Here is a 115343-nt window from a genome sequence, read left to right as displayed (position 1 = left end):
TTCGATTTCCTTTAAAATCTGATTAACCGCTTCGATATGGTCTTCAAAATCCGGGTGAGAAATATCAACCACATGTAACAGCAAATCGGCTTCGCGAACCTCGTCCAGAGTACTTTTGAATGATTCGACCAACTGAGTAGGTAACTTGCGGATAAACCCAACCGTGTCGGCAAGCAAAAAGGGTAAATTTTTTATAACTACCTTACGCACAGTGGTATCGAGTGTTGCAAAAAGTTTGTTTTCCACAAAAACCTCGCTCTTGCCCATCATGTTCATCAAGGTAGATTTGCCTACATTGGTATATCCGACCAAAGCCGCACGAACCATTGCACCTCTGTTGCTGCGTTGAACGGCCATTTGCCGGTCAATTTTTTTGAGTTTATCTTTCAGTAAGGCAATTCGGTCACGGACAATTCGTCTATCGGTTTCGATTTCTGTTTCTCCGGGACCTCTCATTCCGATACCTCCACGTTGACGTTCCAAATGCGTCCACATTCCGGTCAGTCTGGGTAAAAGATATTCAAACTGAGCCAGTTCTACCTGCGTACGGGCATAAGAAGTTTGTGCCCGCTGGGCAAAAATATCCAAAATCAGGTTGGTTCTATCCAGCACTTTGCAATCCAGCATTTTGGACAGATTGTTTTGCTGAGCCGGAGATAGTTCATCATCAAAAATAACGGTGCTAACATCATTCTCTTTAATAAACAATTCAATTTGTTCCAATTTTCCTGTTCCAACAAAAGTTTTCGGGTTTGGTTTTTCCAATTTTTGGGTAAATCTCTTAACGACTTCGCCACCTGCGGTATAGGTCAGGAATTCCAATTCGTCGAGATATTCTTGTAGCTTATCTTCGGATTGCTGCTGTGTAATCAGCCCGACGATAACTGTTTTTTCGTATATAATTTCTTCTTGTTCTAACATGAAAAGCTATGGTTTTGGGTTCAAAAAACAGATTATTTTTTGATAGAATCGTGTGAATGTGCCGGTAATCCGTTGTTCCATTGGGTTAATATTTCTGTGGCGACAAATGCTCCGCTGCCGGCAGCAATGCTTACCTGACTTGGCAATCCTGCCAAAGTTCCTGCCACAAAAAGGTTGTCATCGACCAAATGGTTGTCATTTTTTAATTGAACGCGATTTTTTGACGGAATAGATTTTTCGTGTGGAATAATATATTTGGTCAGCCCTTCGATGTTAAAAGCAGAAGTCGAATTCGTAGCGACAACTACCGTTTTTGCCAGATAAATATTTTCGTTTGTTTTGATTTGGAACCCAGCGTTTAGACGGATAACTTCAGTTACTTTTTCGTTATGGATAATTTCAACATGAGGATAGGTTTGCTGTAAATGACTGAGTGACTCATGGAGCAAATCTTTGCCTGAAGTTCCGGGCAGAATACCATAAACATTGTTCAGCAAAGCATCTTGCAGGTAAGAGGCTTTTTGATGAGCAAGCAAAGTTATTTTCCTGGCAGAGGCAAATTCTTTCCGGTAAGCCGACCCAAGCACCAAAGCACAGGAAACTGCTGCCGGACCTCCGCCAATGATGAAAACATCAGTCATACATTACTTCGTTTTTTCGTCTATGGATTTTGACATTCTGAAGATAGCGAAAAGGCACAATCCACAAAGCACGGCCACAATACTGATTAATGCGACTAAACTGTCTCCGTGAAAAATATCAGAAAAATCCAACTTCATGGTATTAACAACAATCAATACTATTCCCACAATAAATATGAGATACGTCACATACTTCATTCTACATAATATTTGTTACGAAAGTAATAATCATCTTTTAAACGAACAAGTCTTTAACATTGGACGCAAATAATTTAACAGCTATTGCCAGCAACACCACGCCAAAAACCTTACGGATAACACTCAACCCGGATTTTCCGAGTCGTTTTTCTATCCTGCTGGACATAATCAGCACAAAAAAGACCACAGTCACGTTGATAATAATTGCAAAAACAAGGTTAATCACCTCATATTCAGCCCGAAGTGCCAAGATGGTTGTCATCACACCGGGACCGGCAATCAGCGGAAATGCCAACGGCACGATTGAGGCTGTTTCAGGAGCTTCGTCTTTATAAATCGAAACGCCCAGAATCATCTCTAATGCCAGGAAAAACAACACAAACGCTCCGGCAACAGCAAATGAATTTACGTCAATTCCTATCAGATTCAAAATCCTTTCTCCGATAAACAAAAAAGCAATCATAATCACTGCCGAAACTATCGATGCTTTTCGGGATTGAATTTCGCCGACACGGTTTCTCAAATCTATAATAATCGGGATAGAACCCAAAATATCAATTACCGCAAAGATAATCATGCTTGCCGTAAATATTTCTTTTACATTTATGTTTACGTCCATTTTTTCAAAATTTTGGCAAAGGTATTAATGTATTTAGAACCGGCAAATAATGAAAAGATTATTTGTTGCGTTCAGTACTGAAAGGACAATTATGGATTATATTATAAACCCGTAGTTCATGATGAACTACGGGTTTAGCAAATTTATTTAGTACCCAAATAATTCTTCTAAGTTTACTTCCTGGACTTTACCCATCTTTTCGATAGCTTCCCAATCCAAGTTCTCTTTGTCTCCAATCAAACCAACATTGAATTTTTTTCCTTTGATTCGGCTGTTAAAAAAGCTTTCAAGGTCGTTTAAACTGATGTTTTGCGTTTGCGTGTAAATATCTTTATTGATGTCATAATCGATACCGCGGTCTTGCAAACTCAACCAATAAAAGAAAATGCTCGACTTGGTGTATCGGCTTGTTGCCATTTGTTTTAAAGCCGCATTTCTTGAATTTAAAAACTGATTTTCAGCTTTTGGCATTTCGGTCAATAAGTCCATCACAGCATCAACCGCTTCTGGCAATTTGTTTGCTTGCGTACCGATGTAGGCATAAATATAGTTGTACTCATCGGCTCTGCTTGCATTGGCATAAAATGTATAAGCAGAATACGCCAAAGATTTCGATTCGCGGATTTCCTGGAAGATAATCGAGGATAATCCTGAGCCAAAATACTGATTGAAAACTCCCGAAACTGTCAATAAATCTTTGTCAAACTTTTGTTCGCGAGCACGGAAAGAAATTTCAGCCTGAACCATGTCGTAAGGCGTAAAGTAAATTTTTCCGTCTGTTGCCGGTTGAGGATAAACTTTCGCTGCCGGAATTGCTTTTTGCTTGCCAAAATCATGGTAATTACTTAAAGCTGTTTTCGTAGTTTGCACATCATTTCCGTAATAGAAAATTTGATGCTTGTAAGCCAAAAAGTTTTTAATCAAATCTACCAGTTCTTGCGGGTTAATCGCTTTTAATTCCGCTTCGGTCAAAATATCTCTGAAACGGCTGTTTTCACCATAAGTAACATATTGATTTAAAGCAGATTGTATGCTATTTTTATTTACTTTAGCATCCGAACGACTTTTCAGAATTCTCTCGATATATCGTGCATAAGCGTCTTCATCTGCCTGGGCATCAGCCAATAAATGCTCCAACAACTGGACTCCCTCTTCTATGTTTTCTTGCAGCCCGTTCAGGTAAATAAACGAACGTTGCGTACCTGCACCCACGCCGTAATCAATCCCGATTTTGTAAAACTCCTTTTTCAATTCTTCTGGGGAATATTTTGAAGTTCCCAAATAATCTAAATAATTAATCGCCAAAGAAAGCTTTTTGTCATGATCTGAGCCCATTTCTGTAATGTAATACAAGCCCGAAATATCGTTGGTGTTATTTTCAATCCAAGAAAAATCAGTGTTTCTCAATTTTTCTCTGTGGATAGATTCGTCAAAATCAACAAAAACAGGCTGAATTTCGTCCACGGTCAGTTTCATGAAATCTTTATAGAAATCTGATTCATTTTCGCGGTTCAGGCTAATAGGCGTGATGCCTGGGTTTTCCACTCTTACCAAGTCTTTGTTTTCGCCTTGGCGTTTGTACACCACCACGTAGTTGTCTTTGTAATTTTCGTTGGCAAATTTCACAATATCAGCCTTAGTGATTTGCGAAAGTTTATCCAATTCGTTGATGTAATCCGCCCAACTTCTTTCTTTAATAAAATTTTGATACATATTGGTTGCCAATCCGTTGGTACTTTCGTACACACGTTGTTCTTGCTTTTTGAAGTCGTTGATAACAGCCTCAATCATCCAATCTTCAAAATCACCTTTTTTGATTTTATCGATTTCACCCAAAATCAAAGCTTTTACTTCCTCCAAGGTTTGTCCTTGCTTAGGCATTCCGGTAAAAACATGCGAAGAATAATCCTTCATAATTTGCGGACTAGCACCTACATATTGTGCCAATTGCTTTTGGTTGATGTTCAAATCGATTAAACCTGCCGTGCTATTTGACAACAGCATATCCATGATTTTCAGCAGCTGTGCATCTTTTGTGTGCACGCCACCAAGGCGGAAAGCCATTTGCATTCTTTCAGCAGACGGGCTAAAAACTTCGACTTCTTTAATCTTTGTCAATGGTTTTTCTTTGGCAACGTATCTTTCAGGTGTTTCCCCTTTTTTTAGTTTACCAAAATACTTGTCCACCAATTGAATCGTCGGTTCAAACTCCAAATCACCCACCAAAATCACTGCCATATTTGACGGCACATAATATTTATGAAAATAATTTTCGATAGCTACCAACGACGGATTTTTCAAATGCTCCGACTTTCCGATAGTGGTTTGCTGACCGTAATTACTTTCCGGAAAAAGATTTTCCAACATGGCATAATGCATCAAACGAAAATCGTTGTCTTGCGAACGGTTAAATTCCTCGTAAACCGCTTCTAACTCTGTATGAAACAACCTTAAAACCAGTTCAGAAAATCTTTCGGATTCGATAATCATCCATTTTTCCAGTTCATTCGACGGAATGTTGTTTTTATAAACCGTTTCTTCAAACCAAGTATGGGCATTGGTTCCTGAAGCACCGAGCGAAGAAATCATTTTATCGTATTCATTCGCAATCGCGTACTGAGAAGCGATGTTGGAAACAGAGTCAATTTCGCGGTAAATCGCTAATTTTTTGTCAGGATTCGTTTCGTTTTTGTGCTTTTCGTACAAATCTGAAATTTGTTTCAGATACATTTTTTCGGTTTCCCAATCGTGCGACCCGATTTTGGACGTTCCTTTAAAAAGCATGTGCTCTAAATAATGTGCCAAACCGGTGTATTCTGCTGGATCGTCATTAGAACCGGCTCGTACAGGAATATAAGTTTGGATACGTGGCTCGTCTTTATTTTGAGCCAGATACACTTTCATTCCGTTAGACAAAGTGTAAATCCGGGTGTTAGTCGGATCGTTTTCAACTATTTCATAAGCGTAGTTGTTGCGGTCTGTTTTTTGAATCGTTTCTTGTCCCCAAAAGGTGGTGGACAAAAGCATACAACCCAAAAAGGTCAACTTTTTTATCATCTGTTGTTAAATTAAATTTTATGTCAAATATAATAGAATGAATTGAGACTTGTACTACCCAAACGATAATATTTTTTGCTAAACGAATGAATCTAAAGTGGTTTTTTACAGATTAATAAGTGACTTTTCTGGTTTTTGTTGTCTAATAGGGTAAGCTCTCAAATTAGCACACATAGGCAATTGGTTAACGACGCAATGTATGATTTACATAATTTTAAATAAGTATAGTATAGGTTAAGCTATATTTTAGTTTATTAAACTCGTCAATTGTTTTGTAATTCAGCTTATGATGTCTTCTGCAAATAAGTTGTATTTTTGCAAAAAATATTTTGTATGTTCCAAATAGGAAACACGATTGTTTCAGATGAAGTTCTTGAGAAAGAATTTGTGTGCAACCTCTCGGCATGCCATGGTCAATGCTGTATTGACGGTGATGCCGGTGCCCCGATCGACAAGGAAGAAACCCAAATTCTGGACGATATTTACGACAAAGTAAAACCCTATCTGCGACCCGAAGGCATTGAAAGCATTGAGCAACAAGGCAAATGGGTTACCGGCGAAGATCAAGGCTATGAAACGCCATTGATTGACGGGAAGGAATGTGCCTATGTAATTTTCGACGGGAAAACAGCTCTCTGTGCCATTGAACAGGCATACAACAACAAGGAAATCGACTGGAAAAAACCGATTTCGTGTCATTTATATCCGATACGAATTAAGGAATATGCTCAATTTTCAGCAATAAACTACCACAAATGGTATATCTGTGATGATGCCTGCTCCTTAGGCAAAGAGCTTGGAGTTACTGTATATCAATTCCTTAAAGAACCTTTAATCAGAAAATTTGGAGAAGAATGGTATCAGGAGTTAGACAAAGTAGCTGAGGAATGGAAAAAACAATCATCGTAAATACAGTTTTTTCTGACCATAATCAATAACAGCCTGTCCTTCCAGGAGTACATCGGCACCAATAATACCATGAACAGGTTTGACATTTTGCATCGTCAGTGCCTGATTTACATGTGATAAATCCAAAATAATGAGTGAAAGTGATTTTATTTTCCAATGCCCCAATTTGAGTTCGTTGTTTTCGGACAAAGCCGTTTCCATATCGACTGCTCCGGCACCGGAAGCCTTGGTTTCAGACAGCTCGGAATGCAGGTTGAAATGTTCCACCTCATCTTTGCTCACACAAGTTGCCGAAGCTCCGGTATCAAGAATAAAATCTCCGGAAATTCCGTTAATACGTGCTTTTACTAATAAATGGTTGGTTTTGGAATATTTGAATCCGACCTTTTTATATCCGGCATTTTTAAATGCCTCACTCCAATCTTTCATGAATACCAATTTTAGCCGGTAAATTTAATCATTTTATGACACTGACAGACACCCACACCCATTTATACAGCAAAGAATTTCATCACGACCTTGATGATGTGATGTCCAAGGCCATTGAAGCCGGAGTGACAAATTTGTTTTTACCAGCCATCGACAGCGAAACTACCGAAGATATGTATGCTTTGGAAAAAAGGTTTCCGGAGAATGTCCGGTTGATGATGGGATTACACCCGTGTTCCGTAAAACCGGAAAATTATAAACATGAATTAGACTGGGTCAGGAAACAATTAGACGAAAGACCTTTTTGTGCCGTGGGTGAAATCGGCATTGATTTATATTGGGACAAAACCACTCTAGGGATTCAGCAAGAGGCTTTTCAAACGCAAATTCAATGGGCAAAATCAATGAATCTGCCGATTAACATTCACTGTCGTGATGCTTTTGACGAAATTTTTGAGGTGTTAGACAAGGAAAACGACGGTAATCTGTCCGGAATTTTTCATTGCTTTACCGGCGATTTGAATCAGGCTCATCAGGCAATTTCGTATGGGTTAAAACTCGGTATCGGCGGAGTAGTTACTTTCAAAAACGGTAAAATAGACCACTTTTTGTCTCAAATACCCATAGAAAACATTGTGTTGGAAACCGACGCACCATATCTGGCTCCCACGCCATACAGAGGCAAGAGAAACGAACCTGCTTATGTGGCTTTGGTTGCCGGAAAAATTGCAGAATTGTATCAATTAACTATTGAAGAAGTCGCAAAAATCACGACAAAAAATGCACAAAATGTGTATAAATTCTAAAACGATTGCGTGATTAAAAAAGTATTCGTTCATTTGTATTATAAATAGAAAAATAATGTCTTCTTACGACAACATAAAATATTATCCCGATTCGGAAGTGAACCAAGTGCTGATGTCACTGGCTTCACACCCGATGCTCAAAGCGTTGATGAGCTTTACTTATCCGGACAAAGACGAAAGTTATTTCTACGAATTGTTTCAGAATATCCACTCGATATATGATTTTCAAACGCAAATCATCTATTACACCATGCAACGGATTCTGGAAAAAACATCGGAAAATCTGACTGTGAATGGTTTTGAACAATTAGATGATAATCTGTCTTATTTTTTCATATCCAACCACCGGGATATTTTACTGGATACCAGCCTGCTGAATGTTAAACTACATGAATACAACAAAATCATGACTGCTTCTGCCGTTGGTGATAATCTAGTACAGAAATCTTTTCTTATGGTATTGGCAAAACTAAACAGGAATTTTATTGTACGTCGCGGACTTTCACCACGTGAATTATTACAAAGCTCCAAAGAAATTTCTGCCTATATCTATCATCTGCTGAAAGAAGAAAACCGCTCGGTTTGGATTGCCCAGCGCGAAGGACGGACCAAAGACGGCTGGGACGAAACCCATACCGGGGTACTCAAAATGATTAGCATGAACTCCGACGAGGACAACCTGATGGATTATTTCAAAAAATTACGGATTGTACCGGTTTCTATTTCCTACGAATATGACCCCACCGACAAGCTGAAAATGCCCCGATTGATGGCAGAACTCAGTGATGAAATTTATATCAAAGAAAAAAACGAAGATTTTATCAATCTGATGAGCGGTGTTTTGGGACAGAAAAAACGTATCCATATCGAAATGGGAAAACCATTGTGTGAGGAAATTGACGCTATAAAAAACGAACACCAAAATCCTGCCCGTCAAATTCAGGAACTGGCTAAAACACTCGATAAATTTATCGTCGGCAATTACAAATTGTGGCCAACGAATTATATTGCCCATGATTTGCTTAACCAAACCGATACTTTTAAAAACGAATACACCGAAGAAGAAAAACAACTGTTTTTAAGACGATTAGAGTTGCGTGTGGACAAAAACAACAAGGATATGGTCAACGGATTTTTGTCTATGTATGCCAATCCGGTCAGACATAAAATTCAGATAGAAAATGAGCAACAAGCCTGAAATATTATTGATTTACACCGGCGGAACTATCGGTATGGTTAAAGACTTCGAAACCGGAGCATTGAAAGCCTTTGATTTTGATCAACTGCTGGATAAAATCCCTGAGTTATATTTACTGGATTGCGGGATTTCAACATTTTCATTTGAGCAACCTATTGATTCTTCCGATATGAATCCCGAATACTGGGTGTATATCGCCGAAATTATCGAAAAAAACTACCATAACTACGATGGTTTTGTCATTCTGCATGGTTCAGACACGATGTCTTATACTGCTTCGGCTCTGAGCTTTATGCTCAGAAACCTCAGCAAACCGGTAATTTTGACCGGCTCTCAACTGCCTATCGGCGATTTAAGGACAGATGCTAAAGAAAACCTGATTACCGCCATACAAATTGCGTCGATCAGAAAAGATAACCAACCGGCTATCAACGAAGTATGTTTATATTTTGAATACAAACTTTATCGCGGAAACAGAACAACAAAAATCAGTGCCGAGCATTTTAACGCGTTTATTTCGCCAAATATCCGGCATCTGGCAGAGTCGGGCGTGCATCTTAAAATAAACAAAACCATGTTGTTGAAAAACAACCAAGATGCTTTTTACGTGCATAAAAAATTGAATCCGAATGTTTGCGTGCTAAAAATATTTCCGGGAATCAGTCGGCTGGTTCTGGAAAGCATTCTACGCATTCCCGGCTTGGGAGGAATCGTTTTGGAAACTTACGGTGCCGGAAACGCTCCAACCGAAAACTGGTTTATTCAATCTTTAGAAAACGCTATTGAACGTGGGGTAAAAATCGTCAATGTTACCCAATGTTGGGGAGGAAGTGTTGATATGAATAAATATGAAAACGGCATAGCTCTGAGAAAAATTGGTGTGGTTTCTGGTCACGACATCACTACCGAATCAGCCATTACGAAAATGATGGTTTTGCTTTCAGAGAATATATCCAAGGAAGAATTTTCACAGCAGTTTCAACAACCACATTGTGGCGAACTGACCGTATAATAATTAAATTTTATTTCCTAATTTTATTAATCATTTCATTTTTTTTGTATTTTTGATAATAAATTTTATTATAATTTATCCTTAAATACATCAGTACTATGAAAAAAATAATTTTCTTTTCACTAAGCATTTTGTTGTCAGGATTAGCACAGGCACAAGAAGAAGCCTCTGATTTGGAAAGGAAAAGCATGGTTAAGCTCAATGTTATTCCACTCACAATTGGCTCTTTTTCTGCAGATTATGAATATTTGATTTCCGCCAGAACAACTATCGGTGCCAATTTGACTTTTATGCCCAAAAGAAGCATTCCCATGCTTGGGTCTTTTGAAAGCACCATCGACGACGAAGCGGTCAGCAATCAGTTAGAAAATGCCAAAATAGGCACGTTTTCTATTAGTCCCCAGGCGAAATTTTATCTGGGAAAAGATACCTACCACGGGTTTTATATCGCTGCGTTTTTCCGGTACGCCTCTCACTCTATTCAACTTCCTGTAAATTATTATTATAATGGACAGGACGAAACCGTTGTAATTGATGGGAAAATCAACACTTTTTCGGGCGGAATCGCTTTCGGAGCACAATGGAAACTGTCTGAAAACTTTTATCTGGACTGGACAATTATCGGTCCGCTGTATGGAAGCCATAACGGGACTTTAAGCGGAAACAAAAATCTCAACCAGGAAGAAATTACCGAAATCGAAAATGCTTTGAATGATTTTGATGAAATTCCGTTTATCAAGCACAGCCACGAAGTAAACAGCCAAGGCGTAAAGGTAAAAACCAAAGGACCGTGGGCAGGATTAAGAATAGGCATTTCTGTTGGATACAGATTTTAAGATATGTTAAAAATAACTAAAATTATTGACTGATGGCTTAATTTTTGCTATCTTACCAATATACTAACACTAAAAAAAATTATTTTATGAAAAAAATGTTTATAATGGCAGGGTTGTTACTTGCCGGATTCAGTACAGTAAATGCACAGGACATAACAACTCCTAAACATTCAGAAAACGTTGGTAGTCAACCAATTCAAAAAGGAAATTGGATAGTCGGAGGTTCTATCGGTGCATTGGGTTACTCTTTTGAGAGCGAAAACTTTAATATCAACTTCATGCCGAGAGCCGGTTATTTTATCTCTGACGGAATCGCAATTGGTTTGGGAATTGATTTAGGATTCTCGACCGTGCAGAACGGCGACAACATTTGGGGATATGGCATCAAACCTTTCGCCAGATATTACTTTCCGGAAGGAGCCAGTGCCACCGGTCGCTTTTTCGGGCAGGTGGATTTAGGCGTTACCGGAGGTAGTGAAGGAACAGCAGACACTTCTTTTGCTTTTGGTATCAACGGTGGTTATGCTCACTTCATTTCAAGAAATGTGGCGTTGGAAGTAACCGCAGGGTACAACTATTCCAAGTCGCAGTCGGCTAATGCTACGGCACAAAACGGTTTAGGTGCCGCTTTAGGTTTCCAGATTTATCTGGAAGGAAATAAGTAAAATAATTTTAGAGCCTGTTTAAATTTGTATTGTAAAAATGTTTATAGGTTGTTTTTGAGGCAGAACAAGGCAAATTTTCAAAGGATAGCAGAGCTATCGTTTTAAAATTTAACGCAGTTATGACCAAAAAGAAACATAAACAAATTATTAGATAAATTTTAAACAGGCTCTTAATACAACAAAACAGCCAAACGATGTGTTTGGCTGTTTTTGTTTTTGTGGTCTCCAACAAATTAAAAATCAAACTTAATCCCTTGTGCCAACGGCAATTCTTTACCGTAGTTGATGGTGTTTGTTTGTCTTCTCATATACGCTTTCCAAGCGTCTGAGCCGGATTCACGTCCACCGCCGGTTTCTTTCTCTCCACCAAACGCCCCACCGATTTCCGCTCCAGACGTTCCGATATTCACATTGGCAATACCACAATCAGAACCAGCGTGAGATAAGAACAGTTCAGCTTCGCGCATATTTGTAGTAAACACAGAGGAAGACAAGCCTTGCGGAACATTGTTTTGCATATCAATAGCTTCTTCAATAGTGCTGTATTTCATTACGTATAAAACTGGTGCAAACGTTTCTGCCTGTACGATTTCATAACTGTTTTCAGCTTCGATAACGCAAGGTTTTACATAGCACCCGCTTTCATAACCTTCGCCTTCGAGTACACCGCCTTCAACGATTACTTTTCCGCCTTCTGATTTGGCTTTTTCAATCGCATTCAAATAATCCTGAACGGCTCCTTTGTCGATAAGCGGCCCGACGTGGTTAGACGCATCAAGTGGATTACCAATACTCAGCTGTGTATAAGCATTTTGCAATGCCTGAATGGTTTTATCGTAAATACTTTCGTGGATTATCAAGCGACGCGTCGAAGTACATCTTTGCCCGGCTGTACCCACTGCTCCAAAAACCGCTCCGACCAACACCATGTTGATATCAGCATGCTCTGAAACGATAATTGCATTGTTTCCGCCTAATTCCAAAATTGTTTTACCGAAACGTTCTGCTACGGTTTTAGACACGTGACGTCCGATGCGGGTAGAGCCTGTGAAAGATACTAACGGAATACGGTGGTCGTTGTTGATTAAATCTCCACAAGCATTTCCGGTTACGATACAGCTCACGCCTTCGTCAATATTATTTTTTCTAAAAACTTCTGTGATGATATTTTGACAAGCTACGGCACACAACGGTGTTTTTGAGCTCGGTTTCCATACGCAAACATCACCACAAACCCAAGCAATCGCAGCATTCCAAGACCATACGGCTACCGGAAAGTTAAAGGCAGAAATCGTCCCTACGACTCCTAACGGGTGGTATTGGTCATACATTCTGTGCATTGGTCTTTCGGAATGCATCGTGAATCCGTACAGCTGACGAGAAAGTCCGACAGCATAGTCACAAATGTCAATCATTTCCTGTACTTCTCCCAAGCCTTCCTGAAAGCTTTTTCCCATTTCGTAAGAAACTAATTTACCCAGAGCATCTTTTTTCTCTCTCAGAGCCTCTCCTACCTGACGAACGATTTCGCCTCTTTTCGGTGCAGGAACCAATCTCCATGATTTGAAAGCTTCTGTGGCTTTTTGCATTACTTTTTCATAATCATCTTTGGTGGAAGTTTTTACTTTACCAATCAATTCCCCGTTTACCGGCGAATAAGATTCGATGATGTCGCCATTAGCGAACCATTGACTTCCTGTTGATGTTCCTTCGTTGAGTTCTTTAATGCCCAGCTGATTCAAGGCATCTTTTATTCCAAAGTTGTCCATTAATTTATTGTTTAGTGTGTTTAATTTCTACAAATATAGCCTTTTCTATCCGAAGATTATTTTACAAATCGTTCGTCTGTTGGCATGATTGTCCCACATGAGGAACAAGTTCTTAATTCTTCCGAATGATAAAAATCTCTAAAATGGTTCAGGAAATCTTTTTCAATATCATGCAAAGTAAAATAAACCTCATGCAGTTTATGGTTACACTGGTCACAAAACCACAATAATCCGTCTTTTTTGCCTGGCTTGTTTTTGATTTCCACCACCAGTCCTACCGAACCGGCAGACCTCATCGGTGAATGTGGCGTGCCTGCGGGGACTAAGAAAACATCTCCTTCATGGAGTTCTACTATACGTTTTTTCCCATCTACCTGCAACGCGATTTGTATGTCGCCTTCCAACTGGTAGAAAAACTCGTCGGTTTCGTTATAGTGATAGTCCTTTCTGGCATTAGGTCCGCCGACAACCATCACGATGAAATCGTCAGATTCGTGTTTGTAAATGTTCTTGTTTCCGACAGGCGGTTTCAGTAAATCTCTGTTTTCGTCAATCCATTGCCGGAGATTAAAAGGGGCTTTTAATGTTTCCATAATTCATTTTATTTTCCGCTCAGCCAAGACTGCGGGTTTTGAAATTGATTATTTTGCGTCAGGTAAAATTTAAGTACAGACTGCCCCTCCCTGTTTTGGGCAACTGTACCAATGGTTTGTTTGGTGGACACCTTTTGCCCTTGTTTCACAGACACGCTGCTTAGGTTTTGATACACAGAAATATAATCTCCGTGACGAACGAAAACGACTCTCGTTCCTGCTAAAACCTGAATTTCGGTTACTTCGCCTTCAAATACTGCCCGAACAGTCGCCTGATTTTCGGTAGTGATGTCCACTCCATGATTTTCAATGGTAATATTTGGCACAGACGGGTGCGGCTGGCTTCCATAACGTCCGGAAATATACCCTCGTTCTACCGGCCACGGCAGTCGTCCGCGGTTATTGCTAAAACTTGCCGCCAAGGCTTTTTCTGCCGGTGTCATCGCAAATTTTCCTGAACTGACTTTTTCGGTCGAACTTCCGCCTTCTTTCTCGCGAGCTTTGCGGTTGGCTTCTTCGATTGCTTTTTGTATCAGCACCTTAATCTGCTGGTCGATTTTTCTGCTTTCTTGTTGTTTTTTATTGATTTGCGAGGTATATTTTTTCTGGTCTTTTCGCACCAGACTCATCAGTTCGTTTTGTTTGTTTTTTTCTTGTTGAAGAGCGGTAATTTCCTTTTGTTGCTCTGCCAGAGCGGCTTGTTGCTTTTGTTTCTGTACTTCGAGCTTTTGCATGATTTTCTCTAAATCTTCCGATTTCTTTCGGATTTCCTCGCCTTGCGATTTTCTGTATTTCGCATATTGTTTGATATACTGCATACGTTTATATGCCTGCAAAAAACTGTCTGAAGAAAGTACAAATAATATTTTGCTTTGCTCGGAACGGGTTTTGTATGAGGTGCGTATGGTTTTAGCGTAATCCTCTTTGAGTACAGCAAGTTCTCTTTTGAGTTTGTTGGATTCAAGTGTTTTGGTGTAAATATCATCAGCCAACACACGCAATTCTTTTTTATAGGTACTAATCAGCTGATTGGTCAGGCTGATTTTGCGGTTACTTTCGGTTATTTCGCTCAGAATATCACGTTCTTTCCTCTTTTCGGAGGAAAGCATTGATTGAAATTGTTTAATTTCTTTGAGTATCGATGCTTTCTGACTTTCTAATTTTTTCTGTTGAGCCTCATAATCTTGTTGGGCATACAGAGAAACCGAAAGCAGTAAGGTGATGAATAATATAATTCGTTGCATCAGAATGAATTTTGTTCAAAATTAATTAATTTTTACCAAATGGCTATTGACATATCATAAACTTTTTAATCGAAAAGGATTTATCCAAACGGGAATAATTTTAATTTAATATAAAATATTTCATACCTTTGAATGCCTGTTGGTAAGGCACAGAAAAACAAGCTTCAATGAAAAAAATAATTGGATTATTCGTTGTGATATTGCTGGCATCTTGCGGAGCAAGTCGTGATGCCAAAACCAAGCAAAAAATAGCAGAACATTACCCGAAAACCGTTCAGCAAACGGAACACGAATATCCCAGAGAAGAACTGAAAATCGTCGCCAAGGAAGAAACAGAAACGCTGGAGGCAACCTCCAAAGTAAATGTTTCCCGAAACTCAGTAGAAGAATATATCGACATGTACAAGGATTTGGCTATTGATAATATGCGAGAATACAAAATTCCGGCAAGTATCAAAATGGCTCAGGCAATTCTGGAGTCCGGTTCCGGAAACGGCAGGCTCGCACGCGAGGCACACAACCATTTTGGCATCAAATGTAAAAATACGTGGACAGGAAAATCGGTTCGCCACACCGACGACGCTCCTGATGAGTGCTTTAGAATGTACGATTCAACCGAAGATTCTTTCAAAGACCATTCTGAGTTTCTTGCCTACAGACCTTATTATAAAAAACTGTTCACATTAGATCCGTCAGATTATGTAGGTTGGGCAAAAGGACTGAAACAGGCTGGATATGCCACCGACCCGAAATATGCCGAAAAATTGATTTCGATTATTGAACGGTATGAATTATATGAGTTAGACAAAGAGGCTTTGGGCAGCGACTATAAAAAAATTCAACCCACAACAACAACGAAATTAATTACAGATTATTACACCGTCCAAAGAGGTGACACGCTGTATGGAATTTCACAAAAATATAATTCTACGGTTAATGAACTCAAAAGATTGAATAATTTGTCGGACAATACGATTTCGATTGGACAGAATTTGAGAGTGAAGTGATTTGAATTTGTCTTATGAAAAAATTATTTACAATAATTATGACTGTTTTTTCTGTAATGATTTATGGACAGACTAACAATATTCATCAAATTGATAAAGAGTTACAAGACTGCCTTAGTTTAAAAGAAAATTACACAACTAAAGGAATGGTAGATTGTGTAAATACTGCAACAACAAAGTGGGATATTGAATTAAACAAGACTTATAAAAAATTATTAAGCCTTTTGACAGTTGAGCAAAAAGAAAAATTGAAAATCGCTCAAAGAAAGTGGATTGAATACAGAGATAAGGAAATTGAATTTTCAATCCAGATTTATTCTGATATGCAAGGAACAATGTGGATTCCTGTTTTAGCCCAAACAAAGCTTGATTTAACAAGACAAAGAACTATTGATCTTGAAAGCTATATAGCTAATTTGACTATTGACAACTAAAAAAACAACGATTTACCAAAGAAGCAGCGAACTATTCGTTGAAGCACAAAATTATATACCGAGCTAATCCTCGGTTTTTCTTTTCTAAAAAATCATTAACTTTGTATAAAACACTTTAGCCGAAAAAAAACAAGCTATGGATACAACAGCCGACATAAAAAAAGATTTGATTAGCCGAATTGCAAAAATAACAGATGAATTCAGACTAAAAGAAATGTTGAGGTTTCTTGAATTTCAGTCTGACATTTCCGTATTTGAAACTTCAAATGAAGAAAAAGATGCGATTGCAGATGCTCAAAGTCAAATAGAAAAAGGAGCTTTTTTAACCCACGATGAAGCTGAAAATCAAATTGAGAAATGGTTAAAAAAATAATTTGGTCAGAACAAGCAATTAATGAACGTACAGAAATTTTACAATATTGGATTAATCGAAATAAATCAAAAATTTATAGCTTAAAACTGAACGCCTTGATAAAAGAAGAGGTAACTGTTTTGGGTAAATTTCCAATGATTGGTAAAGACACAGATGTAATCAATGTAAAAGTAAAAATCATAAAGGATTATCTGTTGTATTACGAAATAAAAAATAACGAACTACATATTTTAACCATTCGAGACGGAAGACAAAACCCTAAGTTACTTAAAATCAAATAAAATTCTTAAAACACCATATACAAACAATGATTTACCAAAGAAGCAGCGAACTGTTCGTTGAAACACAAAATTACATACCGGGCGGGGTTAATTCACCCGTTCGTGCATTTAAATCGGTGGGCGGAACGCCTATTTTCGTTAAAGAAGCCAAAGGAGCTTATTTGTATGACGAAGACGGAAGAAAATATATCGACTACATCAACTCGTGGGGACCGATGCTTTTAGGTCATGCTTTTCAACCAGTTGTTGATGCCGTTATCGAAAAAACCAAGAAGGGAACATCGTTTGGAACACCAACTGAAATTGAAACTGAAATTGCAAAATTAGCCGTTTCTATGGTGCCCAATATTGATAAAATCCGTTTTGTAAATTCAGGAACAGAGGCTTGTATGAGTGCCGTTCGTTTGGCAAGAGGGTTTACCGGTCGGGAGAAAATCATCAAATTCCGTGGTTGTTATCACGGACATTCCGATTCGTTTTTGATTGCTGCAGGTAGTGGATTATCTACTTTTGGCGTGCCTTCAAGTCCGGGTGTGACCAAAGGAACAGCTCAAGACACTTTGTTGGCAGATTTCAATAATATTGATTCGGTAAAAGCATTATTCGAAGCGAATAAAAATGAAATTGCCTGTATCATTATTGAGCCCGTTGCCGGAAATATGGGGTGTGTGCCTCCGGTAAATAATTTCTTACAAGAACTACGTGAATTGTGTGATGCGAATGGTGCTTTATTAATTTTTGATGAAGTAATGACTGGTTTCCGTTTGGCAAAAGGCGGTGCACAAGAACTGTTCGGAATAAAAGCCGATATCGTTTGTTTTGGGAAAGTAATTGGCGGCGGATTGCCGGTTGGTGCTTTTGCCGCACGCAACGAAATTATGGATTATTTAGCTCCGGTTGGTCCTGTTTACCAAGCTGGTACTTTGTCTGGAAATCCGTTGGCAATGGCAGCTGGTTTAGCAATGTTACAAGCAATCAACAACGATGTAGAACTATTTAATCGTTTAGAAGAAAAAACTGCCTATCTCGAAAAGGGAATGAGAGACGTTTTGACCAAAAATAATATTGATTTTACGATAAATCGAGTAGGATCGATGATTTCGGTTTTCTTTGACAATCGTGAGATTTACGATTTCAAAACTGCCGGTTACGGAGATACACAAAGATTCAAGGATTTCTTTCACGGATTACTGAAAGAAGGAATTTATATCGCTCCGTCTTCGTATGAAACGTGGTTTATAACCGATGCTCTTTCGTATGAAGATTTGGATTTTACGATTGCGAAAGTGGATAAGATAACTTCGGAATTTTAGATAATAGAAATGAAAAAACACACCCAATTTTGTGCTTTTTTGCGTGGTGTAAACGTAAAAGGAACAACAATGAAAATGGCAGAAGTTTGTGTCGTGTTTGAAAAAGCAGGAATGAAAGATGTATCGTTCGTTTTGGCATCGGGAAACATTCTTTTTTTGTCTGATAAAAATAAAGATGAATTAAAAACAGTGCTGGAAAAAGCCATGTCAGAACATTTTAATTATGAAGCTTTTCTTTTTCTGAAAGATAAAAATGAAATAGAGATAATCTGCAAAAACAATCCTTTTGAAGCACATTCCGAATTTCACATTTACGGCTTCGTTGGAATTTCCGGCATTGAAAAAACACTAATGACCGAGTTTGAAAAGGGGAAGAAAGCAAAAGATGAAGAAGCCAAAATAGTAGAAAATAATTTTTATTGGAAAGTTGCAAAAGGAAATACACTCGATTCCGAATTCGGAAAAATACTCAGTCGAAAAGCTCTGAAAGACACCTTTACTTCCCGCAACATGAATACCTTCGAAAAGGTTATGAAAAAACAATAATTACAAAAGAGAAAAAATCATTCGCCAGCAATCCCCGACTTCAAACCTTGTAAACCTCCGGTGTGAATGACCAGAATCTTGCTTTTTTCCGGAAAAAAACCGTTGTTTATTAAATCCATTATGCCGAAAAGCATTTTCCCGGTATAAATCGGTTCTAACGGTATGGAATATTTTTGTTCAAACAAATGCATAAACCGCTTCAACTCCTCATTTATTTTTGCATAACCTCCAAAATGATAATCAGTTATCAAATCCCAATGGTCGTTTTTTGTATATTTTTTAATGTCTTCCTTTAAAAAATCGCCTTTCAATGCAGGAAAGCCCAATGCTTTTTGATGTGGTTGCAAACTGTTGATAATCCCCGAAATGGTTCCGCCTGTTCCAACGGCACAACAAATAAAATCAAACATTTTGTCTTCTTCGGTCAGGATTTCTTCGCAGCCTTTTACAGCAAATTCATTGGTTCCGCCTTCGGGAATGAAGTAAAAATCGCCAAATTGCTGTTGCAAAAACGCTAAAAACTGCGGATTGTTTTTATCGCGGTATTGTGTTCGGGTCACAAATTCAAACTGCATTCCATTTTCAAAAGCTTTTTTTAAGGTAGGATTTTCCAAAAACTTATCCGCCAGTTCTTCCCCGCGAATAATGCCTATAGTTTCAAAGCCATAATCTCGTCCTGCAGCTGCAACTGCCGCAATGTGATTGGAATATGCACCACCAAAAGTCAGTAATTTGGTATATCCCAAGCGTTTGGCTTCTTCCAGATTATATTTGAGCTTGCGGAATTTATTGCCCGAAATTTCATCGTGCAACACATCTTCCCTTTTGATGTAAAGTTCGATTTTGTAAGGATTTTCAAAGTCAATCTGCTGATTAAACGATTCTTGTTGTGGAACAATCATAGGTATTTGATAAAAAAGAAAAAGCGGCGGTTGGTTAAATAAGTCAAATTACGTTCGTGCGTATAAGCCTCACGCTCAAACGAAATATTCCGGTATGCTTGTTTAACGTTCTTATATTGTATGCAACGAAACAAAAACTCCAAGCTGTACCAAATAAAAAAGAAAACAACCAATAATTCTAATTGCTGCCGAATATGGATTTTTTCGTGATTGATAAACGTTTCATTGCTTTTGCAGGATTTTTCGCGTGCAAAAATAAACGGAAAAACCGTAATTCCCGAAAAGCCTTTTGGTACCCAGAATTTTGAGATGATTAATAGCATAAGAGGAAAACTATCAACGTTCTATGCTTAAATCTGATAATTTATCAGGATTTTGCCGTGTATCGAAAACCGCAACTATGTCAATCGTTTTGTTTTTAAAATCGGCGATATAAAGAATTTTATAATTTCTTACTACAATTTTTCTACATTCATACGCATATTCATCAACACTATATTGCTTATCAAAAACAATCGTTTTTGGTGCGTTCCGAATATCTGTAACTACATTTTTCGCTCCTTGCACAGATTTTTGCTTTATAAAATCATAAACCCTTTTGACATCGGTTTTTGCCTCGTGAGACCATTTAATTTTGTACATAAAAGGTTACCAAGTTTCTATTTCGCGTGCGAAATCCTCGTCTAAAGTATAATTTCCGGATTTAATATCATTAATTCCTCTTTGTACTTTTTGTTGATAATCTTCTAACGTTAATGATTGACCATCTGTTGTATATCCTACAGTTTCTTCTTTGTTTGTATTTGACAAAAGTATTTTTTTCAATTCTTCAAGAACAGATTCCTTCTCTACCGATAAAAGACGCTTTATCAATTCTAATTTTGTAGCCTGAATATCCATATTCTAATATATTTAAAGTAAAAGTACAAAAAACAAACGGAAAAATCGTAATTCCCAAAAAGCCTTTTGGTACGCAAAATTTTGAAAATATCAGCTACATAGTTTTGCGGAGGATAAGGGTACAGCACATCAAACACCAATCACTTCCTCCCCAACCTCATCAACGACGGGGTAAAAAATGCTACCACGCCAACCAGAGAAACCATTATCCCAAGAAATATAAAAGTTTGTGTAATCCCGATATAATCTGCGATAAAACCGGTGCAGAGCAGCCCAATTACCGACGGAATAACCGAAAAACTGTAATACAAAGAAAATACCCGTCCAAGCATATCGTGTCTGATTTCTTCCTGAATGATAGTCGTGAAACTTGCATTATATAAAGACGCCGCCATTCCGCCAATGGCTGTTAAAACAACAAAAAACACAAACCTTTCCGGTGCCAGCAAGCCCGACCATGTAAAGGTAATTCCCACAATAATATCCATCAGATTAATGATAATTACTTTGTGGATTTTTGGTTTCCAAATTCCCAGAAGACCGCCGCCAACAAGCATTCCCACGCCCCAGATAATTTCGATAATGCTCATTTCAAATTTACCTCCCTGAAAATGGTCGATGGTCAGCAGAGGAAAAAGCACGGCAACAGGCATAATACAAAACATACCGATAACGGAGTACAAAAACAGGAAAGATAATCCTTTGTTTGCCAGAATTTCTTTAAAGCTGATTTTCATATCATTAATTACCTGACGCAAACTTGCTTTCGGCTTTTCCAACACTTTCGGGCTAGGGATATGAATAAACAATAAAGAAGTAATAGCCAAAATAGCTCCGGCAATATCCAGTAAAAGTACATTTCCAATAGAAAGCAGCCCGATAGCCAATGCTCCTAAAGCGGGCCCGGCAATGCTCGAAATCGACTGAATGATTTGATTAATTCCTGCAATACGCAATAATTCCGACCTTGGGGCAAGCATTGGAATGGCTGCCTGCATCGCTGGCATGTGAAACGCAGAACCGACCGACCGTAAACCCAGCATCACATAAATCAGCAAAAGGCTTTCATTGCCCATATAGAAACTCACGGACATAACCAAAGTACAAACAGCCACAAAGCTATCGGCAAAAATCATGGTTTTCTTCCTATCCCACCGGTCAATATAAACACCGGCAAATGGTCCGATAATTGCTTGTGGTAGCAATCCAGCAATGGCTGCATACGCCAACACTTCAGCGGAACCTGTTTCGAGGCTCAGCCAGATAATAATGGCAAAATTTACCGCCGAACTACTTATCAACGAAAAAAACTGTCCAATCCAAAGGACAATAAATTTTCTTTTCCAGTTTCCCTGCATAAAATAACAATTTATATAAAACAGTTAAACCCGGCAAACAATTTACCAAGCCTACAAAATTACAACAAAGAAGTTGTTTTTTCTTTATATTATTATCATCACTTTCTTGTAGAAAAATTATGGAAGTAACTTATACAACAGTACCGCAATATTAAACTAAAGTTTAAAATGAAATTCACGCCGTAAATTATTAAATTTGTACAATGAAGAAAGATTTAGTAGAGGGCGAAGATTTTTACCTGTCCGAAATGGGTTTCCGCATTTTCACGGAAAAGTACCTTTTGGAACGAGGTTTTTGTTGCATGAGTGGATGCAAACATTGCCCATACGGATTTAACAAATTAATCGGTCAAATAAGAAAAGTAAAAAACAAAAACAATGACGTTTAAAGAAGAAATTTTACAAGGAATTCCGGACGTTTTACCAACGCTCCCGGCTTATGATACTACAATTAACCACGCACCAAAGCGTAAAGAAATATTAACCGACGAAGAAAAAAAATTAGCTCTTCGCAATGCGTTGCGTTATTTTGAACCGCAACATCACGAAATACTTCTTCCCGAATTTAAGGAAGAATTAGAAAAATACGGACGGATTTATATGTATCGTTTTCGTCCAAAATACAGAATGTATGCCCGAGATATCAATGAATATCCGGGAAAATCATTGCAGGCAAAAGCCATTCAGATGATGATTCAAAACAATCTGGATTATGCCGTGGCACAACACCCACACGAATTGATTACTTATGGCGGAAACGGAGCGGTTTTCAGCAATTGGGCACAGTATTTATTAACCATGAAATATCTGGGTGAAATGACCGATGAACAAACTTTGGTGATGTATTCTGGTCACCCGATGGGTTTGTTTCCATCACATAAAAACGCTCCGAGAGTCGTGGTTACAAACGGTATGATGATTCCGAACTACTCCAAACCAGACGATTGGGAAAGATTCAACGCGTTGGGCGTAACCCAATACGGACAAATGACCGCCGGTTCGTATATGTACATCGGACCACAAGGAATTGTACACGGAACTACGATTACGGTTTTGAACGGATTTAGAAAAATCGGCAAAGAACCCAAAGGAAACTTGTTTGTAACTTCCGGTTTGGGCGGAATGTCAGGAGCTCAACCAAAAGCAGGAACAATCGCAGGTTGTGTAACAGTTTGTGCCGAAGTGAACCCGAAAATTACTAAAATTCGTCACAACCAAGGTTGGATTCACGAAGTGATTGAAAATTTAGACGATTTAGTAACTCGTGTTCGCAAAGCACAAGCGAATAAAGAAGTAGTTTCTATTGCTTATCTTGGAAATGTTGTGGATGTTTGGGAAAAATTTGATGCGGAAAATCTGCATATTGATTTAGGTTCAGATCAAACTTCGTTACACAATCCTTGGGCGGGCGGATATTATCCTGCAGGACAATCGTTTGAAGAATCGAACCGAATGATGGCGGAAGAACCGGAATTATTTAAAGAAAAAGTGCAAGAAACCTTACGTCGCCACGCAGCAGCCATCAATAAACATACGGCAAAAGGAACGTATTTCTTTGATTACGGAAATGCTTTTTTGTTAGAGGCTTCTCGTGCCGGAGCCGATGTAATGAATCCGAACCCAACTTTGGGTCGTGAGTTTAAATATCCATCGTATGTTCAGGATATTATGGGGCCAATGTGCTTTGATTACGGTTTTGGTCCGTTCCGTTGGGTGTGTGCATCAAACAATCCCGATGATTTGAAAAAAACCGATGATATTGCCTGTGAAGTTTTAGAGGAAATGATTAAAACATCGCCCGAAGAAATCCAACAACAAATGAAAGATAACATTCAATGGATTCGTGGTGCACAAGAAAATAAATTAGTAGTTGGTTCACAAGCTCGTATTTTATATGCAGATGCAGAAGGTAGAATGAACATTGCCAAAGCTTTTAATGATGCCATCAACGAAGGGAAAATCGGACCAGTAGTTTTAGGACGTGACCATCACGATGTTTCAGGAACCGATTCGCCTTATCGTGAAACCTCCAATATTTATGACGGCTCTCGATTTACAGCCGATATGGCGATTCACAACGTCATTGGCGACAGTTTCCGTGGAGCTACGTGGGTTTCAATTCACAACGGCGGCGGCGTTGGCTGGGGCGAAGTTATCAACGGAGGTTTTGGTATGCTTCTTGATGGAACTAATGAGGCGGAGCAACGTTTAAAATCAATGCTTTTCTGGGACGTAAACAACGGAATTTCACGCAGAAGCTGGGCAAGAAACGAAGGGGCTGTTTTCGCTATTAAACGTGCAATGGAAGCCGAACCAAATCTGAAAGTTACTTTGCCGAATTTTGTAGATGACAAACTTTTAAACACATAAAAACATGAAAAAGCTAATCTTATTTTTAGGAATCGGACTTACGCTGATGTTATCATCGTGCAGCAGCGTCCATGTAGCAACAGATTATGACAGAAACGTGAATTTCAGTCAGTTCAAAACTTTTGCTTATCTGAAAACCGGTTTGGACGGAATGGAAATTTCTGATTTAGACAAAAAAAGAATTATGCAAGCGATAGATTTTGAGCTGTCATCAAAAGGATTTATCAAAGGAGAAAATCCGGATTTACTGATTAATCTTTTTACCGATACACAGGAAAATGTGTATGTAAACCAATATTATGGTGGTTGGGGTTATGGTTTTTACCGTCCTTGGGGTTTTTGGGGCGGCGGATACCAAACAGTTAATACCCAAACACAAGGAATCCTTTACATCGATATTCTGAAAGCGGGTAATAAAGAATTAATCTGGCAAGGAAAAGTTTCCGGAGAATTACGGTTGAATCCAGAGAAAAAAGAAGAAAGAATCAAGGAAATGATTGCCAAAGTATTGGCAAATTTCCCACCTGAAAGTAAATAATCAAACCCAAATATATCATGAACAACAAAACTATTTCCATTGTATCCTACATAACCATCATAGGCTGGTTAGTAGCCTATTTAATCGGTAAAGACAATTTGGACGCTTTGTCCCGATATCATCTGCGTCAGTCTTTGGGCTTGGCGATTGTTGGTTTTATTTTGAATATTATCTCGATTAGCATACTTTTCCTGGGTATGGTCGTTAATATTATCGGCATATTATTGCTTATTTTGATGATTATCGGAATCATCAATGCTGCAAACGGGGAAATGAAACCATTACCGGTAATTGGAAAATGGCTGGAAGATAAGTTTGATTTTATCGGATAAATTTCAACGAGCTCTAAAAAAATAACCGCAGCTTTTGACAAGGCTTGCGGTTATTTTTTTTCGATGTATCTATTTATAGAACTAACATTTCATGCAATTTGTCCACCATATTTTTGCTTCCGGCATAAAAAGGTACACGTTGATGCAACGCCGTAGGTTCTATATCCAGAATATTATTTTTTCCGTCGGTAGCTTTACCACCCGCCTGCTCAATAACAAAAGCTAACGGATTGCATTCATACAAAAGGCGTAATTTCCCATTCGGATTTTTAGTTGTTCCCGGATACATATAAATTCCGCCTTTGAGAATATTTCTGTGTACATCTGCCACCAGGCTGCCGATATACCGGGCTGTGTAAGGTTTTTTATCTTCGTCTGAACGGCAATATTCAATATACTTTTGCACATTTTCTTCCAGCTGATTGTAATTTCCTTCGTTTATGGAATAAATCGCACCGCCTTCCGTAATTTTCATATTCGGGTGAGAAAGGTAAAATGTCCCGATTGCCGGGTCGAGCGTAAATCCGTTTACGCCGTTTCCGGTGGTATAAACCAGCATCGTTGACGAACCGTAAATCACGTAGCCGGCAGCAACCTGAAGTTTCCCTTTTTGCAGAAAATCTTCTTTCGTTACCGGCGTTCCTTCTGCAGAAACTCTGCGGTAAATGGAAAAAATCGTACCTACCGAAACATTCACATCGATATTTGACGAACCGTCCAGCGGATCCATCAGCAAAACATATTTGTTATTATGGCTACCGTTGCCGTCGCAGATAGCGATATAATCATCGTTTTCTTCGGAGGCGATTCCGCACAATATATCCCTGTCTATCAATGTCTGGATAAATATTTCATCTGCCAGTACATCGAGTTTTTGCTGGTCTTCGCCCTGCACATTTTGGCTGCCATACGCCCCGGTCACATCAACCAATCCGGCTTTATTTACTTTATTACTGATTCGTTTTGCAGCCAGTTTAATCGCATTCATCAACCGGGATAATTCTCCGGTGGAATAATCAAAATCCTGTTGTTTCTGAATGATAAACTCGCCTAAAGTGGTATATTTTTTATCCATAATTCAATAAGTCGCTTCAAAAAACAAATATCGTCAAAAATCTGCTTACAAAGAACTTTTTTAATTTGTTTGTTCTTTAACTTTGTGACTTACATTATTACACAAATGAGCAAAAGAGTTTTTAAATTTGGTGGTGCATCAATCAAAGACGCTGATTCTGTACGGAATATTCTTCATGTTTTGTCAGTCAGCAATTTTACCGACGGAATTATTGTTGCCTCGGCGATGGGCAAGATGACCAATGCGTTGGAAGAAGTTGTCCGGCAATATTTTGACCATAAGATATTTCCCGAAGATGCTTTCAGACAGGTAAAAGATTTCCATACTGATATTTGTACCGCACTTTTTCCTGACACAAATCATTCGGTTTTTGATAAAATTGAAACTGTTTTTGAGGATTTAAAAAACTTTATGCAATCCAACCAATCGCCAAATTACAATTTTGTTTATGACCAGATTGTCAGTTGTGGCGAGATGCTTTCCACGATTATCCTGAGTGAATTTTTACAGGAAAATGGTTTGGAAAACATTTGGGTTGATGCCAAAAACCTGATTAAAACCGACAATAATTACCGCGATGCGAATGTCGATTGGGCGTGGACGCAAAAGAATATAAAAGAAGTTATCTCTGAGGATAAAATTTACCTGACACAAGGCTTCATTGGGTCTGACCCGAATCATTTCAGTGTAACGCTCGGCAGAGAAGGGTCTGATTATTCAGCGGCAATTCTCGCTTACTGTCTGAATGCTGAAAGTGTGGCTATCTGGAAAGACGTTCCGGGTGTGTTGAATGCCGACCCGAGGCATTTTGAAGACACTACACTTCTTCAGCAAATTTCTTATAAAGAAGCCATTGAAATGGCTTTTTACGGGGCATCGGTTATCCACCCGAAAACCTTACAACCGTTGCAAAACAAGCGTATTCCGTTGTATGTAAAATCATTTGTCAATCCGGGATTACCGGGAACAAGCGTGTCGGGCGGAGCAGATTTGATTCCTAAAACACCTATATTCATTGTAAAACCCAATCAGATATTGCTGTCGGTTTCGTCGAGAGATTTTTCTTTTATCGTGGAAAAAAACATTTCACAATTGTTTGAATTATTTGAGCAATTCCGGATAAAAGTGAATGTGATTCAGAATTCTGCAATTAGTTTTTCGGTTTGTATCGAAGATAAATTCGGGCATTTCCACCAACTGCTCGACAAGCTCAACACCAAATATAAAACCACCTACAACGAAGGTTTGACACTATATACCATTCGCCATTTTAACGAGGAATCCATACAAAAAGTTTTACAAAACAAAACCATTTTTCTGCAACAAATCAATCGGGAAACGATGCAGGTTGTGGTAAAGTAAAAGGGGATGTTTTGTAACAGCCCCTTATACAATTCTAATACAATTAACGATCCTCCGACTTTCTTCTTTCTATATATCGAAAAAAAAGTAATGAGCCCGCAAGGATACCTAAATCGCTTAGGAAATCAACTTTTAAAAGCAGGTCTAAGAACGATCCTACTAATCCTCCAATAATTAGATAGATTACTAAATAAATATAATCTTCTATCCTTTTCATATCACCTAAAATGTTATTATACACGAAGATATAAACTTTTCCAGAAACAAAAAAAACCTCAGTCGGGTAACTGAGGTTTTGGCTTATTATATGAAAAAATCGTTTGTTATTTTACAGATGCTTTCAAATATTCTCTGTTCATACGGGCAATGTTTTCCAAGGAAATTCCTTTCGGGCATTCTACTTCACACGCTCCGGTGTTGGTACAGTTTCCGAAACCTTCCGCGTCCATAGCTTCAACCATGTTTCTCACGCGGTCTGCCGCCTCAATACGTCCTTGCGGCAACAAGGCAAACTGAGATACTTTTGCTGAAACAAACAACATCGCAGAAGCGTTTTTACATGATGCCACACAAGCTCCACACCCGATACAAGTCGCTGCATCAAACGCTTTGTCGGCATCGTGCTTGTTAACCGGAATGTTATTTGCATCCTGTGTGTTTCCGGAAGTGTTTACTGATACATACCCTCCGGCATGCTGGATTCTGTCCAGAGAAGTTCTGTCCACCACCAAATCTTTGATTACCGGAAAAGCCTTAGCACGGAACGGTTCGATATAAATTGTATCTCCATCTTTGAATTTACGCATGTGTAACTGACAAGTCGTTACGCCTCTGTCAGGTCCATGAGCTTCTCCGTTGATAAACAATGAACACATTCCGCAGATTCCCTCACGACAATCGTGGTCGAATGCAACCGGGTCGTCTCCTTTCTCAATCAACTCGTTGTTGAGCTTATCAAGCATTTCAAGAAAAGACATATCCGACGAAACTTCGTTGATTTGATAATCAACCATTTTTCCGTTATCTTTTGCGTTTTTCTGACGCCAAATTTTTAATTTAAGATTCATTTTTTTCAAGTTTATTAGCCAAAAGCCAGAAGCCAATAGAGATTACTCTGAATTATTTACTTAACGACTTTATGAAGGCATTTAACATTTTACTTTCTTCAGTTATTAATTCAATTATCTCATTAAATTTTGTTTCATCTATGAAATTCAATTCTCTTGCGATAATTATTTGCGTTTCCAGTTCAAATAATGAACCTCTTGAAATTCTTAAAAACTGAATATAGCTTTGTGTTGAATTTCGACCCCACCCTTCTGCTATATTAGAAGGAATAGATACTGCGGCTCTTTTTATCTGACTCTGTAATCCGAAGACTTCACTTTTAGGAAAATCTTCCACATTTTGGTAAACTAACTTAACTAAAGTCAATCCGTTTTGCCAAATCAGTAAATCTTTATATGTTTTCACTTTTATACTATTTACTATTGGCTCTTCACTAATGACTATTTATAACTACGCGTTACCATTTTAATGTTTTCATACACCAAATCTTCTTTGTGCAGTACCGATTCTCTCGGGTTATCTCTGTATTCCCAGGCAGCTACATAAGCGAAGTTTTCATCATCTCTTTTCGCTTCTCCTTCTTCGGTTTGGTGTTCTTCTCTGAAGTGCCCTCCACATGATTCTTCTCTGTGTAAAGCATCTTTGGCAAACAATTCTCCCAATTCAAGGAAATCAGCCACACGAAGTGCTTTTTCCAACTCTTGGTTGAAAGAATCTGCTGTTCCGGAAACTTTTACGTTTTTGTAAAAATCTTCTCTCAATGTAGCAATTTCGTTCATGGCTTCTGTCAAGCCTTGAGCGTTTCGTGCCATACCTACTTTGTCCCACATGATTTTTCCTAATTTCTTATGGAAATAATCTACAGAGTGAGAGCCTTTGTTATTTATAAAGTGGTCAATGGCATCTTTCACGCGTTTTTCTGCTTCATCAAATTCAGGTGTGTCTGTAGGAATTTTACCTGTTCGGATATCCTGCGACAAATAATCCCCGATAGTGTATGGCAACACGAAATAGCCGTCTGCCAACCCTTGCATCAGAGCCGAAGCTCCCAAACGGTTTGCACCATGGTCTGAGAAATTAGCCTCTCCTAAACAATAACATCCTTCGATGGTGGTCATCAGATTGTAATCTACCCAAAGTCCACCCATAGTATAATGTACCGCCGGATAGATCATCATTGGCGTGGTGTATGGATCCTGGTCAACAATCTTCTCATACATCTGGAACAAGTTACCGTATTTATTTTCAACGACTTCTTTTCCTAATTTATAAACTAATTTTGCATCGTTTTCATCTAAATGATGAATTCTTGCCTGTTCTTTTCCGTATCTATCAATCGCACTTGAGAAGTCCAGATAAACTGCCTCTCCTGTTGCATTTACTCCATATCCGGCATCACATCTTTCTTTGGCAGCTCTCGACGCCACATCACGCGGCACAAGGTTACCAAACGACGGATATCTTCTTTCGAGATAATAATCTCTGTCTTCTTCGGGAATTTGTGTTGGTTTTAATTTTCCTGCACGGATTGCCTGAGCGTCTTCTATTTTCTTCGGAACCCAGATACGCCCGTCATTACGCAAAGACTCTGACATCAAAGTCAGTTTTGATTGGTCTTCTCCGGAAACCGGAATACAAGTCGGGTGAATCTGCGTATAACAAGGATTTGCGAAATACGCTCCTCTTTTATGTGTTTTCCATGCTGCGGTAACGTTTGACCCCATTGCGTTGGTTGAAAGGAAAAATACATTTCCGTATCCTCCGGTAGCAATCACTACTGCGTGGGCCGAATGTCTTTCAATTTCGCCTGTAATCAGATTTCGGGCGATAATTCCACGTGCTTTGCCGTTTACTACGACCAAATCAAGCATTTCGTGGCGGTTATACATTTTGATTTTACCACGGTTAATCTGGCGGTTCATCGCTGAGTAAGCCCCCAGCAATAACTGCTGTCCGGTTTGTCCTTTGGCGTAGAATGTTCTTGAAACCTGTACTCCTCCAAACGAACGGTTGTCCAACAATCCGCCGTATTCTCTCGCAAACGGAACCCCCTGAGCCACACATTGGTCAATGATGTTCACGGAAACTTCTGCCAAACGATGTACGTTGGCCTCTCTGGAACGGTAATCGCCCCCTTTTACAGTATCATAAAATAACCGATATACGGAGTCACCGTCACCTTGATAATTTTTTGCTGCATTGATTCCGCCCTGAGCTGCAATCGAGTGTGCTCTACGAGGTGAATCCTGATAGCAGAAAGCCTTTACATTATATCCTTGTTCCGCCAAAGTGGCTGCTGCGGAACCTCCTGCCAAACCGGTACCTACTACAATAACGTCTATCAAACGTTTGTTTGCCGGGTTAACCAGTTTAATGTGGCTTTTATATTCTGTCCATTTTGTTGCTAATGAACCTGTTGGTATTTTGCTGTCTAAAGTTGTCATATCAAGCAATGATTTTGACTGTTATTTAAAAAAGTGAATGTACACAGGGATTATCGCAAATAATAAAGGTACTACGATAGCAAAACCTTGCCCGAAACCTTTGATAAATCCATTGTATTTTACATTATTAATCCCTATGGATTGGAAAGCACTGTTGAATCCGTGCAAAAGGTGGAATGCCAATACGAACATCGCCAACACATACCCAATTGTAGCGATTAAGCCAAATTTAGGGTCTTTGAAAAACTCCACTGTGATTTTGTATAAATCTTTGTAACCTTCTGCATATTTTACATCTGAATCCGGAATATAAAAATCTTTTCCGTTTTTAAGTTCAAATGCCCCAGTCAATAACTGGTCGTGGCTGATAAGCATTCCGTTGGTAGTGTTATACACCGTTGTTTCTCCCATCATTGGGTTAACAACTGTTTGCTGCTGCAAAGGCATCTCCGAGAAGTGCATTTTTGCCCAAAAATTGGTCATGTGCGTTACGATGAAAACCAAAATTAATGTTCCCAAAACCGCCATGTTTCTTGACTGCCATTTGCTGTTGGCTCCGGCATTGTTTTTCACATAACCTTTCGGTCGTGCTTTTTTGTTTTGGATTGTCAGGATAATTCCATCAATTGCATGAAACAAGATGGAAATGTACGTTAAATACGATAATACTTTTACCGCAGGATTAGTAGTCATGAAATGTGCGTACTGGTTGAACTGTAAATCGGTTCCGTAAATCAGTTGCAAATTTCCGATTAAGTGACCTACTAAAAACAAGCATAAAAATAATCCGGTAAGTGCCATCCAGTATTTTTTACCAAGTGACGACTTTAAAAGTGCAGATTTTGCCATAAATGTTATATTATAATTTCTCTTAAAAAAATTAAGACAAATTTACTGCTAAATCGAATAACAAGCAATCCATACCCTTTATTTATATTCAGTTTAAACAAACTCAGCCTGTGTTTGCTCCAAAAACAGCAATAAAACACTGAATTACAAAAATATACCAAACAAAAACGATATCATTTTCATGATATCGTTAAATAATATTTTTTGAATACTTTATTAATAACTCTTTGGAGCATCTGTCGGGAAAACAATAATGTAATCCGCTTTTTGCTTATGTTCGTCTTCCAGGCGAGAAATATCTTCCTGCTCAACGACGGTTATTGTTTTTATGTCCAATCCCGGTTTATATTGATTGAGATACCAATAAATCCCTTCATAATTATCGCTATGGTACGCCCCGTTGAAGTGGATAAATTGTTGTCCGGACCGCAGATTCTGCACAATAAAATAGCCCATTGTTGCATCTTTGATGGCTTGAGCTTTCGGGAAATTCTCATTGGCATGGTCGCTATCTTTAAACATTTCCATCATTTGGGCATACGCCGGCAACGTGGCATCATACGGAAAAGGTAGCGGTGCAATCCACACTTTCTCCTCTTCCGGCAAAGCGAATAAGGCTTCTTCTCCTTCTTTATACAATTTGCTGGCGTATCTTCGGGGAACATTTGTCGCAATAAAATCTACCTGGTTTTCTTTGGCAAACTCCACCAAAGGTTTGTAATCTGTCACATAATTATTCCAGAAACGCACCACGCTGTCAAAGGTTTTTCCGTCCAGGCTTCCGCTTACGTAATCGCTCAATGCCTGTGCATTATCTCGCTCAAACATTTCGGCACCCAACACAATTTGTCGCTGTTGGTGCATTTTTTTGGTCAGTTGTAACTGCAGCCAATGAGCAACGGCATTGTTGTGGTGTTCGCCAAATAATATCACATCAGCATCGCTGACTTTTTTTGTCATTTTGTCGAAATGTACTTTTTTTCCTTTGGCATTATAAATGCGATAAAGTTCTGTTTTCTGAGCTGTTACCAACTGTACGGAAAACAAGATAAGCAAGGTTGCTATTATTTTTTTCATATTGAATTATAAATAAAAAAGGAAGAAGTTAAAACTCCTTCCTGGTTAATTATTCTGTTTTTACACAAATAGACAATTCGTCTAACTGCTCTTTGCTAATCGCTGCCGGAGCTTCAATCATCACATCACGTCCGGAATTATTTTTCGGGAAAGCGATGAAATCCCTGATGGTTTCCTGCCCGCCCAAAATAGCCACCAAACGGTCTAATCCGAATGCGATTCCACCATGTGGCGGTGCTCCATAACGGAAAGCATTCATCAAAAATCCAAACTGGTTTTCGGCCTCTTCTTCCGTAAATCCTAAAAGACTAAACATTCGCTGTTGCATCGTTTTGTCAAAAATACGGATTGACCCTCCTCCGATTTCGTTTCCATTTAATACCAGGTCGTAGGCATTGGCACGAACTGCACCCGGGTCAGATTCCAATTTATCCATATCTTCCGGCTTTGGTGAAGTAAACGGGTGGTGCATCGCGTGGAAACGCTCAGATTCTTCGTCCCATTCCAACAACGGGAAATCAACTACCCAAAGCGGTGCAAATTCATCTGATTTTCTCAATCCTAAGTGATTGCCCAATTCCATTCGCAAAGCACTCAACTGTTCACGGGTTTTGTTGGCTTTTCCAGATAGTACCAAAATCAAATCGCCTGCGTTGGCTCCGGTAACTTCTGCCCACTTCGCCAAATCTTCTTGGTCGTAAAATTTATCTACCGATGATTTGAACGTGCCGTCGGATTCGCATTTGCAATATACCATTCCCAACGCTCCAACTTGCGGGCGTTTTACCCAATCAATCAGCTCATCAATTTGTTTTCTGGAATAAGACGCTGCATTTGGAACAGCCATTCCGACTACCAGTTCAGCTTCGTTAAATACTTTAAAATCTTTATGCTGAGTCACTTCATTCAGTTCGCCAAACTCCATTCCGAAACGAATATCCGGTTTGTCGTTACCATATTTCCGCATGGCCTCGTCATAAGTCATTCTCGGAAAATCTGTTACATCAACATTTCTTATCTTTTTTAATAAATGTTTGGTTAGTCCTTCAAATGTTTGCAAAATATCTTCTTGCTCTACAAAAGACATTTCACAGTCGATTTGGGTAAACTCCGGCTGGCGGTCGGCTCTCAAATCTTCGTCTCTGAAACATTTCACAATCTGAAAATATCTGTCCATTCCGCCCACCATCAGCAACTGTTTAAAAGTTTGTGGCGATTGCGGCAGAGCATAAAACTCGCCTGAATTCATGCGGGAAGGCACCACAAAATCTCTTGCTCCTTCCGGAGTAGATTTAATCAAGTAAGGCGTTTCGACTTCGCAGAAATCCTGAGCAGACAAATAGTTTCGCACTTCCTGAGCCACTTTGTGTCTGAACAATAATTTTTCTTTAACCGGATTTCTTCGGATATCCAGATAACGGTATTTCATTCGGATATCTTCGCCACCATCGGTTTCGTCTTCGATAGTGAACGGCGGCAGTTCAGAGGCATTTAATATCGTTAATTTCTGTACCAAAACTTCCACATCGCCGGTCGGTAGATTCGGGTTTTTCGACTCTCGTTCGATGACCTGTCCGGTAACCTGAACCACAAACTCACGCCCCAGAGATTTGGCTTGTTCCATAACCGTTTTATCGGTTCTGGATTCGTCAAAAATAAGCTGAGTTATGCCATATCTGTCGCGTAAATCAACCCAAATCATAAATCCTTTGTCACGGGTTTTCTGTACCCAGCCCGACAAAGTAATTTCCTGACCAATATTATCGTGACGAAGTTCGCCACAAGTGTGTGTTCTGTACATCTTTTTTCAAAATTTCAGCAAAGTTAAAAAGAAACTGTTTAATGTCTGTCCAAATCAGGAATATTTGATACCAAAAGACAAAGATTTCTTTTCCTCACTTTAAAAAAACCATAAAGGATTCTGCTATACAATGAATAAGTCGTAACTTTGGGTGTATAAAACCATTTTTCTATGAAATATCACACAATAAACCCTGATTTATTTATCAAAAACAGAAAAAAATTCGCAGCACAAATGGCTCCGCAAAGTTTGGCTGTTTTAAACTCCAACGATATTTATCCGGTCTCGGCAGACTCCACTTTACCATTTGCCCAGCATCGGGATATTTTTTACCTGTCGGGTGTTGACCAAGAAGAATCTATCCTGGTTATTTTTCCGGACGCTTTTGAAGCGAAACACCGCGAAGTGCTTTTTCTTCGGGAAACCAATGAGCATATCGCTATTTGGGAAGGCGAAAAACTGACCAAAGAGAAAGCTCGAGAAAACACCGGAATACAGACGATTTATTGGTTGTCCGACTTTCCGTCCATATTCAGGAAACTGATGGTGGAAGCCGAAAATGTTTATATCAACACCAATGAGCATTATCGTGCCGGCGTGGAAACAGAAACCCGGGAAGACCGATTCATCAAAAAAATGAAACAGGATTATCCGGGACACAATTATTTGCGGTCAAATCCTATTTTGCAACGTTTGCGTTCGGTAAAAGAGCAGGAAGAAATTGACCTGATTCAGCACGCTTGTAATATCACAGAAAAAGGATTCAGAAGAATTCTCGACTTCGTGAAACCGGGTGTTTGGGAATATGAAATTGAGGCGGAATTTGCCCATGAATTTCTGAGAAACCGCTCCAAAGGTTTTGCCTACACGCCGATTATCGCCTCTGGAAACAATGCGAATGTATTACATTATATTGAAAATAACCAGCAATGCAAAGATGGTGATTTGATTTTGTTTGACGTGGCTGCCGAATATGCGAATTATTCTTCTGACATGAGCCGTACAATTCCTGTTAACGGAAGATTCACTGCTCGCCAGCGTGAGGTGTACGAAGCGGTGCTGAGATGCAAAAAAGAGGCTGAAAAACTATTGGCTCCCGGCACAAACTGGTATGATTATCATAAGGAATTAGGCAAAATCTATACATCTGAACTATTAGGTTTGGGATTGCTGGACAAAGCCGATGTGCAAAACGAAGACCCGGACTGGCCGGCTTACAAAAAATATATGATGCACGGAACGTCCCACCATATGGGCTTAGACACACACGATTACGGTATTCTTACCGATGATTTTGTTCCGGGAATGGTATTTACTATCGAACCGGGATTCTATATTCCCGCAGAAGGTTTTGGTATTCGCCTGGAAGACAATTATGTTGTCACAAACAGCGGAACGCCATTAAATCTTATGAAAAACATTCCGTTGGAAGCTGATGAAATTGAAGATTTGATGAATTGATGGTTTTCCTTAGAGCCTGTTAAATTTGTATTGTAAAAATGTTTATAGGTTATTTTTTGTTTAGAACAAGGCAAATTTTAAACAGGCTCTTAGTGTAAGAAAAAAATCATCTCAAAAATATTTGTTACAAGACCGGCTTAAACAGTTCTAAAATCGAGGGGGTTTTTTATCTTTGCAAAAAAACAATGACAATAAAAACTCCTTCTGAGTCCATTACCATCATGACAGATATGGTATTGCCCGGAGAAACCAATCCGTTGAATAATCTGTTTGGCGGAGAACTTCTGGCAAGAATGGACAGAGCAGCCAGCATCACTGCCCGTAGGCACTCCCGAAGAATATGCGTTACCGCATCGGTCAATAATGTGGCGTTCAACAATGCCATTCCGTTGGGCAGTGTAGTCACTATCGAAGCCAAAGTTTCAAGAGCTTTCAGGAGCTCAATGGAGATATTTCTTGACGTTTGGATAGAGGATCGTGAATCCGGCAGTCGTCTTAAAGCCAATGAAGCGATTTACACCTTTGTTGCGGTGGACGAAATGGGAAAACCAGTCGAAATACCACAAATACAACCTGAAACCGATTTGGAAAAAGAACGCTTCGAAGCTGCTCTGAGACGCAAGCAACTCAGCTTGGTTTTGTCCGGAAAAATGAAAGCCAACGAAGCCACAGAGTTAAAGGCTCTTTTCGCAGAATAAGCTATACATTTCCACATATAAAGTAACCCCAGGCATATTCTGGGGTTATTTTGTAACTAATTTTCCTATAGATGCTACCTTGGTTTATTAGCATAACCGGCATATTTAAAAACGAGATGAACAATCACAGTAACAGTCATTGAACGTCCCCGTCAGTTTGGTTTCAATAAAAATATTGACAATATAAAAATTGATTATCCAGAGTAAATTACAAAAAATGTTTTAACATACGATTAATCACTTAGTCTTTTTTTAAGTAATTTAGTCCAATAATTTTTTGTCTATGGACTTTAATTCAATGGTCATATCATTTATCGTCGGAGGTTTGTTATTGTTATCTTTCCTGCATTTAACTCATGCTACTAACGTTAACAAGAAAGCAAATATTTACTTTGGCATCTTCCTCTTTTTATGGTCCACCTTTTGGTTAGACGAAATGATAATTCCTGAAGAATATGAGAAAAACAGTCCAATAATCATCACGTTAAGGATGTTGCAGTATTTAGTACCGCTCACTTTTTATATGAGCGTAAAGTTTTATACCAATCCGCGTTATAAATACTCGAAAAAAGACATTTGGTTTCTAATTGCACCATCTATATTCTTTATTTTACTATTATGCAAACCAAAGCTAAATAAAAGCATATTTAGCCTTTTATATGTTTGCTTTTTTATGAGTCATTCTTTGTTTTATACCGTATTAGCATATATAAAGGTCAAAAAACATCAAAAAAACATTGAGCTTTTTGCCTCAGATACAGAGTCAATCGACTTACGATGGATAAAGTATATTATCTATTCTTTTATTGCTTCAGCATTGTTAATACTAGGATATAACCTCTTTTTCACTGCCGATAAATTAAATATTTACATCAATATATATTTTCTTGTTGTTGTTTATTTAGTTGCCCACTATTCGATAAAACAAAAAGAGATTTACCCCAAAGGGTTGAATATAAATGAAACCGTTATTAATAAAGTTTCTCAGGAAGAAAGAAATGATGAAGAAAAAATAAAACGGGTTGATGATAGAGAACTTGAAACAATCCAAGCGGCTATTTTGACTTTGATGAAGGAAGAACAACCCTATTTAGATAATGAGTTGAATCTTCTAAAATTAGCAGAAAAGTTAAACATCACGAGTCATCAGCTTTCCTATGTTTTAAATACAGGATTTGGAGAAAACTTCTTTTATTTCATTAATAAATACAGAGTGAAAAAGGCTGAAGAATTACTTATAGATTCAAAATACGATCATTTGACTATGATTGCAATAGGTTATGAATCTGGGTTCAATTCAAAAACGGCATTTAATACCACATTTAAAAAAATGACTACATATACCCCGAGTGAATACAAAAAAAATCGTTCAAAATTATAAACAAGAACTTTTAAAGCACTGATAATATTACATTTACAACAATTTCCAAAAAGTTGTTCTGATGGATAAGTAAGAGCATTAATAACCTCCTTGCGTTCTAATTTTGCTGCAATCAACTTATTCTTATTATCAATGAGTAATTTATTTGCAGTAATCACAGGAGCAAGTCAAGGTTTGGGCAAATCATTTGCCAAAGAGTTTGCAAGACAAAGAAAAAATTTGATTTTAATCAGTTTACCTGATGAAAATTTATCCGGATTATGCCTCAATCTTGAAAAAGAATTTGGTATAAAAGCAATATATTATGAAACTGACCTGAGTATTAATAGCAACGTATTAAAGCTTGCTAAGTGGCTCAATGACCATTTTGAAATCAACTTTTTGATAAACAATGCCGGCGTGGGCGGTACCAAAAAGTTTGATGAGGTTTCATCAAATTATATCGAAAAAATCATACAAATAAATGTTATGGCCACATCGATGCTTACCCACCAGTTACTGCCCAATCTCAAACGACAACACCAATCTTATATTTTGAACGTTTCCAGCCTTGCTGCTTTTTCGCCAATTGGCTATAAAACGGTGTATCCGGCGTCTAAGGCTTTTGTACATTCCTTCTCTCGCGGACTTTATCAGGAGCTTAAAAACACAAATGTTTTTGTTAGCGTAGTTAATCCTGGTCCTATGAAAACCAATGATGAAGTAAAAAAAAGAATCAAGGAACAAGGTTTTTTTGCAGAAAAAACCTCTCTGAACCCGGACAAAGTTGCACGATATTGCATCCGTCAAATACAAAAACGAGATACCGTAATTATGGTAAATCACATGAGCTGGCTGTTTTTAAAAATTATGCCTATATGGATAAAACTACCCATGCTTACAAACAAAATAAAAAAGGAGTTAGAAATAAAACTATGAAAAAAATATTCATTACGGGAATTACCGGATTACTCGGCACTAATTTGGCCAATGAATTGTTGGAACAAGGACATCAGATAAAAGCCATCGTTCGAAATCCGGAGGGTTATGTCGGAAAGAGAAATCAAAACCTGGAGTTGATCCAAATGGATCTCTGGGGCAATTATGATGATTATCTGAACGATGCAGAAATCGTCGTGCATATTGCCGCAGAGACCGCAACGAACTTACTTCAATATTCAGATTATGATAAAATCAATTATCAGGCGACTAAAAGGTTGTTTGAAAAGTCGTTGGTAAATCATGTATCTCAATTTATTTTTATCAGTACGGCAAACACGATAGGTCATGGCTGTGCAAAACACTTAGGAACAGAGTCCCAAAGCATAAAAAAGCCTTTTAACCAACTTTACTATGCCCAAAGCAAGTTGAAAGCCGAGAAGTATTTACTCACTCAGGAGAGTGATACAAAGGTCAAGATTCTGAATCCGACCTTTATGATAGGAGCATTTGACAGCAAGCCCAGTTCAGGAAAAATCATATTGATGGGAATGAATAAAAAGTTTATTTTTTACCCTCCCGGAGGTAAAAATTTCGTTGCTGTAAAAGATGTAGTGAATGCGATTACCAAGAGTTTCGAAAACGGAACAGAAAAAGAAAAATACTTAATTGCCGGAGAAAATTTATCCTATAAAGATTTTTTCAGCAAGCTAACCCATATTACCCAACAAAAATCATTTTTGATACCCATACCTAAATTATTGCTGTTGGCGTTGGGTATAATAGGAAATGGCTTGCGAAAACTCAATATCCGGACGAGTTTAAGTTTTCCTAATATGCAAACACTTTGTCTAAAAAATTATTACAGCAATAAAAAGTCTATTTCTGATTTAAATATGAGGTATAGCTCTTTAGATACCGCAATTAAAGATAGTGTAACTTATTTTGACAAAATTAACCAACCGCCTAACAAGTTTTAATGAGCTAAATTCCGATTATAGCGTTATGCAATGTGCACAGAGAAAATCTGGCAGGAGATTAAGATTTTAGCTTAGAGAAAATTTAGTTTTTTTCTCAAAGAAATAACTAGAAAAATGCAGCCGGACGGTTTCTTACCCACAGCCACAATTTCCATTATCACAACCTCCTTTGCCTTTCTTCTTAAAGACAAACTTCCGCAATAGAAAAGCAACTGCGATAATTAATAAAACATATACAATTATGTCTTGCATTTCGTTATTTGTTAATGAGTTAGCTAATCATCATTTCAAAATCTGATAGGCTACCAACGATACAATATAAGCAAAACCTGTCATAAAAACAAGTTGAAAAACAGTCCATTTCCACGAATTGGTTTCTTTTTTCGTTATAGCCACGGTAGAGAGACATTGCATTGCAAATGCATAAAACAACAATAATGAAATTCCCATGGCAAAGCTGTAAACCGGTGTGCCATCTGCCCGTTTCTCCTTGGCGAGTGTATCAACGATTCTTCCGCCGTCTTCTTCCACATCAAGGTCTGCACCCAGATTATACAACACCGCCAGGTTTCCTACGAATACTTCTCGGGCAGCAAACGAAGTCAATACCGCGATACTCACTTTCCAATCATACCCTAATGGACGAAATACCGGCTCTACTGTACGTCCGATGATTCCGATATAGGAATGTTCCAGCTCATACTCTGCGATTGCATTCTCTAATTGCTCTGCCGAAGTTTCTTGCTGAACATGACGCTCTGTAACAATTTCTTCTGCATTTCCAAACGTATCCGAAGGTCCGTGTGATCCCAAAAACCAAAGCACTACCGATAATGCCAAAATAATTTTACCGGCACCAACGATATATGAAAGCACTTTTTCGTACATATTCAACAGCACGTTTTTCAGAATCGGTAGTTTATAGGTAGGCATTTCAATGATAAAATACGACTTGCGGTCGGCTTTGATAACTTTGCTCAAAACCCAGCCGGCTCCCAACGCTCCTATAAATCCCAACAGATACATTCCGGTCATTACCAATGCCTGCAACGGAATAAATCCTAACAGATAAGTTTGCGGGATAATTAGCGAAATAATGATGATATACACCGGAATCCGTGCCGAACAGGTCGTAAAAGGTGTAACCAACATCGTGATTAGTCGTTCTTTGGGGTTTTCGATATTACGTGCTGCCATAATTGCGGGAATAGCACAAGCGGTTCCCGACACCAACGGAACTACAGATTTACCATTTAGTCCAAACGGTCTCATCAATCTATCCATTAAGAACACGACCCTACTCATATAACCGGTTTCCTCCAGAATTGAAATCAGGAAAAACAAAATAGCTATTTGCGGAACAAACATCATCACGCCTCCCAAGCCTACAATGATTCCGTCTGCTATAAGTCCGGTTAATTTACCCTCAGGCAATACGCTACTTACCCATGCGGATAAATCAGAGAACAAACCGTCCACAAAATCCATCGGATAAGCCGCCAGCTCAAAAACCGAACCATAAATCAGCAACATTACTATCATAAAAATCACATAGCCCCAGAATTTATGCGTCAGAATGCGATCAAAACGCATGCGGAAATCTTTGGCTTTCGTCGTATCTATTACATAAGTTTCTTTCAGAATTTCATTGATAAACTGGTAGCGTTTAATCGTTTCTTTGTGTTGTAATCTTTTGATTTCACTATCATTTTTTTGTAACTCAGTATTACTGGAAACCAACGGATTAATTCCTTCAAACGCAAACACCTTAGTTTGTGTAAGCCATACTTTATAAGGATTCTGGTTAGGATAAAGCATTTCCAACGTTTGGAAATAACCTGCATCTATTGATTTTAAATCAAAAATCTTTTCGGTTACATTCTGGTCACAATCCAAAACAGCTTGTTTCAATATATCAATGCCTTCATTCTTTCGTGCCGAAATCATGACAATTTTGGTTTGCAATTTTTGTTCCAGCAACCCTACATTAACGGAAATTCCCTTTTTGTCCATTTGATCGGCCATGTTCAAAGCCAAAATCGTCGGAAAACCTAAATCTTTAATTTGTGTAAAAAGCAACAAGTTCCTTTTCAGGTTTTCAACCTCAACCACCACAACCACCACATCCGGATAATCTTTATTATTCGGGTCATACAAAGCTTTCAGAGCTATTTCCTCATCTTTCGAGCTTGGGTTTATAGAATAAGTTCCGGGCAAATCTACCACTGTGGCTTTAATATCTTTGGTCAGGTGCGTAGTGCCGGCTTTGCGTTCTATTGTTACTCCGGGGTAGTTACCTACGTGCTGATTTAGCCCCGTTAAAGCGTTGAATATGGAGGTTTTTCCAACGTTTGGATTTCCGACTAAAGCGATTTTTAAAGACTTCATAAGTGGTTTAAATAAGTTCTACTTCTATTTGTTCCGCCAAATCTCTTCTGATGCTCATAAAAGAATCGTTTACTTTAATATAAATCGGGTCGGCCAACGGAGCAACTTGCAACACCTCGACGATGTTTCCCGCCATGCACCCTATTTCGATGAGTTTTAATGGGACGTTTTCAGTATTTATTGCTTTAATCACTGAAGGCTGGCTCTTTGGCAATTGGTCAAGAGTCATAACTATTTTATTTAGATTGAATACAGATTGCGAAGATACGAATTATTCTTCTATATTTATTCTTACACACCCCTCCACCTTTATAAACACTAAAACAACAAAAAATCATCTGAAAACTTTATACTTTTAGCACACGTACTTTACAACTTTCTTGTTGTAAAAGTTCCCGATTCGTATTATCTTTGCATCTTCATTACATACCACTATATGAGCAAATTATTGATTGTTGGAACGGTAGCTTTTGACGAGATTGAAACCCCGTTTGGCAAAACCGATAAAATTCTGGGCGGAGCGGCGACGTATATCGGTTTGTCTGCATCTCATTTCAACAATGTAGATTCAGCGATTGTTTCGGTAATAGGAGGCGATTTTCCTCAGGAATATCTGGATTTATTGACCGACAGAAACATTGATATTTCCGGAATTGAAAAGGTTGAAAACGGAAAAACGTTTTTCTGGAGCGGACGTTATCACAACGACCTGAACTCACGCGACACATTGGATACGCAATTGAACGTTTTGGCAGATTTTAATCCGGTTGTTCCCCAACATTTCAAAAATGCAGAAGTGGTAATGTTAGGAAACCTGCATCCGAATATCCAAATCAGTGTTTTGGACCAGATGACCAAAAAACCAAAATTAGTTGTTTTAGACACAATGAATTTCTGGATGGATTGTGCCTTGGACGAATTAAAAGAAGTAATGAAACGCATTGATGTAATTACCATCAATGATGAAGAAGCACGCCAGCTTTCCGGAGAATATTCTTTAGTAAAATCGGCGGAAATCATTCATAAAATGGGACCGAAATACATAGTGATTAAAAAAGGTGAACACGGAGCATTGCTGTTTCACAATAATCAGGTGTTTTTTGCACCTGCATTGCCGCTGAAAGAAGTTTTTGACCCGACAGGAGCCGGAGATACCTTTGCCGGAGGTTTTGCCGGATATATGGCACAACAACAAACTGTTTCGTTCCACAATATGAAAAATGCGGTTATCTACGGTTCAAACCTGGCATCGTTTTGTGTAGAAAAATTTGGAACACAGCGTATGGAGCAATTATCAAAAGACGAAGTAGATACACGACTTCAGCAATTCAAAATGCTGACACAGTTTGACATAGAATTAGCAGAATAAAAATGCAAAGCCTCATCACGGGGCTTTTTTTGATTTATAAACAACACAACTATCATTACAATGAGCGACGCTTTAAAACACGAATGCGGTATTGCACTTTTAAGATTAAAGAAACCTTTGTCTTTCTACAAAGAAAAATATGGGACAAGCTTTTATGCAATCCAGAAAATGTATCTTTTGCTGGAAAAACAGCACAACCGCGGGCAGGACGGAGCCGGTTTGGCAAGCATCAAGCTGGATATGGAACCGGGCGAGCGATATATCAGCCGTGTGCGTTCCAACAAACCTTCGCCGATTCAGGATATTTTTTCGCAAATCAATTCACGGATTAATGCCGAACTGGAAGAACGTCCGGAACTGGCAAACGATATTGATGCACAGAAAAAAGAATTGCCTTATTTGGGCGAAGTTTACTTGGGGCACGTGCGTTACGGAACATTCGGAAAAAATAATATCGAAAGCGTACACCCGTTTTTGCGTCAGAACAATTGGATGCACCGCAATTTGATTGTTGCCGGAAACTTTAACCTGACCAACGTTAAAGAACTTTTTACTGACTTGGTACGTTTAGGACAACACCCGAAAGAAATGGCTGACACGGTTACCGTAATGGAAAAAATCGGACATTTTCTGGACGATGAAGTAGAAAATCTCTATTTTGAACTGCGTGATAAAGAAGGATTGACCAAAAAAGAAGCATCGCCGGTTATTGGCGAACGTTTGGATATCGGAAGAATCTTGCGTCGTGCGTCCAAAAATTGGGACGGAGGTTTTGCAATGGCAGGAATGCTTGGGCACGGCGATGCGTTTGTGTTGCGTGACCCGGCAGGAATTCGTCCGGCGTTTTATTATGAAGATGATGAAATTACAGTAATAGCGTCCGAACGTCCGGTTATCCAGACAGCATTCAATGTTCCTTTGGAAGAAATCAAGGAATTAGATCCCGGAAAGGCGATTATCATCAAAAAAGACGGACAAACTTCTTTTGAACAGATTTTGGAACCATTGGAACGCAAAGCTTGTTCGTTTGAACGCATTTATTTTTCACGCGGAAACGACGCGTCGATTTATCAGGAACGCAAGCAGTTGGGAAGAACAATGATGCCGATGATTCTTAAAGAAATCAACGAAGATGTGGAAAATGCAGTATTTTCATACATTCCAAATACCGCCGAAGTATCTTATTTCGGAATGGTTGAAGGAGCTCAGGAATTTCTGAATAAGAGAAAAATCCAAAGAATATTGGCAGAAGAAGGTAATCTGAGTACAGAAAAACTAAACGAAATACTTTCTAAAACCATTCGCACAGAAAAAATCACAATAAAAGATGCAAAACTGCGTACGTTTATAACTGACGACAGCAACCGGGACGATATGGTGGCACACGTTTATGATGTAACATACGGAGTCGTAAAACCCACTGACACCTTGATTGTGATTGACGACAGTATTGTTCGCGGAACGACTTTGAAACAGTCTATCGTGAAAATGCTCGACCGTTTGAACCCTAAGAAAATCATTGTGGTTTCTTCCGCTCCGCAAATCCGTTATCCGGACTGTTACGGAATTGATATGGCAAAAATGGAAACATTAATTGCCTTCAATGCCACACTGGAATTGCTGAAAGAACGCAATATGTACCACATCATTGATGAAATTTATGGCAAATGCAAAGCCGAAGAAAACCTGCCGGACGCTGAGGTAACAAATTATGTAAAAGAAATGTATGCTCCGTTTAGTGCCGAAGAAATTTCGGATAAAATCTCGGAAATGCTGCACCCTGATTCAGTAAAAGCCGATTTGAAAATTATGTTCCAAACAATAGAAAACCTGCATATTTCCTGTCCTGAAAATCTGGGCGACTGGTATTTTACAGGCGATTACCCGACACCGGGCGGAAACCGTGTTGTGAACCGTGCGTTTATGAATTTTTATGAAGGAAAAGACGACAGAGCTTATTAAGAGCCTGTTTAAAAATTGTTTTCAAGGCAATGCTTTCCGCATTGCCTTTTTTATGCCTATTTTTTTCTATATTTGTCAATCAAACAAAAAATTAAAATAATGAATAAAAAAACATTATTGGTTTCTGTTTTTGCGGTAGTCACTTTGGCTGGCTGTAAAAACACCAAGGAAGCTGAGGAAGCACACGGCATCAATTTGGAATATATGGACAAATCCGTTACACCCGGCGATGATTTTTTCCGATATGTAAACGGAGCCTGGTACGACAAAACCGAAATTCCTGATGACCGTACCCGTTGGGGAAGTTTTGACGAATTAAGACAAAACACGGATAAGGACGCTTTGGAAATTTTAAAAGAAGCTGCCGAAAATCAAGATTTAGACCCGAAATCTGACCAAGCAAAAGCTGTTGCTGTTTTTGAGACTTATCTTGATGAAACGAAGCGAAACGAATTGGGCGTAGAGCCGTTAAAACCCTATCTGGAAAAAATAAATGCCGTTCAGTCGCCGGAAGATGTTAATAATTTGATTAACGAGCTGGCCAATGAAGGCGGTTTAGGAATTTATTCCGTTTATGTATATGCCGATGCCAAAAGCTCAAACGAAAATGCGGTTTATATCGGCACAGGCAGCTTAGGGTTGCCCGACAGAGATTACTATGTGCTAGACGATGAGGATATGAAAGAAAAACGTGAGCAGTATGTGGCTCATGTTGCCCGTATGTTGGAAATGTCCGGAGAATCGAAAGAAAATGCTGCTGAAGATGCCAAACGTGTTTTAGCTATCGAAACCAAAATGGCAGAACCTCGATTGACAAGAGTTGAACGCAGAGATAGTCGCCTGACTTATAATCCGATGACTGTGGAAGAGCTTCAAAAGCTGACACCAAACGTAAACTGGCAGGCTTATCTGGATGCAACAGGATTGAAAAATGTAGATAAAGTAATCGTTTCTCAGCCTAAATACATGAAGGAACTGACAACTATCTTGTCTGCTCAGCATATTGATGATATCAAAGCCTATCTGAAATGGACTTTGGTAAACAGCAGTGCAAGCTACCTGTCAACAGAAATGGAGAAAGCCAATTGGGAGTTTTATTCCAAAACCCTTCAAGGAGCCAAAGAGCAACGCCCGGTAGAGGAAAGAGCCTTAGCCGTAGTGAACAGCACAGTTGGTGAAGCATTAGGACAATTATATGTAGCTAAAAAATTCCCGCCGGAAGCCAAAGAAAAAGCACAGGCAATGATTAAAAATGTACTGACTGCTTTTGGAGAGCGAATCAAAGCACTACCTTGGATGGACGAAGAAACCAAAAAAGGAGCATTGGAAAAATTAGCAACAACAACGGTTAAAATCGGTTATCCTGACAAATGGGAAGATTATTCGGCAATGACCATCAAATCGCCTGCCGAAGGAGGAAATCATTTTGAAAATATGAAAAATGCCGAGAAATGGAGTGTAGCTAAAAACATAGCTGATTACGGCAAACCGGTTGATAAAACCCGTTGGGGAATGTCTCCTCAAACAGTAAATGCTTATTTTAACCCGTTGTATAACGAAATCGTATTTCCGGCAGCTATTCTGCAACCGCCATTCTATGATTACAAAGCAGATGAGGCTATTAACTACGGCGGAATCGGAGCGGTAATCGGTCATGAAATTTCACATAGTTTTGATGATTCCGGAGCTCGTTATGACAAAGACGGAAACCTGAATAACTGGTGGACAGACGGTGATTTGGAACGTTTTACAGAGCTTGGAAACAAACTGGCAGACCAATACAGTGCTTTAGAACCACTTCCGGGCGTGTTTGTTGATGGTAAATTTACCTTAGGAGAAAATATCGGAGATTTAGGCGGAGTTAATGCGGCTTATGACGGACTGAAAATTTTCCTGAAAGAAAATGGAGACCCTGGTTTGATTGACGGCTATACACCTGAACAACGTTTCTTTATTTCATGGGGAACAATCTGGAGAACAAAAGCCAGAGACGAGGCCATTAAAAATCAGGTAAAAACCGACCCGCATGCACCAGGGCATTACAGAGCATATGTGCCGTTGCAAAATGTAGATGCGTGGTATGACGCGTTTGATATTAAAGAGGGAGATAAATTGTATATCAAACCGGAAGAAAGAGTTAAAATCTGGTAATTAATTTTTAAATCTGTCGGGGAAGTATTATCCATTGCATCGTCATTCCGAACTTGTTTCAGAATCTCGTAGAAGTTGAGGCAAGCTCAGTTTAACAATAGATATACTTCCCCGGCAGTTTGTTTTATCAACAAAAATATGGGAATTATCAAACTGCAAAACATTCGTGTTTTTACCAATCACGGTTGCCTGGAAGAAGAAGCTAAAATCGGGTCCGATTATCGGGTAGATTTAGAAATAGAAGCTGATTTAAGCACCTCTACCCATACCGACGATTTGCCTGACACAGTCGATTATGTACATCTGAACGCTATCGTAAAAGAAGAAATGGCAATTCGTTCAAAATTACTCGAGCATGTAGCTCAACGCATCATCAACCGGGTTTTCTCGGAAATAAAAATGGTTAATGTAATCCGGATAGAAGTATCCAAAATTAATCCGCCTATCGGAGGCGATGTGGAAATGGTTACTATTGCTTTGGAAGAGCATAGAACATAATTCGGCAAAAATATTTTTGAAATATAAATAAAAATAGTAGCTTTGCTGTCCGATTGAACCGGCATCTTGGCCGAGTGGCTAGGCAGAGGTCTGCAAAACCTCGTACAGCGGTTCGAATCCGCTAGATGCCTCCAAAAACCTTCTGAAAATTCAGAAGGTTTTTTTGTTATATTTACATTCTAAATTTTTTACAATGAAATACCTATACTCATTTTTAGTAGTATTTTTTATACAAATATCTTTTGCTCAGGACATTACTTTCAGGATTGCCTTTGAACCGAATTCAAAAGTTCGCCACCAAGTCGATGATTTACTGACCAATTACAATGCACAAACAACCTATTCTTTTGCCTTTACGGAAGAGCGATTGCAGGAAATGGAAAAGCAAGCCATTAAAATTAGTGGTAATGCGGAATCAATTCACAACATTCGAAACACTTTTGATATACAAATACACAACCTAACCTACGAGGAAGAAATCGAATTACTCCGGCAATTACAAAACTTTCCGAGCGTGAGATATTGTGAAAAAGTAAACCAAAAAATTATTCCGCCACCGTATGATATTGCTCCGGAGACACCTGATTACACCGACAGTCAGATTTATATTTACGAAAACCCGGGAGTGAACATGGAATATGCGTGGAATCTTGGATATACCGGGCAGAATATCAAAGTAAAAAATGTAGAACTCGGTTTTAATTCATCTCACGAAGAATTTAATGATTCACCACACATTCGGTTTGCTGAGGATTATACCCCGGTAAGTTATGAGGATTACTGGGAGCACGGAACCGGAACATTCGGCGTGATTGCCGGACACAACGGAGAATATGGCGTGACCGGATTGGCTCATGATATTGAAGAAGCAGTTTTGTTTTCGGAATACACGTATGAGTATGGCTACAACCGTGTGCAAGCTATTTCGCTGGCAATTCAAAACAGTGCTCCAGGCGAAATTATTATATACGAACTGCAAACCGGCGGTGCAGGCTGGACGGAAGACGACCCGAAATATGTCACAGCCGAATATGAATACAGCGTTTGGGATTTGACGAAAGCGGCCACCGATACCGGAATTGTCATCGTTGCCGCAGCCGGAAACGGAAACCAGAACCTGGACGCTCCTCAATATGATAATTATATGCAACGCGGACACAGCGGAGCGATTATTGTCGGGGCAGGAAGCCCGGATTTGCAACATTCGAGAGCTTATTTCAGCACCTATGGTTCCAGAGTTGATTTGCAAGGTTGGGGCTGGAATGTGCTCAGCACAGGATATGGCGATTTCGCCAAAATCGGAAATGATATGAATCAGGCTTATACGATGTTTAGCGGAACCAGTTCGGCAACACCTATTGTTGCGTCTTGTGCTGCGGTTTTGCAATCATACTATTACGACCATACTGGCGAATATCTTACAGGAATGCAGATTGCCGATATTCTCAAAGACTCAGGCATACCTCAATCTCCGGGTGATGACGGCAACATTGGTCCTTTGCCTAATATGGAAGCCGCTATGGCGATAGCATTAAGCAACGAAAACACACCTATTCAAAAAAGATTCCGCATATATCCGAACCCTTTTGAAAATCAGATTTATATTGAAACTGTTTCTTCTTCTAAACCTGCAGAAATGAGATTATTTGACATCAGCGGAAAATTAATAGATCAACGACATTTTACCGAAAAAACAGAACTGAACACCGCTCATTTATCTGCCGGAATTTACTTTATGGAAATAATCAGCCAAAACAAAACCGAAACTTTTAAGTTGGTGAAAAGTAATTAGTTGATTAGGCAATAGCCAAAAGCCATTAGCAGTCACAATCGTCACTCCGTCACTTCGTCACAGTTATAAACCTTGATGATTAGCTCTTTGACTTTTCATAAACAACCGAAGTTCGTCCCATGAAATGTTGTCGTCATTTACCGCATTTTTGAGGGCTGATAAGTCAGAAATTTCGTTTTGGTCATAGGCGATTTGCATTTTGCTAATCAAATCGGACGGTAACAAATCATTGATATCAACCTTTCCGGCTTCGACGAGTTTGGACAAATGTCCGTAAATCGTACCTTCTGTGAGCTTGCGTTCACGGGCGATTTCGGCAATGCTGAGTTTTTGCGACCATAGTTCAAACGTGATGTCTATCGTTGGTTTTTTGTCCTTTTTAGGCTTTTTCTTCGGCTGGTCTTCTTCATAAATATCATCTTCAAAATGCAAATAATTTTTAGTGATAATCTGCTTAATTTCAACCAGATGATTCAGCCTGATTTGAGCTTTATCCGCAGAATATAACGTAGTTTTATCAATCGTTTGATTTTCGGATAAAGCCTTCAACCATTGGTTAATTTTGTCCAGACGCAACATAATATCCAACATTTCGCTGTCCAGCTCACTCAAATCTTCTGCCAAGGCTTTCATTCCTTTTTGCCTTTTGCTGAGTTCGAGGTTGTGCAATAATTCAAAATACAAAGCGTCCCAACGCGGGAAAAAATATTCGTATGCCTTAAAAACCCGTTGCTGAAAATAATCCATCGCCTGCGGATTTTCGGCAAATTTAATTTTTAACTGCTTAACGAATTTAGCTCCGTTTGAAACCAAATCAGCGATAGACTCATATTGTTTCTGAGCCCAAACCGCATACTGTTTTTTTTTGTCTGACCCGCCACTGAACTGCAAATCGTCCATAAATTTTTTCCAGTGTAGCTGAAAATCTTTCCATGTGAATGAATTAAGCAAATTCTCATAAAGATATTGAGCTGCGGAATGATTAAAATATTGTTCAAGCTGTTGTTCATCAGGTTTGTTTTTGGCATAATCAGCCACTTCCCGGTTCGGAATCAGCAAAGAATTGTCGATGTTATCGAGTAAAATAAGTCCGTTTAACGAACGAAGCCGCGACAAAGCTACATAGAGCTGTCCGGAAGCAAAAACCTGCTTTAAATCAATCGCTGCACGGTCGAATGTAAGCCCTTGAGATTTGTGCACCGTGATTGCCCAAGCCAGCCTGAGCGGATATTGCGTGAAAGTTCCTAATATTTTTTCTTCAATCTCTTTGGTATTTTTGTTGACCGAATAACGGATATTCTGCCATTCATATTTATCCACTTCGATAATTTCATTGTCTTCCGGAAACCTCACTTTGATTTCGGAGGGGTTAATTTCATGAACGACACCGATTTTTCCGTTGTAATATTTCTTTTCAAACGAAATATCATTTTTGATAAACATCACTTTTGCTCCTTTTTTCAACCTCAACTGGTGTTCCATCGGGTATAATCTTTCCGGAAAATCCTCTACGGTTTCTGCCTCAAACACATATTCTTTTTCCTCAATAGCGGCTAATGCTTCGTTGTTAATTTTGTCGGCTTTGTGGTTATGCGTGGTCAGCACAAGTGTATCTTTGTTTTTGCGGATATCAAATTTCGGATTGACGTATTTTTGTAATATACTCAAATGCTTATTGTTAATCCTGTTTTCCCGAATGGCGTTCAAAATATCCAGAAATTCATGGTCGGTTTGCCGGAAAACCTTGTCCAATTCGATATAAACAGGTGGATAGTCTTGCAAAACTTTGGCATTGAAGAAATAAATTCCCTGATAAAATTGTTGCAGAACATTCCATTCTTCTGATTTGACAACCGGCGGAAGCTGTAATAAATCACCAATAAAAATCAGCTGTACACCACCAAAAGGCAGATTATTTCTGCGAATAACCCGTAACATGAAATCCATAGCGTCCAACACATCGGCACGCAACATACTCACTTCGTCCACAATCAATAATTCGAGTGATTGAATCAGCCGTTTTTTTTCACTCCGGAAGTGGAAATGTCTTCTTAATGAGCGTCTGTTTTCGGTACGAACATGCTCGGAAACAAAATCATCATCGGGCACAAAGGTGCCAAAAGGCAGTAAAAACAACGAATGAATGGTCACACCTTTGGCGTTGAGTGCAGCAATACCCGTCGGTGCAACAACTGCCACGTTTTTGTGTGTGGAAGCCACGAGCTCTCTGAGCAAAGTAGTTTTGCCCGTACCGGCTTTTCCGGTCAGGAATATCGATTGATTGGTTTGATTAGCGTATCGGAGTACCCAATCGGCTTCGGTGGAAATCTGATTCATGCCGTGAATTTAGCAAAAATTTCATAAAAAAACCTGTAAGATTCCAGGAAACTTACAGGTCAGAAATAGGTTTTCAAAAAAGGTTTTTTACTTTTTGGTTTCCTCTGTCTTTTCTTCAGATTTTGCTTCTTCAGCCGGTACTTCAGCCTTTTTACCATAAGCCTCGTTCATCAATTTGATGATTTCGTCGGTAATATCATATTCGTCTTTGGCAAACAATACTGTAGCCGCATCGCCTGTCCCGTAGATATAATCATAGCCTTTTTCAGCTCCGTAAGTTTTGATAAAATCTTTCATTTTAGTCACCAAACTATCGCGTTCAACAGCTCCTTCTTCTTGAAATTTCTTCATGTAGTTTTGCTCCTTTTGCAACAAAGTTTGCTGGCGACGGGTCAATTCAGCTTCTCTTTGTTGAGCCCACTGCATTCCTTTTGACTGGGCGTTTCTCTGCAAATCTTCCACATCACGCTGAAATTTTTTCATATCGCTTTCCAATTCGTTTTGCATACGCTCGGACATCGCCTGATATTTGGTTTCAAAATCTTTCGACTCTTCATACTCTTTCATCAAACGCTCGGTATCAATATAAGCGGTTTTTGCGTCAGCTTTTTTTTCTTGCTGAGGATTTTCTGAATTCGTATTGTTATTGTCACATGATACAAATGCCACACCCAAAGCGGCAACGATAAAAAATTGTCTTAATTTCATTCCTTTTTAATTTTGGTGTAAAAGTAATATTTTTTTTAAAACTTCTGAGTTTAACTTTAATTAGTGTTTGTTTAATGTTTCAGGTTAATTTTGTTTCAAGTTGGAATTTCATGTTTATAATTATTCCGTTTTTCAGTACTCAAGCTAACTTTTGAATTTTCCCATATAGACTTTAAACTATCACTTATAACATATATTTATACTTAATCTGTTTTTGATAAGAAATATTGATTAAAATCTGTTTTCATAAATTCGATTTAAGGCTTTAAAATAAATTTCGCTACCAAGAATACTTTTTTATGTCAGAAAAACGCTTAAATCTTTTTAATTTGATTTTTGCAGTAAATAAATGTGCGAAGAATACTGTTTTGTACGTTTTGCTTTCCAATTTGACAAAAAACCGATGCGAAAAGCATTCAAGATATTTTTATGACCGGTTTTGTATTCTTCCGACAGCAGTGACACATAATAACTGTCAAAATACATCGGATTCGTATGTATTAAATTGAACCCATAAGGCTGACTTAATTTTTGAATGCTCGTTTGACTAAAATGCCAAAGATGTCTGGGCACGTCCCAAGCTGCCCAATACTCTTTATAATAAGTTGCATCGTAAGATTTGAAATTCGGGACAGCAATCACAAGCAAACCGTCATCGTTCAATTTTTCTTTGAAGAAGGAAAAATAACAATCTAAATCGGGAACGTGTTCCAAAACATGCCAAAGTGTAATGACATCAAATTTTTCATTTTCCACTTGAGTTAAATCATCAACCACATTCAGATTTTTTTGCGTAGCTCTTTTTCGTGCCTCCAGATTCGGCTCTACTCCTACTCCATGACATCGGTTTTTTTCGATACCATATTTTAAAAAATCACCCGTTCCGCAACCGATATCCAAAACCGATAATTCTGATTTATGATGAAATTTTCGAATCAGATTCCACTTGGTTTTAATCGTATGTCGTTTTACTTTTTGATAGATTTTTTCAAACCAATTCCGTTTGCCGTCGGTATGTGAAATGTAATTTTCAGATTTATAATACGACCCAAGATGTTCCCAGTCAGAAAAACAAGTTTGATACAATTCATTTTCCGCATCAAATTTCAATTCGAAATCTTTGCGGGAAACGCTGTAATCTTTAATGATTTTGTTTCTCATATTTAGTATAGTTTCACGTGGAACATTTTTTAATTATCGGATTTCAGCTCACAGATTTAATCTATCCGTATTTTCTACAAGGTATTCGAAATCTTACAAATTAAACAACTTTAAACCTTAAACTAATAAACTTTAAACTAAAAATTATCTCCCCATATGAATCAGCAGAATCGAAATATCCGATGGAGAAACACCGCTGATTCTCGATGCCTGAGAAATAGTTGCCGGTCTGATTTTTTTAAATTTTTCTCTGGATTCATACGATAAGGATTTCACTTTGTCGTAATCAAAATTATCTGGAATTTTTACATCTTCCAAACGATTTAGTTTTTCCGCATTATTGATTTCTTTTTCAATATATCCGGAATATTTAAGTTGAATATATACCTGCTCGATTATCTCATCGTCGAGTTGATTTCCGTCCAAATATTGTTTAACATCTTTGAATTGTAATATATCATTTAAGTCTAATTGCGGGCGAGAAAAAACCTTAAACATTTTGTCTGCCTGTTTCATCGGCAGTGAATTTTTTTCTTCTAAAACAAGATTAGCTTCTTCTGGTTTAACCGATGTTTCTTTGAAAAAAGAAAGCATTTTTTCAGTTTCTTTTTTCTTCTCTTCCATTCTTCTCAGGCGATTTTCGGACGCCAATCCCATACGATGAGATTTTTCTGTTAACCTAAAGTCGGCATTATCCTGACGCAAAAGCGTTCTATATTCTGCCCGAGAAGTAAACATTCTATAAGGCTCTTCGGTTCCTTTGGTAATCAAATCGTCAATCAAAACACCGATATAAGCTTCGTTTCTGCGAAGGATAAGCGGTTGTTTTTCCTGCACTTTCAAAGCCGCATTAATCCCGGCCATTAACCCTTGTGCAGCTGCTTCTTCATAACCTGTTGTTCCGTTGATCTGCCCGGCAAAAAACAAGTTATCAATCAACTTTGTTTCCAACGTATGTTTCAATTGTGTAGGCGGAAAATAGTCATACTCTATAGCATAACCTGGACGGAAAAATTTAGCTTTTTCAAATCCGGCAATCTGTCGGATAGCTTTTGCCTGGACATCTTCTGGTAGCGAAGTTGAAAATCCGTTTACATACACTTCAACGGTATCCCAGCCTTCAGGCTCAACAAAAATCTGGTGACGTTGTTTGTCTGCAAAACGGTTAATTTTATCTTCGATTGACGGACAATATCTCGGTCCGACACTTTTGATTCTTCCTGTAAACATCGGTGAGCGGTCAAAGCCTTCACGTAACAAATCGTGAACCTCCGGTGAAGTATAAGTCATGAAACAAGAACGCTGTTTTTGTAACGGTTTTGTTTCGTCAGAATAAGAAAACTTTGCCGGATTTTCATCTCCGGGTTGTTCTTCCATTTTGGAATAATCCAAACTTCTTCCATCGATTCTCGGTGGTGTTCCGGTTTTCATTCTTCCTGCATCGAACCCTAAACGAACCAAATCTTCGGTAATACCAAAAGCCGCTTTTTCTCCTGCTCGCCCTCCACCAAATTGTTTTTCTCCGATATGAATTAATCCATTTAGAAAAGTGCCGTTGGTTAGAATTACGGTTTTAGAAAACACTTCTAATCCAAGTTGTGTTTTTACTCCGACAATTTGATTTCCTTCGATAATCAATCCAGAAACCATGTCTTGGTAAAAATCCAAATTAGGCGTTTGTTCCAACATCAACCGCCAAGTTTCAGCAAAACGCATTCTATCTGATTGTGCTCTTGGCGACCACATCGCTGGCCCTTTTGACATATTCAACATTCGGAATTGAATAGCAGTTTTGTCGGTTACAATTCCTGAATATCCTCCCATTGCATCAATTTCTCGAACGATTTGTCCTTTTGCTATTCCACCCATTGCCGGATTACAACTCATCTGTGCAATGTTCTGCAGGCTCATTGTAATCAGCAAGGTTTTCATGCCCATATTGGCCGCTGACGCTGCCGCTTCTGAACCAGCATGTCCTCCTCCTACCACCACCACATCATATCTATCTTGAAACATTTTTCCTAATTTTTAAAATAATAAAATCAATATATTGTTCCACGTGGAACATCGAAACTTAAATATAAAAACTTATATTGAAACTATAAATGTTCCACGTGGAACATTTTTATTTTCTCATCTTCTTTTTCTCTCATCAGTTTTTCATCAACATCAGATTTATCTTTGTAGCCACAATAATGTAAAACACCATGCGACATTACCCGAAGCAATTCCTGATGAAAATTTATACCTAATTCATCTGCATTTTCCCGCACTCTTTCAACAGAAATGAAAATATCGCCGGAAATAGTGTTACCATCGGTATAATCAAAGCTTATAATATCAGTTAATGTATTGTGATTCAAATAATTAATATTGATATTATACAGATAATCATCGTCGCAGAAGATATAATTAATCTCTCCAACTATTTTTCCTTCAGATTCAACCACAGAACGAATCCAATTGGCATAATTGGTTTCCGTTTTAAGGGCAAAATCAGTTTCATAATGAAATAAAATCATTGTTATTGGTTTTCGTTGCAAAAGTACAACCTTTCTGATAAATACGAATCTACATATTATTCAATAAAATAAATACTCAGTGGTTTTCTCAAATTATATTGTGAAGACATTACCTCGCCGTAAGCACCTGCAGTACGAACAGCAATGATATTACCTCTGCTCAGTTTTTGTAAAAAAATATCTTTGCCAAAACAATCGCTGCTTTCACAAATAGGACCAACAATATCATATTTATGTGTTTCGCCGGAACTATTATTTAAATTTTGTATAGTATGAGAAGCCTGATACAAAGCCGGGCGGATTAACTCTGTCATACCTGCATCAAGAATGGCGAAATTCTTACTGAGCCCGTTTTTAATATAAAGCACCCTCGATAAAAGACTTCCGCACTGAGCAACCAAAGATCTTCCTAATTCAAAATGTATTTTTTGATTAGATAATGGCTCCAAAAAACGATGGAAAATACCAAAGAATTCCTCAAAATTTTTTCCGGGAACACTGTCGGGTTGATTGTAATCAACACCTAATCCACCACCTAAATTCAATATTTCAGGTATAAATCCTCTTTCAGAAAACCAACGATTCCATTCATTAACTTTCAAACATAGATTTTTAAAAACGGTTAAATCAGTAATTTGAGAACCAACATGAAAATGAAGTCCGACAAATTTTAAATGTTCATTAGTTCTAATAATTTCTAAAGCAGTGCTGATTTCGTGTGAGAAAATACCAAACTTATTTTCTTGTAATCCCGTGGTAATGTAATGATGTGTTTGAGCATCGACATCAGGATTAATCCGCAAAGCAATTCTGGCGTTTTTATTCAATATTTTTGCCCATTCTCCTATTACTTGTAGTTCATGAACCGATTCAACGTTAAAAGCTAAAATATGGCTATTTAAAGCTAAAACTATTTCCTCGTCTGTTTTACCTACACCCGCAAAAAAAATTTCATCATTTGAAAATCCTGAAGAAATTGCCAGCTCTATTTCACGACCGCTTACACAATCTGCACCAAATCCAAAGGATTGAACAGTATCTAAGATACGATTATTATTATTTGCTTTAATAGCATAATGTATATGATAGCCATATCTATCAGCAGCCGATTTGGCTTTTATCAAAATTTCTCTCAAATTGGGCAAATCATAAATATATGCCGGTGTTTCAATATTGTTTTGTAAGACAAAGTTATTTAAATGCATAGTATTGAATAAAATTAAAACAGTCGATTATGTAAGGCTCTTAGTGCTTCTACTTTTTGATTATCAGGTATCAGCAAAGAAATATTGTAATTGCTGCCACCATACGAAATCATACGAATGGGCAAATGTTTAAGTGCATCTAAAACAATACAAACATGACCATGAGTATCTGAACGAAAATCTCCAACTACACAAACAATCGTTTGATTTACATTGATTGAGATATCTCCGTAATGACTAAGTTCTTTCGTTATTTCATCTAAATTGTTATTATTATCAATAGTTAATGAAACAGCTACTTCGGAAGTAGTAATCATATCAATCGGCGTTTTGTATCGTTCGAAAACTTCAAAAATTTTGCGTAAAAATCCGTAGGTCATTAACATTCTGGAAGATTTAATCCGGATAGCCGTAATACCGTCCTTCGCCGCTACAGCCACAATTACTTTTTCAGGAATTTCAGAATTGGTTATCAATGTGCCGTTAGCACCGGGATTTAAAGTATTGAGTAATCTGACCGGTATATTATTTTTTTGAGCCGGATATATGCTTTGAGGATGCAAAATTTTAGCTCCAAAATACGCTAACTCCGCCGCCTGATTAAAACTTAAAAAACGAATTGGTTTCGTTTCATTAACAAACCTTGGATCATTATTATGTAAACCATCTATGTCTGTCCAAATCTGAATTTCATCTGCGTTAACAGCAGCACCAATCAGAGAGGCTGAATAATCACTTCCTCCCCTTCTTAAATTATCTTCTTGTCCGAAAGCATTCCGGCAAATGTAGCCCTGCGTGATAAACAAAACCTCTTCTGCGTGAGCATTCAATAATGTATTTAGATTTGTTTTTATATAATCATATTCGGGTTCGCCGTCTTCATTAATTCTCATGAAATCAAACGCCGATAGTAAGACCGACTTCACTCCTATTTCTTGCAAATAAAGCTGAAATAAAAAAGTAGAAATCAATTCGCCCTGAGCCAAAATCACTTTTTCTTCTGCCGAAGTAAATAAGTCATTAGCAAAGCCCTTAAGTAAATCAAAGTGTTTTTTTACGACCTCTTGAGCAGATTGTTTTAGATTTTGTGCAGTAAAAAGTTGTTCGATAAAAGCATTATAAAACTGATGTAGCGAGTTAATTTGCCGTATGGCTTCTTCCTTTTCCTCGTTTTTAAAACTTTCTGCAATAGAAATCAGGCTATTTGTTGTGCCTGAAACTGCCGATAATACTATCATTTTTCTACCTGCCGATTGTGAGCTGATAATTTCATAAAGTTTTTTAATACGATTAGGATCTCCTACCGATGTTCCTCCAAATTTTAATACTTTCATATAAGTTATTTTAATTAAATATTAGCAAAAAAAAAGGCTTGTCGTGATTGACAAGCCTTTTTGTATATTGATTAAGTACAAAGAGATATTGCTCACGACCTATGGCGTAAGTAAGATTTCTTTTGCTTTTTTATGTTATAAATTTCTATCATCTGATATTAAAAATCGGGCAAATATAAGAATATAAATTTTTATGTTATAAAATTTATCTGTTTTTTTAAAACTTCTTCCGATGGGTAATTTTAATCATTGCTCAAGAAAACAATTTTTGGTAATCGTCTTTACCAATACTGATAAAGAGTCAATTCTGATTAGCCTATTTTTATTGGTCTCAAAATTAGCCACGAATTGCAGAAGATTATTGCAGAACAAAAAATCTATGTAATCTGTGGCAAAATCATAAAAGTAGAATTTTCATTCAAGAAAGATATCAACATCTATTTATTTAAATAAGAAAATTAATTTTTAAAAAATAAAATATTCTTCTACTATTATGCTTGTTGATTTGTGGTATATCTTTTTTTAAAAACAGTTTGTTTTTTCACTTTTTAATATTTATCAACCTTTAAGAATTTTCTAACAGGCTGAAAATTAAACAAAACTTTATACTTATTCACAATGTTGATGAATGCTTAAACTGTTTTTTGTCAATGAATACAAGTGTGAATAACTGTTAATAACCGGTTGAAATATCTTAATAATTACCTAACATATTTTTACAGATTTCACTTGCAGATTTCACTTCAATTCTTGTATTGAAAATTATTCTCAAATAAGCAAAATTACTTTTTCTGATTTGTTTTTATTTATCAACAATTTAATCAAATTGTTAAGTGATTGTAAACCAACACATGTCAAAATCTTATCAACAATTGTGTGTAAAACTCTTTATATAACAATGATTACAGCAGTTTAACTATCTTTTCGACGATAGTTTCGGGAGTAATAGTTCGCATAACGTATTCATAACCTGCTACTTGCTTTTTTCCGTAAACCGAAGTAGGTATCATCGGGTATTTTTCTCTGTCAGAAGTAATACAATTTGCTTGAGGTTGGTTAAATGGTGCAAAGCCGGTGTAAGGGTGCGTTTGCCCCCAAAGCGTAACAACCGGAACTCCATACATCGCTGCAATATGAGCATTTCCGGAATCCATAGAAAGCATAATATCCAAATGACGGATTAATAGCAGTTCATCGTTGAAAGACAATTTACCCGCAACTACAACAACGTTTTCTATATTTTGTTGTAGTTTCTTGAGTTTTTTCAGCTCTTCTCCTCCCCCACCGAAAAGGAAAATTTTATAAGTAGTATTCTGGCTGAGTTCCCGAATTACTTTAGCCATTAAATCCTGTGGATACACTTTGGTTTGATATTGGGCAAACGGAGCAATTCCAACCCATTTTTTATTTTCTTTTTTTCCGGTTATTGAGAAAATAGCAGCATTTAGTTCTTTTCGGAAACTTTCCGGTTGATTATTTAATTCGATGGGATAACCTAATTTTGCTAACGTATCGGCATGGCGTTCAAAAACTGTTTTAATAGGTTCAAAAATTTTATTTTCACTTCGTGTCAAAGCCTTTCGGGCTTCTCTGCCCTTGTCGGTATAAGCCGTTTTGATTCCGGATAAGCGGAAAAACGTACGAAGAATCTTTGAGCGTAAAACATTATGAAAATCAGCTACGGCATCGATATTCAGTTTTTTTAAATCCTGATATAACCGATAAATTCCGCCAAAACCCTTGTAAGTATTTTTTACATCGGCAGCAAAAAATTCAACACGAGGAATATCCTCAAAAAAAGGTTGAAAAAAAGGTCTGGAAACGACCGTGACTTTTACATCTGGATATTGATTAATCAACGCCCGGACAACCGGAACTGTCATCGCTACATCGCCCATAGCGGAAAGCCTGATAATTAGCAAATTTTTCATTGCTGTAAATAATTGAGTAGTGATACCGAAAAGGCGATGAATCTGTCGTAAGCCAGACCTAAAGTCAGTAACGGAATAATAATCAGAACCAGAATAAAATAGTAATACATTCTTGATTCAGATTGATTCGTTAATGAAACGAAACCATATATCAGCAAATAATACAGACTCAACATTCCCAACGGAATGAGCATTACACGGGCATACGGATTAAAAAATGACCATATCAATACGCCTACAATCAAAATAAGAATTGTAAACAGTAGTACGGCAAGTAATTTTTTGCTTTTTTGCATCAGCTAAATGTTTAACCTGCTACTTTTTCTGATTATACAACACCGGATTCAGCTCTTCATCGTTGTACATTTTCATTTGTTTATACACTTTCATGTATTTTTCTCCGGTTTCGATATCGTTCAGCAAATCATCAATAGACGTAGTCAAATCTTGCCGTTGTTCCAGCAAAATGTTTAGTTTTTTCTCACATGCCAGTTTGTGTTCTGGCGATGCGTCAATGCGTTCCACTTCTTCGTTCATGTGATATATTTTCAATGCGAGAATCGACAAACGGTCAATTGCCCAAGCCGGACTTTCGGTATTAATTTTCGCATGAGGTTTCACAGAAACACCTTTGTATTTATCTAAAAAATAACTGTCTATGTATTCCACCACATCAGTTCGATGTTGATTGGAAGCATCAATTTTTCTTTTCAGTTCCAGGGCAGAAACCGGATCGATATTCGGGTCTCTGATGATATCTTCATAATGCCATTGCACGGTATCAATCCAGTTTTTTAGGTATAAAAGATGCTCGATTTTATCTTTTTCAAACGGGTTATTAATCGGTTGGTTAACATCATCATACTGATGATAATCTTTGATGCTTTGCTCGAATATTTCGTAAGCTGATTTAGAAAACATAAAAAGTATTTTTTACAAATATATTTAAAATTTTACCTCCCTTGAAGAATTAAAGGAATTTGAAGTATAAAAATCACTAAACTGATGATTAAAATACCTACCAGCACAGTTTCTTTTATCCATATTTTAGGCAATCGTTCGACATAATTTGCTCCTAATACCGCCAACGGAAAAAAGCAAAATACCAACAAACCATTGTTTTTGTCGTCGCTCAACACATAAATTCCTGCTCCAATCAAAAAACACAGTAAAATCTTGTAATAATTATGATGTTCGCTCAACGGAATATTTCTGATAGTCATGATTTTAGCAAAAAAGAACAAGCAGGCTACCGAACTGAATACCGCCAAAGCAATATTCTGATAAGTATTTTCAAAATAAGAAAAATTAAAATCGGTCGTAAAATGTTCTTCCCAGAAACCGAAAAAAGAAAATCCGGCAAACAAGCTGTAGGTATAAAATATTGTAGATATCGCCGTCGCCGAAACTACCGGAATCAACCAGTTTTTGTAATCATTAGAACGATACCAGACAATACAGAAAAAGAGCAAAACCAGATACAAAATGCACCACGGTTCAAAAATAACAGCGATAAAAATCCATAACGAAGCATCAAAAATTTTCAGTTTCAGCTGAACCAGCGAACTCATCGAAAATACCCGGCGGATTGCCAGTAACGCAAAAAAATTACCCAAAATCGCTGAAGAATTATTAAAAAATGTCTGAAAAAGTATCAAAAAACAGGTATAGAAAAACAAAGCGTACATGTTTTGCTCTGATAATTTGTTTTTGTAGATGATAAATTGCACCAACAGCACAGATACCACCACCAACAGAGACAATGATACCATCTTTAGCCAACCTAAAAGCGTATGAGTAAAATCAGGTTCTACGCTCAAATCTATGGCATATACCACAAACAACAGCAAAGCTATAGCTACATAGCTGATAGGTTTGTTTTTTTCAAACAGTGCGTTTAATACCAAAAGTCAAATTAATTAGTTAACAAACAATTTTTTCAGTAAAATTATTTACTTTTGTAGCAAAGTTATATTTTTACTGTAAATAAAGAAGTATTTAAAACAACAATATTATGTGGAGATCATTTTTTGAAGCTATCGGAGATTTTTTTGCACATGTTCTAATGGCACCGATGAATTGGTTGGCTGATTTAGAATTGCTGAGTTGGTGGGGAGCTAACACAATTAACTGGATTTTTGTTATCATTTGTGCTATAGCATTTAGTTATTGGCTGAAACAATTGCGTATTTTCGCCAAAAATAATGAAGATGAACAAGACACAACTGCACATTCATTTTTGAAATAGCTTGTCAAAACCAGATTAAAAAACATATCCTGAAATTTTTCAGGATATGTTTTTGTTTTTAAGTTTCAGGACTAAAGATTTTTCTATAAATCAAAACCTAAATCGGTACGGTAATACTGTTTCTCAAACCGGATTTTTTCGATGGAATTATAAGATTTTTTCAAAGCCTCTTTGAAATCATTTCCATACGAAGTCACAGCGAGTACGCGTCCGCCACTGGTCACGACATTTCCGTCTTTGAGGGTTGTTCCGGCATGGAAAACAATAGAGTCACTTACCGAATCAATTCCGCTAATCACTTTGCCTTTTTCATAATCTTCCGGATATCCGCCAGAAACCATCATCACGGTTGTAGCTGTTCTTTCATCTGTTTCCAGCGTTTTTTTACTTAATTTTCCGTCAGCAATCGCCTCAAAAATTTCAACCAAATCAGATTTCAACCTTGGCAAAACTACCTCGGTTTCCGGGTCGCCCATACGCACGTTATATTCGATAACATAAGGCTCCTCTCCTACTTTCATCAGCCCGATAAACACAAAACCTTTGTAGGGTAAATTGTCCTTAGCAAAACCATCTATTGTAGGTTTCACAACTTTTTCTTCTACTTTATCCAAAAACTCTTGGGTGGCGAAAGGCACAGGAGAAATTGCTCCCATTCCGCCCGTATTCAAGCCTGTATCGCCCTCTCCTATTCGTTTGTAATCTTTGGCTGTTGGAAGGATTTTATACGATTTTCCGTCAGTCAGTACAAAGCAACTTAGCTCGATACCAGACAAAAATTCTTCAATAACCACTTTGTCTGACGCCTGCCCGAATTTGGCATTTAGCAGCATATTTCTCAGTTCGGTTTGGGCTTCTTCCAAATTGTCGATAATCAATACGCCTTTTCCGGCAGCCAAACCATCAGCTTTCAATACGTAAGGAGGTTGTAGTGATGTCAGAAACTCGCAGCCTTGCTCAGCGGTTTCAGCAGTAAAACTATCATATTTTGCGGTCGGAACACCATGTCGAATCATAAATTCTTTGGCAAATTCTTTGCTGCCTTCCAATTTTGCAGCAGCTTTGGAAGGTCCGATAACCGAGATGTTTTTAAGCACTTCATCTTGTTGGAAATAATCATAAATTCCCAAAACCAATGGGTCTTCCGGACCTACGACCACCATTTGGATATCGTTGCTCAAAACGGCTTTTTTGATGGCTTCAAAATCATTAACCGATATAGGCAGATTCTCTGCGATTTGTGCAGTTCCGGCATTGCCCGGAGCGACGAACAATTTGTCGCATTTAGCACTTTGTTTGATTTTCCATGCAAAGGTGTGCTCTCTTCCACCCGAGCCTAATACTAAAATATTCATAACGCTGGTTCAAAAATTTGATTACAAAAATACGTTTTTAAGTGGAAATATTTCAATTTCTGTTTACAAATGAAAGAACGTAAGATTTTTATAAATGATAAAATTTGTATAAATTTGGGAAATAACCTACGACGGCATGAAACACCTCTATATATTTTTAATCAGCTTGTTTCCCCTAACGGCTTTTGCCCAAACCACCGATTTTGAGTTTTATCGCAGCTGGGGTTCTTTGTTGTTGCAAGAAGATCCTGTGCATTATGGTTATTATGATTTGAACCCAGTTACAGAAGAAATATATGTAGCCCAAACAGAGGGAAATAAATCCAATATATATAAGGTTAACACCTCAGGTACGGCGGTGGATTGGATTAGTATGCCCGGAGAAGAAACAAATGTTTACCAAATCAAAATCAGTAATCAGGGTAATATGTATTTGACGGGGACGACTACTGAAACGGATAATTTTGCTACAGAAGGGGCTTATTTGGAAACACCGCCTACTTCAGAGGAAACACACTTTTTTTTGATGAAGATGACTGCCGATGGGGAAGAGGTTTGGGTAACTTATTTAGAAGACAATGTTGGATTAGGGTTTGTTAATAGATTTGATATTGACCAAGACGAAAATATTTATTTTGTAAGTAGCAGAAATAACATAGAACTGCCTTCTCCTTGTATTGAATGTACGCCTAATCCTCTAAGGTATGATAGTGCGTTCTATTACGCCACCCCTATTATCAGAAAATTTACTGCCGATGGCGAACATGCGTGGAGTACCTATTATGGTGTAGATCATAGTGATATATGGGGAATATATTGTGGAGAACAAGGACTTTATGTGTATGGGCAAGTAAATAGAGGTAATATAGAAGATGGAACCATTTCTCAACACAACTATTTTGGTACAGCAGGAGCTTATAGAGAAACGCCTAACTTTATAGAAGATAAGGAGCATTTATATCTCTCCAAGTTTTCCCATGAAGGGGAAAGACTATGGAGCACCTATTATTTTCCTATTCAGGGATCAGGAGGAAGCTCAGGGTCAATAACGCTTTCAGAGTATGATAATCGATTGTATGTAGCCAGTCATTTGGGCTTGGCTAATGTATCGGAACTACCTGAGGTAGATTTAGCTACCGAAGGGGCTTTTTTAACTACGCCTACACCATCTGAGGGTAATACCGGGCTAAGGCTACTCAGCGAATTTGACCAGGTAGGGCAACGAGTTTGGACTACTTATACCTATGAATCTTTATCAGACATACACGCTACCGAGCAGGGTATTTTTGCTTCGGGCAGCACAAGTAAAGAGGTTAATATAGCTACCGAAAATGCCTGGCAAAGTACCTTGGGAATGAATGGTATGCAAGAAACTGCTGATGCTACCTTTTCGGTGTATGCTTTGGACGGTACCGACAGGTATTACAGTAGTTATTATGGCTATGATGCAAATGAATTGGGTCGCCATATTTTTCCATTGTCAGATGGTGGGTTTTATCTGTTAGGGCAAATTTTATATAATGAAACAGCTTCGACCAATATGACCACATCAGGAGCATTCAAAGAGACTTTTGACACTTCAGAACAGATTGCAACGGGTTATCGTGGTATGTATGTTTCCCGGTTTGCTACTGAACCAGTTTCGGTTTCTGCTCCGAAATCTATTAAATGGAGTGTTTACCCTAATCCGGCAAATAATTACTTGAATATTTCTTTGGAAAATCTTCAGACAGATAAAATTGAATATATGATTTACGACACTTCGGGTAGGATACTGCAAAATAGTATTTTAAGCACTGAAAATGAACAAATTGATGTGTCTGGTCTATCCGCAGGAGTTTATATTTTGGAATTGTCATTAAACGGGCAAAAAGCAAAGAAACAGTTTATAAAACAAAAATAGAATGACAAAAAATTTTACCGATTTAGCCTTAGCGATTTTACGCATAGGCTTTTCCGGAATGATGCTCACGCACGGCATTCCGAAGTTAAATATGTTGGCAGACCCATCGGCTTTTCCTGACCCGCTTGGCGTTAGCCCGACTATTTCATTGATTCTGACACTGATAGCTGAGGTGTTGGCTCCGATATTCGTTATCATCGGATTCAAAACCAAATTAGCCGCAATTCCGGTGGCAATCACCATGTTTGTAGCAGCATTTATCATTCATGGTAGCGATCCATGGGCAAAAAAAGAAATGGCATTGTTGTATCTGATTGCATTTGTGGTAATTTTCCTGGCAGGACCAGGACGATATGCTATTGATGGCAGAAAAGGAAGATAGGAATTAAATTTGTTTATTATAAAAAATGTACGTATTTTTGTACAAATTATAATACAATATCATGTTAATTGCAAGTGTTTCTGACTTCAGAAAAGACATAAAAACATATTTAGACCGCGTTGCCAAAAATTTTGAAACGCTAATCATAAACCGTGGAAAAGGCTCTGGAATTGTTGTAATGTCACTAGAAGAGTATAATTCTTTAATGGCAACAAATCATGAGCTTTCTTCTCGGGCAAATGAAAAACGTCTTGATGCCGCCATAGAAAAATTGAATACCCCAAAATCATTCGAGAAAAAATTAATCGAAGAATAAGATGAAGTACATTTTTGTGGACGAATCTTGGGAGGATTATTTGTACTGGCAAAAAACGGATAAAAAGAAACTGAAAAGAATCAACGACTTGTTGAAAGATATTTCGAGAAACCCGTTTGACGGAATTGGAAAACCCGAACCGTTGAAACACAAATATTCGGGCTTTTGGTCACGCCGAATCGATGAAGAACATAGGCTGATTTACAAATATGAAGAAGGTCAGATTTTGATTGCCAAATGTAGATTTCATTATGATTAATAATTGTATTAGTGTAAAAAGGAATTGATATACGGAACATTTCATATTTCTCAACAATAATTTTCGGATTATCATTAACTTCGTCCGATAATTCAGCGATATGGACGTGACACAATATATCCAGAAGCAACTTCAGCTTCCGGAAAAAAGCATAAATAATACCTTACAACTTCTTAATGAGGACTGTACAATTCCGTTTATTGCCCGATACCGGAAAGATTTTACCGGGAATCTGGACGAAGTGGCGATCGAAAAGATTGCCCGGGCAAATGAACTGTATCTGCAAATTCAAAAAAGAAAAGAAAGCATTTTATCGTCAATAGATGAACAAAACGCCCTGACCGACGATTTAAAAAGTAAAATAGAACAGTCCTACGATTTGACGGAGATTGAGGATTTGTATCTGCCGTATAAGAAAAAACGAAAAACACGAGCTGATAAGGCCAGGGAAAATGGCTTGGAGCCGTTGGCAAAAATTATTATGGCTCAAAATACTGCTGATATTAACCAGTCTGCAGAAAGATTTGTCAATGAAAATATCTTCTCAACAGAAGATGCTTTGCAGGGAGCAAGGGATATCATCGCGGAATGGATAAACGAAAATGCTTATTTTCGTCAGGTACTTCGAAAAAAATTTCGTCAAGAGGCGGTTTTTACAGCCAAAGTAATTGCTACAAAAAAAGAAGAATCCGATGCCCAAAAGTACGCCCAATACTTTGATTGGCAGGAACCTTTGAGAAAAATGCCTGCTCATCGCTTGTTGGCAGCTTTGCGAGCTCATCAGGAAGGGTTTGTCCGCATTACTACCCAGATTGAGACCGACGATGCCATTGATTGGTTGTGTGAAAAACAAATCAAGCAATATCACACCGAAACAGCAGAACAAATCCGACAAGCAACGTCAGATGCATACAAACGCCTGCTTGCACCAAGTCTGGAAAACGAGGTGCTGGCAGAAGCAAAAGAAAGAGCCGACCGACAATCGATAGAAGTATTTTCGACCAATCTGAGTCAATTATTGTTGGCAGCTCCGTTGGGTGAAAAGCGCGTATTGGCGATTGACCCTGGATTCAAAACCGGTTGTAAAGTGGTGTGTCTGGACGAAAACGGACAACTGCTCTACAACGAAACGATTTTCCCGCATCCGCCACAACGAGAATCCTCGCAGGCGATGAAAAAAATACGCTCGATGGTTAATGCTTACAAAACAGAAGCCATTGCTATCGGAAATGGAACAGCATCACGAGAAACGGAGTCTTTCGTTAAAAAAATAGCTTTTGACCGTGATGTACAGGTATTTATTGTTAATGAAGCCGGAGCTTCGGTTTATTCTGCCTCCAAGATTGCCCGTGAAGAATTTCCGAATTATGATGTTACGGTTCGCGGAGCGGTTTCTATCGGACGGCGATTGCAAGACCCATTGGCAGAATTGGTAAAAATAGACCCGAAGTCGATAGGAGTGGGGCAGTACCAACACGATGTGGACCAGAAAATGCTGCAACAGGCTTTGGATAATGTGGTCGTGCATGCGGTTAATTCGGTGGGTGTTAACCTAAACACAGCAAGTAAATCACTACTGAGTTATGTTTCCGGAATAGGAGAGAAGTTGGCAGAGAATATCGTGGAATACCGCAAAGAAAACGGTACTTTCGATAGTCGAAAAACGTTGAAAGATGTGCCGCGACTGGGCGAAAAAGCATTTCAGCAAGCAGCAGCATTTGTACGTGTTCGCGGTGGCGTACAACCCTTGGATAATTCTGCCGTACACCCGGAAGCCTATTCGGTAGTGGAAAAAATGGCAAAATCGTTAAAAATTTCTGTTGATGAATTTATCGGTAACAAAACGCATATTGAATCTATTCGATTATCTGATTTTGTTAGCGAAACGATGGGCGAGTTGTATTTGCAAGATGTTTTACAAGAATTGCAAAAACCGGGCTTAGATCCAAGAAAATCAGCCAAAATTTTAGAATTTGACCCGAATATCAAAACGATTCATGATGTCACAGAAGGACAAACGCTGCCTGGTATCGTGAATAATATCACACATTTTGGCTGTTTTGTGGACATCGGCATTAAAGAAAGTGGTTTGGTGCATATCTCGCAACTCAAAGCCGGTTTTGTAAGCGATGTACACGAAGTGGTCAAATTGCATCAACACGTTCAGGTAAAGGTGCTGAGCGTGGACAAAGCAACTAAACGCATACAGTTGAGTATGGTTTTGTAGAGATTATTTCTTTTTGAGCTCTTCGAGCTCTCTTTCCAGCTTTTCGATGTACTTTCTTTGTGTTTCCAATAAATGCTCAGGAACGGTGTAAACGTTGTTTGTGCCGTTGTTTATACCAACTGATTGGTCTTTACATATAATAAAATATCCTTCATCTGGTTGATAGATGTCCTCTACCGATGTTTCGAGAATTTGAGCTATTTTTTCCCATTCTTCATACGAAATTTTGGCATTGCCTTTTTCTCGACGGTTATAATTAGACACATCTATACACAGATGGTTTGCCATAGTCTGCTGAGAAAATCCTTTCTGCTTGCGGACTGCAATTAGTTTTTCTTTTTCCATAGCGGTGGAAGTTTTATTGCGAAAATACGCAAAAAAATCGCAAGAGAATAATTTGTGTGTTAAAAAATTAACGTCTTACTTGCAAGCGTTTTTCTTTTGTAATCAGATAATAGGCAAAAGATTAATGTAAAAAGAAAAAAATTACTAATTTTAAAAACAGAAAAAGAATGGTAAAAATTAAAAAGGTTGTTATGAAGCTATTGGGCTTATGTTTGCTATTGCTGGCGGTAGTCAGTTGCCAGCAAGACGATTTGCGTGATTATGAACCGGGTACAAAAGAGCATGAAAATATATCTTCGGGTACGGTACAAACAAAAATTTATAATCAACAACAGGTAAACGAAAAATTTTCCACAGGCTTTTTTCAAGAAAGCCAAGGCGGAGACAAATCAGTTTTCAGTACATCGAATTACAGGATTATTGATGATTATATCGAGTCGGTCGAAGAAAGAGATTTACACACTTTGACCTATTTGGTGGAATACAATGATGACCCGGAACTTTTTGTGAATCTCGTTTTATATTCTTATGATTACAAAGAATATACACCGATGATTTTCAGGTATGATATCAAAAAGTCGGATTACAAAACCGGAATGAAAATGCCGAGTGATAAGATAAAAGCAATTCCGGTTAAGCAAGGACAAGACTATGGAGAGGTGTTGACCAATGTGAAAAGTTATGTTCCTGGTTTTACTACCGATGATTGTATTGAGGTAGAATACATTGCGCAGGGAAGTGATTGTGCATCGGGAGAGCATTCTTACGGGGAAGATTGTGCTTATTTAGGACAACCAGGAAAAGAAGCTACCTTTGTTTCTTATATGTTAGTTATAGATTTCTCTGATTGCTTTGACGGTGGAGGCGGCTCTGGCGGAGGTGGTGGAGGCGGTTCCACAGGTGGTAGTCCGGGAGGTAATCCGGGCGGAGGCGGAGGTCTGCCAGGTGGTGGAGTTGGTTCCGACCCAAAACCTACGAGACCTATATATCCGATAAAAACTACCCCGATAAAGTATATCCCGACTGGTCAAATGAATGTAAGCCTGTTTTTGTTTAACTTGCAATACGGAGGAAATGCCGATTTGTACCAATGGTGGCAAGATAATGCTGAAACAGAAGAATGGCAGGAAGTATATGATTATCTGTATGATGGAGGAAACAAGACGGTTGCTAAAAATTATATTGAACTATTGATAGAATTGGAAGAAGATCCAACGTTCTTAATAGATATTGATTGTAATGAATTAAATGATTGGAGTAGTCTTGTTATGCATCAAATACCGTCAAGTAGTTATACAAAAATTGCAGCAATGATAGCTAATAATCAGTTGAGTAATCTTAACGGAACGTATGCTATACAATATATAACAGGAGCGAAAGGGCCTGTAGTTAATTTAGATTATTTTTCTATAACCATAAATTCGTTACCTGCGAAACCAAACTCTATGTTTTTATATACGCCACAAGAATATTTAGAATATATTAGGTTGAATCTGAATGATTTTATTGATACTCAATATTCTCATTTTAGCCCATCTACTATTACAGGCATTGATGAATCTCAGATATGGAATTCAACAAATCCTTTAAATGCGGTGCTCCATATTAATATCCCTACGGCAGGAGATGGTTCTGTAATGTGTACGAAATATGCTAATAATACCTGGATTTTTACGACATTAGAAGTGCCGTGGGCTGCACCTCAAGGTTATGATGGAGTACACCCTGTATCAGGACACAGAGAGTTTGGCTTAAAACAAAATCCTAACGGCACCTATACTTTCTATACAAGGGGCACAGATAGAATTACCACTTTCTTAGATGATCTTTTTGGCTCGTCAGGAATTATGGGTGACCCTTTTCAAAATCCTGATGCTTTGTGGAACAGCTTGTTAGATGGGGTGGAAAATCATGTAAACAACAATGCGGGGCAGGCAGGTACGAAAAACATAACTATAAGTAGACCAGAATGGAATGATGTGAAAGATGTTTTATTAGGCAATAAACCAAAATCAACGTTAGGTTGTAAATAAAGTCATGAACTATATCATAAGATTCATAGGATATATACAGATATTTATTACTATAATAATTTTTTATTATTACATAGTTTCAGGATTTGTTATACCTAATTTTTGGGGACTTGCGTTGGCAGTAAAAATAACTATTGCACAATTTTTTATTACAATAGCAATTAACTTAGTGAATTATTTTTCATTTAAAAAAATTAGCTGGTTTTATATTATCCCTTTTATTCTTTCACTGATTCCTTTAATAATATTTTGGATATTTAAAGTTGATAATCTACGTAAATTTTTATTGAATTAACGAATGATGATAAAAAAGATTTTTATTTGTATACAAATTATATTTATTATTTGTATCTATATACAGTATATTCAGGATCAGGTAGTAAATGATTCTGAATATACATTTGAGAATGTTATATGGATTGTAATTGCTTTTTTCATATTTACATTAGCCGGATTTATGACTAAATACGATATTGATAAAAAATTAGAATGGAAAATGTTTATACCGTTTGGTATAGGATTAATTCCCATAATTCTTTTGCTATTGTGAAATTAAACAGGCTCTAAGATAAAAAAACCGCTCATTACGAGCGGTTTTTCATTATGTTATTCTTCGAATTAAAATGCCATATTAAACCCAACACCCAAAGTGTGGCGAGTTTGGAAACCTTTATAAGCATTATCGTCGTAAATCGCCTGGAAAGTAAGGTTGGTCGAAATATACTTGTTTACTTTCAACACAGCGTTCAGCTGATAGTCGATATCAACATTTTGTGGGTCTTCCAGATAGTTAGAATACAAGTTCAGGATATTCTCTACCGAGAAGTTTTCCATCACATCAAATTTGTAATAGGCATTGATTGCCATACCAAATTCATACCGCATCGTTTTTCCTTGCTCTACGCCAAATGATTCCCCGAATTCGGTAAAATGGTCGTGTACAAAGATAAATCTGGAAGTTGCCGGAGCGATATTCACTTTCAGGTTATCGTTCTTTTTCCACAACATACCCGGGCCTACTTGCAAATAAGCCGGCGAGAAAAAGTGAGAAATTCTTTCTTCCGGGTTATCAGGGTCCATTCCGGTGTCAAACTGTGTTTTGAAGTTCAGGAATAAAGAGTAGTACCAGTTCTCGGTAGCTTTTTTACCCAAAATAGAGTTGATTTCCAGACGGTCGTCAGTTTTTTGCTGGCTTTCCCCTTTGATTCTGTTGATACCATACGATGCCATAAGCTTGTTATCCCATGTCCAGTCGTCTTTTTTGTAGTTGATATCATAGTTAAATCCGAAATTTAAAGAAAGGTTGTTGGAACCACCGGCCTGCCATTGTGAAAAGCTCGATTGGCTTCCTAATAACGAAACATTTCCTTGTTTCAACCAGCCGTTGGGTCTTTCCTCAGCTTTTTGAGCTTCTTCGGTGGATTTGTAAATAGTTTCAGCGGTTTTTTGTGTCTCATTTTTCTCAGGTTCCTGAGCAAATGCCATTCCGGACACCAAAAGGGCACTGCATAAAACAAATACTTTTTTCATTGGTTCAAATTTTTGGCAAAGGTAAAAATTATATTAGCATTATCAAGGAATTACCCTTTTTTTCTCTTGTATATCGGCACGGCCGAACACGCTTCTCCAAACATAATCGAACGTGCATAATTCATCATTTTCTGCGTTGCCATTACATAGGCTTCTTCCGGAATAGGGTGATTGGAACAACCTTTGATAATGACCGGTTTATTTTCGTACTCCGAGAATTCTAAATTAGTAATTATATTTTGATAATATGCTATATCCAACTGATGCAAATTGCCCTGAACGACCATTTTGGCATAAGGCTGAAGATAGGAAGACACCAGCATAAACGCCCATGAAGGCAAAATGGCGTCTGTGGTACAGGTCAGTGCGACCAGTTGATTTTGATAAATGCTCCAGTCGGTGTCTTTTAAGGCAGTACGAAATTCTTTTTCCCGCAAGACAAATCCTTCGTAGAGCCATTGCGAAATATCCAAAAGCACACGTGATTCGGTCGGATAATAATCCTCCAAATCAAAAACCACCAGACTGCTTTGTGCAACTTTATTAATGATTTCTTCTTCCATTTTTACAACATTCCCAGTTCAAGTTTTGCTTCTTCGCTCATCATATCTTTGTCCCAGGGCGGGTCAAAAGTCAGTTCGATTTCCACATCTTTTACGCTGTCAATCGATTTGATTTTTTCCTGCACTTCCATTGGCAAAGTTTCTGCTACCGGGCAGTTGGGCGAAGTGAGCGTCATCAGGATTTTTACTTCGCGGTCTTCGTTTACGAATACGTCATAAATCAAACCTAATTCGTAAATATCTACGGGAATTTCGGGGTCAAAAATCGTTTTTAGCACCTTTACGATACTTTCCCCGAGTTCGTTCATATTGATTTGTTCTTCCATATCATTAGTTGGCTTGAAGGGCGATTGCATATAATTTTATTTGTTTTATCATTGACACTAATCCGTTGGCACGCGTAGGCGACAGATGTTCTTTCAGTCCGATTTCATCAATGAAAGATGTATCTGCGTTCATAATTTCTTCGGGATTTTGATTGGAAAATGCCCGAATCAGGACTGCGATAATTCCTTTGGTCAGAATAGCATCACTATCAGCAGTAAACACGATGTTGTCGTTTTCTTTATCTGCGTGAAGCCATACTCTCGACTGGCAGCCTTTTATCAGATTTTCGTCTTTTTTATATTGTTCATCTATGAGCGGAAGTGATTTTCCTAGTTCGATGATGTATTCATAACGTTGCATCCAATCGTCAAACATGGCAAATTCATCAACAATTTCTTCCTGTATTTCTTTTATTGTCATTGTTTTTAGTTCTTTTGTTTAAGGCTTGAAGTTCAATTTTTTAGAGCTTTTAACTTTCCAACTTTCAACTTATCTCAACATCATCAATGCTTTTTTCAATGCCTCAATCATTTGGTCGATTTCTTCTTTGGTGTTATAAAAAGCAAACGACGCACGAATGGTTCCCGGAATATTGAAATAATCCATTATCGGTTGTGCACAATGATGTCCTGTGCGAACAGCAATACCCAACTTGTCAATAATTGCACCTACATCATACGGGTGGATTCCTTTGAAATTAAACGAAATAACAGAGGCTTTTTCTTTTGCTGTTCCGTAAAATTCAATGTCTTCCAGTTCGGACAGACGTTTTGTGGCATATTCCAATAATTGATGCTCATAAGCAACAATGTTGTCAAAACCGATTCCGTTCAGATAATCAACCGCCGTCCCCAGAACGATTCCTCCGGCAATGTTGGGTGTTCCCGCTTCAAATTTATGAGGCAGACAAGCGTAAGTTGTTTTTTCAAATGTTACCTCCTTAATCATCTCGCCACCTCCTTGATACGGCGGAAGTTGATTCAGCCATTGCTCTTTCCCGTACAAAACGCCCGTTCCTGTCGGTCCGCACATTTTATGCCCAGAAAAAGCATAAAATTCACAATCCAAATCCTGTACATCAGGTTTCAAGTGCGGAACTGCCTGAGCTCCGTCAATCAAAACGGCCGCTCCGACCTCGTGGGCTTTTTCAATGATGAATTTTACCGGATTGATTGTTCCCAACGCATTGGAAATATGATTTACTGTGACAATTTTGGTTTTATCATTCAGTAAAGCAGTATAGGCTTCCATGTCCAGTGAACCGTCAGCAAGCATCGGAATAACTTTCAGTGTTGCTCCAGAACGTTCGCAGGCCAACTGCCACGGAACAATATTGGAGTGATGTTCCAGATGCGAAACAATAATTTCGTCTCCCGGTTGTAAAATCTGTCCGAAACCATTGGCAACCAGGTTGATTCCGAATGTAGTTCCTGCTGTAAACAATATCTCAAAGCTGTTTTTTGCGTTGAGGTGTTGCTGAATTTTTACGCGAGCTTCTTCATACGCATCGGTCGCCACCTGACTCAGATGATGCACCCCACGATGAATATTTGCGTTGATTTCATTATAATATCTGGCTTCAGCATCAATTACCACTTGCGGTTTTTGCGACGTTGCCCCATTGTCAAAATACACCAATGGCTTGTCGTTTACCCGCTGAGCAAGTATCGGAAAATCCTGACGTATTTTTTGTATATCAAAACTCATTATTTCTGTGCAAAAATTTTGATACAAAGGTACTAAATAATAAAGGAAAAATATTATTTAAATTTATTCTAAATTAATTTGATATAAAAACGGAAATCAATAGCTTTGCAAGCAAATATAAAATAATATAAAAAAATGAAAAAAATAGCCTTATTTTTTGCTATCGCTTTATTGTCAATAGCTTGTAACAATGAAAAGAAAACTGCCGAGGAACAAAATGAAGAACGAAGAATTGTTTCTTTGAGCGGAGCAGTTTCTGAGGTTTTGGTAAATCTTGGAGAGGAAGAAAACATTGTTGGGGTAGATGTAACCAGCACTTATCCGAAATCATTGAAAGAAAACGCGACTGATTTAGGACACGTAAGATCAATAACTATCGAGCCTTTATTGGCTTTGCAACCAACAGTTGTTTATGCAAGCGACAAAGACATTAATCCGGATTTGATGAAACAAATCAAAGATGCTAATATCACTTTACACTTAATCAATCAGGAATTTTCGGCAAAAGGAACGGCTAATCTGATTAAAGAAGTAGCCACATCTTTGAACAAAGAAAACTATCAGCCGATGATTGACGATGTGAATACTAAATTGGAAAAAGTAACTCCGTTTGAAACCCAACCAAAAGTATTGTTTATTTATGCCAGAGGAGCAGGAAACTTAATGGTTGCCGGACAAAAAACACCTTTAGACGCAGTTATCAACTTGGCTGGCGGAGTGAATGCAGCACAAGGATTTGATGATTTCAAACCACTTACGCCGGAAGCTCTTTTGGAAGCTAATCCTGATGTAATTTTGATGTTCGACAGCGGTTTGCAAAGTATCGGTGGAGTAGAAGGAATATTAAAAATCGAAGGAATTGCTCAAACCAATGCTGGTAAAAACAAAAAAGTAATTGCCATGGACGGACAGTATCTTTCCGGATTCAGCCCAAGATTAGGCGATGCTGTATTGGAGCTTAATCAGAAATTGAAATAATGACAAAAAAAGTTCGGATTACAAAGATTGCATTAATTGCCGCACTGATATTATTAGTGTTGGTGTCAATGTTTGTGGGTGCTTACCGATTCGAACACGGAATAATTGAAACATTAAAATCTTTACTGTTTGGAGGACAAATTGCCGATTCGGACAAATTTGTCCTTTTGCAGTTGAGGTTGCCACGAATAGCCATGGCATTACTCATCGGAAGTGCTTTGGCGGTTTCCGGAACCTGCTTGCAGGGAATGTTTAAAAACCCTCTGGCGTCGCCGGATTTAATCGGGATTACTTCCGGAGCGATGCTTTTTGCCGCAACAACCATTGTGTTGGGCGAACATTTCATACACTTATTTCCGGACGCACTAACTTATTCTTTTCTCAGCATTATGGCTTTTCTCGGGGCGATGCTCACGATGAGTTTCGTCTATAAAATGTCATCTTCTCAAGGGAAAACCAATGTGGTTATTTTATTGCTTTCCGGTGTCGCAATTACTGCATTGTCTGGTGCTGTAACCGGTTTGCTAACGTATCTTTCGACCGACGAACAGCTGAGAAACCTTACTTTTTGGACCTTAGGTAGCCTTAGTGGAGCCAACTGGATAAAAAACATTATTTTGTTTGTTGTCGTGGCAGTTAGTTTTTATTTTCTGATGCCCAAAGGCAAAAGTCTCAATGCAATGATGTTGGGCGAAAAAGATGCCGAACATATCGGGGTTCCGGTAGAAAAAACAAAAAAACAAATCGTAGTTTTATCGGCATTAATGGTCGGAGTATCAGTGGCATTTGCCGGAAATATCGGCTTTGTCGGCTTGATTGTCCCTTATATTCTGCGATTGCTGTTTCAGTCCAACTATGTGATTATATTGCCGTTATCTGCTTTGCTGGGAGCATTTATTCTGTTGTTTGCCGACACACTTAGCAGAAGTATCGTACAACCGTCTGAACTGCCTATCGGTATTCTTACCGCGATGATGGGAGCTCCGGTTTTCATTGCTATTTTGATGAAATATAAAAAATCTATGTGATGCTGAAGGTTCACGACATATCCTACCGACACAAAGAAATTTCTATTCTTCAGAATATCAGCTTTGATATTAAACAAGGCGAATTTATTGCTATTATCGGTCCGAATGGTGCCGGAAAATCGACCTTGCTCAGCTATATCAGCCATGAAATAAAAGCCATGAAAGACCGTGTTTTTTTCAAAGACAAAGCCATCGAAAAATGGTCGGTCAGGGAAATGCCTAAGCATAAATCTAAATTTTCACAACAACAGGCGGCAGATATTTCTCTGTCAGTCAAAGAAGTTGTTTTAATGGGAAGATATCCCTATTTCAACGGAGAACCGACTGAAAACGACCTCGAAATCATCGGTCAATGGATGAAAGCCACAGATATCTGGCATCTTCGGGAAAGATTGTATGAACATCTGTCCGGAGGTGAAAGACAGCGGGTGCACCTGGCTCGGGTATTGGCACAATTGGATAACGAAATTGAACAAAAAATTTTGATGATGGACGAACCGTTGAATAACCTTGACGTTGCCCATCAGTTCCGGATTTTAGAGCTTGTCAAAGAGCAAACCCGGCAGAAAAATACTGCAATTGTCGTTATGCACGATGTTAATCTGGCTGCCCAGTTTGCCGACAGGATTTTGTTATTAAAAAATGGTAACTTAGCAGCGTTTGACACAGTTGACGAAGTTTTGCAGGAGAAAATTATCAGCGATGCTTACGATTTTCCGTGTACGATAACCCAAAACCCAATCAATAACCAGCCATTAATATTATTTGGTATAAACAATAAAATATGAACTCAACATTAAGCTTAAAAGAACAGTGGGAAGAACTGAAAAAGGAAGAACCACGATTGAGAATACGCAATGCCGCCGATAAATTAGGCGTGAGCGAAGTAGAATTATTAGCCACGAAAGTAGGGGAGAATGTAACCCGTCTGAACCCTGAATTTCAAGCTATCTTAGCTGAAATAGAATCTTTGGGCAAAGTGATGGCACTCACAAGAAATGAAGAATGTGTGCATGAGCGGAAAGGAAATTACCTTAATGCAGATTTTTCCAATCCGCACGCAGGGTTGTTTGTGGGCGAAGACATCGACATGAGAATTTTCTGGGGACCATGGGCAACGGTATATGCCGTAACCGACGAAAGCCCGAGAGGAACGATGAGAAGCCTTCAGTTTTTTGCTAAAGATGGAGATGCTATCCATAAAATATACCTTACGAAAGACAGCAATGTGGAGGCTTATGAGGCATTAGTAGAAAAATATAAATCAGCTAATCAGTCTATCGGACAGAGCGTAGAATCTTCTTTTACGGACATCGACGAACGTCCGGATAATGAGATAGATACAGCAGGTTTCCAAAAAGCATGGCTGGAACTCAAAGATACCCACGATTTCTTTATGATGATGAAAAAATTCGGTGTTACCCGCACGCAGGCGTTGAGATTGGCACCGGATAATTATCATGCACATCGTATTGAAAAAGAAGGTATTGTAACCATGCTTGAAGAAGCTGCCAAAGCAGGATTACCGATTATGGTTTTTGTCGGAAATAAAGGTAATATCCAGATTCATACCGGCGAAATCAAAAGAACCTTGTGGCACGAAGGCTGGTTCAATATCATGGACCCAGACTTTAACATGCACCTCGATATGACCAAAATCGCTCAAACTTGGGTGGTAAGAAAGCCAACAGAAGACGGTATGGTAACATCTATTGAAGTGTTTAACGAAATGGGCGAAATTATTGTGCAGTTTTTCGGAAAAAGAAAACCGGGCATTCCTGAACTGGAAGAATGGAGAAAATTGGTTGAGCAAGTAGCTAATTAATTTTTTAACACGATACCCTTATCAAGGCTCATAGAGATTATTTTTTCTGTGAGTCTTTTTTAATGTTTACAATACAAAAATTTAAATAATACAATTTATCCTTTATTTCCTGCGTTGTCATTAATATAAAACTTATTACCTGGCGAAGTTGGTAATCTAAGAATGAAAATTTAAAAAAGGATTATGGAAAAATTGATTTTAATTATTACCCTATTTTTAGGAGTAACTGTTCATGCACAAACAGCGTCAGACATACGAAATGACGAGTCGTACAAAGAGATGTTAGAAAAACATATTGCTTTCAGCAATTCCGATGAATATTCCGAGCACATGGATATTTTTGGCAAGTTTGTTGAGAAAACTCCTGAGGAATTTGAGTTTTTCAATTTCAAAGAACCTGCTTCTGATTTTGAGGAATGGATTTCAGAAAGAATAGACGATTCTGGTTTTGAATCAGTTGAAGATGCTGTAACTCAATATAAAACTTTAGTAGAGAGCATTAACCGCATTAATGTCAAACAAGCGGAATTAGACGAAGAAATGCGTAAAGTCAGAAAAAATTCCAAGACCAAGAGTTGTTTAGAAAGGTTTTTATGGAGGATTCTATCTATGGATACAACAACTGTATAGAAACTTTTACAGAGAGCAGACGGTCCGCAAGCGATGCTTATGCAAGCAAAATTCATGCTTTAGTGGATTTGAAAAAAGAAGGAACACATTCTGAATCATATATAACAAGTGAAAGAAATAAAGCTATGGATACTTATATGAATGCTGTAAAATCTTGCATTGAACAATACCACAATTGTAACGAATGGTATTTTACGGAAGAATGAGAAAAGGAGAGTCAAAATGTCAAAGTATCTGCTAGAAAATTCGACTAACCATCAAGAAGAACCGCCCAAGAGGCGGTTTTTTTGTTTTTATAATATGATTTTTATCATTTGTAGAATATGTAAAAAACGTAACTTTGCATGAAATTTTAGATTATGTCCACATTCCATTCACTACAAGTTATTGATGTCAGAAGAGAAACACCCAAATCGGTTTCTGTTTCATTTGCCGTTCCGGATAACTTAAAGACTGATTACCAGTTTGTTTCCGGGCAATATATCAATATTAAATATATTCACGAAGGTGAAGAAATCAGACGGTCTTATTCCGTTTGTTCGTCCCCGAACAGTGATGAGCTGAGAATTGTAGTGAAAGAACTCGAAAACGGAATTTTTTCTAAATTTGCCAACACCCAGTTGAAAACAGGAGATGTACTCGAAGTAGGCACGCCCGAAGGTCGGTTTGTTTTCGAGCCGGATACCACCAAAGAAAGAAATATCCTGACGATTGCTGCCGGAAGCGGAATCACGCCTGTTATTTCTATCATTCAAAGTGTGCTGGAAAATGAACCCAAAAGCAAAGCGGTATTGATTTACGGTAACCGAAATGTGGAAGAAACCATTTTCCATCAGCAGATTTTGGCATTGCAGGAAAAATACCCGGATAATTTCTATCCATACTTTACCTTTACCAGAGCCCAGTCCGATGGTGCTCACTTTGGACGTATTGACAAACCCTTGATTAATTTTGTTGCTAAAAACAAGCACAAAGACCATGTTTTTGACGCTTATTATGTTTGTGGTCCCGAAGATTTGATTCACAAAACAAGCAGCATTTTGGAAGAAAACGGTGTGGATAAAGATCGGATAAAATTTGAATTGTTTACCCCGATGGACAATCAGGTGGAAGTGCAAACGGAAGGTCAGGCACAGCTAACCGTTACCGTTGATGGCGTGACAACAACTTTTTCTGTGGACAAAAAAACAGATATTCTGTCTGCGGCTTTGAAACAAGGCATTGATGCTCCATATTCTTGCCAGGGTGGAATTTGCAGCTCGTGTATGTGCCGCGTGGTCGAAGGCGGTGTAGAGATGATTAGCAACCATATCCTGACCGACGAAGAAATCGAAGATGGATTGATATTGTCCTGCCAATCCTATGCCATTACAGACGAAGTGGTTATTGATTATGATGATGTTTAACTTTCAGTGAAATTCCGAACACGCAAACTTGTCATTCCGTAGGAATCTGACAGTATATAAAGATACTTATAGCTATACAGCGACGACTTTTTATCCAGTTTTTTAATCAACTTAATCATTGAAATAGGGTTTAAGTTCATTATAAATATTTCGTTTTTACATTTTTTAAATTATCTTAGCCACTTAGATACCGAATTATAAATTAATTACGAAAACAAGACCTAAGATGAAAACCCTTTTTCTTTTCCTAATTGCCTTGTCCACATCTGTTTATGCTCAGCACAACAATCCCAATCCGGGTTATTGGCAGCAGTACGTTGATTACAAAATGGATGTACACATGAATGTGGAAAACTACACCTACACCGGTACACAAGCATTGACTTATACCAACAACTCGCCCGATACTTTGCAACGGGTTTTTTACCATTTATATTTTAATGCGTTCCAGCCCGGGAGCGAAATGGACGCCCGTTTGACAACCATTGAGGATCCGGACAAAAGAATGGTCAAAAAAATAAAAGATGAACATGGCGAAGAAGTGTCAATAAGCTCAATCGGCGAGCTGAAACCCAATGAAATCGGCTTTTTAAAAGTAAATAACCTAAAACAAGACGGAACAGTTTTGCAAACCAAAGTAATCGGAACAATTCTGGAAGTCGATTTAGCCAAGCCTTTATTGCCGGGAAAATCTACTTTGCTGACCATGGATTTTGAAGGGCAAGTGCCGGTAATGGTACGTCGTGCCGGACGAAACTCCAGTGAAGGCATTGCTTTGTCGATGACGCAATGGTATCCTAAAATGGCAGAATATGATTTTGAAGGCTGGCATGCCGACCCATATATCGCAAGGGAATTCCACGGCGTTTGGGGTGATTTTGATGTGAAAATTACGATTGATAAAAATTATACTATTGGTGCATCGGGCTATTTGCAAAACAAAAATGAAATCGGACACGGCTATGAAGACGAAGGAGTTAATGTAAAACACCCTCGGAAAACAAAAGAATTGACTTGGCATTTCGTGGCACCAAACGTACATGATTTTGCCTGGGGAGCTGACCCGGATTATATCCACGACATATTGATAACCGACAACGGTATCGAACTGCATTTTTTCTATAAAGACAATGAAAAAATCAAAGCAAACTGGAAAAAATTACAACCCAAAACCGCCGATTTGATGAAATATTTTGAAACAGTTGTCGGAGAATATCCTTATAAGCAATATTCCGTTATCCAAGGTGGCGACGGCGGTATGGAATACGCTATGTGTACACTGATTACAGGCGAACGAAACTTAGCGAGTTTGATTGGTGTGACGGCACATGAGCTGGCACACATGTGGTTTCAGCATATGTTGGCGACAAACGAGAGCAAACACCCTTGGATGGACGAGGGTTTTACGTCTTTTATTTCTGATTTGGCGGTTAATCAGATAATGGAAAAACACGAGCAGGAAGATGCCAACCCTTTCCAAACCATGTATGGCAATTATTACTATCTCGTGCAAACCGGGAAAGAAGAGCCGTTGACAACTCATGCCGACAGATATGCGTCTAACCTGAGTTATGGAATTGCAGCCTACACCAAAGGGGCAATATTCATTACACAGTTGGCATACGTTATCGGTTGGGAAAATACGATGCAATCGCTCAAAAGATTTTATTACGACTATCGTTTTTCACACCCGACACCTAATGATTTCAAACGCACCGCAGAAAAAGTCAGCGGGGCTCAGCTGGACTGGTATTTTATCGATTGGACACAAACCACCAAAACAGTAGATTATGCCATAAAATCGGTAGACAATTCCACAATAACGTTAGAAAGAATAGGCGAAATGCCTATGCCGATTGATTTGATGGTGGTGTATGAAGATGATAGCAACGAAAGTTTTTATATTCCGAATGATTTGCTGCGTTGGGAAAAACCAAACCCATATCCTGAAATACAAAGAACCGTTTTGTCGCCTTGGGGCTGGGCAAATCCGAATTATTCGTTTGAAATAAATACCGACAAAAAAATAAAAGCGGTTGTTATCGACCCGTCGATGCTCATGACCGATGTAGATTTGACCAACAATTCGTATGTGAATTAAAGCTTTTGGCATTAAGCAACTTATTGTTTAGTATCAGTAAACAAAAAACAACCTGCAAAGTGTAAATTTTGCAGGTTGTTGCTTATAGCCTAAGGCTTACTGCCTATAGCTTAAAGCTAATTGGCTTTAAAAAATTTCCGTCAGGAATTTATCTTTCGGCTGTCTTACTTTTTTCAAATCAACCAACCAGTCATTATCTGCATCACGATATCCCAAGGCAAGTAGCGTTGTTGATTTCAATCCTTTTTTGTCTAATCCGAGCAGTTTGTCTAATTCACTATTAACAAACCCTTCCATCGGAGTAGCATCAACTTGCAACATCGCCGCAGCTGCAATCGCCATTCCAAATCCTATATAAGCTTGTTTGGCGGCATGAGCAGCTTGTTGTTCTTCGGTCATGTTGGCAAACGTTGCTTTAAGCCCTTTTACATAATCATCCGTAGCTGATGATGACAATCCTCTTTCGGCATTCATGTGATTGAAAATGTTGTCAATACGCTCGTCAGAGTATTTATCCCAAGCGGCAAATACCAATACGTGAGAACCCTCCACGATTTGAGGTTGGTTATAAGCTACTTTTTGTATCTCTCTTTTCATCTCGGGATTGGACACCGAAATGATTTTAAATGGCTGTAAACCCGATGAGGTAGGAGCTAAGTGAGCAGCCTCGATAATTTCATCTACCAGTTGTTGAGGAACTTCTTTGCCGTTCATTCGTTTGGTGGCATATCTCCAGTGCAATGCTTCTATCAAATTCATAATAGTATTTTTAATATTTGAATGCAAAAGTACCATATACCGTAGAATTATTCATTGACATACATCAATAAATTCGTATTTGGATGTTAAATAAAGGTTGATGTATGATTAAGATTTTGTAAATTTGTTATGTAAAACAATTCTAAATAATTCCGCAAATGGAACAGTTGAACCTTAAGCCAATAGAAAGGGTTAGCACCATAAGTAAGAAAGATTTTATGAATAATTATATCAAGCCACAGATTCCGGTTGTTATTGAGCGATTGACGGAAGACTGGCCGGCGTATGATAAGTGGCATCTGGAATATATCAAACAAATTGCCGGAGACAAGATAGTGCCTTTGTATGACGACCGCCCAGTGCGGGCAGAAGATGGTTTCAATGAAGCTCATGCCGAGATGAAAATGAGCGATTATGTCGATTTGCTTGAAAAAGAACCAACAAACTACCGCATATTTCTGTATAATTTAATGAAAGAAGTGCCGCAGCTTCGGGAAGATTTCAAGTGGCCGGATATCGGTTTGCGATTGGTCAGACAACTGCCGATGCTTTTCTTCGGAGGCGAAAACTCAAAGGTTTTTATGCACTTTGATATTGATTATTCCAATATTTTGCATTTTCATTTCCATGGTGAAAAACAATGTATCATTTTTCCGCCGAGCGAAACACCTTATATGTATAAAGTTCCGCATTCGCTGATATCCAGAGAAGACATTGATTTTGACAACCCTGATTTTGATAAATTCCCGGCACTCAAACGAGCACAAGGCTATGTTTGTAACCTCAAGCACGGCGAAATGATGTATATGCCTGAGGGTTACTGGCATTATATGAAATATCTCACGCCGAGTTTCTCGATGAGTTTGAGAGCTTTTCCGAGAAATCCTAAATTTTTGCTGAAAGCGGCATACAATGTAGCCATAATGAGGCATTACGATAATTTTATGCGACGAAGAAAAGGGCAGGAATGGATAGACGAAAAAAATGAAAGAGCAATTGCTGAAACGCACCAAAAATTAGGCATTAAATAGTGAGTGATTATATAGATGTTGAAGCCGCCCGTAAGAAATTAGAGCAATATTGTGCCTATCAGGAGCGATGCCACAAAGAGGTTCATCAAAAGCTACGGTCGTTAGGAATGCAGCAAGAGGCGAGCGACCATATTATTGCTCATTTGATTGCGAATAATTACCTGAATGAAGAACGTTTTGCGGTTGCTTTTGCCCGCGGAAAACATCGCATAAAAAACTGGGGAAAAATCCGGATTGAGCAGGAGCTCAAGATGAGGGAAATTTCAAAATATAATATCAACAAGGCAATTAAACTGCTGGACGAAGAAGATTATTTGGAAAACTTTGAAAAAGCCGCAGTAAAAAAATGGATTGATATCCGGGAAAAAGATTTATCTAAAAAAAAGCAGAAATGGACGGCTTATTTCCTCAGAAAAGGCTTTGAATATAACCTTATTTACGATAAACTCAACGAATTACTTTTACATAAGAAATAGGCAAAATTTGCTCAAAAAGAATTAATTTAACCCTGATTTAACTAAATTTCGCCTGATTTTTGCCTATATTTGTAAGACATAAACCTTAAAAAAATAATATAGTTATGAGCAAAACAGGTAATACATTAGTAGCGATTTTGGCAGGAGCAGCAGTTGGAGCTGTTGCAGGAATTTTGATGGCACCTGAAAAAGGGGAGGAAACCAGAAAAAGAATCGGAAAAGGGTTCAAAGATGGTACCGATGAATTAAACAGAAAGTTTGATGATTTGAAAACTCAGGTAAAATCTGCGTTGAACACCAACAAAAGAGATTTTGAATCTACAATAAGTGCATTGGTGGACAGTGCCGAGGATAAATCGGAAGATATTATTAATGCCTTGGAAAATAAATTGAAAGATTTGAAAAAAAAGGCAAGTGATGCGGCCGCAGAAGTAAAGAAACAAACCAAATAATAAGAAATGCCTGTTAAGAAAGGACTTACCGAGCGTTTAGAGCTTATTAAGACAGAAACGGAAGGATATTTCGACAAAACAGCGGAATACTATAAGCTGTGGTCTTTAAAGACCGCAGCTAAGGTTTCCGGTACCGTAGCCAGACTGGTGCTGATTACCATTATGGTTGCATTTGCCCTTTTCTTTTTGTCGGTAGCGGCAGTAGTTGCCATTGGAAACGCTTTGGGTGGAATGGTTTACGGGCTGTTGGTTGTGGCGGGAATATACCTTTTGCTTGCAGTGCTTGTGCTTTACCTGAGCCGCAAGTTTGTTGACCCTGCAATCATCAGAGGATACACAAGGCTGTTCTATAAAAATGATGCTGATGAATAAAAACTACTCTTCATACCAAGAAATAGAAAGAGATTTGGAAATATTGAGTGTTGAAAGGGAAATCCACAAACAAAAAATATTTCAGACTTTTAATCAGACCAAAAGAGGTTTTTCTAATCTCTCGGTTGGTAATACGGTTAAATCTCTGCTTCCTTCCGTAACTAAAATCGGACTCGCATTAGGAAAAAGCAAAGGTCTAAAAAGTCTTATTTACACCTTTCTATTGCAGTTTGCTATTAAAAAAATTTTCAAACGATAAGAAGCAAGAAACAAGACTTTGACTATAATATTAAGGAAGGAATATGTTCAAATGATTCCTATTCCGGACTTGGTTCGGAATCTAAAAACAACACAGGTTCTTTAGTTCTCTGTGTTTTTCTTTTTTTGATTTTATGTAGTAAAATTAGCCTGATTTTGAGTGTTTTGACACAAATGTCGGGAAAATGTCGTGCTGTTGCCGTAAGGAGTTGTTGTTGCCGGAAATAGTTTTGCGGTATAAAATTTAATCGAAATTTATATGGAAACTATTGGAACAAAAATTACACAATTAAGAAAGCAAAAAGCTTTATCTCAGGAACAATTAGCCGATTCGGCAAAAGTAAATGTACGCACGATTCAGCGTATTGAAAACAACGAAACCACTCCGCGAGGAGCCACACTCAAACTGATTTGTGATGCACTGGGAGTAACCCCGGACGAAATTATCAACTTTGAAAAAATTGAAGATAACACCTTTCTGATTTGGCTACACCTGTCAGTAATGCTGGGGTATGTTTTACCTTTAGGAAATATTATTTTACCATTAATACTTTGGTTATCAAATAAAAACAAAATAAATCATGTGCACGAACAGGGAAAAAACATTCTGAATTTTCAAATTCTCTATTCGGTTATTGTTTATTCTTCCGTATTCGTAGATAAAATTATTCACAGCGAAATAATTTTTAATATGGGATTATCTTCGATTGTCATTTATATTCTTGGAACAGTTAATTTATGCTATGTGATTGCGAACATAATACGTATTTCCAAAGGGACGGTAAAAAACTTTTATCCTGTTATTGTTCGGTTTATTAAATAACCCGATTTTTAATTCGGTCCATCACAAAAATATACTTTAGTCACTTCGAGTAAAATTTATGAAACAAAGTGGAGGAAATTTTGTATTGAGAAGTTTTATTATTGAGTTCTCGATACAATTTTTCTTCGTCCTGATATTTCACAGGTATGGAACGAAGAAAAACCACTCGAACTGACGAGTAAACTGAGTTTTTTAGCACGAATATTGCATCTTTGCAAAATTACTCTCATTCGTCACTTCGAGTAAAATTTCTGTAACGAAGTGAAGGAAATTTGTATCGAGAAGCCTTTTGTTTTCGTAACAATGTTCCTTTTTTTTCACTACGAAAATTACTCGAAGTTGAAGTAAGAACTCAGTACATTTTTAATTTTTCCAACAGAGGTTAATACCCAACATAAGGCACTTCCATTTCTGAAAAATGAATGCCTTGCTGTTCTAATTCTGCTAAAACAGGTTCGTAAACTTCTTTACTAATCGGAAGTTGCACGCCCGGCGTTTTAATTTTTCCGGTCAAAATCTGCAAAGAAACAATTCCGACAGGCAAGCCCACGGTTTTTGCCATGGCAGTATAGGTTTGGTCTTCACCGATAGTCACCATTTTGGCGTCAATTTGTTTTTTCTCGCCGTTTAGTTCATAGCCAAATTTGTGATACATCACGATCATGTCTTTGTCTTCAGGGGCTAACTTCCAACTTTCGGCCAATATTTTTTCCAGGATTTGGGCTGGCGTTGCCTCTTTCAATCCAACAATTTTGTCAGGATTAAAAATGTCTAATTCAACCAACATGTCCCACTGCTCGTCATCTTGTTCAATACCAAGCATATATCTGGTTTTTAATTCCACGGTATCGGTATGGCTAAACGGTAAAAAAGAGTTGATAAATTCGCGGTAGCTCATATTTTCCGAATCTTCCATGATGTAGCTGTCGTCCGTCATTCCCAATTGCACAAACATATTCCAAGCTCTGGAAAAACCAACCCTTCGGATAGTTCCTCTGTACAAAGTAAGAATATCGTCTAAGCCATATATACTGCGGTAATTAAGCGAATCTCGGTTAGCATATCCCTCAAATTTCCCATAGCCTTCAACATGAAAAAACTCGGTGCGACGAAAGAGTTTATGGTACGGAATATATTTGTATTTGCCTTCTTGGATAAATTTGGCGGCTCCACCTTGCCCGGCTAACACTACATTTCTCGGATTCCAAGTGAATTTATAATTCCACAAATTGGTATCAGATTCTGGTGCTACCAATCCGCCACAAAAAGATTCAAACAAAAGCATTTTCCCGCCTTTTTCTCTGATTTCGTCAATAACTTTCATGGCGCTCATGTGGTCAATGCCTGGATCGAGTCCGCATTCGTTCATAAAAATAAGACCTTTTGCTTTAGCTTGTTCGTCCAAGGCTTTCATTTCCTTGCTGATGTATGATGCAGTAACCAAATGTTTGCCAAAAGCCAAACAATCCTCAGCAATGGTTGTGTGCATAAATGCCGGAAGCATCGATATTACAACGTCAGATTTTTGGATGAGTTGCTGACGCAATTCGGTTTGATCCAAAGACAAAGCAACGGCTTTACCATTTGCATGATTATTGATTTTTTGTTGTGCAATTTCTAAGGATTGGTCGGCAACAACAAGTTGGAAGTCATAGGTTAATGATTGTTCTAAAAGATATTTGATTAGGCTTGATGCAGATCTTCCTGCACCAATCAAAGTGATGTTTTTCATGGGGAAAATTAGTTGTTTTTTTCAAAACACTAAATTAAATAAATAGTTTTAAATGGAAAGAAATGAACAGCTAATATTCCGTAATTATTTTTTGATGAATCTCAACAATTCTGATTGCCCATTTAATTTTATAAAATACATGCCCGAAGTGAGTTTGTCTGTCTCAATCACTACGGTTGATTGGTTGCGAATTTCGATAGTTTGCACGATTTGCCCCAGAGTGTTGTATATAGTCAATTGATTGTTTGGATTTACCGTTGTATCAATGCCGAGGTGGATATTTGCATCAGTAATATTGGAAGATTCGAACCACATCAATGATTTTTTTCCATAAGAAACTGCCGCCAAAGGTTCGTTGATTTGAAATTGCATAACTACCGGTAAATGGTCGCTCATATTAAACAAATTGTTCCTAAGTGTTTGAGAGTAAATACCTGTGCAAGATGGATCTTTAACGTCTTTGTCCAAACAATCTCCATTATTTCCGTAGGCAGTGTAACTTTCATCTACATAAGAGAAACGTGTGCTACTGTTAAAGTTTTCGCTCATCATAATAAAATCAAAACGATCGTCTAATCCGCCACTTGCTCCTGCATTGGTACCGCCGCCAAATCCTGCATTAGACACACGAGTACTTTGTGTGTGCAAGTTGCTGAAAGATGCGTTGTCGTGCCAACTACCTGGAGCATCAGCTGGGTCAATCAGCTGGAAGGCATTCGTTGGGTCCAAAATCTTTTGGTAACCTGGTTCATTCGCTCTATAGAAATTAAAATCCCCGGCAAAAAGTACATGTGTATTAGGCTGATTAAGATTTTCCAACACATTAGTTACTTCCTCCACCATTTGTAAACGCATTTGCTGATTGGCGGTGCCGGTGCTCGATTTTAAATGTGCTACAAATACTTCCAAATAAATAGGATCGTCGCTTACTACATTTAATTTAAATGAATAATGGCTAATGTCGCGATAGGCTGTTAATATGGTTTGTTGATCCAGCAATATGAGTTTTCGTGTGTTGTAGAAAACCATGTTTTGTACCGGATCTGAGGGTTTGGTTAAATCAGCAACAAAAGCGGCACGAGCAAATGTGTCTGTTTGGTTTTGAAGAGAAGTGTTTAAAATAAGATCAGCACCTTGTTCTGAAACCAATTCACAAACCATAAACAAATCGGGTTGGTACTCGTCCAAGATATCTCTGAGAATCAGTTCTCTGTTTTGCGGAAGCGAGGTAGGAAACTTAAATACGTTGTAAAACATGGTGTTCAGCGTTTCTTGGGCATACGAAAATAAGGAAACACTTAGCAAAAGAATAGTAACAAATTTTTTCACAGCAGATAATTTTATCACAAGGTAACCAAAAAAGGGATAACTTGTTAATTATCATGGATAAAAAAGTTTTTCAAACAAGATAAACGATCCTATTCCCCCAAAAAGCAAGGAAACAAAAATTAAAATCCCATAAAAGTTAAATGCGTGTCGTTTTGAAATAATTGTTGTCATAAGTCTTTTTTATATTTCCGAAGTTACAAACTTATATAAAGAACCTTAAAATGAGTTATCAAAATACTTCTTTTGTAGAAATTAATGTACCTTTGATAAAATTTCGCAATTATGGATAAAACGATTATCGGAACAGCTACGATTCTTGGCTTACTGAGCATCATTCTGGGAGCATTCGGAGCACACGCCTTGAAAGAAGTGCTTACCGCAGAGCAATTAGTCAGTTTTGAAACAGGAGTGCGTTACCAAATGTATCACGCTTTGTTTTTGTTGTTTGTCGGAACGACGAGTTTTTTGTCTGCCAAACAAAAAAAGAATGTATTTTGGCTCACATTAATTGGTGCACTGTTCTTTTCCGGGTCTATCTATCTGTTGGCAACGCAATCCCTTAGCGGAATAAGTTTTAAATTCCTCGGACCGATTACACCAATCGGCGGTTTATTTTTAATCATTGCGTGGATAGTATTATTCCTTTCCATAATCAGACAAAAAACAGTGAATCATTAAATATCTTCAAATTTATTTTTAAGTTTGCATTCTCATAACACACATTTTTTATAAATCATGAGCGTATTAAAAGCTATTTCTTTAGAAAAATATGGTATTTCTGATGTAAAAGAAATCATCTATAACCCTTCTTATGACGAGTTGTTTACCGCAGAAACCGATCCGAACCTACAAGGATTTGAAAGAGGACAAATGTCGGAATTGGGTGCTATCAATGTAATGACCGGCGAATTTACCGGGCGTTCGCCTAAAGACAAATATATTGTTAAAGACGCTGTTACAGAAAACACCATTTGGTGGACTTCCGAAAAAGCAGTAAATGATAACAAACCAATTTCCCAAACAACTTGGGAAGCATTAAAACAAAATGCCACAGAACAATTATCGGGCAAAAAACTGTATGTTGTGGACGCGTTTTGTGGTGCCAACGAAGATACCCGTTTGAAAGTTCGTTTTATTATGGAGGTAGCGTGGCAAGCACATTTTGTAAAAAATATGTTTATTCGCCCTACGGAAGAAGAGTTGGCTAACTTTGGTGAGCCTGATTTTGTGGTAATTAATGCCTCAAAAGCGTCTTTCAAAGATTACAAAGCACACGGATTAAACTCTGAAGTTTATATTGCATTTAACCTAACTGAAAAAGTTCAATTGATTGGTGGAACCTGGTATGGCGGTGAGATGAAAAAAGGTATGTTTTCGATGATGAATTATTACCTTCCGCTAAAAGGTATTGCTTCAATGCACTGCTCGGCAAATAAAGGGAAAGAAGGAGATGTAGCTGTTTTTTTCGGTCTTTCGGGAACAGGAAAAACAACCTTATCAACCGATCCAAAACGTGAATTAATCGGCGATGACGAGCATGGCTGGGACAACGACGGTGTTTTCAATTTTGAAGGTGGTTGCTATGCGAAAACTATCGATTTATGTAAAGAAAATGAACCTGAAATTTACGGAGCTATCCGTCGTGATGCGTTGTTAGAAAACGTTACGGTAGATGCTGACGGAAAAATTGATTTTACTGACAGTTCGGTTACGCAAAATACTCGTGTTTCCTATCCGATTGAATTTATTGAAAATATTGTAAGACCGGTTTCAAAAGCAGGACATGCGAAAAAAGTTATCTTCCTTACGGCTGATGCTTTTGGCGTTATGCCTCCGGTTTCCAAACTAACTCCTGAACAGACAAAATACTTTTTCTTGTCCGGTTTCACGGCAAAATTGGCAGGAACAGAGCGTGGCGTAACACAACCTGAACCTACATTTTCAGCTTGTTTCGGAAAAGCATTCTTAAGTTTGCACCCTACAAAATACGGAGAAGAACTGGTTAAGAAAATGGAAGAGCACCAAGCGACAGCTTATATGGTAAATACAGGTTGGAACGGAACAGGAAAACGTATTTCGATTAAAGATACCCGTGCGATTATTGACCGTATTTTGGACGGATCTATTGAAAATGCGGAAACAACCCTTGTCCCGGTATTTAATTTGGCAGTTCCGACAGCTTTGGAAGGTGTTGATACCAACATTTTAGACCCAAGAAACACTTATGCAGACGCATCGGAATGGGAAACAAAAGCAAAAGATTTGGCAAAATTATTTATTAATAACTTTGTTCAATATACCGATAACGAAGAAGGAAAATCATTGATTGCAGCTGGTCCGCAATTGTAAGATTTTTTCTGAATGATAGATACAAAAAATCCCGACGTTTGTCGGGATTTTTTTGTGAAATGGAATAAACTCTACTTATTTTTTAATTCTTTCAAATTCAAAAGGAATTTCCACATTTTCATCAGAGATTTTAGCGGTCAGCATTCCGCCTTCACTCCGGTATTCAATTTTTTTAGGAAAATCGTTCGCCTCATTTACACAGACAAACTCATTGTCTTTCAATTCGGTTATTTTGAACTCGGTAGCTTCTTTTTCGCCCGGTATTTTTACGAACAAACTCCACTTTCCGTCCGATTCGAGTAAGGTCATTTTTTCCTGGCTTATTGTGTCTTTTTGCTGCATGGTGTACCCAAATCCGGAATATTCCCGCGGACTGATTTTAGTCCAACTTTCAAAAGTTTCTTGTTCCGGTCTGTCGTTTATTCTTTTCCAATCCCCAATCAGCCAATCCGTATTTTTGGTTATTTCTGTTGTGGTTTCAGGTTCCGTTTTCGAGTCTTCTGTCTGATTAGTTTTTGTCTTTTGGTTACAGGACAAAACTAAGGCTCCGGTTAATAAAATCAATATTTTTTTCATATGGATTTAATTTATATAATTCTGAAAATCAAATCTAAACATTATTTTCCTCTACATTCGCACTTTTCGATGGAAAGAAAAATTTCATCGGATTTTTTTTGAAATATGCCCAAACGGATATGAACAAAGCTTTTACTTCTCTGAGTGGGATATTTCTCGAACGCAGAGCCAAACTCAGTGAAAGCCCGAAGCTTACAATAAAGTTCATAAATCCTATTACCACAATTCCTAAGACGCACCAAAACCAGGTCATGGCACTTAATTCAAAATTAGCACCATAGGCACCCAAGGCAATATTCCCACTAACGAAAGTAATGTGTCTGATGTCGATATTCAGTCCAAGGAAAATACCGATAGGGTGGGCACTCCCCATAAACACACCAAACCAGAAGTTAGAAGCAATCCCCGGCCATTTTTTCTCGAGCCAGTGAGCCAGTTTTCCTGCCCGTCGGCTACCGATGGTTTGTTTCAAAATCGGATTTTCCTGTATGCGGTAATACACCTGATTATGTTTATTTTTGTTGGATACATTCCCCGAAATAATTCCCGACAAGAACAAAAATACGCCGGCAATACCCGCATGGAATATCGCTAAGGAATGCACCGGACTGGTATCGGTAATTAATGTGGGCCATTTGGTGTCGGTAATATTTATCCCGGTAATCAAATCAAAAATCCACACAACCACTAAAGCCACAGGAAATGCCATAACCACGTTTCCTACAAAAGCGATAAATTGCGACCGGAACAACCGGGCAAACAAATTGGCAAATGCAGAGTGTTTGTCGGCAGATTTGGTTTGGGTTTTGTTTCCTTCTTCGACCGCTTTGATAATGGTGGTTGCCGTCATTGCTGGTTGCTTGGTGGCAAGAGCAAAGCTGCAGAGATATATCAGAATGAACCCGAAAGCATAATTCATGCTGTACAGAAAGGCAAATCCGAAATCACTGGTGTGTATTTTTGAGAGAAGAATTTTGAAAACACACAAAAAACCGACCACAAGACCGGCTCCGAGAGCGGCCCGGAACATTTTAAAATATTCTTTGGCAGTTTGGGTAATATAATGTTCGCCGGTTTTGGCGTTATATTGAGTAATCTCGTATGAAATTAATTGCGTACTTTCATCTACAAGAGATTTTACATTGTTTTTATAACAGTTATACTCAATGAGTTGAACGGCAAGGTTAACAGATTTTTTCTTTCTCTCAAAAGAATTGTCAGCAACCAAAAGCGACAGAAGCAGTTTCATTCTTTCGAGCTGTTGCCGTATGCGTAAAAGACTTTGGTTTACCTTGATGGTAATTCCGTATTTGGCACTGTTCTTAAAAGCCCGTTCCACAAAATCTTCACACTGTTTGTGCAGAACCATAAGCTGTTTATAGCTGAGGTCGTCGGCATTCATCGCTTCGATTTCCCCTGCCCGGATTTTCCCCTCGATTTCCAGAAATTCCCGCTCAAACGCAGTAAAAGGACTTTCGAGATGATTGTATTCGGGAACCATTCGGATAATGTTACTCTCCATCGCTCTACCACTCATTCTTTGTGTGATAAGTCCCATAGCAAAAAGCGTTTCCGACAAGGGTGATATTCCGGAAATATCGCCTTCAAAAATATCTTTGAACTGCAGTAAATCAAATAGCTCGATAAACTCATGAAACTCGATTTTCTTTAACCAGATATAGTCTGTTTCTTTGAAAAATATTTGGTTAAGCACATATTCCAGCGTTTCTTTCTGTGGCTGAAAAGGCAAAATCTTTGCAGAAAGTCTTTTCCGTACTTCATACAAAAAATCAGAATCCTGAAGGATTCCTGTGTCAGAAATCATTCGTCTGAATTCTCGGTTTTTTAATATATTTTTGATGTAATTACCCAACAGAATGCGATGTTCATTATGCTCTATCAGATAAGTAATCAGCTCGGTAATGCTGACATGAGATATTTTTTTTGGTCTGTCGGGTCTGAAATACGAAACAATGTCGTACATAAAATACAACTCGTTTCCCAGTACAACTTCATTCCCGATGATATGTTTGTCAAAAATTTCCGACAGTTTAGTATTTTGATGTGTTTTTTTATTTAATTTCATTGTTTCAAAATAGTTGCTTAATTTTATGACTATGCTTCAAGAGATAGAAAGAAAATTTAGGGTTAAAAATACTACTTTTTTGCAGGATATAAAGTCAAAATCTAAAATAGTTCAGGGATACCTGAGTTCAAATCCGGATAGAACCGTGAGAATCAGGATTAAAAACGATAAAGGATTTATTACAATTAAAGGTCGAAGCAATGATTCCGGAACTACGCGTTTGGAATGGGAAAAAGAAATTGATTTTCAGGAAGCACATCAACTGATGAATCTTTGCGAAGATTTTATCATTGAAAAAACCAGATATGAAGTGATTTTCCAGAATCAGTTATTTGAGATAGACATTTTTGAAGGAAAAAACGACGGATTAATTATTGCCGAAATCGAATTAGAATCGGAAAATCAAAACCTGATTTTTCCCGATTGGCTGGGACAGGAAGTTACTGGCGACATAAGGTTTTATAACGCTTATTTGTCACAAAAACCTTATGACGGTTGGTAAATTATAATGAAAATTCTTTCAGCGTATTTTCAGTTTCTTTGAGTTGCTTCACAGTTTCCAGTTCTTCCAGGTCTGTAAGTAATTCTTCACGGGATTTTTCGTAACCGTCTGGCAACTTCTCGATTTTCACTTGCAGAATGCCTCTTTTCGTCGAGTTACTGTTCGTGATTTCTTTAAATGCCGCTTTGGACAAGTCTATTTTTCTGCCTTTTACGAAAGGACCTCTGTCGTTAATCGTTACAATAACCGATTTTCCGTTCGATAAATTGGTCACTTTTACTTGCGAACCGAAAGGAAGGGTCTTATGAGCAGCAGTAAATTTGTTATTGTCGAAAATTTCTCCGTTAGCTGTTTTTCTTTTGTTAAACTTATCGTGGTAGTAAGAAGCCTTTGTTGTTGAATGCAACAACTCAACATCTTCTTCCAACTCAAGCAGAGAACGGTTAATGTCCTCTATTTTCTCAGAAAGTTCAATTTCTTCCCTTTTTTCAGCAATCATTTCTAAGCTGTCTGCCATTGCCAGATAGCGTTCTTCTGAAACAGCAATAACTGCGTCGTTGTTTCCTTTTTCAAATTTTGCCGGCATAAAGCTATATATCACGACAAAACCCAAAAGCAAAGCGAAACTTCCGATAATATAATTTGTAATATTTCTCATGAGAATGTTTTTAGTTAAACAATCCAGGTAACCAGGTTTTCCAAGGAATTCTCGATAAAACAAGAATTAATCCTATCGTATAGTATATAGCAAAGGATTTGAATTTCCCTTTGTCAGTGGTTTGTTTTTTATGTTTTGACCAACCAATAGTAATCAATACAATAGCGATGATGTTAATTATCGGGTGCTCTAAAGCAGTCAGGCGTAATTCTGAATTACCCATTGCGTTCCCGCTTGTCAGCATAGAAAAGCCTTTTTGGGAAACAAAATAAAGAATTAATCCTGCTAATAACTGAATATGTGTAAAAATCAGACCAAACAGGCCAATTCTTTTATCCGAACTTTTAAAAGTACGCTTTGAAGCCAGTCCTAAAAAGGAATTAACAGCGGCAACAAACAAGGCTATTAAAGCCAGATAAGCTATCCCTGAGTGAGCCTCTAATATAATTTTGTACATAGTATATGTATTAAAATGATTGGCAAATATATAAATTTAATTTTTAATCAAAATTCCATTAACAAATTATTGTGTTTACTGTGTTGGTATTTAGAGTCTTAACTCAACAATCGTGCCAATTGATGAAGTTTCCCGCAAAAATCTTCTCATTTCACTTGCATTATTTGATAAAAGAGTTTTATATTTGCGTCCTCGTTTGGGATAGGAGATGGGGGTTTAGGATAAAGTACATTATAGATTTTTGGATAGGGAATAAGACTTTGAATTTTTTTCAAAAAAAAGTACAAAAAAGTTTTGTTGAATGAAAAAAGGTAATTACTTNCCTTGTATAATAAAATTAAATTGTATGATATAGAAGTTTAAGAGCCTGTTTAAATTTGTATTGTAAAAATGTTTATAGATTATTTTTGAGGTAGAACAAGGCAAATTTTCAAAGGATAGCAGAGCTATCGTTTTAAAATTTAACGCAGTTATGACCAAAAAGAAGCATAAACAAATTATTAGATAAATTTTAAACAGGCTCTAAATGTATTGGTTTTGAGACCAATCATTTTCGATGGATTTCAAACAATTGGTTACGATTTCAAAATAGCTATTAATCCGGATAGAATTTAATTTATCCGGATTTCTTTCTAATTCTTCCAATGCCTCAATCGGTTCATGGATATGCAACTGCCTGAACATAGGTAATATTCTGTGGGCAAGTTGAGATATTGTTTCATTATCTTGATTATCAATCGCTTTTTTCATGTCTTCCAAAGCAGTTTTGGTCGATGAAATAAAAGTTTGCAGGATAGGTTTAATCAAAGATAAATCACTGCCGGTTAACTTGATAATATCTGAAAAATCGTACATTTCCGAAGGTTGACTAAGGACAAAAGCACTTTCGTCGGGTTCGTTTATTGCTTTGAATGCCGTGCTGTTAATATTTAGTAGCCTGTATAATTGTTTCATCAATAAGGGCATATCGATAGGTTTTTTGACCACCGCACTGAAACCTAAATTAAGGTATTCCTGTTCTTCTAAATCCACTTTTCCGGTTAGGGCAATTACCGGAATATTTTTGTGTTCAGGGTTGTTTTTTATCAGCTTGATTACTTCGAAACCGGTCAGTTTCGGCATCTGAATATCAGTCAGAATAATATCGTATTTTTGGTTATTCAGGTAATTTTCTATTTGATTACCGTCAGAAAGTGTGGTAATCAACCGGACTCTGTTTTTGAAAATTTCCGTCATTAATTGCAACTGAAAAATATCATCATCAACCACCAGTAAACGGATTTCGCTGAGTGCTTCCTCATCGATGAGATAATTTTTGTCGGATAGTTCTTCTTTTACCTGAGAAGCATCGTCCAACGGAATGATTACTGTAAAAACAGTGCCTTTTTCCGGTTCGCTTTCAAAGCGGATATCGCCTGAAAATAAATTAATCAGCCTTTTGGTAATGTTCAATCCAAGACCCGTTCCCCCATAGGTTTTTTCGATTTCGTCATGGGCTTGCCTGAATTCCAGAAAAATGGTTTCATGATGTTTAGGGTCTATCCCGATGCCAGTGTCGATAACTTCAAAAACAAGGGAATGATTTTCGATATCGGCTTTCAGCGTTACGCCACCTTCGTGGGTAAATTTAATAGCATTGGTTAGTAAATTGAATAATATCTGCCTGATTCGCTGTTCGTCGGAATAGATATAAGTATCCGTATTTTCCCCAATTTCCGTCGCCAGCTCAATGTCTTTTTTGTCGGCTTCGGGCTGGAGAATGTTCACAGTTGAATCAATCAGTTGTTTCGGGTTGAAAAAATCTTTTTTCAGCTTGATTCTGTCGTGTTCGAGCTTGGAAAAATCAACCAAATCGCTAACCAGATTTTTGATGTATTTGGTAGAATATTGTATGTTCTGTAAATATTCTTTCTGTTGATTGGTTTGCAAAGTCTTGTCCAGCAAGTCAGAAAAACCGATAGTTGTGTTCAAAGGCGAAACCATATCGTGGGTAATCGACGCTAGAAAATAATTTTTTTGTTTGATTAATCGTTCCAGCTCCAGATTCAGTTTTTCCACTTGCTGTTTGTTGCGATAGCTGTTTCTTAAATCTCGTAAAACTGTGATTCCTAGTATAATTATGGATAAAAGTGCAATTGCTCCCAGCCAGGCAAGGTTTGTCGATGTTTGGCTGATAATATTCCGGGCATTTTCAATTCGCCGGTCAGAAGACTGCATTACACTGCTTTCGATGTCTTCAAATAATACCCTGATTTGCTGGGCGATTACCTTACTTTCTTCAATCAGCTGAGCCTCTTTGGCAAAATATCTTTGCTGGGCATTTCTGCTTTGCATAAAAGCCTGCTCAAGCATTTGTTCGGTAACTTTACTGATACTATCTGATTTTGCCTGATGAGCTTGATTGATTTTCTCTATTTTTTTCTGTTCCCGGTCTTTTTTTCTGCTACTGTTTACTGCATCGGCAACACCATCTGCAAGTCTGGAAAAGAAATTATCGGTGTTTTTTACTGAGTCAGCGGGTGTAGTGTTAGAATTAATTTCTTGCTTTGCCTGCTCAATGTCTTTTAAAGTTTGCGATATATCATTCGACCTGATGAGCTGATTTTTGTATAGGATAATTTCATCAAAACGCCGTTCTTTTTTGGTCAGTAATATCTGAATAGAGTCAAGTTTCTGGATAGTAGAAGGGGACGTGAAAGTTGTTTTAAGCGTATCGATGCGGTGTTGAATGCTGTCGATTAAACTATGATAACGGTTAATGTCTTTCCGTTGGGCAGATAATATAGCTGTTCGTGACAAAGATTCAGAAGTAAGCACATCGGTAATAATGGCACTCAAATTGAAAGTTTTGGCAGTTTCCGAAACAATTTCCTGATTAGGTGCCGAAATTTTATTTACCTGATTTAGAATGTACCACACCGATACCACGGCGGCAATTGCCAACACAATATATCCGGCAGTGATTTTTCTTCGAACAGATTTAAAGTTACTCATTTTGACTAATTACAACATATAAAAGTATAAAAAACCCGACAATTTGCCGGGTTTTGCGATTATTATTTTATTTGTAAAGTGAGAAGCTAATAGCTTACTTCGCAATTCCTCTTGAAATAACGATTTTCTGAATCTCAGAAGTTCCTTCGTAAATCTGAGTAATTTTCGCATCACGCATCATGCGTTCCACGTGATATTCACTTACATAACCATTTCCTCCGTGAATTTGAACTGCCTCAACGGTCGTATCCATTGCTGTTTGGGAGGCAAATAATTTTGCCATAGCACCGGAAATTGAAATATCTTCCCCGTTGTCTTTTTCTGCAGCAGCTTTGAAACACAACATACGTGCAGCCGTAATATTCACAGCCATATCAGCCAGCTTAAAAGCAATTGCCTGATGGTTAATGATTTCTGTTTTAAATGCTTTGCGTTCTTTTGCGTATTTTAATGCCAGTTCGTATGCACCTTGTGCAATACCTAATGCCTGTGAAGCAATACCGATACGTCCGCCGTTCAGTACGTTCATAGCAAAAGCAAAACCAAATCCGTCTTCTCCGATGCGATTTTCTTTCGGAACTTTCACGTCGGTAAACATCAAAGAATGCGTGTCAGAACCACGGATTCCCATTTTCTTTTCTTTCGGACCGATTTCAAAACCTTCCCAACCTTTTTCCACGATAAAAGCATTGATACCTTTATGTCCTTTTTCAGGGTGGGTATGAGCAATTACCAAATAAGTAGAAGCCGTACTACCGTTGGTAATCCAGTTTTTAGTTCCGTTCAGCAAATAATGGTCGCCCATATCTATTGCGGTTGTTTTCTGCGAAGTCGCGTCGGAACCGGCTTCAGGCTCAGACAAACAAAATGCCCCGATTACTTCGCCAGATGCCAATGGTACCAAATATTTTTGTTTTTGCTCTTCTGAACAATATTTTTCCATTCCTGCACATACCAATGAGTTGTTAACAGACATAACAACTGCAGCAGATGCATCAACCTTAGCAATCTCTTCCATTGCCAAAACGTAAGAAACGCTGTCCAATCCTGCACCACCATATTTTGGGTCAACCATCATTCCTAAAAATCCAAGTTCGCCCATTTTTTTTACTGCATCGGCAGGGAAAACAGAGTGTTCATCACGTTCAATAACTCCGGGTAACAATTCAGTCTGTGCAAAATCACGTGCAGCTTGCTGAATCATCAATTGCTCTTCAGTTAATTTAAAATCCATCGATTATCTTGTTTTTGAATACATTTAATTTCGTGCCCAAATATATCAAAAAATATATTATTTTTAATGAATGAAAAAAGAAAAATATAAAGTATTGGGTGTAATGTCGGGTACTTCATTAGATGGAATCGACTGTGCGGTTGTCGAATTTATACATCAAAACGACCAATGGACGTATGATTTTTTGCAAGGCACAACCATTTCTTATCCCGGTGAATGGACGGAAAAATTAAGAACTGCTATTACATTGAGTATATCCGATTTACATTTGCTAAATATCGAATATACGTGTTTTTTAAGCGAACTATTAAACGAGTTTATCATTGAAAATCAATTGACTGATTTAGATTTCATTGCTTCGCACGGACATACGGTTTTGCATCAGCCTGAAAAAGGATTTACACTTCAGATAGGCAATTTGCCGATTGTTGCTGATATGTTTTCCATTCCTTTTGTTTGTGATTTTCGTGTGCAGGACGTTGCTTTGGGTGGGCAGGGAGCACCATTGGTTCCGATTGGCGACCGTTTGCTTTTTGCTGATTTTGATTATTGCCTGAATTTGGGCGGATTTTCCAATATCTCGTTTGAAGACGAAAACAAACGCATTGCTTTTGATATTTGTCCGGTCAATACTTTGTTAAATTACTTTGCACAAAAAGAAGGTTTTTTGTTTGATGATAAAGGAAAAATAGCTCAGCAAGGTAAGATTAATATGGCTCTTTTTGATGCTTTAAACACATTGGGATTTTATCGACAGCCGGCACCCAAATCATTGGGAATGGAACAGGTCAATGAAATCTACCTGACGTTGATTCATAGCTATACACTTTCTAATTACGATATTTTGGCAACTATAACTGAACATATCGCTTTTCAGATTGCACAAGTCATTAAAAAGAAAAACGCCCGTTTATTGGTAACAGGTGGCGGGGCGTTTAATACTTTTTTAATTGAGCGAGTGAAATATTATTTACCAGACACGAAAGTAGAAGTTGGTTCTAGGGAACTGACAGATTTTAAAGAGGCCATTATTTTTGCTTTTCTCGGGGTGCTGCGTATGGAAAATATCAATAATGTGCTGAGCAGCGTAACCGGTGCGAAACATGACCATTGTTCTGGGATTGTGTATGGAATGTAAAAAAATAAATTTGTAAATAAACACAGTTCATACTGTAAACATCTATACAATACTGTTAAGAGATTGACTACTCAATAGCAACCACTAATTTAATACTTCTGTAAATGTAATTAACTGATAGCATCAATAATTTTAAGACAAAAAAACAACCCGCACATTGGCGGGTTGAATATTATTGCAAAAAAGCTTAAACTCCCTTACAAGCGTTTTCTTCAATAGGTAAATTTGTTTTTTTGATGGCTCCGAATCCGCCCCGGACATCAACATAATTGTGAAAACCTCTGGCTTTGAGTATTGAAGCAGCAATCATCGAGCGGTATCCTCCTGCACAATGAATATAAGTCGGTTCGGTACTTGGAAATTCCTCCATTTGCTGGTTAATAAAATCTAATGGAAGATTTGGAACTCCCGGCAGATGAGCGTTGCTATATTCTCCCGGTTTTCTCACGTCAATGATGGTCGCATTTTCATTTTTTGAACGTATTTCTGCCAGCTCCTCAGCGTCTATGCGGGGAACACTGTCTGTTTCAAGTTGAGTATCAATCCAGGCATCGATGCCTCCTTTGAGGTAACCTATAGTGTTGTCATAACCCACTCGTGACAATCGGGTAATCGTTTCTGTTTCTCTGCCTTGCGGAGCTACAATCAGTATCGGTTGATTGATGTCCGTGATTAAAGCACCTACCCATGGGGCGAATCCGCCATCAATACCAATAAAAATTGAACCCGGAATATGTTGTTTAGCAAAATTTTCGGCATCTCTCACGTCCAAAATCAATGCTTCCTGGGCAGCTTGTTTGAATTCGGAAGGACTAAAAGCTTTGTTTTTTTCTATGATTTTTTCCACGTCCTGATAACCTTCTTTGTTCAGTCGAACATTTTCCGGAAAATAAGCAGGTGGCGGCATCAATCCTTCAGTAAGTTCTTTGATAAATTCCTCCACAGTCATGTCTGTTTGAAGAGCATAATTGGTTTGCTTTTGCTCCCCTAAAGTCCCGACGGTTTCTTTGCTTAGATTTTTTCCGCAGGCGGAACCCGCTCCGTGTGCCGGATAAACGATAACATCGTCAGCCAAAGGCATGATTTTGTTTCTCAAGCTATGGTAAAGCATCTCGGCTAATTGTTCCTGCGTCATATTTGTCGCTTTCTGGGCCAAATCAGGTCGGCCTACATCGCCGAGAAACAAAGTATCTCCGGTAAATATGGCGTGGTCTCTGCCGTTTTCGTCTTTGAGCAGGTAAGTTGCACTTTCCATAGTATGCCCTGGTGTATGCAGCACAGTAATGCTGATTTTTCCTAATTGGAAAACCTCTCCGTCGGTGGCAATATGAGCCTCAAAATTGGGATTCGCCGTTGGTCCGAAAATGATAGGAGCTCCTGTTTTTTCAGAAAGTGTCAGGTGCCCGCTGACAAAATCGGCGTGGAAATGCGTTTCAAAAATATATTTGATTTTGGCATTGTCAGCCTTGGCTTTTTCTAAGTAAGGCGTAATTTCCCGTAACGGGTCAATAATTGCCACTTCTCCGTCAGATTCGATATAGTATGCACCCTGTGCCAGGCAGCCGGTGTAAATTTGTTCTATTTTCATGATTTAAAATTTTAGTAAAAATACGGAAATTGGCTTGTTTCTGAAAAAGTTAGACCGACAAATTGCTCAGGTTTACCTCTTTTAGCAAAATGAAAACAGCCATTGCCAGTACAAACCAGCCGAAAATCTGCCTGAGTAGTTTATCTGAAACTTTATTTGCCCAACGCATGCCGATAAATACACCGATGGTGGAAACCGCGGTAAAAATCAGCACAACACTCCATTGAATATCTTGCACAATCAAATCGCCTGCGAAACCAATTAGCGATTGTATAGCAATAATGGTAACCGATGTGCCTATGGCTGTTTTCATCGGCAGATGGGCAAAAAATACCAATGTCGGCACAATCAGAAATCCGCCACCCGCACCGACCAATCCGGCAATTAATCCGATTAAAATTCCCTGTATTGCCAACGGTACAAAACTGGTTACGATTTCTTGCTGAAATTCTATATTTTTTTTCCGGGGTTTAATCATTTTCGACGAAGCAGCCAGCATAACCAAAGCAAAAATAATCATGATAAAATTCGATTTGCTGATGACAGAATCGTTGGCAAGTTCAATGGTGTCCGGAATCAATGGTAACAGGTAAGTCCGCGTGAAAAACACTGATAATATGGAAGCCAAGCCAAAACCAAATACAATTTTGAAATTAACCTGTTTTTTCCGTATGTTCCGGATACTGCCCGTAGCCGCCGATGTACCTACAATAAACAAGGAATAAGCCGTTGCCAGAACCGGTTCGATGTGCATAATATACACCAAAATCGGAACAGTAAGGATAGAACCTCCGCTGCCCATCATACCGATAGAAATTCCGGCAAGCAACGCCAGCGAGTAGCCAATGATTTGATTAAAATCCATTTTACAAAGGTATTAATTTTCGTTTGCAGAAAAGAATGAATGGATTTATATTGTTCTGGAATAATATTTACCTTTGATAAAAATACAATTGAATGAATTTTTCTGTTGATATTCTGGCGAAACAAATGCAGGCTGAGTATTTTGGCAGTCAGGAAGTGATTGATATATCAGATGTTTCGGTGGACAGCCGTTCTCTGCAAAACAGGGCAGGAGTGCTTTTTTTCGCTTTGACGGGCGAAAACCACAACGGACACACTTTTATTCCGGCTTTGCTCAAACAAAATGTAAACTATTTTGTGGTAGAAAAACTACCTGAAAAACTACCTGAAAACAGTGTTTTTTTTCTGGTTAAAAATGCCAAAAAAGCCTTACAGAATTTTGCCGCTTATTACCGCGGATTGTATGATTTTCCAGTCATCGGCATTACCGGAAGCAACGGAAAAACCATCGTAAAAGAATGGTTGAGTTTTTTGCTAACGCCTTTTTATCAAGTTATCAAAAGTCCGAAAAGTTATAATTCGCAGGTTGGCGTTCCGTTGTCTGTTTTCGGGATAAACGACCGGCACAATCTCGGTATTTTTGAAGCTGGAATTTCCTTGCCTCATGAAATGGACAAACTCGAACGGATTATCCGCCCCAATATCGGCATACTAACTTCTATCGGGTCATCACATGATGAAGGTTTTCTGACTAGACAGCAAAAAATCAATGAGAAACTCAAGCTTTTTGTTCATTGTGAGGTAATTATCATGCCGTATATGGAGGAAGTCATTCCGTTGTTGCCCGCTCAGACAGAGGTTTGGTCTTATACTTTCGACGAATATGTTGAGGCGAAAATAAAATTTAAATTAACTGACAATCAGTTGTTTGTTTCGGTTGATAAAGAACGATTTGAAGTTGATATTCCGTTTACAGATAAAGCATCAGTACAGAATATGGCTACCTGCATCACAACTTTGCTGGCTTTGAATATGAGCAAAGATTATATCCAAACACATATTCCGAAGTTGTTTAAAGTGAATATGCGTTTGCAGGTCATTGACGGACAAAGAGGTTGTACGATTATTGATGATAGTTATAGTTCTGATTATCAGTCGCTAAAAATTGCGTTGGATTTTCTCGAACAACAACGGACAAACGAAAGCAAAACCGTGATTTTGTCGGATATCTACCAAAGTGGTTTTCCTGATGATGTACTGTATGAAAAAATCAGTCATTTGCTGGCACAAAATCAAATCAACAGAGTGATTGGTATTGGCGAAAGTATTTCAAGATATTTGATAAATACACCTAATTTTCAGCGTTTTCCGGATACAGCATCTTTTCTGAGAGATTATAATCTACAATCATTTCGCAACGAAACCATATTGATTAAAGGAGCGAGAAAATTTGCCTTTGAGCGAATCGTTACCGAACTGGAAGAAAAAACCCATGAAACGGTGCTGGAAATCAATCTGGACGCAATTCGTGACAACCTGAATTTTTATCGTTCCAAGATTTATCCCGAAACCAAAGTAATGGTCATGGTCAAGGCTTTTGGCTATGGGAACGGAAGTTACGAGATTGCCAAGCTGCTGGCTCATCAGAAAGTGGATTATCTCGGTGTGGCTTTTGCCGACGAAGGAGTCGAGCTTCGTAAATCCGGTATTCAGATTCCGATTGTGGTCATGAATCCCGAATCTTCTACTTTTTCGACCTTGATTACTTATGGTCTGGAACCGGAAATTTATAGCTTGAAAGAGTTGAAAGATTTTGTGAATGAAGTTAAAAAATCAGAAAACCATCATTATCCTGTTCATATCAAGTTAAATACGGGAATGAATCGGCTCGGGTTTAAACAAGCGAATTTACCCGAACTCATTACTTATCTCAAAGATACACATTGGGTTAAGGTCAAAAGTATATTTTCTCATTTGGCAGCGAGCGATGATAAAACCCAACAAGATTTTACATTACAGCAAATTCGTCAATTTGACGATTGGTCTGGGCAACTGATGAAAAGCTTGAATATACAGCCTATCCGGCATATTCTGAATACTTCCGGAATATATCATTTTGCTGAATACCAGTTTGATATGGTTCGGTTGGGGATTGGACTTTACGGCGTGGGGAATCATTCTGAAGAAAACCAAAAATTAAAAAATGTTGCTAAGCTAAAAACGGTTATTCTGCAAATTAATGAAATTGAAACCAGCGAAAGCGTAGGTTACGGCAGGAAATACCGGGCAGACAAACCGCAACGCATAGCTACAATTCCTATCGGATATGCCGACGGAATCCGACGTGCATACGGTAATGAGAAAGGCAGTGTGCTGGTTCACGGTCAGCGGGTGAAAATCATCGGAAGCATTTGTATGGATATGCTGATGATTGACATTACCAACATTCCGGCAACGGAAGGCGATGAAGTGGTTATATTTGATGAAAACCTCCGCATTACCGAAATCGCCGAAAAATGGGAAACCATACCGTATGAAGTAATGACATCAATTTCGCAACGGGTAAAACGGATTTTTTATAAGGAGTAGGTATAATCAAAAAGCCTGTTTGAATTTCAAACAGGCTTTTTGATATTGCACAATTTGTGATTTATTCAGCAACTGTGATATTATCTATTTGCATAGTTGTGGTCACAGTTTGACTTCCGGTATATTCAAAAACGAGATATCCGTTGCCTGTTACACTATTCGGAACGGTGTATTCGCCACTATTTGTAAAATTTGGTGCATAGCCGGTTGTTGTACCGGTAGCAATTGTGAAATTACTTGTAATATCCGTGAAGTTTTCTACCTGGATTAAATCTCCCGGCTGGTAATTGTCAGTTAGCGTATAATAAACTTTCAGTACCTCGCCGTTGTTGTGTCCGTCTTTGGTTTGGAAAGAAATGGTGTTGCTTCCCGTAAACTCTACCGGAACGATGAGGTAGGCTTTAACATCTGCATTGGCTCCGAAAGAAGTCATTTGTGCATATTTGTTGTTGCTGAAAGATTTGGTTTGCCAGTACCGTCCACCTGCGATATAATCGTTAATCAATTCAGGGAAAGCAGATTGGTCAACGTTGTATCCTTCAAAATCTACGACAAATGCCGATTGATAGTTGAGGTTTGTTCCTCCTTGATGCGTTGGCACGCGGTTGTAAGGTTCAGTCAGCATAATGTCATCAAAAGTACGGGCAAAAAACTGGAATGTAGAGCTGTATTTGGTTAAAACACCTCTCAGCTTTCCGCTGGCACTCGGTACAGTTTGGTTTGCAAATTTGGCAAATTCACTGGTTCTGAAAATCATTCTTCCGGAACTGTCTTCGATATAATGATTGGTGGCATTTCCGCCAAAATCGTTGTCTGGGTCATAGAAAGTTTTACCCAACGCTTCCTGAGCAAACTGCACTCCTTCTACCTGTACCAACAGATTGATATATTTGTTGTTTTTCAATGAAGAAATATCCACGATGCTCAACAAATTGTTTTCGTCTATTTTTTCTGCCGAAAGCTGTACGTGCTTTTTGAAATCCTGCGGACGCATACGCCCGACAGTTCCGTTATATTCTGCACCGATTACCACAGCACCGTCTTTGAGCGTATAGTACAAATCTTTCAATTTGATGTATATTTTCCGACCTGGTTCGGCTTCGGTGTAGATATTATACATATCCACAGAAATTGAAAACCCGCGTGTTTTTTCCGGATTCTGAATCGAAATCGTTTTGTAGAAAGTACCGCCGGCATCAGACGACGAAACGTAGCCTTCCACCACATCATCTTCGGTAAATTGTCTGAGCTGAGCGTCTGCCATCGCAAAGATTTCTTCAATAGATTTGGTCGCTGTCAGCTCTTCATACACGACTTCTGTGTTATCGTAATCGTCTGACTCGGCACATGCCGTGAACATTAATGAAATGCCCAGACATAGCAATAAATATGTGAATTTGAAATTTTTCATTTTATCAGGTTTTAAAATACTCTAACATTATCAATCATGTAAGCACCGGCATTCTGGGAAGCTGTTCCTCCGGTAACCTTAAACGCTACATAAATCGTTCCGGAATAATCACTCAAATCAATGATTCCGGATTTGATAAATTCGTAGTTCTGGATAGCCGGAGTAGGTTTGTTGAAACCAAATTCTGTCCATGTCGCTGCCAAAACATTTTCTCCGTCGAAATCGGTGGAAATATATGCCTGAATATAATTGTTTTCCGTATTGATTACGTGGTGGTGTGCTACCTCGAATGTAAGTCTTTTCAATGATGCCTCCTCGGTGTTGATGGAAGGCGAAACAAACCAACCGATATTAAGTTCATTTCCGCTTTGGAAAGGCGAAAATTCATAATAAACATTGCCGTTGTGTTCCTGCGGTCCCCAGCTTTTTGAACCTATTTCGGTCACATTTGTCCAATTTTCGTGTGTTGCTGTATCCTGAAAATCTTCAAAATATACTATTTTTCCGATTTCCGGCAGTACAACGTCGTCTTCAGAAACACACCCGACAAACCCTAATGTGGTTGCCAAAGTGGCTAATAAGCTGATTTTATATTTTTTCATGATAATTAGGATTAGAAATTAATGTATAGGTTTAAGAAATACGTTCTGCCGAATCCGTGGAAATATCTATTGCCGAAAGTGCGGGTTCCGCTGGCATGGTCCATGTTTAACTCACGGTAATTGGCATTACGCAACTGCTCGAATCCGCCGGTTTTGTATTCTAAATCAAGCAGGTTGTTTACCATCACAAAGAAACCAAATGTTTTTCCGTTAATTCTCCACGATTTACCTCCTTTTAGATTTAAAAGAAAAGCATCGTCCAATTTTTCTTGTCTTAATAGTTTTCTTGAAGTTTCTTCGTTAACTTCCGGGAAAGCTGCTCCCGATTGTCCTGGTTCGGCAAAAAAGTTGTTGGTACGCAGCAGTGGTGAAATATCTACATATCTTTCACTTAGTAAATTAGCATCAATAGCTACCCACCAGTAATCCGGGGCGCGGTATTCCAAGCCTAAGGAATAAGCTTTTTGCGGAATTCCTCCGAGATAATAGTTTTTGATAAACGCTTCGCCGAAATTCACTTTCGGATTTAAACCTAATTCCTGGCGACCATCTACGTTAAGAGCAACCTGTGCATTTTTGGAATAAGTCGATTGTCCTAATGCAACGGCAGCCGTTGCTTTAAGCGTTTGCGTAAGCTGATATTCGGCACCCAATTCCAAGCCGATGTTTTGTTTTTGAATACCGGTAGTGATTTCGGTAACAAATTCGTTGCTGTTATCAAAATCTTCAAAACCGATTCCTTCCACATAAGCAAACATTACTCGGCTGGCATCTTGTATCTGGTTAAAATATCCGGAGATTCTACCTTTGAATTTCGGTGTTCTGATGATATAAGATGCGTCGGCAGCCATGATGGTTTCGTTTTGCAAATCCCCGATTGTGGCATCGCTGATTCTGGAATTAGCATAAGAATTTCTGATGCTTGGTGCCTGCGTATAATAGCTTAGGTTAGCATCTAAGATGTGACGACCTGTGATAAGGTAAGTCAAACCTCCTTTTAAACCAAAGTTGGTAAAAGAATGTTTTTCGCCTTTTCCGAAAGAACTATCAGCATACAAACCGTTTCTGTATAAACCTTCTCGTTGGAAATCTCTGAAAGTAACAGATTGTGCCAAATAGAAATTTACCGGATTGTAGTTGAACTTAAATTGTGTGAAAGCGTTGACTACATTAGAATGCATGATAAAGTTGTAACCGTATTTATCGCCTTCGTAAATTTTTCGGTTCGGGTTATTCAAATCCGATTGAGCGAAATCATCATTATAGAACGAATCTACATCTTCCATGTATTCTCCTCCGAGCAAATCGTACATTTCCTGATAGTTTTCAGATTGCACGTTTCTGTATGAAACACCGGCATTAAAACCAATCCGGTCAGAGAATTGTGTAGAAAGTAACGAGCTCGCAGAGAATTGTTTGTCTTCCACTACGTCGGCATACAAAGCATAAACCGACCTGCCCAGACGTTGGTTGGTGGCATACATAGCGTCCCAATCAATCTGTGGGTTGGCAAGAAAATCAATTTTGTTTCTTTCCGCATTGTCATAGTCAGGTGTCCAGACAGGAATTGCAGAGTTGGTATCATGCAGATTCAAATAATAACTTGGTAATTTTTTGTAATAAGTCGGGTCGGGATTGTTGGCACCGTTATAATCCAACCGTGAATTGGCAATCGTACCGAATTGGTAGGATACGTTGGTGTTCAACCGGGTTTTATTGTTGATATTCCAATAATGGCTCAAAATGAAAATCGGTTCTTCTACGTCTTTTTCTCTCGAATTTCTTTTTTTGCCGTTTTGTGTTCCCCAGAACGAATTGTATTTATATCCCATTAAATCAATCAATTCCTGTGTGTTCGGCGAATTTTTTGCTCTGCTGTTTTGTGCATAAATAGCCGACAGGTTGATGGCGTGTTTGTCATTAATTTTTTTCTCTATGGCAAGAAAAAAAGATTTTGAATCATAGTCAGTTCCGTCAAAATGTGCTTCGTTGGCACCTCTGTATCCGGCAGAAGCAGCATAAGCCCAGCCATTTTTGTTGTATCCGGAACCGTGTGTGGCCATAGCCCGCCAGTTGTAGTTGGTGTTGGCACCAGCCAGTGAAAGCCGTGTTCCGGTACGGATAGCCGACGCTCTCATATTGATAGCCTGTGTACCTAAAATTCCGCCAAAACCATATTCAGAGGGTTGTGAACCAGAAATAAATTCCTGATTACGAGTGGCATCGTTCAATCCGCCCCAATTGGAAAACTGCGGACGACCGTCAAGCACTTTGTTCATAGATATTCCGTTGATGAACACATTTCCGTATTCATTGTCCAGACCTCTCAGCCTGTACCACGCCTGTCCCCAGCTGAATGCTGCCACTTGCTGAAAAGCATCTCGTGTAGCCTGAAGAATCCCGGAAGTTGCTTCCGAACCTGAATTGTCATCGCCCAAATCGTTATCTCCAAGTGTAATCAAGCCTAATTGAAGCTCTGCGGTCATATCCGGATTCAATACAATTGTACCTAAATCCAGAGATTGTCCTTCCTCGATTTCTACAGGAACATAAGCTACTTCATAATCTGTGTAACTGAATTTTAACACTTGATTGCCCAAAGGCGGAGTCTGAAATTCAAACTGTCCTTCTGTGTTGGTCAAAGTGCTTAAGGTAGTGTTTACCACAGCAACTTCCACATTTTCCAAAGAGTTCTGTGTTCTACCATCTACTACCTTACCGGTAATTTGGTAAGATGATTGTGCCAGCATTGCTGTTGAGAATAAGCAAAACGCAGCACCAAACAAATAGTTTTTCATACGTTAGTAATTAAATTTTTGTTTTGTTATTTTTCAGTTAAAGAAAACTTAACACCATGCAAAAGTAATTCTTTTCATCAGAATAATTAACTTTGTGTCGTTATTTGAAAAAGATATATATAAGCTTAATATATTGATAATGATAAGAAAATTATTTTTTAACCTGGTTTTCGGGTTAATCTTTACGGTTTCCTGGGGTCAGGAAAAACAGTATGCGGTGCATACCATCGCTTTTTACAATGTAGAAAATCTGTTTGACACGATTAAAAGTCCGAATACTTTTGATGCCGAGTTCACGCCTAACGGACAAAGAGGTTGGGGAACGCAGAAGTATAACAAAAAACTGGATTTGCTTGCTGAAGCAATTTCTCAAATCGGCACAGATGAAAATCCGAATATGCCGACAGTATTAGGCGTTTCAGAGATAGAAAACCGCTCGGTACTGGAAGATTTGGTTAAGCATGAAAAATTACAAAAATCCGATTACGGCATCGTGCATTTCGATTCGCCCGACCGACGAGGAATCGATGTAGGATTATTATATCAACCAAAGCATTTCAAACCGACAAGCTCAAAAAATATTCCGTTATATATTTATGAGCAATCCAAGTCTAAAAAAGACAGCCGGAATAACAAAGGAAAAAGAATTTATACCCGTGACCAGCTATTAGTAAGCGGTTTGCTGGACGGCGAAGAAGTTCATTTTATCGTTAATCACTGGCCATCAAGGTATGGTGGTGAGAAAAAAAGTAGCCCGAACCGGGAAGCTGCCGCTGCACTCAACAAGAAAATAATTGATTCACTTTATCATATTAATCCGAATGCGAAAGTAATTACAATGGGCGATTTGAACGATGGACCGTATAATAAAAGTGTGAAAGATGTTTTGGGTGCTGAGGGCAATAAGCAAAAAGTGAAAAAAGGCGGACTTTTCAACCCGATGTATGAAATGTATGAAAATGGTTTAGGAACATTAGCCTACCGCGATGCGTGGGACGTTTTTGACCAGATGATTGTGAGTGAACCGTTAATCAGAAATGATTATAGCGGCTGGCAGTTATGGAAAACCCGTATCTTTAGCAAATCATTTCTGATACAAAAAACCGGACAATATAAAGGATATCCACTAAGAAATCAATTCAACGGTGAGCCGGGTTACAGCGACCACTTTCCAGTGTATATGTACCTGATTAAAGAAGCGAATTAATATGAGCAAACAGTTAATATCTACCGAATTAGAGGAATATATTACCGGGCATTCTGCTGCTGAACCGGAATTATTGGCTCAGCTCAATAAAGAAACTTTACTGAAAATAATGAGCCCGAGAATGATTAGCGGTCATTATCAGGGCAGAATGCTGAGTATGATTGCCAAGCTCGTCAACCCGAAACACATTCTCGAAATCGGGACTTATACCGGATATGCGACATTATGCCTG

111 protein-coding genes and 1 tRNA gene (2 of these 112 only partly in view) are annotated in these 115343 nt (G+C 38.3%); 56 read left to right on the top strand and 56 right to left on the bottom strand.

Going from position 1 to position 115343, the window contains the following annotated elements; genetic code table 11:
• From hflX to CDL10_RS01675, 5 genes are all read right to left on the bottom strand, one after another.
• Positions 1 to 921, bottom strand: the 5' portion of a protein-coding gene (gene hflX, locus CDL10_RS01695) for a GTPase HflX (protein WP_100676928.1). The gene continues 306 nt to the left of window position 1, outside the view; 921 of the gene's 1227 nt are visible here — the first part of the coding sequence; its start codon is at positions 919 to 921; its stop codon lies beyond the left edge, outside the window.
• A gap of 32 nt (positions 922 to 953) precedes the next feature.
• On the bottom strand, positions 954 to 1562 hold the full coding sequence (locus CDL10_RS01690; RefSeq protein WP_100676927.1) for an FAD-dependent oxidoreductase: 609 nt from the start codon (positions 1560 to 1562) through the stop codon (positions 954 to 956).
• Between the two features lie 3 nt (positions 1563 to 1565).
• Positions 1566 to 1760, bottom strand: coding sequence for a hypothetical protein (locus CDL10_RS01685; protein ID WP_100676926.1), 195 nt, complete (start codon positions 1758 to 1760; stop codon positions 1566 to 1568).
• Positions 1761 to 1797: 37 nt separating this feature from the next.
• Positions 1798 to 2379, bottom strand: a complete 582-nt coding sequence (locus tag CDL10_RS01680) for a MarC family protein (RefSeq protein WP_100676925.1) — start codon at positions 2377 to 2379, stop codon at positions 1798 to 1800.
• Between the two features lie 147 nt (positions 2380 to 2526).
• Positions 2527 to 5436: a M16 family metallopeptidase gene (locus tag CDL10_RS01675; protein ID WP_100676924.1), complete on the bottom strand. Its 2910-nt coding sequence runs from the start codon at positions 5434 to 5436 to the stop codon at positions 2527 to 2529.
• Between the two features lie 333 nt (positions 5437 to 5769).
• Between CDL10_RS01675 and CDL10_RS01670 the strand changes: the two genes are divergently transcribed.
• The gene (locus CDL10_RS01670; protein ID WP_100676923.1) at positions 5770 to 6345 is read left to right on the top strand and encodes a DUF3109 family protein; all 576 of its coding nucleotides are present in this window, start codon (positions 5770 to 5772) and stop codon (positions 6343 to 6345) included.
• Here the strand turns inward: CDL10_RS01670 and CDL10_RS01665 are convergent.
• Positions 6337 to 6774 carry a retropepsin-like aspartic protease gene (locus CDL10_RS01665; RefSeq protein ID WP_100676922.1) on the bottom strand — a complete coding sequence of 146 codons (438 nt, stop codon included), beginning with the start codon at positions 6772 to 6774 and terminating at the stop codon, positions 6337 to 6339. The two genes, CDL10_RS01670 and CDL10_RS01665, sit on opposite strands and share 9 nt — an antisense overlap.
• A 35-nt stretch (positions 6775 to 6809) precedes the next feature.
• Here CDL10_RS01665 and CDL10_RS01660 point away from each other — a divergent pair, with 35 nt between their 5' ends.
• The 5 genes from CDL10_RS01660 (at position 6810) to CDL10_RS01640 (ending at position 11291) form a co-directional block, all read left to right on the top strand.
• Positions 6810 to 7580, top strand: a complete 771-nt coding sequence (locus CDL10_RS01660; RefSeq protein ID WP_100676921.1) for a TatD family hydrolase — start codon at positions 6810 to 6812, stop codon at positions 7578 to 7580.
• Between the two features lie 55 nt (positions 7581 to 7635).
• Positions 7636 to 8778, top strand: coding sequence for a lysophospholipid acyltransferase family protein (locus CDL10_RS01655; protein ID WP_100676920.1), 1143 nt, complete (start codon positions 7636 to 7638; stop codon positions 8776 to 8778).
• The gene (locus tag CDL10_RS01650; protein WP_100676919.1) at positions 8762 to 9790 is read left to right on the top strand and encodes an asparaginase; all 1029 of its coding nucleotides are present in this window, start codon (positions 8762 to 8764) and stop codon (positions 9788 to 9790) included. Before CDL10_RS01655 ends, CDL10_RS01650 begins: the two co-directional genes overlap by 17 nt.
• A 98-nt stretch (positions 9791 to 9888) precedes the next feature.
• Positions 9889 to 10626: a DUF3575 domain-containing protein gene (locus CDL10_RS01645; RefSeq protein ID WP_100676918.1), complete on the top strand. Its 738-nt coding sequence runs from the start codon at positions 9889 to 9891 to the stop codon at positions 10624 to 10626.
• 86 nt (positions 10627 to 10712) lie between these two features.
• Positions 10713 to 11291, top strand: a complete 579-nt coding sequence (locus CDL10_RS01640) for a hypothetical protein (protein WP_100676917.1) — start codon at positions 10713 to 10715, stop codon at positions 11289 to 11291.
• Positions 11292 to 11524: 233 nt separating this feature from the next.
• Here CDL10_RS01640 and amaB read toward each other — a convergent pair whose 3' ends face one another.
• From amaB to CDL10_RS01625, 3 genes are read right to left on the bottom strand one after another with little or no spacing between them, the layout of a single operon-like run.
• Positions 11525 to 13060: an L-piperidine-6-carboxylate dehydrogenase gene (gene amaB, locus CDL10_RS01635; RefSeq protein ID WP_100676916.1), complete on the bottom strand. Its 1536-nt coding sequence runs from the start codon at positions 13058 to 13060 to the stop codon at positions 11525 to 11527.
• Between the two features lie 56 nt (positions 13061 to 13116).
• Entirely contained in the window at positions 13117 to 13653 is a 537-nt protein-coding gene (locus tag CDL10_RS01630) for a 3-hydroxyanthranilate 3,4-dioxygenase (RefSeq protein ID WP_100676915.1), read from the bottom strand.
• An 8-nt stretch (positions 13654 to 13661) separates the two neighbouring features.
• Positions 13662 to 14897: a murein hydrolase activator EnvC family protein gene (locus CDL10_RS01625; protein WP_100676914.1), complete on the bottom strand. Its 1236-nt coding sequence runs from the start codon at positions 14895 to 14897 to the stop codon at positions 13662 to 13664.
• 167 nt (positions 14898 to 15064) lie between these two features.
• On the opposite strand from CDL10_RS01625, the gene CDL10_RS01620 reads away from it, so the two are divergent.
• From CDL10_RS01620 to CDL10_RS01595, 6 genes are all read left to right on the top strand, one after another.
• Entirely contained in the window at positions 15065 to 15904 is an 840-nt protein-coding gene (locus tag CDL10_RS01620) for a glucosaminidase domain-containing protein (RefSeq protein ID WP_100676913.1), read from the top strand.
• Positions 15905 to 15918: 14 nt separating this feature from the next.
• Positions 15919 to 16338 (top strand): lysozyme inhibitor LprI family protein, encoded by a 420-nt coding sequence (locus tag CDL10_RS01615; RefSeq protein ID WP_100676912.1) that lies wholly within the window; start codon positions 15919 to 15921, stop codon positions 16336 to 16338.
• Positions 16339 to 16474: 136 nt separating this feature from the next.
• Positions 16475 to 16711, top strand: a complete 237-nt coding sequence (locus tag CDL10_RS01610) for a hypothetical protein (protein WP_100676911.1) — start codon at positions 16475 to 16477, stop codon at positions 16709 to 16711.
• The gene (locus CDL10_RS01605) at positions 16696 to 16992 is read left to right on the top strand and encodes a type II toxin-antitoxin system RelE/ParE family toxin (protein WP_100676910.1); all 297 of its coding nucleotides are present in this window, start codon (positions 16696 to 16698) and stop codon (positions 16990 to 16992) included. Before CDL10_RS01610 ends, CDL10_RS01605 begins: the two co-directional genes overlap by 16 nt.
• 26 nt (positions 16993 to 17018) lie before the next feature.
• Complete coding sequence (hemL, locus tag CDL10_RS01600; protein ID WP_100676909.1) at positions 17019 to 18305, top strand: glutamate-1-semialdehyde 2,1-aminomutase; 1287 nt, start codon at positions 17019 to 17021, stop codon at positions 18303 to 18305.
• A 9-nt stretch (positions 18306 to 18314) separates the two neighbouring features.
• Entirely contained in the window at positions 18315 to 18851 is a 537-nt protein-coding gene (locus CDL10_RS01595; protein WP_100676908.1) for a DUF1697 domain-containing protein, read from the top strand.
• A gap of 17 nt (positions 18852 to 18868) precedes the next feature.
• Here the strand turns inward: CDL10_RS01595 and CDL10_RS01590 are convergent, their stop codons facing one another.
• The 5 genes from CDL10_RS01590 to CDL10_RS01570 all read right to left on the bottom strand — a co-directional run bounded on the left by CDL10_RS01590 (position 18869) and on the right by CDL10_RS01570 (position 22011).
• Entirely contained in the window at positions 18869 to 19753 is an 885-nt protein-coding gene (locus CDL10_RS01590; protein ID WP_100676907.1) for a 1-aminocyclopropane-1-carboxylate deaminase/D-cysteine desulfhydrase, read from the bottom strand.
• Positions 19750 to 20076, bottom strand: a complete 327-nt coding sequence (locus tag CDL10_RS01585) for a hypothetical protein (RefSeq protein ID WP_100676906.1) — start codon at positions 20074 to 20076, stop codon at positions 19750 to 19752. The genes CDL10_RS01590 and CDL10_RS01585 overlap by 4 nt, the downstream gene beginning before the upstream one ends.
• 13 nt (positions 20077 to 20089) lie before the next feature.
• Complete coding sequence (locus CDL10_RS01580) at positions 20090 to 20395, bottom strand: type II toxin-antitoxin system RelE/ParE family toxin (protein ID WP_100676905.1); 306 nt, start codon at positions 20393 to 20395, stop codon at positions 20090 to 20092.
• Between the two features lie 6 nt (positions 20396 to 20401).
• On the bottom strand, positions 20402 to 20653 hold the full coding sequence (locus CDL10_RS01575) for a hypothetical protein (RefSeq protein WP_100676904.1): 252 nt from the start codon (positions 20651 to 20653) through the stop codon (positions 20402 to 20404).
• A 140-nt stretch (positions 20654 to 20793) separates the two neighbouring features.
• Complete coding sequence (locus CDL10_RS01570; RefSeq protein ID WP_100676903.1) at positions 20794 to 22011, bottom strand: MFS transporter; 1218 nt, start codon at positions 22009 to 22011, stop codon at positions 20794 to 20796.
• Between the two features lie 203 nt (positions 22012 to 22214).
• Between CDL10_RS01570 and CDL10_RS01565 the strand changes: the two genes are divergently transcribed.
• Genes CDL10_RS01565 through CDL10_RS01550 form a run of 4 tightly spaced genes read left to right on the top strand, consistent with a single transcriptional unit; the run spans position 22215 to position 25251 of the window.
• On the top strand, positions 22215 to 22400 hold the full coding sequence (locus CDL10_RS01565; protein ID WP_100676902.1) for a DUF5522 domain-containing protein: 186 nt from the start codon (positions 22215 to 22217) through the stop codon (positions 22398 to 22400).
• Positions 22390 to 24381: a urocanate hydratase gene (locus tag CDL10_RS01560; protein ID WP_100676901.1), complete on the top strand. Its 1992-nt coding sequence runs from the start codon at positions 22390 to 22392 to the stop codon at positions 24379 to 24381. The genes CDL10_RS01565 and CDL10_RS01560 overlap by 11 nt, the downstream gene beginning before the upstream one ends.
• 4 nt (positions 24382 to 24385) lie before the next feature.
• Positions 24386 to 24919: a DUF4136 domain-containing protein gene (locus tag CDL10_RS01555; protein ID WP_100676900.1), complete on the top strand. Its 534-nt coding sequence runs from the start codon at positions 24386 to 24388 to the stop codon at positions 24917 to 24919.
• A gap of 17 nt (positions 24920 to 24936) precedes the next feature.
• The gene (locus CDL10_RS01550) at positions 24937 to 25251 is read left to right on the top strand and encodes an import component protein (protein WP_100676899.1); all 315 of its coding nucleotides are present in this window, start codon (positions 24937 to 24939) and stop codon (positions 25249 to 25251) included.
• 73 nt (positions 25252 to 25324) lie between these two features.
• Here the strand turns inward: CDL10_RS01550 and fbp are convergent, their stop codons facing one another.
• Positions 25325 to 26326 (bottom strand): class 1 fructose-bisphosphatase, encoded by a 1002-nt coding sequence (gene fbp / locus CDL10_RS01545; protein WP_100676898.1) that lies wholly within the window; start codon positions 26324 to 26326, stop codon positions 25325 to 25327.
• Between the two features lie 105 nt (positions 26327 to 26431).
• Here fbp and CDL10_RS01540 point away from each other — a divergent pair, with 105 nt between their 5' ends.
• A complete protein-coding gene (locus CDL10_RS01540; protein WP_100676897.1) occupies positions 26432 to 27688 on the top strand; it encodes an aspartate kinase in 1257 nt (418 codons plus the stop codon).
• 323 nt (positions 27689 to 28011) lie between these two features.
• Here the strand turns inward: CDL10_RS01540 and CDL10_RS01530 are convergent, their stop codons facing one another.
• The 6 genes from CDL10_RS01530 to aspS form a co-directional block, all read right to left on the bottom strand.
• Entirely contained in the window at positions 28012 to 28755 is a 744-nt protein-coding gene (locus CDL10_RS01530) for a succinate dehydrogenase/fumarate reductase iron-sulfur subunit (RefSeq protein WP_100676895.1), read from the bottom strand.
• Positions 28756 to 28807: 52 nt separating this feature from the next.
• Positions 28808 to 29161, bottom strand: coding sequence for a four helix bundle protein (locus CDL10_RS11445; RefSeq protein ID WP_207760132.1), 354 nt, complete (start codon positions 29159 to 29161; stop codon positions 28808 to 28810).
• Positions 29162 to 29196: 35 nt separating this feature from the next.
• Positions 29197 to 31200 (bottom strand): fumarate reductase/succinate dehydrogenase flavoprotein subunit, encoded by a 2004-nt coding sequence (locus tag CDL10_RS01525; RefSeq protein WP_100676894.1) that lies wholly within the window; start codon positions 31198 to 31200, stop codon positions 29197 to 29199.
• Positions 31201 to 31221: 21 nt separating this feature from the next.
• The gene (locus CDL10_RS01520; protein WP_100676893.1) at positions 31222 to 32049 is read right to left on the bottom strand and encodes a succinate dehydrogenase cytochrome b subunit; all 828 of its coding nucleotides are present in this window, start codon (positions 32047 to 32049) and stop codon (positions 31222 to 31224) included.
• A 216-nt stretch (positions 32050 to 32265) separates the two neighbouring features.
• Positions 32266 to 33126, bottom strand: coding sequence for a ChaN family lipoprotein (locus CDL10_RS01515; protein WP_100676892.1), 861 nt, complete (start codon positions 33124 to 33126; stop codon positions 32266 to 32268).
• A 49-nt stretch (positions 33127 to 33175) separates the two neighbouring features.
• Positions 33176 to 34927, bottom strand: coding sequence for an aspartate--tRNA ligase (gene aspS / locus CDL10_RS01510; RefSeq protein WP_100676891.1), 1752 nt, complete (start codon positions 34925 to 34927; stop codon positions 33176 to 33178).
• 171 nt (positions 34928 to 35098) lie between these two features.
• Between aspS and CDL10_RS01505 the strand changes: the two genes are divergently transcribed.
• The 5 genes from CDL10_RS01505 to CDL10_RS01485 all read left to right on the top strand — a co-directional run bounded on the left by CDL10_RS01505 (position 35099) and on the right by CDL10_RS01485 (position 40365).
• Positions 35099 to 36388: an aminopeptidase P family protein gene (locus tag CDL10_RS01505; RefSeq protein WP_100676890.1), complete on the top strand. Its 1290-nt coding sequence runs from the start codon at positions 35099 to 35101 to the stop codon at positions 36386 to 36388.
• 185 nt (positions 36389 to 36573) lie between these two features.
• Positions 36574 to 37086 carry an acyl-CoA thioesterase gene (locus CDL10_RS01500; protein ID WP_100676889.1) on the top strand — a complete coding sequence of 171 codons (513 nt, stop codon included), beginning with the start codon at positions 36574 to 36576 and terminating at the stop codon, positions 37084 to 37086.
• A gap of 283 nt (positions 37087 to 37369) precedes the next feature.
• Entirely contained in the window at positions 37370 to 38467 is a 1098-nt protein-coding gene (locus tag CDL10_RS01495) for a helix-turn-helix domain-containing protein (protein ID WP_100676888.1), read from the top strand.
• 132 nt (positions 38468 to 38599) lie between these two features.
• On the top strand, positions 38600 to 39385 hold the full coding sequence (locus CDL10_RS01490) for an SDR family NAD(P)-dependent oxidoreductase (RefSeq protein WP_100676887.1): 786 nt from the start codon (positions 38600 to 38602) through the stop codon (positions 39383 to 39385).
• Positions 39382 to 40365 (top strand): NAD-dependent epimerase/dehydratase family protein, encoded by a 984-nt coding sequence (locus tag CDL10_RS01485; RefSeq protein ID WP_100678601.1) that lies wholly within the window; start codon positions 39382 to 39384, stop codon positions 40363 to 40365. Before CDL10_RS01490 ends, CDL10_RS01485 begins: the two co-directional genes overlap by 4 nt.
• A gap of 132 nt (positions 40366 to 40497) precedes the next feature.
• Here CDL10_RS01485 and CDL10_RS01480 read toward each other — a convergent pair whose 3' ends face one another.
• Genes CDL10_RS01480 through CDL10_RS01470 form a run of 3 tightly spaced genes read right to left on the bottom strand, consistent with a single transcriptional unit; the run spans position 40498 to position 42982 of the window.
• Positions 40498 to 40617 (bottom strand): FeoB-associated Cys-rich membrane protein, encoded by a 120-nt coding sequence (locus tag CDL10_RS01480; protein ID WP_100676886.1) that lies wholly within the window; start codon positions 40615 to 40617, stop codon positions 40498 to 40500.
• A gap of 30 nt (positions 40618 to 40647) precedes the next feature.
• On the bottom strand, positions 40648 to 42753 hold the full coding sequence (gene feoB / locus CDL10_RS01475) for a ferrous iron transport protein B (RefSeq protein ID WP_100676885.1): 2106 nt from the start codon (positions 42751 to 42753) through the stop codon (positions 40648 to 40650).
• 7 nt (positions 42754 to 42760) lie between these two features.
• Positions 42761 to 42982, bottom strand: a complete 222-nt coding sequence (locus CDL10_RS01470; RefSeq protein ID WP_243389272.1) for a FeoA family protein — start codon at positions 42980 to 42982, stop codon at positions 42761 to 42763.
• Between the two features lie 207 nt (positions 42983 to 43189).
• Between CDL10_RS01470 and CDL10_RS01465 the strand changes: the two genes are divergently transcribed.
• The 6 genes from CDL10_RS01465 to CDL10_RS01440 all read left to right on the top strand — a co-directional run bounded on the left by CDL10_RS01465 (position 43190) and on the right by CDL10_RS01440 (position 50525).
• On the top strand, positions 43190 to 44122 hold the full coding sequence (locus tag CDL10_RS01465; RefSeq protein WP_100676883.1) for a PfkB family carbohydrate kinase: 933 nt from the start codon (positions 43190 to 43192) through the stop codon (positions 44120 to 44122).
• Between the two features lie 60 nt (positions 44123 to 44182).
• Entirely contained in the window at positions 44183 to 46084 is a 1902-nt protein-coding gene (locus CDL10_RS01460) for an amidophosphoribosyltransferase (RefSeq protein WP_100676882.1), read from the top strand.
• A 99-nt stretch (positions 46085 to 46183) separates the two neighbouring features.
• Entirely contained in the window at positions 46184 to 48235 is a 2052-nt protein-coding gene (locus CDL10_RS01455; protein ID WP_100676881.1) for a M13 family metallopeptidase, read from the top strand.
• A 138-nt stretch (positions 48236 to 48373) separates the two neighbouring features.
• Positions 48374 to 48733 (top strand): dihydroneopterin aldolase, encoded by a 360-nt coding sequence (gene folB, locus CDL10_RS01450; RefSeq protein WP_100676880.1) that lies wholly within the window; start codon positions 48374 to 48376, stop codon positions 48731 to 48733.
• Positions 48734 to 48793: 60 nt separating this feature from the next.
• Positions 48794 to 48867, top strand: a tRNA-Cys gene (locus CDL10_RS01445).
• Positions 48868 to 48926: 59 nt separating this feature from the next.
• Positions 48927 to 50525, top strand: a complete 1599-nt coding sequence (locus tag CDL10_RS01440) for a S8 family peptidase (RefSeq protein ID WP_100676879.1) — start codon at positions 48927 to 48929, stop codon at positions 50523 to 50525.
• 63 nt (positions 50526 to 50588) lie between these two features.
• Here the strand turns inward: CDL10_RS01440 and CDL10_RS11545 are convergent, their stop codons facing one another.
• From CDL10_RS11545 to CDL10_RS01385, 11 genes are all read right to left on the bottom strand, one after another.
• Entirely contained in the window at positions 50589 to 52862 is a 2274-nt protein-coding gene (locus CDL10_RS11545) for a helix-turn-helix domain-containing protein (RefSeq protein ID WP_100676878.1), read from the bottom strand.
• Positions 52863 to 52949: 87 nt separating this feature from the next.
• Positions 52950 to 53570: an OmpH family outer membrane protein gene (locus CDL10_RS01430; RefSeq protein WP_100676877.1), complete on the bottom strand. Its 621-nt coding sequence runs from the start codon at positions 53568 to 53570 to the stop codon at positions 52950 to 52952.
• A 324-nt stretch (positions 53571 to 53894) separates the two neighbouring features.
• Positions 53895 to 54731, bottom strand: coding sequence for a class I SAM-dependent methyltransferase (locus tag CDL10_RS01425; protein WP_100676876.1), 837 nt, complete (start codon positions 54729 to 54731; stop codon positions 53895 to 53897).
• A gap of 144 nt (positions 54732 to 54875) precedes the next feature.
• Positions 54876 to 56747: a tRNA uridine-5-carboxymethylaminomethyl(34) synthesis enzyme MnmG gene (gene mnmG, locus CDL10_RS01420; RefSeq protein WP_100676875.1), complete on the bottom strand. Its 1872-nt coding sequence runs from the start codon at positions 56745 to 56747 to the stop codon at positions 54876 to 54878.
• Between the two features lie 83 nt (positions 56748 to 56830).
• Positions 56831 to 57253, bottom strand: coding sequence for an rRNA maturation RNase YbeY (gene ybeY / locus CDL10_RS01415; RefSeq protein ID WP_100676874.1), 423 nt, complete (start codon positions 57251 to 57253; stop codon positions 56831 to 56833).
• 56 nt (positions 57254 to 57309) lie between these two features.
• Positions 57310 to 58458 (bottom strand): diaminopimelate decarboxylase, encoded by a 1149-nt coding sequence (gene lysA / locus CDL10_RS01410; protein ID WP_100676873.1) that lies wholly within the window; start codon positions 58456 to 58458, stop codon positions 57310 to 57312.
• A 14-nt stretch (positions 58459 to 58472) separates the two neighbouring features.
• Positions 58473 to 59792 carry an aspartate kinase gene (locus CDL10_RS01405; protein ID WP_100676872.1) on the bottom strand — a complete coding sequence of 440 codons (1320 nt, stop codon included), beginning with the start codon at positions 59790 to 59792 and terminating at the stop codon, positions 58473 to 58475.
• Between the two features lie 902 nt (positions 59793 to 60694).
• On the bottom strand, positions 60695 to 61723 hold the full coding sequence (locus CDL10_RS01400; protein ID WP_100676871.1) for a glycosyltransferase family 9 protein: 1029 nt from the start codon (positions 61721 to 61723) through the stop codon (positions 60695 to 60697).
• The gene (locus CDL10_RS01395; protein ID WP_100676870.1) at positions 61720 to 62019 is read right to left on the bottom strand and encodes a hypothetical protein; all 300 of its coding nucleotides are present in this window, start codon (positions 62017 to 62019) and stop codon (positions 61720 to 61722) included. The genes CDL10_RS01400 and CDL10_RS01395 overlap by 4 nt, the downstream gene beginning before the upstream one ends.
• 19 nt (positions 62020 to 62038) lie before the next feature.
• Entirely contained in the window at positions 62039 to 62644 is a 606-nt protein-coding gene (locus tag CDL10_RS01390) for a DUF4254 domain-containing protein (protein WP_100676869.1), read from the bottom strand.
• Positions 62645 to 62676: 32 nt separating this feature from the next.
• Positions 62677 to 63630, bottom strand: a complete 954-nt coding sequence (locus tag CDL10_RS01385) for a DUF6427 family protein (protein ID WP_100676868.1) — start codon at positions 63628 to 63630, stop codon at positions 62677 to 62679.
• A gap of 107 nt (positions 63631 to 63737) precedes the next feature.
• Here CDL10_RS01385 and CDL10_RS01380 point away from each other — a divergent pair, with 107 nt between their 5' ends.
• On the top strand, positions 63738 to 63971 hold the full coding sequence (locus tag CDL10_RS01380; protein ID WP_100676867.1) for a DUF6341 family protein: 234 nt from the start codon (positions 63738 to 63740) through the stop codon (positions 63969 to 63971).
• Between the two features lie 83 nt (positions 63972 to 64054).
• On the opposite strand, the gene purD is transcribed toward CDL10_RS01380, so the two are convergent.
• The gene (purD, locus tag CDL10_RS01375) at positions 64055 to 65326 is read right to left on the bottom strand and encodes a phosphoribosylamine--glycine ligase (RefSeq protein ID WP_100676866.1); all 1272 of its coding nucleotides are present in this window, start codon (positions 65324 to 65326) and stop codon (positions 64055 to 64057) included.
• Positions 65327 to 65462: 136 nt separating this feature from the next.
• Here purD and CDL10_RS01370 point away from each other — a divergent pair, with 136 nt between their 5' ends.
• The 5 genes from CDL10_RS01370 (at position 65463) to CDL10_RS01350 (ending at position 70413) form a co-directional block, all read left to right on the top strand.
• A complete protein-coding gene (locus tag CDL10_RS01370; protein ID WP_100676865.1) occupies positions 65463 to 67229 on the top strand; it encodes a T9SS type A sorting domain-containing protein in 1767 nt (588 codons plus the stop codon).
• A gap of 1 nt (position 67230) precedes the next feature.
• On the top strand, positions 67231 to 67611 hold the full coding sequence (locus CDL10_RS01365) for a DoxX family protein (protein WP_100676864.1): 381 nt from the start codon (positions 67231 to 67233) through the stop codon (positions 67609 to 67611).
• Positions 67612 to 67672: 61 nt separating this feature from the next.
• Complete coding sequence (locus CDL10_RS01360; protein WP_100676863.1) at positions 67673 to 67927, top strand: type II toxin-antitoxin system Phd/YefM family antitoxin; 255 nt, start codon at positions 67673 to 67675, stop codon at positions 67925 to 67927.
• Between the two features lies 1 nt (position 67928).
• Positions 67929 to 68186: a Txe/YoeB family addiction module toxin gene (locus CDL10_RS01355; RefSeq protein ID WP_100676862.1), complete on the top strand. Its 258-nt coding sequence runs from the start codon at positions 67929 to 67931 to the stop codon at positions 68184 to 68186.
• 100 nt (positions 68187 to 68286) lie between these two features.
• Entirely contained in the window at positions 68287 to 70413 is a 2127-nt protein-coding gene (locus CDL10_RS01350) for a Tex family protein (RefSeq protein WP_100676861.1), read from the top strand.
• A gap of 3 nt (positions 70414 to 70416) precedes the next feature.
• On the opposite strand, the gene CDL10_RS01345 is transcribed toward CDL10_RS01350, so the two are convergent.
• Positions 70417 to 70758, bottom strand: coding sequence for a helix-turn-helix transcriptional regulator (locus tag CDL10_RS01345; protein ID WP_100676860.1), 342 nt, complete (start codon positions 70756 to 70758; stop codon positions 70417 to 70419).
• A 167-nt stretch (positions 70759 to 70925) separates the two neighbouring features.
• Between CDL10_RS01345 and CDL10_RS01340 the strand changes: the two genes are divergently transcribed.
• Positions 70926 to 72791: a hypothetical protein gene (locus CDL10_RS01340; protein ID WP_100676859.1), complete on the top strand. Its 1866-nt coding sequence runs from the start codon at positions 70926 to 70928 to the stop codon at positions 72789 to 72791.
• Positions 72792 to 73409: 618 nt separating this feature from the next.
• On the opposite strand, the gene CDL10_RS01330 is transcribed toward CDL10_RS01340, so the two are convergent.
• The 5 genes from CDL10_RS01330 to CDL10_RS01310 form a co-directional block, all read right to left on the bottom strand.
• On the bottom strand, positions 73410 to 74321 hold the full coding sequence (locus tag CDL10_RS01330) for a DUF3078 domain-containing protein (protein ID WP_100676857.1): 912 nt from the start codon (positions 74319 to 74321) through the stop codon (positions 73410 to 73412).
• A gap of 50 nt (positions 74322 to 74371) precedes the next feature.
• Positions 74372 to 74884: a DUF2480 family protein gene (locus tag CDL10_RS01325; RefSeq protein WP_100676856.1), complete on the bottom strand. Its 513-nt coding sequence runs from the start codon at positions 74882 to 74884 to the stop codon at positions 74372 to 74374.
• A gap of 2 nt (positions 74885 to 74886) precedes the next feature.
• Positions 74887 to 75210 carry an SUF system Fe-S cluster assembly protein gene (locus tag CDL10_RS01320; protein WP_100676855.1) on the bottom strand — a complete coding sequence of 108 codons (324 nt, stop codon included), beginning with the start codon at positions 75208 to 75210 and terminating at the stop codon, positions 74887 to 74889.
• Positions 75211 to 75214: 4 nt separating this feature from the next.
• The gene (locus tag CDL10_RS01315) at positions 75215 to 75631 is read right to left on the bottom strand and encodes a SufE family protein (protein ID WP_100676854.1); all 417 of its coding nucleotides are present in this window, start codon (positions 75629 to 75631) and stop codon (positions 75215 to 75217) included.
• A 69-nt stretch (positions 75632 to 75700) separates the two neighbouring features.
• Entirely contained in the window at positions 75701 to 76918 is a 1218-nt protein-coding gene (locus CDL10_RS01310; protein ID WP_100676853.1) for an aminotransferase class V-fold PLP-dependent enzyme, read from the bottom strand.
• A gap of 135 nt (positions 76919 to 77053) precedes the next feature.
• Here CDL10_RS01310 and CDL10_RS01305 point away from each other — a divergent pair, with 135 nt between their 5' ends.
• From CDL10_RS01305 to CDL10_RS01270, 8 genes are all read left to right on the top strand, one after another.
• Positions 77054 to 77896: a heme/hemin ABC transporter substrate-binding protein gene (locus CDL10_RS01305; protein ID WP_100676852.1), complete on the top strand. Its 843-nt coding sequence runs from the start codon at positions 77054 to 77056 to the stop codon at positions 77894 to 77896.
• Positions 77896 to 78924, top strand: coding sequence for a FecCD family ABC transporter permease (locus CDL10_RS01300; RefSeq protein WP_100676851.1), 1029 nt, complete (start codon positions 77896 to 77898; stop codon positions 78922 to 78924). Before CDL10_RS01305 ends, CDL10_RS01300 begins: the two co-directional genes overlap by 1 nt.
• Positions 78924 to 79712: a heme ABC transporter ATP-binding protein gene (locus CDL10_RS01295; protein WP_100676850.1), complete on the top strand. Its 789-nt coding sequence runs from the start codon at positions 78924 to 78926 to the stop codon at positions 79710 to 79712. The genes CDL10_RS01300 and CDL10_RS01295 overlap by 1 nt, the downstream gene beginning before the upstream one ends.
• Entirely contained in the window at positions 79709 to 80749 is a 1041-nt protein-coding gene (locus tag CDL10_RS01290) for a hemin-degrading factor (protein ID WP_100676849.1), read from the top strand. The genes CDL10_RS01295 and CDL10_RS01290 overlap by 4 nt, the downstream gene beginning before the upstream one ends.
• A 183-nt stretch (positions 80750 to 80932) precedes the next feature.
• On the top strand, positions 80933 to 81379 hold the full coding sequence (locus CDL10_RS01285) for a hypothetical protein (protein ID WP_100676848.1): 447 nt from the start codon (positions 80933 to 80935) through the stop codon (positions 81377 to 81379).
• Positions 81343 to 81585 (top strand): hypothetical protein, encoded by a 243-nt coding sequence (locus CDL10_RS01280; protein WP_100676847.1) that lies wholly within the window; start codon positions 81343 to 81345, stop codon positions 81583 to 81585. The genes CDL10_RS01285 and CDL10_RS01280 overlap by 37 nt, the downstream gene beginning before the upstream one ends.
• A 153-nt stretch (positions 81586 to 81738) precedes the next feature.
• Entirely contained in the window at positions 81739 to 82785 is a 1047-nt protein-coding gene (locus CDL10_RS01275; protein WP_100676846.1) for a ferredoxin--NADP reductase, read from the top strand.
• Between the two features lie 226 nt (positions 82786 to 83011).
• Positions 83012 to 84886, top strand: a complete 1875-nt coding sequence (locus tag CDL10_RS01270; protein ID WP_100676845.1) for a M1 family metallopeptidase — start codon at positions 83012 to 83014, stop codon at positions 84884 to 84886.
• Between the two features lie 126 nt (positions 84887 to 85012).
• Here the strand turns inward: CDL10_RS01270 and CDL10_RS01265 are convergent, their stop codons facing one another.
• Positions 85013 to 85645 carry a nitroreductase family protein gene (locus CDL10_RS01265; protein ID WP_100676844.1) on the bottom strand — a complete coding sequence of 211 codons (633 nt, stop codon included), beginning with the start codon at positions 85643 to 85645 and terminating at the stop codon, positions 85013 to 85015.
• Between the two features lie 158 nt (positions 85646 to 85803).
• Here CDL10_RS01265 and CDL10_RS01260 point away from each other — a divergent pair, with 158 nt between their 5' ends.
• From CDL10_RS01260 to CDL10_RS01235, 6 genes are all read left to right on the top strand, one after another.
• Positions 85804 to 86676 carry a cupin-like domain-containing protein gene (locus tag CDL10_RS01260; RefSeq protein WP_100676843.1) on the top strand — a complete coding sequence of 291 codons (873 nt, stop codon included), beginning with the start codon at positions 85804 to 85806 and terminating at the stop codon, positions 86674 to 86676.
• Positions 86676 to 87152 (top strand): regulatory protein RecX, encoded by a 477-nt coding sequence (locus CDL10_RS01255; protein WP_394363825.1) that lies wholly within the window; start codon positions 86676 to 86678, stop codon positions 87150 to 87152. Before CDL10_RS01260 ends, CDL10_RS01255 begins: the two co-directional genes overlap by 1 nt.
• 104 nt (positions 87153 to 87256) lie before the next feature.
• Positions 87257 to 87604, top strand: a complete 348-nt coding sequence (locus CDL10_RS01250) for a YtxH domain-containing protein (protein ID WP_100676842.1) — start codon at positions 87257 to 87259, stop codon at positions 87602 to 87604.
• A gap of 6 nt (positions 87605 to 87610) precedes the next feature.
• The gene (locus CDL10_RS01245) at positions 87611 to 87976 is read left to right on the top strand and encodes a hypothetical protein (protein ID WP_100676841.1); all 366 of its coding nucleotides are present in this window, start codon (positions 87611 to 87613) and stop codon (positions 87974 to 87976) included.
• Positions 87969 to 88235 carry a DUF6327 family protein gene (locus CDL10_RS01240; protein ID WP_207760131.1) on the top strand — a complete coding sequence of 89 codons (267 nt, stop codon included), beginning with the start codon at positions 87969 to 87971 and terminating at the stop codon, positions 88233 to 88235. The genes CDL10_RS01245 and CDL10_RS01240 overlap by 8 nt, the downstream gene beginning before the upstream one ends.
• 258 nt (positions 88236 to 88493) lie before the next feature.
• Positions 88494 to 89057, top strand: a complete 564-nt coding sequence (locus CDL10_RS01235) for a helix-turn-helix domain-containing protein (RefSeq protein ID WP_100676840.1) — start codon at positions 88494 to 88496, stop codon at positions 89055 to 89057.
• Between the two features lie 382 nt (positions 89058 to 89439).
• Here the strand turns inward: CDL10_RS01235 and CDL10_RS01230 are convergent, their stop codons facing one another.
• On the bottom strand, positions 89440 to 90789 hold the full coding sequence (locus CDL10_RS01230; RefSeq protein ID WP_100676839.1) for a saccharopine dehydrogenase family protein: 1350 nt from the start codon (positions 90787 to 90789) through the stop codon (positions 89440 to 89442).
• Between the two features lie 84 nt (positions 90790 to 90873).
• Positions 90874 to 92118 carry a T9SS type A sorting domain-containing protein gene (locus CDL10_RS01225; protein WP_100676838.1) on the bottom strand — a complete coding sequence of 415 codons (1245 nt, stop codon included), beginning with the start codon at positions 92116 to 92118 and terminating at the stop codon, positions 90874 to 90876.
• Positions 92119 to 92400: 282 nt separating this feature from the next.
• On the opposite strand from CDL10_RS01225, the gene CDL10_RS01220 reads away from it, so the two are divergent.
• Positions 92401 to 92796, top strand: a complete 396-nt coding sequence (locus CDL10_RS01220; protein WP_100676837.1) for a DUF423 domain-containing protein — start codon at positions 92401 to 92403, stop codon at positions 92794 to 92796.
• Positions 92797 to 92853: 57 nt separating this feature from the next.
• Positions 92854 to 94467: a phosphoenolpyruvate carboxykinase (ATP) gene (gene pckA, locus CDL10_RS01215; protein WP_100676836.1), complete on the top strand. Its 1614-nt coding sequence runs from the start codon at positions 92854 to 92856 to the stop codon at positions 94465 to 94467.
• Positions 94468 to 94542: 75 nt separating this feature from the next.
• Here pckA and CDL10_RS01210 read toward each other — a convergent pair whose 3' ends face one another.
• Positions 94543 to 95043 carry a DUF6265 family protein gene (locus tag CDL10_RS01210; protein ID WP_207760130.1) on the bottom strand — a complete coding sequence of 167 codons (501 nt, stop codon included), beginning with the start codon at positions 95041 to 95043 and terminating at the stop codon, positions 94543 to 94545.
• Positions 95044 to 95077: 34 nt separating this feature from the next.
• The gene (locus CDL10_RS01205; RefSeq protein WP_100676835.1) at positions 95078 to 97129 is read right to left on the bottom strand and encodes a recombinase; all 2052 of its coding nucleotides are present in this window, start codon (positions 97127 to 97129) and stop codon (positions 95078 to 95080) included.
• Between the two features lie 31 nt (positions 97130 to 97160).
• Here CDL10_RS01205 and CDL10_RS01200 point away from each other — a divergent pair, with 31 nt between their 5' ends.
• Complete coding sequence (locus CDL10_RS01200) at positions 97161 to 97631, top strand: CYTH domain-containing protein (protein ID WP_100676834.1); 471 nt, start codon at positions 97161 to 97163, stop codon at positions 97629 to 97631.
• A gap of 1 nt (position 97632) precedes the next feature.
• On the opposite strand, the gene CDL10_RS01195 is transcribed toward CDL10_RS01200, so the two are convergent.
• The 4 genes from CDL10_RS01195 to CDL10_RS01175 form a co-directional block, all read right to left on the bottom strand.
• On the bottom strand, positions 97633 to 98148 hold the full coding sequence (locus tag CDL10_RS01195; RefSeq protein WP_207760156.1) for a septal ring lytic transglycosylase RlpA family protein: 516 nt from the start codon (positions 98146 to 98148) through the stop codon (positions 97633 to 97635).
• Positions 98149 to 98299: 151 nt separating this feature from the next.
• Positions 98300 to 98746: a hypothetical protein gene (locus CDL10_RS01190; RefSeq protein ID WP_100676833.1), complete on the bottom strand. Its 447-nt coding sequence runs from the start codon at positions 98744 to 98746 to the stop codon at positions 98300 to 98302.
• A gap of 522 nt (positions 98747 to 99268) precedes the next feature.
• Complete coding sequence (locus CDL10_RS01180) at positions 99269 to 101740, bottom strand: hybrid sensor histidine kinase/response regulator (protein ID WP_100676831.1); 2472 nt, start codon at positions 101738 to 101740, stop codon at positions 99269 to 99271.
• A gap of 94 nt (positions 101741 to 101834) precedes the next feature.
• Positions 101835 to 102974 carry an acyl-CoA dehydrogenase family protein gene (locus tag CDL10_RS01175; RefSeq protein ID WP_100676830.1) on the bottom strand — a complete coding sequence of 380 codons (1140 nt, stop codon included), beginning with the start codon at positions 102972 to 102974 and terminating at the stop codon, positions 101835 to 101837.
• A 70-nt stretch (positions 102975 to 103044) separates the two neighbouring features.
• Between CDL10_RS01175 and CDL10_RS01170 the strand changes: the two genes are divergently transcribed.
• Positions 103045 to 104112: an anhydro-N-acetylmuramic acid kinase gene (locus CDL10_RS01170; protein WP_100676829.1), complete on the top strand. Its 1068-nt coding sequence runs from the start codon at positions 103045 to 103047 to the stop codon at positions 104110 to 104112.
• Between the two features lie 187 nt (positions 104113 to 104299).
• Here CDL10_RS01170 and CDL10_RS01165 read toward each other — a convergent pair whose 3' ends face one another.
• Positions 104300 to 105700: an MBL fold metallo-hydrolase gene (locus tag CDL10_RS01165; RefSeq protein WP_100676828.1), complete on the bottom strand. Its 1401-nt coding sequence runs from the start codon at positions 105698 to 105700 to the stop codon at positions 104300 to 104302.
• 49 nt (positions 105701 to 105749) lie between these two features.
• A complete protein-coding gene (locus CDL10_RS01160; RefSeq protein WP_100676827.1) occupies positions 105750 to 106565 on the bottom strand; it encodes a sulfite exporter TauE/SafE family protein in 816 nt (271 codons plus the stop codon).
• 92 nt (positions 106566 to 106657) lie between these two features.
• Here CDL10_RS01160 and CDL10_RS01155 point away from each other — a divergent pair, with 92 nt between their 5' ends.
• Entirely contained in the window at positions 106658 to 109093 is a 2436-nt protein-coding gene (locus CDL10_RS01155) for a bifunctional UDP-N-acetylmuramoyl-tripeptide:D-alanyl-D-alanine ligase/alanine racemase (RefSeq protein WP_100676826.1), read from the top strand.
• A gap of 61 nt (positions 109094 to 109154) precedes the next feature.
• Here the strand turns inward: CDL10_RS01155 and CDL10_RS01150 are convergent, their stop codons facing one another.
• Genes CDL10_RS01150 through CDL10_RS01140 form a run of 3 tightly spaced genes read right to left on the bottom strand, consistent with a single transcriptional unit; the run spans position 109155 to position 113904 of the window.
• On the bottom strand, positions 109155 to 110504 hold the full coding sequence (locus CDL10_RS01150) for a DUF5689 domain-containing protein (protein WP_133119433.1): 1350 nt from the start codon (positions 110502 to 110504) through the stop codon (positions 109155 to 109157).
• An 11-nt stretch (positions 110505 to 110515) separates the two neighbouring features.
• Positions 110516 to 111106: a choice-of-anchor J domain-containing protein gene (locus CDL10_RS01145; RefSeq protein WP_100676824.1), complete on the bottom strand. Its 591-nt coding sequence runs from the start codon at positions 111104 to 111106 to the stop codon at positions 110516 to 110518.
• An 11-nt stretch (positions 111107 to 111117) separates the two neighbouring features.
• Positions 111118 to 113904, bottom strand: a complete 2787-nt coding sequence (locus tag CDL10_RS01140; RefSeq protein WP_100676823.1) for a carboxypeptidase-like regulatory domain-containing protein — start codon at positions 113902 to 113904, stop codon at positions 111118 to 111120.
• A gap of 139 nt (positions 113905 to 114043) precedes the next feature.
• Between CDL10_RS01140 and CDL10_RS01135 the strand changes: the two genes are divergently transcribed.
• Positions 114044 to 115111, top strand: a complete 1068-nt coding sequence (locus CDL10_RS01135; protein ID WP_207760129.1) for an endonuclease/exonuclease/phosphatase family protein — start codon at positions 114044 to 114046, stop codon at positions 115109 to 115111.
• 1 nt (position 115112) lies between these two features.
• Positions 115113 to 115343 carry the 5' end (the start) of an O-methyltransferase gene (locus CDL10_RS01130; protein WP_100676822.1) on the top strand. The gene runs 420 nt beyond the window's last position, so the window shows 231 of its 651 coding nt (coding positions 1-231); it begins with the start codon at positions 115113 to 115115; its stop codon lies off the right edge, out of view.

It is taken from the genome of Avrilella dinanensis (assembly GCF_002807015.1).
Lineage (GTDB): Bacteria > Bacteroidota > Bacteroidia > Flavobacteriales > Flavobacteriaceae > Flavobacterium > Flavobacterium dinanensis.
This window is presented reverse-complemented; position numbering and strand designations above follow the sequence as displayed.

Excerpts from the sequence above, each read along its gene's own strand:
- CDL10_RS01555 (WP_100676900.1), top strand. The coding sequence starts at position 24,386 with ATGAAAAAGCTAATCTTATTTTTAGGAATCGGACTTACGCTGATGTTA.
- CDL10_RS01260 (WP_100676843.1), top strand. The coding sequence starts at position 85,804 with ATGGAACAGTTGAACCTTAAGCCAATAGAAAGGGTTAGCACCATAAGT.
- CDL10_RS01645 (WP_100676918.1), top strand. The coding sequence starts at position 9,889 with ATGAAAAAAATAATTTTCTTTTCACTAAGCATTTTGTTGTCAGGATTA.
- CDL10_RS01250 (WP_100676842.1), top strand. The coding sequence starts at position 87,257 with ATGAGCAAAACAGGTAATACATTAGTAGCGATTTTGGCAGGAGCAGCA.
- CDL10_RS01650 (WP_100676919.1), top strand. The coding sequence starts at position 8,762 with ATGAGCAACAAGCCTGAAATATTATTGATTTACACCGGCGGAACTATC.
- CDL10_RS01525 (WP_100676894.1), bottom strand. The coding sequence starts at position 31,200 with ATGACAACTTTAGACAGCAAAATACCAACAGGTTCATTAGCAACAAAA.
- CDL10_RS01495 (WP_100676888.1), top strand. The coding sequence starts at position 37,370 with ATGGACTTTAATTCAATGGTCATATCATTTATCGTCGGAGGTTTGTTA.
- CDL10_RS01310 (WP_100676853.1), bottom strand. The coding sequence starts at position 76,918 with ATGAGTTTTGATATACAAAAAATACGTCAGGATTTTCCGATACTTGCT.
- CDL10_RS01625 (WP_100676914.1), bottom strand. The coding sequence starts at position 14,897 with ATGCAACGAATTATATTATTCATCACCTTACTGCTTTCGGTTTCTCTG.
- fbp (WP_100676898.1), bottom strand. The coding sequence starts at position 26,326 with ATGGATAAAAAATATACCACTTTAGGCGAGTTTATCATTCAGAAACAA.
- CDL10_RS01365 (WP_100676864.1), top strand. The coding sequence starts at position 67,231 with ATGACAAAAAATTTTACCGATTTAGCCTTAGCGATTTTACGCATAGGC.
- CDL10_RS01140 (WP_100676823.1), bottom strand. The coding sequence starts at position 113,904 with ATGAAAAACTATTTGTTTGGTGCTGCGTTTTGCTTATTCTCAACAGCA.
- ybeY (WP_100676874.1), bottom strand. The coding sequence starts at position 57,253 with ATGATTTTATTTCATTATGAAACTGATTTTGCCCTTAAAACGGAAACC.
- CDL10_RS01430 (WP_100676877.1), bottom strand. The coding sequence starts at position 53,570 with ATGAAATTAAGACAATTTTTTATCGTTGCCGCTTTGGGTGTGGCATTT.
- CDL10_RS01530 (WP_100676895.1), bottom strand. The coding sequence starts at position 28,755 with ATGAATCTTAAATTAAAAATTTGGCGTCAGAAAAACGCAAAAGATAAC.
- CDL10_RS01640 (WP_100676917.1), top strand. The coding sequence starts at position 10,713 with ATGAAAAAAATGTTTATAATGGCAGGGTTGTTACTTGCCGGATTCAGT.
- CDL10_RS01295 (WP_100676850.1), top strand. The coding sequence starts at position 78,924 with ATGCTGAAGGTTCACGACATATCCTACCGACACAAAGAAATTTCTATT.
- CDL10_RS01505 (WP_100676890.1), top strand. The coding sequence starts at position 35,099 with ATGAAATATCACACAATAAACCCTGATTTATTTATCAAAAACAGAAAA.
- CDL10_RS01360 (WP_100676863.1), top strand. The coding sequence starts at position 67,673 with ATGTTAATTGCAAGTGTTTCTGACTTCAGAAAAGACATAAAAACATAT.
- CDL10_RS11545 (WP_100676878.1), bottom strand. The coding sequence starts at position 52,862 with ATGAATCAGATTTCCACCGAAGCCGATTGGGTACTCCGATACGCTAAT.
- CDL10_RS01210 (WP_207760130.1), bottom strand. The coding sequence starts at position 95,043 with ATGAAAAAAATATTGATTTTATTAACCGGAGCCTTAGTTTTGTCCTGT.
- CDL10_RS01180 (WP_100676831.1), bottom strand. The coding sequence starts at position 101,740 with ATGAGTAACTTTAAATCTGTTCGAAGAAAAATCACTGCCGGATATATT.
- CDL10_RS01565 (WP_100676902.1), top strand. The coding sequence starts at position 22,215 with ATGAAGAAAGATTTAGTAGAGGGCGAAGATTTTTACCTGTCCGAAATG.
- CDL10_RS01350 (WP_100676861.1), top strand. The coding sequence starts at position 68,287 with ATGGACGTGACACAATATATCCAGAAGCAACTTCAGCTTCCGGAAAAA.
- CDL10_RS01340 (WP_100676859.1), top strand. The coding sequence starts at position 70,926 with ATGGTAAAAATTAAAAAGGTTGTTATGAAGCTATTGGGCTTATGTTTG.
- CDL10_RS01160 (WP_100676827.1), bottom strand. The coding sequence starts at position 106,565 with ATGGATTTTAATCAAATCATTGGCTACTCGCTGGCGTTGCTTGCCGGA.
- CDL10_RS01570 (WP_100676903.1), bottom strand. The coding sequence starts at position 22,011 with ATGCAGGGAAACTGGAAAAGAAAATTTATTGTCCTTTGGATTGGACAG.
- CDL10_RS01590 (WP_100676907.1), bottom strand. The coding sequence starts at position 19,753 with ATGATTGTTCCACAACAAGAATCGTTTAATCAGCAGATTGACTTTGAA.
- CDL10_RS01195 (WP_207760156.1), bottom strand. The coding sequence starts at position 98,148 with ATGGCAGACAGCTTAGAAATGATTGCTGAAAAAAGGGAAGAAATTGAA.
- lysA (WP_100676873.1), bottom strand. The coding sequence starts at position 58,458 with ATGCATTTAAATAACTTTGTCTTACAAAACAATATTGAAACACCGGCA.
- CDL10_RS01370 (WP_100676865.1), top strand. The coding sequence starts at position 65,463 with ATGAAACACCTCTATATATTTTTAATCAGCTTGTTTCCCCTAACGGCT.
- purD (WP_100676866.1), bottom strand. The coding sequence starts at position 65,326 with ATGAATATTTTAGTATTAGGCTCGGGTGGAAGAGAGCACACCTTTGCA.
- CDL10_RS01440 (WP_100676879.1), top strand. The coding sequence starts at position 48,927 with ATGAAATACCTATACTCATTTTTAGTAGTATTTTTTATACAAATATCT.
- CDL10_RS01540 (WP_100676897.1), top strand. The coding sequence starts at position 26,432 with ATGAGCAAAAGAGTTTTTAAATTTGGTGGTGCATCAATCAAAGACGCT.
- CDL10_RS01285 (WP_100676848.1), top strand. The coding sequence starts at position 80,933 with ATGGAAAAATTGATTTTAATTATTACCCTATTTTTAGGAGTAACTGTT.
- CDL10_RS01470 (WP_243389272.1), bottom strand. The coding sequence starts at position 42,982 with ATGACTCTTGACCAATTGCCAAAGAGCCAGCCTTCAGTGATTAAAGCA.
- CDL10_RS01465 (WP_100676883.1), top strand. The coding sequence starts at position 43,190 with ATGAGCAAATTATTGATTGTTGGAACGGTAGCTTTTGACGAGATTGAA.
- CDL10_RS01425 (WP_100676876.1), bottom strand. The coding sequence starts at position 54,731 with ATGAGAAACAAAATCATTAAAGATTACAGCGTTTCCCGCAAAGATTTC.
- CDL10_RS01175 (WP_100676830.1), bottom strand. The coding sequence starts at position 102,974 with ATGGATTTTAAATTAACTGAAGAGCAATTGATGATTCAGCAAGCTGCA.
- CDL10_RS01515 (WP_100676892.1), bottom strand. The coding sequence starts at position 33,126 with ATGAAAAAAATAATAGCAACCTTGCTTATCTTGTTTTCCGTACAGTTG.
- CDL10_RS01345 (WP_100676860.1), bottom strand. The coding sequence starts at position 70,758 with ATGGAAAAAGAAAAACTAATTGCAGTCCGCAAGCAGAAAGGATTTTCT.
- aspS (WP_100676891.1), bottom strand. The coding sequence starts at position 34,927 with ATGTACAGAACACACACTTGTGGCGAACTTCGTCACGATAATATTGGT.
- CDL10_RS01395 (WP_100676870.1), bottom strand. The coding sequence starts at position 62,019 with ATGCAAAAAAGCAAAAAATTACTTGCCGTACTACTGTTTACAATTCTT.
- CDL10_RS01655 (WP_100676920.1), top strand. The coding sequence starts at position 7,636 with ATGTCTTCTTACGACAACATAAAATATTATCCCGATTCGGAAGTGAAC.
- CDL10_RS01265 (WP_100676844.1), bottom strand. The coding sequence starts at position 85,645 with ATGAATTTGATAGAAGCATTGCACTGGAGATATGCCACCAAACGAATG.
- amaB (WP_100676916.1), bottom strand. The coding sequence starts at position 13,060 with ATGGACAACTTTGGAATAAAAGATGCCTTGAATCAGCTGGGCATTAAA.
- CDL10_RS01520 (WP_100676893.1), bottom strand. The coding sequence starts at position 32,049 with ATGGCAAAATCTGCACTTTTAAAGTCGTCACTTGGTAAAAAATACTGG.
- CDL10_RS01550 (WP_100676899.1), top strand. The coding sequence starts at position 24,937 with ATGAACAACAAAACTATTTCCATTGTATCCTACATAACCATCATAGGC.
- CDL10_RS01305 (WP_100676852.1), top strand. The coding sequence starts at position 77,054 with ATGAAAAAAATAGCCTTATTTTTTGCTATCGCTTTATTGTCAATAGCT.
- CDL10_RS01670 (WP_100676923.1), top strand. The coding sequence starts at position 5,770 with ATGTTCCAAATAGGAAACACGATTGTTTCAGATGAAGTTCTTGAGAAA.
- CDL10_RS01630 (WP_100676915.1), bottom strand. The coding sequence starts at position 13,653 with ATGGAAACATTAAAAGCCCCTTTTAATCTCCGGCAATGGATTGACGAA.
- CDL10_RS01560 (WP_100676901.1), top strand. The coding sequence starts at position 22,390 with ATGACGTTTAAAGAAGAAATTTTACAAGGAATTCCGGACGTTTTACCA.
- CDL10_RS01620 (WP_100676913.1), top strand. The coding sequence starts at position 15,065 with ATGAAAAAAATAATTGGATTATTCGTTGTGATATTGCTGGCATCTTGC.
- CDL10_RS01155 (WP_100676826.1), top strand. The coding sequence starts at position 106,658 with ATGAATTTTTCTGTTGATATTCTGGCGAAACAAATGCAGGCTGAGTAT.
- CDL10_RS01280 (WP_100676847.1), top strand. The coding sequence starts at position 81,343 with ATGGAGGATTCTATCTATGGATACAACAACTGTATAGAAACTTTTACA.
- CDL10_RS01200 (WP_100676834.1), top strand. The coding sequence starts at position 97,161 with ATGCTTCAAGAGATAGAAAGAAAATTTAGGGTTAAAAATACTACTTTT.
- CDL10_RS01460 (WP_100676882.1), top strand. The coding sequence starts at position 44,183 with ATGAGCGACGCTTTAAAACACGAATGCGGTATTGCACTTTTAAGATTA.
- CDL10_RS01380 (WP_100676867.1), top strand. The coding sequence starts at position 63,738 with ATGTGGAGATCATTTTTTGAAGCTATCGGAGATTTTTTTGCACATGTT.
- CDL10_RS01190 (WP_100676833.1), bottom strand. The coding sequence starts at position 98,746 with ATGTACAAAATTATATTAGAGGCTCACTCAGGGATAGCTTATCTGGCT.
- CDL10_RS01220 (WP_100676837.1), top strand. The coding sequence starts at position 92,401 with ATGGATAAAACGATTATCGGAACAGCTACGATTCTTGGCTTACTGAGC.
- CDL10_RS01690 (WP_100676927.1), bottom strand. The coding sequence starts at position 1,562 with ATGACTGATGTTTTCATCATTGGCGGAGGTCCGGCAGCAGTTTCCTGT.
- CDL10_RS01580 (WP_100676905.1), bottom strand. The coding sequence starts at position 20,395 with ATGTACAAAATTAAATGGTCTCACGAGGCAAAAACCGATGTCAAAAGG.
- CDL10_RS01205 (WP_100676835.1), bottom strand. The coding sequence starts at position 97,129 with ATGAAATTAAATAAAAAAACACATCAAAATACTAAACTGTCGGAAATT.
- CDL10_RS01575 (WP_100676904.1), bottom strand. The coding sequence starts at position 20,653 with ATGGATATTCAGGCTACAAAATTAGAATTGATAAAGCGTCTTTTATCG.
- hemL (WP_100676909.1), top strand. The coding sequence starts at position 17,019 with ATGATTTACCAAAGAAGCAGCGAACTGTTCGTTGAAACACAAAATTAC.
- CDL10_RS01135 (WP_207760129.1), top strand. The coding sequence starts at position 114,044 with ATGATAAGAAAATTATTTTTTAACCTGGTTTTCGGGTTAATCTTTACG.
- CDL10_RS01325 (WP_100676856.1), bottom strand. The coding sequence starts at position 74,884 with ATGGAAGAAGAAATCATTAATAAAGTTGCACAAAGCAGTCTGGTGGTT.
- CDL10_RS01490 (WP_100676887.1), top strand. The coding sequence starts at position 38,600 with ATGAGTAATTTATTTGCAGTAATCACAGGAGCAAGTCAAGGTTTGGGC.
- CDL10_RS01290 (WP_100676849.1), top strand. The coding sequence starts at position 79,709 with ATGAACTCAACATTAAGCTTAAAAGAACAGTGGGAAGAACTGAAAAAG.
- CDL10_RS01660 (WP_100676921.1), top strand. The coding sequence starts at position 6,810 with ATGACACTGACAGACACCCACACCCATTTATACAGCAAAGAATTTCAT.
- pckA (WP_100676836.1), top strand. The coding sequence starts at position 92,854 with ATGAGCGTATTAAAAGCTATTTCTTTAGAAAAATATGGTATTTCTGAT.
- CDL10_RS01680 (WP_100676925.1), bottom strand. The coding sequence starts at position 2,379 with ATGGACGTAAACATAAATGTAAAAGAAATATTTACGGCAAGCATGATT.
- CDL10_RS01400 (WP_100676871.1), bottom strand. The coding sequence starts at position 61,723 with ATGAAAAATTTGCTAATTATCAGGCTTTCCGCTATGGGCGATGTAGCG.
- CDL10_RS01390 (WP_100676869.1), bottom strand. The coding sequence starts at position 62,644 with ATGTTTTCTAAATCAGCTTACGAAATATTCGAGCAAAGCATCAAAGAT.
- CDL10_RS01480 (WP_100676886.1), bottom strand. The coding sequence starts at position 40,617 with ATGCAAGACATAATTGTATATGTTTTATTAATTATCGCAGTTGCTTTT.
- CDL10_RS01355 (WP_100676862.1), top strand. The coding sequence starts at position 67,929 with ATGAAGTACATTTTTGTGGACGAATCTTGGGAGGATTATTTGTACTGG.
- CDL10_RS01145 (WP_100676824.1), bottom strand. The coding sequence starts at position 111,106 with ATGAAAAAATATAAAATCAGCTTATTAGCCACTTTGGCAACCACATTA.
- CDL10_RS01230 (WP_100676839.1), bottom strand. The coding sequence starts at position 90,789 with ATGAAAAACATCACTTTGATTGGTGCAGGAAGATCTGCATCAAGCCTA.
- CDL10_RS01270 (WP_100676845.1), top strand. The coding sequence starts at position 83,012 with ATGAAAACCCTTTTTCTTTTCCTAATTGCCTTGTCCACATCTGTTTAT.
- CDL10_RS01300 (WP_100676851.1), top strand. The coding sequence starts at position 77,896 with ATGACAAAAAAAGTTCGGATTACAAAGATTGCATTAATTGCCGCACTG.
- CDL10_RS01500 (WP_100676889.1), top strand. The coding sequence starts at position 36,574 with ATGACAATAAAAACTCCTTCTGAGTCCATTACCATCATGACAGATATG.
- CDL10_RS01240 (WP_207760131.1), top strand. The coding sequence starts at position 87,969 with ATGAATAAAAACTACTCTTCATACCAAGAAATAGAAAGAGATTTGGAA.
- CDL10_RS01330 (WP_100676857.1), bottom strand. The coding sequence starts at position 74,321 with ATGAAAAAAGTATTTGTTTTATGCAGTGCCCTTTTGGTGTCCGGAATG.
- CDL10_RS01665 (WP_100676922.1), bottom strand. The coding sequence starts at position 6,774 with ATGAAAGATTGGAGTGAGGCATTTAAAAATGCCGGATATAAAAAGGTC.
- CDL10_RS01595 (WP_100676908.1), top strand. The coding sequence starts at position 18,315 with ATGAAAAAACACACCCAATTTTGTGCTTTTTTGCGTGGTGTAAACGTA.
- CDL10_RS01615 (WP_100676912.1), top strand. The coding sequence starts at position 15,919 with ATGAAAAAATTATTTACAATAATTATGACTGTTTTTTCTGTAATGATT.
- mnmG (WP_100676875.1), bottom strand. The coding sequence starts at position 56,747 with ATGTTTCAAGATAGATATGATGTGGTGGTGGTAGGAGGAGGACATGCT.
- CDL10_RS01170 (WP_100676829.1), top strand. The coding sequence starts at position 103,045 with ATGAAAAAAGAAAAATATAAAGTATTGGGTGTAATGTCGGGTACTTCA.
- CDL10_RS01685 (WP_100676926.1), bottom strand. The coding sequence starts at position 1,760 with ATGAAGTATGTGACGTATCTCATATTTATTGTGGGAATAGTATTGATT.
- CDL10_RS01150 (WP_133119433.1), bottom strand. The coding sequence starts at position 110,504 with ATGAAAAATTTCAAATTCACATATTTATTGCTATGTCTGGGCATTTCA.
- CDL10_RS01315 (WP_100676854.1), bottom strand. The coding sequence starts at position 75,631 with ATGACAATAAAAGAAATACAGGAAGAAATTGTTGATGAATTTGCCATG.
- CDL10_RS01165 (WP_100676828.1), bottom strand. The coding sequence starts at position 105,700 with ATGAAAATAGAACAAATTTACACCGGCTGCCTGGCACAGGGTGCATAC.
- CDL10_RS01320 (WP_100676855.1), bottom strand. The coding sequence starts at position 75,210 with ATGGAAGAACAAATCAATATGAACGAACTCGGGGAAAGTATCGTAAAG.
- CDL10_RS01235 (WP_100676840.1), top strand. The coding sequence starts at position 88,494 with ATGGAAACTATTGGAACAAAAATTACACAATTAAGAAAGCAAAAAGCT.
- folB (WP_100676880.1), top strand. The coding sequence starts at position 48,374 with ATGGGAATTATCAAACTGCAAAACATTCGTGTTTTTACCAATCACGGT.
- CDL10_RS01675 (WP_100676924.1), bottom strand. The coding sequence starts at position 5,436 with ATGATAAAAAAGTTGACCTTTTTGGGTTGTATGCTTTTGTCCACCACC.
- CDL10_RS01455 (WP_100676881.1), top strand. The coding sequence starts at position 46,184 with ATGAATAAAAAAACATTATTGGTTTCTGTTTTTGCGGTAGTCACTTTG.
- CDL10_RS01605 (WP_100676910.1), top strand. The coding sequence starts at position 16,696 with ATGGTTAAAAAAATAATTTGGTCAGAACAAGCAATTAATGAACGTACA.
- CDL10_RS01245 (WP_100676841.1), top strand. The coding sequence starts at position 87,611 with ATGCCTGTTAAGAAAGGACTTACCGAGCGTTTAGAGCTTATTAAGACA.
- CDL10_RS01610 (WP_100676911.1), top strand. The coding sequence starts at position 16,475 with ATGGATACAACAGCCGACATAAAAAAAGATTTGATTAGCCGAATTGCA.
- feoB (WP_100676885.1), bottom strand. The coding sequence starts at position 42,753 with ATGAAGTCTTTAAAAATCGCTTTAGTCGGAAATCCAAACGTTGGAAAA.
- CDL10_RS01485 (WP_100678601.1), top strand. The coding sequence starts at position 39,382 with ATGAAAAAAATATTCATTACGGGAATTACCGGATTACTCGGCACTAAT.
- CDL10_RS01405 (WP_100676872.1), bottom strand. The coding sequence starts at position 59,792 with ATGAAAGTATTAAAATTTGGAGGAACATCGGTAGGAGATCCTAATCGT.
- CDL10_RS01585 (WP_100676906.1), bottom strand. The coding sequence starts at position 20,076 with ATGCTATTAATCATCTCAAAATTCTGGGTACCAAAAGGCTTTTCGGGA.
- CDL10_RS01275 (WP_100676846.1), top strand. The coding sequence starts at position 81,739 with ATGTCCACATTCCATTCACTACAAGTTATTGATGTCAGAAGAGAAACA.